General features: G+C 48.4%; 80 protein-coding genes, 3 tRNA genes, 2 rRNA genes, 1 pseudogene and 1 riboswitch (2 of these 87 cut by a window edge). Of the genes and pseudogenes, 47 read left to right on the top strand and 39 right to left on the bottom strand.

The window, feature by feature from the left end; genetic code table 11:
- The 4 genes from C4H11_RS03395 to C4H11_RS03410 form a co-directional block, all read right to left on the bottom strand.
- Nucleotides 1-1,615 (bottom strand): 23S ribosomal RNA (locus C4H11_RS03395) (it extends 1,275 nt beyond the left edge of the window).
- 110 nt (nt 1,616-1,725) lie between these two features.
- Nucleotides 1,726-1,799, bottom strand: a tRNA-Ala gene (locus tag C4H11_RS03400).
- Nucleotides 1,800-1,810: 11 nt separating this feature from the next.
- A tRNA-Ile gene (locus C4H11_RS03405) sits at nt 1,811-1,884 on the bottom strand.
- Nucleotides 1,885-2,004: 120 nt separating this feature from the next.
- Nucleotides 2,005-3,532, bottom strand: a 16S ribosomal RNA gene (locus C4H11_RS03410).
- Together the 16S and 23S rRNA genes with 2 tRNA genes alongside form the textbook arrangement of a ribosomal RNA operon.
- Before the next feature lie 468 nt (nt 3,533-4,000).
- Between C4H11_RS03410 and C4H11_RS14285 the strand changes: the two genes are divergently transcribed.
- From C4H11_RS14285 to C4H11_RS03470, 12 genes are all read left to right on the top strand, one after another.
- On the top strand, nt 4,001-4,141 hold the full coding sequence (locus C4H11_RS14285; protein WP_205729969.1) for a hypothetical protein: 141 nt from the start codon (nt 4,001-4,003) through the stop codon (nt 4,139-4,141).
- 374 nt (nt 4,142-4,515) lie between these two features.
- Nucleotides 4,516-5,052: an RNA polymerase sigma factor gene (locus C4H11_RS03420; protein ID WP_106040458.1), complete on the top strand. Its 537-nt coding sequence runs from the start codon at nt 4,516-4,518 to the stop codon at nt 5,050-5,052.
- Nucleotides 5,053-5,119: 67 nt separating this feature from the next.
- Nucleotides 5,120-6,259 (top strand): FecR family protein, encoded by a 1,140-nt coding sequence (locus C4H11_RS03425; RefSeq protein ID WP_106040459.1) that lies wholly within the window; start codon nt 5,120-5,122, stop codon nt 6,257-6,259.
- A gap of 155 nt (nt 6,260-6,414) precedes the next feature.
- Nucleotides 6,415-9,723, top strand: coding sequence for a SusC/RagA family TonB-linked outer membrane protein (locus C4H11_RS03430; protein ID WP_106040460.1), 3,309 nt, complete (start codon nt 6,415-6,417; stop codon nt 9,721-9,723).
- 11 nt (nt 9,724-9,734) lie between these two features.
- Nucleotides 9,735-11,168: a RagB/SusD family nutrient uptake outer membrane protein gene (locus C4H11_RS03435; RefSeq protein WP_106040461.1), complete on the top strand. Its 1,434-nt coding sequence runs from the start codon at nt 9,735-9,737 to the stop codon at nt 11,166-11,168.
- An 18-nt stretch (nt 11,169-11,186) separates the two neighbouring features.
- Nucleotides 11,187-11,864, top strand: a complete 678-nt coding sequence (locus C4H11_RS03440) for a DUF4843 domain-containing protein (RefSeq protein ID WP_106040462.1) — start codon at nt 11,187-11,189, stop codon at nt 11,862-11,864.
- A 24-nt stretch (nt 11,865-11,888) separates the two neighbouring features.
- Nucleotides 11,889-13,439, top strand: coding sequence for a PKD-like family lipoprotein (locus C4H11_RS03445; protein WP_106040463.1), 1,551 nt, complete (start codon nt 11,889-11,891; stop codon nt 13,437-13,439).
- Nucleotides 13,440-13,454: 15 nt separating this feature from the next.
- The gene (locus tag C4H11_RS03450; RefSeq protein ID WP_106040464.1) at nt 13,455-14,786 is read left to right on the top strand and encodes a TlpA family protein disulfide reductase; all 1,332 of its coding nucleotides are present in this window, start codon (nt 13,455-13,457) and stop codon (nt 14,784-14,786) included.
- 247 nt (nt 14,787-15,033) lie between these two features.
- Entirely contained in the window at nt 15,034-15,348 is a 315-nt protein-coding gene (locus tag C4H11_RS03455) for a hypothetical protein (RefSeq protein WP_106040465.1), read from the top strand.
- A complete protein-coding gene (locus tag C4H11_RS03460) occupies nt 15,349-15,570 on the top strand; it encodes a sulfurtransferase TusA family protein (protein WP_106040466.1) in 222 nt (73 codons plus the stop codon).
- Between the two features lie 95 nt (nt 15,571-15,665).
- Entirely contained in the window at nt 15,666-17,537 is a 1,872-nt protein-coding gene (locus C4H11_RS03465; RefSeq protein WP_106040467.1) for a YgiQ family radical SAM protein, read from the top strand.
- Nucleotides 17,538-17,580: 43 nt separating this feature from the next.
- Nucleotides 17,581-18,228: a hypothetical protein gene (locus C4H11_RS03470; RefSeq protein ID WP_106040468.1), complete on the top strand. Its 648-nt coding sequence runs from the start codon at nt 17,581-17,583 to the stop codon at nt 18,226-18,228.
- A gap of 47 nt (nt 18,229-18,275) precedes the next feature.
- On the opposite strand, the gene mfd is transcribed toward C4H11_RS03470, so the two are convergent.
- Complete coding sequence (mfd, locus tag C4H11_RS03475; RefSeq protein WP_106040469.1) at nt 18,276-21,674, bottom strand: transcription-repair coupling factor; 3,399 nt, start codon at nt 21,672-21,674, stop codon at nt 18,276-18,278.
- Between the two features lie 247 nt (nt 21,675-21,921).
- Here mfd and C4H11_RS03480 point away from each other — a divergent pair, with 247 nt between their 5' ends.
- The 7 genes from C4H11_RS03480 to C4H11_RS03510 all read left to right on the top strand — a co-directional run bounded on the left by C4H11_RS03480 (nt 21,922) and on the right by C4H11_RS03510 (nt 28,160).
- Nucleotides 21,922-22,698 carry a polyprenol monophosphomannose synthase gene (locus C4H11_RS03480; protein WP_106040470.1) on the top strand — a complete coding sequence of 259 codons (777 nt, stop codon included), beginning with the start codon at nt 21,922-21,924 and terminating at the stop codon, nt 22,696-22,698.
- Nucleotides 22,695-24,038: a dihydroorotase gene (locus C4H11_RS03485; RefSeq protein ID WP_106040471.1), complete on the top strand. Its 1,344-nt coding sequence runs from the start codon at nt 22,695-22,697 to the stop codon at nt 24,036-24,038. The genes C4H11_RS03480 and C4H11_RS03485 overlap by 4 nt, the downstream gene beginning before the upstream one ends.
- Nucleotides 24,039-24,057: 19 nt before the next feature.
- Nucleotides 24,058-24,981 carry a vitamin B12 dependent-methionine synthase activation domain-containing protein gene (locus C4H11_RS03490; RefSeq protein ID WP_106040472.1) on the top strand — a complete coding sequence of 308 codons (924 nt, stop codon included), beginning with the start codon at nt 24,058-24,060 and terminating at the stop codon, nt 24,979-24,981.
- Nucleotides 24,982-25,090: 109 nt separating this feature from the next.
- Nucleotides 25,091-25,576 carry an RNA polymerase sigma factor gene (locus C4H11_RS03495; RefSeq protein ID WP_106040473.1) on the top strand — a complete coding sequence of 162 codons (486 nt, stop codon included), beginning with the start codon at nt 25,091-25,093 and terminating at the stop codon, nt 25,574-25,576.
- Between the two features lie 3 nt (nt 25,577-25,579).
- The gene (locus C4H11_RS03500; RefSeq protein ID WP_106040474.1) at nt 25,580-26,206 is read left to right on the top strand and encodes a hypothetical protein; all 627 of its coding nucleotides are present in this window, start codon (nt 25,580-25,582) and stop codon (nt 26,204-26,206) included.
- Nucleotides 26,194-27,363 carry a metallophosphoesterase gene (locus C4H11_RS03505; protein WP_106040475.1) on the top strand — a complete coding sequence of 390 codons (1,170 nt, stop codon included), beginning with the start codon at nt 26,194-26,196 and terminating at the stop codon, nt 27,361-27,363. Before C4H11_RS03500 ends, C4H11_RS03505 begins: the two co-directional genes overlap by 13 nt.
- Before the next feature lie 41 nt (nt 27,364-27,404).
- Entirely contained in the window at nt 27,405-28,160 is a 756-nt protein-coding gene (locus C4H11_RS03510; protein WP_106040476.1) for a lysophospholipid acyltransferase family protein, read from the top strand.
- Between the two features lie 39 nt (nt 28,161-28,199).
- Here C4H11_RS03510 and C4H11_RS03515 read toward each other — a convergent pair whose 3' ends face one another.
- Nucleotides 28,200-28,952, bottom strand: coding sequence for a DUF4369 domain-containing protein (locus C4H11_RS03515; protein ID WP_106040477.1), 753 nt, complete (start codon nt 28,950-28,952; stop codon nt 28,200-28,202).
- A gap of 130 nt (nt 28,953-29,082) precedes the next feature.
- On the opposite strand from C4H11_RS03515, the gene C4H11_RS03520 reads away from it, so the two are divergent.
- The 5 genes from C4H11_RS03520 (at nt 29,083) to C4H11_RS03540 (ending at nt 35,616) form a co-directional block, all read left to right on the top strand.
- Complete coding sequence (locus tag C4H11_RS03520; protein ID WP_106040478.1) at nt 29,083-30,315, top strand: anaerobic sulfatase-maturation protein; 1,233 nt, start codon at nt 29,083-29,085, stop codon at nt 30,313-30,315.
- 42 nt (nt 30,316-30,357) lie between these two features.
- Nucleotides 30,358-32,523 (top strand): S46 family peptidase, encoded by a 2,166-nt coding sequence (locus C4H11_RS03525; RefSeq protein WP_106040479.1) that lies wholly within the window; start codon nt 30,358-30,360, stop codon nt 32,521-32,523.
- 22 nt (nt 32,524-32,545) lie between these two features.
- Complete coding sequence (locus tag C4H11_RS03530) at nt 32,546-34,708, top strand: S46 family peptidase (protein ID WP_106040480.1); 2,163 nt, start codon at nt 32,546-32,548, stop codon at nt 34,706-34,708.
- 127 nt (nt 34,709-34,835) lie between these two features.
- Nucleotides 34,836-35,132, top strand: coding sequence for a thioredoxin (trxA, locus tag C4H11_RS03535; protein ID WP_106040481.1), 297 nt, complete (start codon nt 34,836-34,838; stop codon nt 35,130-35,132).
- 10 nt (nt 35,133-35,142) lie between these two features.
- Nucleotides 35,143-35,616, top strand: a complete 474-nt coding sequence (locus tag C4H11_RS03540) for a thioredoxin family protein (protein WP_106043084.1) — start codon at nt 35,143-35,145, stop codon at nt 35,614-35,616.
- A 93-nt stretch (nt 35,617-35,709) separates the two neighbouring features.
- Here the strand turns inward: C4H11_RS03540 and C4H11_RS03545 are convergent, their stop codons facing one another.
- From C4H11_RS03545 to C4H11_RS03565, 5 genes are all read right to left on the bottom strand, one after another.
- Entirely contained in the window at nt 35,710-36,561 is an 852-nt protein-coding gene (locus C4H11_RS03545) for a histidinol-phosphatase (RefSeq protein WP_106040482.1), read from the bottom strand.
- Between the two features lie 34 nt (nt 36,562-36,595).
- Nucleotides 36,596-38,485, bottom strand: coding sequence for an ABC-F family ATP-binding cassette domain-containing protein (locus C4H11_RS03550; protein WP_106040483.1), 1,890 nt, complete (start codon nt 38,483-38,485; stop codon nt 36,596-36,598).
- A gap of 25 nt (nt 38,486-38,510) precedes the next feature.
- A complete protein-coding gene (locus C4H11_RS03555; RefSeq protein WP_106040484.1) occupies nt 38,511-39,317 on the bottom strand; it encodes a DUF3805 domain-containing protein in 807 nt (268 codons plus the stop codon).
- Nucleotides 39,318-39,605: 288 nt separating this feature from the next.
- Nucleotides 39,606-41,468: a SusD/RagB family nutrient-binding outer membrane lipoprotein gene (locus C4H11_RS03560; RefSeq protein WP_106040485.1), complete on the bottom strand. Its 1,863-nt coding sequence runs from the start codon at nt 41,466-41,468 to the stop codon at nt 39,606-39,608.
- A gap of 28 nt (nt 41,469-41,496) precedes the next feature.
- On the bottom strand, nt 41,497-44,706 hold the full coding sequence (locus C4H11_RS03565) for a SusC/RagA family TonB-linked outer membrane protein (protein ID WP_106040486.1): 3,210 nt from the start codon (nt 44,704-44,706) through the stop codon (nt 41,497-41,499).
- A gap of 466 nt (nt 44,707-45,172) precedes the next feature.
- On the opposite strand from C4H11_RS03565, the gene C4H11_RS03570 reads away from it, so the two are divergent.
- The 3 genes from C4H11_RS03570 to C4H11_RS03580 all read left to right on the top strand — a co-directional run bounded on the left by C4H11_RS03570 (nt 45,173) and on the right by C4H11_RS03580 (nt 51,110).
- Nucleotides 45,173-48,313 (top strand): SusC/RagA family TonB-linked outer membrane protein, encoded by a 3,141-nt coding sequence (locus C4H11_RS03570; RefSeq protein WP_234819862.1) that lies wholly within the window; start codon nt 45,173-45,175, stop codon nt 48,311-48,313.
- Between the two features lie 27 nt (nt 48,314-48,340).
- A complete protein-coding gene (locus C4H11_RS03575; protein WP_106040487.1) occupies nt 48,341-50,218 on the top strand; it encodes a SusD/RagB family nutrient-binding outer membrane lipoprotein in 1,878 nt (625 codons plus the stop codon).
- 85 nt (nt 50,219-50,303) lie between these two features.
- Nucleotides 50,304-51,110, top strand: coding sequence for a hypothetical protein (locus tag C4H11_RS03580; protein ID WP_234819863.1), 807 nt, complete (start codon nt 50,304-50,306; stop codon nt 51,108-51,110).
- Between the two features lie 94 nt (nt 51,111-51,204).
- On the opposite strand, the gene C4H11_RS03585 is transcribed toward C4H11_RS03580, so the two are convergent.
- From C4H11_RS03585 to C4H11_RS03630, 9 genes are all read right to left on the bottom strand, one after another.
- On the bottom strand, nt 51,205-52,404 hold the full coding sequence (locus tag C4H11_RS03585; protein ID WP_106040489.1) for a hypothetical protein: 1,200 nt from the start codon (nt 52,402-52,404) through the stop codon (nt 51,205-51,207).
- A gap of 153 nt (nt 52,405-52,557) precedes the next feature.
- Nucleotides 52,558-52,762, top strand: a riboswitch (cobalamin riboswitch).
- Nucleotides 52,763-53,405: 643 nt separating this feature from the next.
- A complete protein-coding gene (gene rplT, locus C4H11_RS03590; protein WP_106040490.1) occupies nt 53,406-53,756 on the bottom strand; it encodes a 50S ribosomal protein L20 in 351 nt (116 codons plus the stop codon).
- A 100-nt stretch (nt 53,757-53,856) separates the two neighbouring features.
- Nucleotides 53,857-54,054 carry a 50S ribosomal protein L35 gene (gene rpmI, locus C4H11_RS03595; protein WP_106040491.1) on the bottom strand — a complete coding sequence of 66 codons (198 nt, stop codon included), beginning with the start codon at nt 54,052-54,054 and terminating at the stop codon, nt 53,857-53,859.
- Nucleotides 54,055-54,119: 65 nt separating this feature from the next.
- The gene (infC, locus tag C4H11_RS03600) at nt 54,120-54,722 is read right to left on the bottom strand and encodes a translation initiation factor IF-3 (RefSeq protein ID WP_106040492.1); all 603 of its coding nucleotides are present in this window, start codon (nt 54,720-54,722) and stop codon (nt 54,120-54,122) included.
- 122 nt (nt 54,723-54,844) lie between these two features.
- Nucleotides 54,845-56,785: a threonine--tRNA ligase gene (thrS, locus tag C4H11_RS03605; protein ID WP_106040493.1), complete on the bottom strand. Its 1,941-nt coding sequence runs from the start codon at nt 56,783-56,785 to the stop codon at nt 54,845-54,847.
- A gap of 756 nt (nt 56,786-57,541) precedes the next feature.
- Nucleotides 57,542-58,420 (bottom strand): nucleoside phosphorylase, encoded by an 879-nt coding sequence (locus C4H11_RS03615; protein WP_106040494.1) that lies wholly within the window; start codon nt 58,418-58,420, stop codon nt 57,542-57,544.
- A gap of 34 nt (nt 58,421-58,454) precedes the next feature.
- A complete protein-coding gene (gene floA, locus C4H11_RS03620) occupies nt 58,455-59,456 on the bottom strand; it encodes a flotillin-like protein FloA (RefSeq protein WP_106040495.1) in 1,002 nt (333 codons plus the stop codon).
- Nucleotides 59,457-59,480: 24 nt separating this feature from the next.
- Complete coding sequence (locus tag C4H11_RS03625) at nt 59,481-59,951, bottom strand: NfeD family protein (protein WP_106040496.1); 471 nt, start codon at nt 59,949-59,951, stop codon at nt 59,481-59,483.
- Between the two features lie 8 nt (nt 59,952-59,959).
- Nucleotides 59,960-61,390 (bottom strand): tetratricopeptide repeat protein, encoded by a 1,431-nt coding sequence (locus C4H11_RS03630; protein ID WP_106040497.1) that lies wholly within the window; start codon nt 61,388-61,390, stop codon nt 59,960-59,962.
- Nucleotides 61,391-61,549: 159 nt separating this feature from the next.
- Between C4H11_RS03630 and C4H11_RS03635 the strand changes: the two genes are divergently transcribed.
- Nucleotides 61,550-62,299 (top strand): ATP-binding protein, encoded by a 750-nt coding sequence (locus C4H11_RS03635; RefSeq protein ID WP_106040498.1) that lies wholly within the window; start codon nt 61,550-61,552, stop codon nt 62,297-62,299.
- Between the two features lie 111 nt (nt 62,300-62,410).
- Here C4H11_RS03635 and C4H11_RS03640 read toward each other — a convergent pair.
- A pseudogene (locus C4H11_RS03640) lies at nt 62,411-62,752 on the bottom strand (IS982 family transposase); the annotation flags it as partial.
- Between the two features lie 195 nt (nt 62,753-62,947).
- Here C4H11_RS03640 and C4H11_RS03645 point away from each other — a divergent pair.
- Nucleotides 62,948-63,493 (top strand): nucleotidyl transferase AbiEii/AbiGii toxin family protein, encoded by a 546-nt coding sequence (locus C4H11_RS03645; RefSeq protein ID WP_234819864.1) that lies wholly within the window; start codon nt 62,948-62,950, stop codon nt 63,491-63,493.
- Nucleotides 63,483-63,713, top strand: coding sequence for a hypothetical protein (locus tag C4H11_RS14370; protein ID WP_234819865.1), 231 nt, complete (start codon nt 63,483-63,485; stop codon nt 63,711-63,713). The genes C4H11_RS03645 and C4H11_RS14370 overlap by 11 nt, the downstream gene beginning before the upstream one ends.
- Nucleotides 63,714-63,887: 174 nt before the next feature.
- On the opposite strand, the gene C4H11_RS03650 is transcribed toward C4H11_RS14370, so the two are convergent.
- A complete protein-coding gene (locus C4H11_RS03650; protein ID WP_106040499.1) occupies nt 63,888-65,663 on the bottom strand; it encodes an oxaloacetate decarboxylase in 1,776 nt (591 codons plus the stop codon).
- A gap of 308 nt (nt 65,664-65,971) precedes the next feature.
- On the opposite strand from C4H11_RS03650, the gene C4H11_RS03655 reads away from it, so the two are divergent.
- On the top strand, nt 65,972-68,875 hold the full coding sequence (locus C4H11_RS03655; RefSeq protein WP_106040500.1) for a M16 family metallopeptidase: 2,904 nt from the start codon (nt 65,972-65,974) through the stop codon (nt 68,873-68,875).
- A gap of 176 nt (nt 68,876-69,051) precedes the next feature.
- On the opposite strand, the gene C4H11_RS03660 is transcribed toward C4H11_RS03655, so the two are convergent.
- The 4 genes from C4H11_RS03660 to C4H11_RS03675 all read right to left on the bottom strand — a co-directional run bounded on the left by C4H11_RS03660 (nt 69,052) and on the right by C4H11_RS03675 (nt 72,992).
- On the bottom strand, nt 69,052-69,579 hold the full coding sequence (locus tag C4H11_RS03660; protein WP_106043090.1) for an acyltransferase: 528 nt from the start codon (nt 69,577-69,579) through the stop codon (nt 69,052-69,054).
- Between the two features lie 410 nt (nt 69,580-69,989).
- Nucleotides 69,990-71,075, bottom strand: coding sequence for an IS110 family RNA-guided transposase (locus tag C4H11_RS03665; protein WP_106040103.1), 1,086 nt, complete (start codon nt 71,073-71,075; stop codon nt 69,990-69,992).
- Between the two features lie 142 nt (nt 71,076-71,217).
- Nucleotides 71,218-71,760, bottom strand: a complete 543-nt coding sequence (locus C4H11_RS03670; protein WP_234819866.1) for a nuclear transport factor 2 family protein — start codon at nt 71,758-71,760, stop codon at nt 71,218-71,220.
- A gap of 23 nt (nt 71,761-71,783) precedes the next feature.
- Entirely contained in the window at nt 71,784-72,992 is a 1,209-nt protein-coding gene (locus tag C4H11_RS03675) for an aldo/keto reductase (protein ID WP_129588272.1), read from the bottom strand.
- Between the two features lie 133 nt (nt 72,993-73,125).
- Between C4H11_RS03675 and C4H11_RS03680 the strand changes: the two genes are divergently transcribed.
- Nucleotides 73,126-73,950, top strand: a complete 825-nt coding sequence (locus tag C4H11_RS03680; protein WP_106040501.1) for an AraC family transcriptional regulator — start codon at nt 73,126-73,128, stop codon at nt 73,948-73,950.
- 10 nt (nt 73,951-73,960) lie between these two features.
- Here the strand turns inward: C4H11_RS03680 and C4H11_RS03685 are convergent, their stop codons facing one another.
- Complete coding sequence (locus C4H11_RS03685; RefSeq protein WP_106040502.1) at nt 73,961-74,572, bottom strand: trimeric intracellular cation channel family protein; 612 nt, start codon at nt 74,570-74,572, stop codon at nt 73,961-73,963.
- A 149-nt stretch (nt 74,573-74,721) separates the two neighbouring features.
- Between C4H11_RS03685 and C4H11_RS03690 the strand changes: the two genes are divergently transcribed.
- The 5 genes from C4H11_RS03690 to C4H11_RS03710 all read left to right on the top strand — a co-directional run bounded on the left by C4H11_RS03690 (nt 74,722) and on the right by C4H11_RS03710 (nt 82,071).
- Entirely contained in the window at nt 74,722-75,816 is a 1,095-nt protein-coding gene (locus C4H11_RS03690) for a UDP-N-acetyl glucosamine 2-epimerase (protein ID WP_106040503.1), read from the top strand.
- A 147-nt stretch (nt 75,817-75,963) separates the two neighbouring features.
- Nucleotides 75,964-78,549, top strand: a complete 2,586-nt coding sequence (locus C4H11_RS03695; RefSeq protein ID WP_106040504.1) for a DUF5686 and carboxypeptidase-like regulatory domain-containing protein — start codon at nt 75,964-75,966, stop codon at nt 78,547-78,549.
- Nucleotides 78,550-78,556: 7 nt separating this feature from the next.
- The gene (locus C4H11_RS03700; protein WP_106040505.1) at nt 78,557-79,822 is read left to right on the top strand and encodes a replication-associated recombination protein A; all 1,266 of its coding nucleotides are present in this window, start codon (nt 78,557-78,559) and stop codon (nt 79,820-79,822) included.
- 187 nt (nt 79,823-80,009) lie between these two features.
- Nucleotides 80,010-80,963 (top strand): D-2-hydroxyacid dehydrogenase, encoded by a 954-nt coding sequence (locus tag C4H11_RS03705; RefSeq protein WP_106040506.1) that lies wholly within the window; start codon nt 80,010-80,012, stop codon nt 80,961-80,963.
- Nucleotides 80,964-80,988: 25 nt separating this feature from the next.
- Complete coding sequence (locus tag C4H11_RS03710; RefSeq protein ID WP_106040507.1) at nt 80,989-82,071, top strand: endonuclease/exonuclease/phosphatase family protein; 1,083 nt, start codon at nt 80,989-80,991, stop codon at nt 82,069-82,071.
- 105 nt (nt 82,072-82,176) lie between these two features.
- On the opposite strand, the gene C4H11_RS03715 is transcribed toward C4H11_RS03710, so the two are convergent.
- The 4 genes from C4H11_RS03715 to ettA all read right to left on the bottom strand — a co-directional run bounded on the left by C4H11_RS03715 (nt 82,177) and on the right by ettA (nt 89,916).
- Nucleotides 82,177-83,850 carry a DNA/RNA non-specific endonuclease gene (locus tag C4H11_RS03715; RefSeq protein ID WP_234819867.1) on the bottom strand — a complete coding sequence of 558 codons (1,674 nt, stop codon included), beginning with the start codon at nt 83,848-83,850 and terminating at the stop codon, nt 82,177-82,179.
- Between the two features lie 78 nt (nt 83,851-83,928).
- On the bottom strand, nt 83,929-85,248 hold the full coding sequence (locus tag C4H11_RS03720) for a hypothetical protein (protein ID WP_234819868.1): 1,320 nt from the start codon (nt 85,246-85,248) through the stop codon (nt 83,929-83,931).
- A gap of 20 nt (nt 85,249-85,268) precedes the next feature.
- On the bottom strand, nt 85,269-87,974 hold the full coding sequence (locus tag C4H11_RS03725; protein WP_106040508.1) for a TonB-dependent receptor: 2,706 nt from the start codon (nt 87,972-87,974) through the stop codon (nt 85,269-85,271).
- 244 nt (nt 87,975-88,218) lie between these two features.
- The gene (gene ettA / locus C4H11_RS03730) at nt 88,219-89,916 is read right to left on the bottom strand and encodes an energy-dependent translational throttle protein EttA (RefSeq protein WP_106040509.1); all 1,698 of its coding nucleotides are present in this window, start codon (nt 89,914-89,916) and stop codon (nt 88,219-88,221) included.
- Between the two features lie 120 nt (nt 89,917-90,036).
- Between ettA and C4H11_RS03735 the strand changes: the two genes are divergently transcribed.
- Nucleotides 90,037-90,112 (top strand) — tRNA-Lys (locus C4H11_RS03735).
- 680 nt (nt 90,113-90,792) lie between these two features.
- On the opposite strand, the gene C4H11_RS03740 is transcribed toward C4H11_RS03735, so the two are convergent.
- Nucleotides 90,793-92,997, bottom strand: coding sequence for an alpha-galactosidase (locus C4H11_RS03740; protein WP_106040510.1), 2,205 nt, complete (start codon nt 92,995-92,997; stop codon nt 90,793-90,795).
- A gap of 586 nt (nt 92,998-93,583) precedes the next feature.
- Between C4H11_RS03740 and C4H11_RS03745 the strand changes: the two genes are divergently transcribed.
- Both C4H11_RS03745 and mtgA read left to right on the top strand, forming a co-directional pair.
- Nucleotides 93,584-94,258 (top strand): OmpA family protein, encoded by a 675-nt coding sequence (locus C4H11_RS03745; protein ID WP_106040511.1) that lies wholly within the window; start codon nt 93,584-93,586, stop codon nt 94,256-94,258.
- Between the two features lie 136 nt (nt 94,259-94,394).
- On the top strand, nt 94,395-95,135 hold the full coding sequence (gene mtgA / locus C4H11_RS03750) for a monofunctional biosynthetic peptidoglycan transglycosylase (RefSeq protein WP_106040512.1): 741 nt from the start codon (nt 94,395-94,397) through the stop codon (nt 95,133-95,135).
- 82 nt (nt 95,136-95,217) lie between these two features.
- On the opposite strand, the gene C4H11_RS03755 is transcribed toward mtgA, so the two are convergent.
- From C4H11_RS03755 to C4H11_RS03765, 3 genes are read right to left on the bottom strand one after another with little or no spacing between them, the layout of a single operon-like run.
- Nucleotides 95,218-96,366, bottom strand: coding sequence for a cytochrome d ubiquinol oxidase subunit II (locus C4H11_RS03755; protein WP_106040513.1), 1,149 nt, complete (start codon nt 96,364-96,366; stop codon nt 95,218-95,220).
- Between the two features lie 34 nt (nt 96,367-96,400).
- Nucleotides 96,401-97,966: a cytochrome ubiquinol oxidase subunit I gene (locus tag C4H11_RS03760; protein ID WP_106040514.1), complete on the bottom strand. Its 1,566-nt coding sequence runs from the start codon at nt 97,964-97,966 to the stop codon at nt 96,401-96,403.
- Between the two features lie 44 nt (nt 97,967-98,010).
- Nucleotides 98,011-98,235 carry a DUF4492 domain-containing protein gene (locus C4H11_RS03765; RefSeq protein ID WP_106040515.1) on the bottom strand — a complete coding sequence of 75 codons (225 nt, stop codon included), beginning with the start codon at nt 98,233-98,235 and terminating at the stop codon, nt 98,011-98,013.
- A gap of 205 nt (nt 98,236-98,440) precedes the next feature.
- Between C4H11_RS03765 and C4H11_RS03770 the strand changes: the two genes are divergently transcribed.
- The 6 genes from C4H11_RS03770 (at nt 98,441) to C4H11_RS03795 (ending at nt 105,414) form a co-directional block, all read left to right on the top strand.
- Nucleotides 98,441-99,847 carry a TolC family protein gene (locus C4H11_RS03770; protein ID WP_106040516.1) on the top strand — a complete coding sequence of 469 codons (1,407 nt, stop codon included), beginning with the start codon at nt 98,441-98,443 and terminating at the stop codon, nt 99,845-99,847.
- Nucleotides 99,848-99,868: 21 nt separating this feature from the next.
- Nucleotides 99,869-101,080: an efflux RND transporter periplasmic adaptor subunit gene (locus C4H11_RS03775; protein WP_106040517.1), complete on the top strand. Its 1,212-nt coding sequence runs from the start codon at nt 99,869-99,871 to the stop codon at nt 101,078-101,080.
- Between the two features lie 574 nt (nt 101,081-101,654).
- On the top strand, nt 101,655-102,404 hold the full coding sequence (locus C4H11_RS03780) for an ABC transporter ATP-binding protein (RefSeq protein WP_106040518.1): 750 nt from the start codon (nt 101,655-101,657) through the stop codon (nt 102,402-102,404).
- Nucleotides 102,401-103,618: an ABC transporter permease gene (locus C4H11_RS03785; RefSeq protein ID WP_106040519.1), complete on the top strand. Its 1,218-nt coding sequence runs from the start codon at nt 102,401-102,403 to the stop codon at nt 103,616-103,618. The genes C4H11_RS03780 and C4H11_RS03785 overlap by 4 nt, the downstream gene beginning before the upstream one ends.
- Nucleotides 103,619-103,639: 21 nt before the next feature.
- The gene (locus tag C4H11_RS03790) at nt 103,640-104,716 is read left to right on the top strand and encodes a sensor histidine kinase (protein ID WP_106040520.1); all 1,077 of its coding nucleotides are present in this window, start codon (nt 103,640-103,642) and stop codon (nt 104,714-104,716) included.
- A complete protein-coding gene (locus C4H11_RS03795; RefSeq protein WP_106040521.1) occupies nt 104,713-105,414 on the top strand; it encodes a LytR/AlgR family response regulator transcription factor in 702 nt (233 codons plus the stop codon). Before C4H11_RS03790 ends, C4H11_RS03795 begins: the two co-directional genes overlap by 4 nt.
- Before the next feature lie 282 nt (nt 105,415-105,696).
- On the opposite strand, the gene pgl is transcribed toward C4H11_RS03795, so the two are convergent.
- The 4 genes from pgl to C4H11_RS03815 all read right to left on the bottom strand — a co-directional run bounded on the left by pgl (nt 105,697) and on the right by C4H11_RS03815 (nt 113,568).
- Complete coding sequence (pgl, locus tag C4H11_RS03800) at nt 105,697-106,401, bottom strand: 6-phosphogluconolactonase (RefSeq protein ID WP_106040522.1); 705 nt, start codon at nt 106,399-106,401, stop codon at nt 105,697-105,699.
- Complete coding sequence (gene zwf, locus C4H11_RS03805; protein WP_106040523.1) at nt 106,398-107,894, bottom strand: glucose-6-phosphate dehydrogenase; 1,497 nt, start codon at nt 107,892-107,894, stop codon at nt 106,398-106,400. The genes pgl and zwf overlap by 4 nt, the downstream gene beginning before the upstream one ends.
- Before the next feature lie 17 nt (nt 107,895-107,911).
- Complete coding sequence (gene gnd, locus C4H11_RS03810) at nt 107,912-109,387, bottom strand: decarboxylating NADP(+)-dependent phosphogluconate dehydrogenase (RefSeq protein WP_106040524.1); 1,476 nt, start codon at nt 109,385-109,387, stop codon at nt 107,912-107,914.
- A 149-nt stretch (nt 109,388-109,536) separates the two neighbouring features.
- Nucleotides 109,537-113,568 carry a hybrid sensor histidine kinase/response regulator transcription factor gene (locus tag C4H11_RS03815; protein ID WP_234819869.1) on the bottom strand — a complete coding sequence of 1,344 codons (4,032 nt, stop codon included), beginning with the start codon at nt 113,566-113,568 and terminating at the stop codon, nt 109,537-109,539.
- Between the two features lie 252 nt (nt 113,569-113,820).
- On the opposite strand from C4H11_RS03815, the gene C4H11_RS03820 reads away from it, so the two are divergent.
- A protein-coding gene (locus tag C4H11_RS03820) for a SusC/RagA family TonB-linked outer membrane protein (protein WP_106043100.1) crosses the window boundary here: on the top strand, nt 113,821-115,343 show its beginning. It continues 1,705 nt past the right edge of the window; 1,523 of the gene's 3,228 nt are visible here — the first part of the coding sequence; the start codon lies at nt 113,821-113,823; the stop codon falls past the right edge of the window.

A 115,343-nucleotide genomic window follows, 5' to 3' on the forward strand; every position in this document is an offset into this window, starting at 1 on the left:
GGATTTTCTGGGGAGTATGATTACATGCGCTATTGGGTTGTCCAAAGGACGCCCCATACTATCAGGTTCGGCTCGGAGGACGGATTTGCCTGCCCTCCTCGACACCTACACCATTCAACCGGCTATTCCGTCAGCCGGCGGCACTGTCACTGCTCCGTCACCGCGTCACTCCTGAAGGTAGTACCGGAATATTAACCGGTTCTGCCATCGGCATCGCCATTCGGCTGAGCCTTAGGACCCGACTTACCCTGATCCGATTAGCGTTGATCAGGAAACCTTAGTCTTACGGCGAGGGGGGTTCACACCCCCTTTATCGTTACTTATACCTACATTTGCTTTTCCACACGCTCCAGAGAAGCTCGCGCTTCGCCTTCGACGCAGAGTGGAATGCTCCCCTACCGATGATGATATCATCCCAGGGCTTCGGCAGAATACTTATGCCCGATTATTATCCACGCCAAACTCCTCGACTAGTGAGCTGTTACGCACTCTTTAAATGAATGGCTGCTTCCAAGCCAACATCCTAGCTGTCTTAGCAATCTGACTTCGTTAGTTCAACTTAGTATTCATTTGGGGGCCTTAGCCGCTGGTCCGGATTGTTCTCCTTTAGGACACGGACCTTAGCACCCGTGCCCTCACTCCTGACATAGAACCGGCAAGCATTCGGAGTTTGTCAAGACTTGATAGGCGGCGAAGCCCTCGCATCTTATCAGTCGCTCTACCTCATGCCGGTATAAGTCAAGGCTGCACCTAAATGCATTTCGGGGAGTACGAGCTATCTCCAAGTTTGATTAGCCTTTCACCCCCACCCTCAGGTCATCCGGAAGCTTTTCAACGCTTATCGGTTCGGTCCTCCAGATGGTGTTACCCATCCTTCAACCTGCCCAAGGGTAGATCACTTGGTTTCGCGTCTACTCCTTCCGACTAAAACGCCCTATTAAGACTCGCTTTCGCTTCGGCTCCAGGTCTCAAGACCCTTAACCTCGCCGGAAAAAGTAACTCGTAGGTTCATTATGCAAAAGGCACGCCGTCACCGCCAATAGGCGGCTCCGACCGCTTGTAGGCGCACGGTTTCAGGAACTGTTTCACTCTTCTGCTCGAAGTGCTTTTCACCTTTCCCTCACGGTACTGGTTCACTATCGGTCTCTCGGGAGTATTTAGCCTTACCGGATGGTCCCGGCAGATTCACGCAGAATTTCTCGTGCTCCGCGCTACTCAGGATACCACTGGGCTGGATACGGTTTCGTGTACGGGGTTATCACCCTCTATGACCCGCCTTTCCAGGCGGTTCCACTCACCGTAACACATGCCGGAACGTGGTCCTACAACCCCGCCGGCGCCGTAACGCCGGTGGTTTGGGCTCATCCCCGTTCGCTCGCCACTACTGGGGGAATCATTGTTTATTTTCTTTTCCTGCGGGTACTAAGATGTTTCAGTTCCCCGCGTTAGCCTCTGTCTGTGACAGATGTCACTCCTTCAAAGTGACGGGTTGTCCCATTCGGAAATCCGCGGATCAAAGGTTATTTGCACCTACCCGCGGCTTATCGCAGCTTATCGCGTCCTTCATCGCCTCCGAGAGCCAAGGCATCCGCCGTGCGCCCTTACTTGCTTTTTTATCGTACCGGCTCACATTGTGTGGGTCGATATATACTTTCAGCTTTAACTTTACTTTTTTATTGTTCGCATCATGTCAAAGATCGTAATACCCGAAAACACGGGAATATGTGGAGAATAACGGATTCGAACCGTTGACCCCCTGCTTGCAAAGCAGGTGCTCTAGCCAGCTGAGCTAATCCCCCCCAAAAAAGGGTAGTCCCAGGCAGAGTTGAACTGCCGACCTCTACATTATCAGTGTAGCGCTCTAACCAACTGAGCTATAGGACTGTCAGTCAAACCCCGGCCGTGGAAAAGGCCCGGCTTCTACTTTTCTCGTATTCGGATAAACAAACAGGCGGTACAAGACAGGAGAACCGGACTTCCTAAAAATATACGAAGTCACTCCAGAAAGGAGGTGTTCCAGCCGCACCTTCCGGTACGGCTACCTTGTTACGACTTAGCCCCAATCACCGGTTTTACCCTAGGGCGCTCCTTTACGGTTACGCACTTCAGGTACCCCCGGCTTTCATGGCTTGACGGGCGGTGTGTACAAGGCCCGGGAACGTATTCACCGCGCCGTGGCTGATGCGCGATTACTAGCGAATCCAGCTTCGTGGAGTCGGGTTGCAGACTCCAGTCCGAACTGAGAGGGGTTTTTAGGATTGGCCGGGCGTCGCCGCCGGGCGGCTTGCTGTACCCCCCATTGTAACACGTGTGTAGCCCCGGACGTAAGGGCCGTGCTGATTTGACGTCATCCCCCCCTTCCTCGCATCTTACGACGGCAGTCTCGACAGAGTCCCCGGCATGACCCGATGGTAACTGTCGATAAGGGTTGCGCTCGTTATGGCACTTAAGCCGACACCTCACGGCACGAGCTGACGACAACCATGCAGCACCTTCACAACCGCCTTGCGGCTTACCCCTTTCAAGGTAATTCGGTTGCAATTCAAGCCCGGGTAAGGTTCCTCGCGTATCATCGAATTAAACCACATGTTCCTCCGCTTGTGCGGGCCCCCGTCAATTCCTTTGAGTTTCACCGTTGCCGGCGTACTCCCCAGGTGGAATACTTAACGCTTTCGCTTGGCCGCTTACTGTATATCGCAAACAGCGAGTATTCATCGTTTACCGTGTGGACTACCAGGGTATCTAATCCTGTTTGATACCCACACTTTCGAGCATCAGCGTCAGTTACGGTCCGGCAAGCCGCCTTCGCGAACGGAGTTCCTCGTGATATCTAAGCATTTCACCGCTACACCACGAATTCCGCCTGCCTGTGCCGCACTCAAGACGCCCAGTATCAACTGCAATTTTAAGGTTGAGCCCCAAACTTTCACAGCTGACTTAAGCGCCCGCCTACGCTCCCTTTAAACCCAATAAATCCGGATAACGCTCGGATCCTCCGTATTACCGCGGCTGCTGGCACGGAGTTAGCCGATCCTTATTCATAAGGTACATGCAAAAAGGCACGCGTGCCTCAATTTATTCCCTTATAAAAGAAGTTTACAACCCATAGGGCAGTCATCCTTCACGCTACTTGGCTGGTTCAGGCTTACGCCCATTGACCAATATTCCTCACTGCTGCCTCCCGTAGGAGTTTGGACCGTGTCTCAGTTCCAATGTGGGGGACCTTCCTCTCAGAACCCCTATCCATCGTAGGTTTGGTGGGCCGTTACCCCGCCAACCGCCTAATGGAACGCATCCCCATCGGTTACCGGAATCCTTTAATGGAGAAACCATGCGGAATCACCATACTATCCGGGATTAATCTTTCTTTCGAAAGGCTATACCGGAGTAACCGGAAGGTTGGATACGTGTTACTCACCCGTGCGCCGGTCGCCATCGGACTTAGCAAGCTAAGTCCATGCTGCCCCTCGACTTGCATGTGTTAAGCCTGTAGCTAGCGTTCATCCTGAGCCAGGATCAAACTCTTCATTGTAAAAGTATCGTGTGCTCTCACTTAAACCCAAATCCCGAAGAAAATGGGAAAAAGGAGGGCATGTTGCTCTGTTCAGGACATCCGAAATTCTAAAGAAGTCTCAATGTTCAATCCCCCGAGCGAATAAGCAAGGGGGCATTGACGGTTCTTCTGTTTTACCCAAGAACGCCTTCCGAATGAACGGAAAACGAATCTTGATCTTGTACTACTTGTATTGTTTATGTAAATCTGTTCAAAGATCGACGGCGCTGACCTCTAAGGGAAAGCGGATGCAAAGGTAAGCACTTTTAGCAATATACTCCAAATTATCGGAGAAGTTTTTTTCCCTTTTTTATTTACCGCCACACGCTCTCTCTGCGAAAGGGGAGGAGAATAAAGGGAAACGAAAGCCGCTTGCAGCATCTCGCAAACCATCATGTCAAAGCGCACATGCCCCCGTTGCCGAAAGCGGATGCAAAAGTAGAGCTTATGGGAAATACGGCAAAATATACGGGGAACTTTTTTCCGAGAAAAATGAAAAAAAATAATCAAACGACTGAAAAACAGCAAGGTAGGAGGAAGAAGAAAAGGAAGGGAGGAAAGGTGGGGAGCGGAAGGGACACATTATAATAATGGAAAAGGAAGAAAAAAGGGGGAAAGGACACGGGGGTAAGGGAGGGGAAAGGAGAGAAAAACATATGAGGCGTGCCGGCGGCGTGTCTCCGCCGTGTCCGCGCCACCTCCGCTCCGTATCCATATAAGCGGAGATTATACGGAGGTAATACGGAGGTGATACGGAGATGATACGGAGGTGATACGGAGATGATACGGAGCGGATACGGAGCGGATGCGGAGGAGATGCGGAGCGGATACGGAGATGATGCGGAACACCAAACCAGTGTGTGTGCAAAAAAAGACAAGGATTTATTGGATAGTTATTTTTTTTCGTACATTTGCTATTCCATCATTTACCTACTTTATTCAGATACTCCCACAAAGTCGATATGAAGAAAAAAAAAGAGAACAGTCGGTCAGATACTTTGAAAGATAATTTCGAGAAACTTTTCAAAGAAAATTATTCCAGTCTTTATTATTATGCCCTTCATTTTATTCCTGATAGTGAAATTTGTAAAGATTTAGTAAGTGATACATTTTATTTTGTGTGGGAAAATATTAAAACTTTACGTATGGAAACTGCAAAAGTTTATATGTATACTCATCTTCAACGACTTTGCATTGATTATCTTCGCCGTTTAGGTATGATAGTCGGTAAAACAGAATCATATCTTGCAATGCTTCGGGAGTGGAATGAGAATGATTGGAAGGAAAGCGAAGAGCGCATTCAGAATATTATGCGTTTAATAGAGCAGATGCCCACACTTACGCGGACAATAATGGAACAATGTTATATATATAAGAAGAAATACATAGAGGTAGCCGAAATGACAGGACTTTCGGAAAGCGGTGTACGCAAGCATGTGATGAAAGGATTAAATATTATCAGACAGTATTTTTCCGTTAAATATAAAAAACGGCAGTGACTAAGTCATTAATCAGTTCGTAATAAATAATGTTATAAATATTTTATATTATGAGGGAATAAGCTTTATGAATGATTCAAATAATAAAGAAGAAAAGAATGGTAAAGAAGTATATCAGACACCGGAAGAGATTTTACATTACGAATGTGAACAGGCATTATTGCGCCACCATTTCAAGGAGCCTTCTGTCAATGATGAGTGGAAGAAGTTTCAACATTCGATACCATCGAATCTATTGAGTGTCGTACATAAAAAGAAGCTTCTTACCCATTATATTATCAGTGGCATTTCGGTAGCCGCAATGATATTAGGGGCCGTTTTCCTTGCTTTGCCTAATCATAATGCACAAGGAGTGAAAGGTAGCCAAGAAATGAAAGTATTGATAGCTTCAGCATCTGAAAATCAGCAAGTTGTTTTGGAGGAATCGGAGAACGCTGCGTCAGAAGAACAGACAGTGGTAATTAATAATACGATTCCACATATAGAACGGCAAGGTGCCGTTTTGTCGGTAAGAGAAGCCGATTACACCCATGTAAATGTCAAGAAGATTCGTCATAACATAGTTTCCATACCTCGGGGCAAAGTCTATAAGATACTTTTAAACGACGGTACAGAAGTTTGGCTTAATGCAGACAGCCGCTTCTCTTTCCCCTCCCGTTTTTCCGGGAAAAATCGTGTCGTGACACTTGACGGAGAGGCTTATTTCAAAGTAGCGCCCGATGAGCACAAGCCTTTTATTATTACTACTGATAAAATGACAACGCAAGTATTAGGAACAGAATTTAATATCAAAGCTTATAAAGAATCAGAAGCCCATGTGACGTTGGTACGTGGTTCAGTATGCGTGCGATTGCCGCATAAAAAAGAGGAAGTGATCCTAACTCCCGGTGATGACATTGTTTGCACCGAGAATGGTTACCAAGTGAGAAAAATCGACACAAGTTACTATAGTCAGTGGATGGAAGGTTATTTTTATTATGATGATGTATCCCTTACCGATATTTTACGCGATCTCGCGCGCTGGTATAATCTTTCTATTGAGATAGAGCAGGAGCCTTCGCTTATAAATCTGCGACTGCACTTTATTGCCGAACGGAGTGATAATATAGAGCAAGTGATTGAGAACTTGAATACTTATGAATATTTTTCTGTTATAAAAAGAGAGAACAGGTTAATAGTAAAATGGAACTATAATGCAATCCAATAAAAGATAATTGAAATGATATTGGAATAAGCAGAGATAAGATTCTGTTAAAAAAATCCTCAAAAGATAAGGGTAAAAAAAATAAAGAGCGTTTGGTGGGACTAAACGCTTTATTTTTTCGTATTTAAGTAAAAGTCACCTTTAATTTAATCAAGTTCATGAAAAATTTTTATTGTTTGAAGGCCTTCCACAAATGTTTTTTATTCTTCTTGCTCTTCTTTTTCAGTGGGAGTATTGGGAGTGGAAGTGCGTTAGCACAAAGTGTTTCACAGAAAATAGATTTGGTATGTCACAATGAGCTTATGCCATCTGTGCTAAAAAAGCTGGAGCAAGAAACTAAATTCAAATTTCTGTTTACGTATAACGAACTCCAACATTTTAAGGTTACAGTTGAGATTAAATCGAAAACGATAGATGAGGTGATGAACGCTATTTTAGCCTCTTATCCGCTAACTTATAAGATTAATGGAATATATGTCACAGTTTCAGCTTTGCAGAAAACGAAGCAGAGGCGCATAAAGGGGCGTGTCGTGGACATTGACGGAATTCCTCTACCCGGTGTCAATATTCTTACCAATGACATTTCTGTGGCAGGGGTCAGTGACGGAGATGGAAATTTTGACATTTTAATTCCCGATAGTAAAGAAATTAAGGAAGTGAGATTTTCTTATATCGGAATGAAAACCGTATCTGTACCTTTCGCAGAAAAGCTTTTTTTTATTTCCATGAAAGATGATACGCAACTTGTAGATGAGGTAGTTGTCAACGGTATATTTGAACGTAAAAAAGAGAGTTTCACAGGTGCTACCACTGTTATTAGAAAAGAAGAATTGATGCGGAATGGCAGTCAAAACTTATTGCAAAATTTAAAGAATATAGATCCTGCCTTCAAGATTGTAGAGAATATGGATTTAGGCTCCAATCCGAATGCCATGCCCGAAATCAGAATGCGTGGGCAGCAGTCAATGCCCGATTTGAAAGGGACATATAACGGGAATCCTAACTTGCCGCTATTTATATTAGATGGCTTTGAATCGGATATTACAGCTGTTTACGACTTAGACATGAACCGTGTAGAAACTATTGTTTTGTTGAAAGACGCTGCCGCAAAAGCAATTTATGGCTCCAAAGCGGCCAATGGAGTGGTGGTCATAGAAACCCGTAAGCCCGAAGCCGGTAAATTGAGAATCACTTATAAAGGAGATTTGAACCTGACAATCCCGGATTTGACAGGATATAACCTTTGCAATGCCCGTGAGAAGTTTGAAGTAGACAAAGCACACGGTGTGTATTCCGACCCGTGGTTTTGGGAACAATATTTGAATAATATACAATCGGAAATAGCACGTGGCGTAGATACCGATTGGTTGGCACAACCCCTACGTACGGGAGTCGGACATCGACACTCGGTTTACTTGGAAGGAGGCGACGAACGCCTTCGGTATGGCGTAAATTTACTTTACAACGACATCAAGGGGATTATGAAAGATTCCGGTCGTAAAACGTTTACCGGAGGTTTTATTCTCTCCTATCGTTATAAAAATTTATTATTTCGTAATCAATTCAATACCACTTTGAATCATGCAGACGACTCTCCTTATGGTTCTTTTTCCGAATATGCAGAGTTGAATCCATACTGGACACCATATGATAAGAATGGCAATTTGAAGCAAATTGCCGGTTCGACAGGCGGTGGAGGTTTGGTAGGTGTTACTAAAGGAAATCCGTTGTGGAATGCGGCTATCGGTACAAGAAACTTTGGTAAATACACAAATCTGACTAATAATTTTTATATCGAGTGGCAGTTGGTCGAGTCATTGAAATTGACGGGACGTCTGGGGTTGTCGAAAACATTCAACAGACGGGAGGATTTTTATCCAGCTTCCCACACATCTTTTTTAGGCTATTCGGAAGAACGTTCTTTTGACAAGGGAAGTTATAGTAAAGCCGATGGAGAGAGTAGTTCCATATCAGCCGACCTAACGGCAAATTATTCTTTATTCTTGAACAAAAACCACTTATTCTTCAATGCAGGCTGGAATATGCAGCAGAATCAGTCAGAAACCACTAAATTTAAAATCATAGGTTTTCCCAATGACCGTATCAATTTCATTGCTTCCGGTCTGAAACCGGATCCCAATCAACCATTTTCCGGAAGCGAAAGTATCGGTCGATCAATTAGTCTGCTATCGGCAATGAACTATTCATATGATGATCGTTATTTGGCAGATCTCTCTTATCGTGCCAGCGCCTCTTCTCTTTTTGGAAAAGAAAACCGGTGGGGACATTTTTGGGCTGTAGGCGCAGGGTGGAATTTACATAAAGAACCCTTCATGAAAGAGGCTACTTGGTTGAAGCAATTTAAAGTAAGAGCTTCTACAGGCTATACGGGAGCACAAAACTTCAGTTCTTATCAGGCGTTGGCCACTTTTGGATATTATCAAACGCAAGCTTATGATAATTGGATAGGTTCTTACCTGATGACTTTGCCCAACGACAACTTGAAATGGCAGAAAACCCAAGATTATAATGTCGGAGTTGATATCAACCTCTTCAACCGTCTGAATATTCGTTACGATTACTATATACAGAAGACCGAAGATCAGCTTTTGTCACTTACAGTTCCGCCTTCTATGGGATTTCTTAGCTATATGGAGAATTTGGGAAGTACTGAAAATAAAGGCATGGAATTGAAGCTGAATGCGCACCTTCTATATAATCCGGCAGAAAATCGTTACTTAAGCGCATTTTTCTCTATTGCCAAAAATTCGAATAAACTAAAAAAAATATCGAATGCCTTGAAAAACTATAATGATGAAGTAGATGGCAAAATTGTAGCCGGTAAAACGAATAAGCCTCAGCTTCATTTTATCGAAGGAGAATCCATGAATGCCATTTGGGCTGTACGTTCATTGGGCATCGATCCGGCCACAGGAGATGAATTATACCTGACTAAGGATGGAAAAACAACAACGGAATGGAGAGCGGAAAACCAAATAGTGTGTGGAGACGCTATGCCGAAATGTACAGGAACTTTCGGATTAAACTTAGATTATAAAGGAATCTTCATGAATATGTCTTTCTTTTATCAGCTGGGTGGACAAATGTATAATCAGACATTGGTAAACCGCGTGGAAAACGCCTATGTAGGTCTGAACGTAGATAAGCGTATATACGATGCCGTTTGGAAGCAACCGGGCGATATCGTCGATTTTTCTTATAGCCCTTATAAGACGACCAAACCAAGCTCCCGATTTATTCAGGACTTGAATGAACTGCGTTTTTCTATATTGAATGTCGGCTATGATTTTCGTCATACAGCTTTTCTGAACCGGCTTAAACTCGCACAATTGAAAATCAGTTTCTATATGAACGATATTTTCCGTGCATCTACCGTAAAAGTGGAAAGAGGATTGGATTATCCGTTTGCCCGCACTTACTCGATTTCTTTACAGGCAACTTTTTAATATAGTAGAATATGATGACAAAAACACAAAAAATAAGAAGAACGCTTGGAATGTTGCTCTTATCTTTGCTAAGCATTTCGTGTCAGGACTGGTTAGACGTCAGTCCGAAGTCTGAAGTGAAATATGATGATTTGTTCAGCTATAAAAATGGATTTAAAGACCAGTTGACAGGAATCTATACTGCGCTTTGTTCTGAAAATCTATATGGGGCAAACCTTTCTTTTGGTATGGCAGATGCTTTGGGACAACAATATGTATGGAAGCAAGAGGCAGGTACATACTATCATCTGCATCGATTTGAGTACGAGAATACCACCAGCCGTGGAGTAATCGACAATGTGTGGAGCAGTATGTATAATGTGATTGCCAATATTAATATCCTGTTGCAAGGCATTGATGAACACCGGGGAGTTCTGTCAGAAGCAGAAGAAAAAGTTTATGAAGGTGAAGCCTATGCTTTGCGTGCCTTTCTGCATTTCGATCTGCTTCGGTGGTTTGGCAAGAGTTATGCGAACGGTGCCGGTGAGAAGGCTATTCCGTATGTGAAAGGAGTATCAAAGGAGGTCACTCCATTATCTACAGTTTCCGAGACTATTGAGCTGGTGATTGAAGATTTGAAGCGCGCATTGGAGCTATTGGCGACAGACCCCATAAAAACAAATGACTCTGTCATGAATTTTTTGGGTACACGTGATTTTCATCTCAATTACTATGCAGTTTGTGCATTGATGGCTCGTGCCTATCTTTATAAAGATGATAAAGCTAACGCGTTGCGATGTGCCCGTGAAGTCATCGAATCGAACAAATATCCTTGGGTGGTAAGTAGTAATGTTACCACCAATACACGCGAAACACGTGACGGGATTTTTAAAACGGAGTGTATTTTCATGCTCAATAATACAAGATTGAAATCGCTGACGGAAAGATATTTGAAGGAAGGGGAAAGTAACACTGTAGGAAATTTGCTTATCATGTCTCCGGAGGTATGTGCAGAAATATTCGAAACCGGCCAGTATGGCTTTGATTGGCGATACAACTATTACTTTGAGACATTGTCGAGTTATTATCTTGGCAGTACTAAGTTGTGGCAGCTTTCTTCTAACTATAACAATCGCCAACCAATGCTCAGGATCAGTGAGATGTGGTTGATTGCAGCAGAATGCGCAGTCTCGAAAAAAGATGCCGTGAACTGTATCAACACATTGCGTAAGCATAGAGGATTTGACGAAGGAAGTATGTTGACCGAAGGCGGGACAACTGATATGATGTTGAAAACTATTATCGGAAAAGAATACCGAAAAGAGTTTATCGGAGAGGGACAATGGTTTTTATATTGCAAGCGGTTGGATATTGAGGAGATACCTGATGTAACGGTCCCTTTCAGCAAGGGATTTTATGTACTTCCAATGCCTGATCAGGAGAAAGAATATGGTAATAGAAAATAAAAAGGAAGGAGACGATATATGAAACGATTCGGTTATACGATAGGGTTATCTCTGTTGTTGATGATAAGTTGTACCAAAGACAACTACTTACGATATGACACAAATGTAGCTTCTTTACGATTTGTCTATTCTCCGGCAGGGAAAGACAGCACGGTTTACTCTTTTGGGCTACATCCGGGAGTAGAAGAGGATATAGTAGAAATAGCGTTCAAACTAATAGGAGTAAGTTCTTCCGAACCCAGAGAAGTTGCCGTGGAAGTTGTAAAGGAGAAAACAACGGCTATAGAGAACAATGACTTTGTGATTGAGCCATGCAAATTGCCGACAGATGCAATTGCCGGTAGTGTAAAAATAAAAGTACGGAAAAACAAGAGCTTAGATGGAGAAAGTAAGGTTGTCGCTCTGCGTTTATGCGCCAACAATTACTTCTCAGAGGGTCCAGTCAACGAATCGACATTCAAGGTTGTAATAACCAATGATTTGGCAGAACCTGCGGGATGGATTTTCAACGAATACAGTCGCGTAAAGCATCAATTCGTTATTTTACATACAGGGGTTGCCATGAATTATAACCAATGGAGCACTTCGGAACAGATTTATTGGAAGGGCGTATTGATTAATGCTCTTTATGAATATAATAAAGCACATCCGGGAGAACCCTTGACTGATGAAAACGGTTTAGTGGTAACCTTCTAATTATTAACGGTAAAGACACGTGCAATGATGAAAAACAGACTAAAAATCAGGCTATACCTTATCATGGGATTGATGATAGGTCTGGCCGCTTGTTATGACGATCACGGGAATTATAATTATTCCGAGTTACCCGACATCACTCTTGAAGTAAAAGATACGGTATATGCCACCCAATTCAAGCCATTGGAATTGTCGGTAAACATCAAAGCGAATGGCGCCGAAGAAAGTGATTATGAATTTAGCTGGCGTCTTTGGTCGAATGAAATCGGAGGCGTCTGGAAACAGAAAACCATCAGCAATACAAAGGAACTTTCTTATTCTGTGACAGAAATACCGGGATCTTACTCGCTGGTACTTACTTGTCATAATAAGAATACCGGAATAGATACCTACAAGAAGATTCTTCTGGTTGTGCAAGGAGTTATTACCGAAGGATGGATGGTTCTACAGGAGAAAGACGGAAAGACTGATTTCGATATTATTATGAGCCCTTATTTTTCCAACCGAGTAGATAAAGATCAGATATTACATGACGTTTATCGGTCAATCAATGGAGAGCAATTGGAAGGAAGGGGCGTCAAGATGGGTAGTTTCTTCTGTTTGGGACGCTATCAGAACGTAATGATTCTGACTGATAAAGGTGGGGTTCGCTTGGATGCCATCACCATGCAAAAGACCTTCGATATCTCTACTTTGATGCCGGATATGAAGAATTGGAAACCGGAGAATTATATTTTCTACCATTATTATTGGAGTCCCGGCCGATACGGTTATGACGCCATTATCTCCAACGGACGTTTTTATGAATATAGTACTATTGGTTCAATGGGTTTTACAACTTATATTGAACCTATCCTAAAAGATGGAATGACCTATAAATCGGCTTCTTATGCCCCCCGTTATTTCGATTATTATCTGGCTATTATCTATGATGAACTGGGTGGGCGTTTTCTGTGCTTTCCCAAAAAGAACGGAGGTTCTACATGGATACTTCAAGAAATGCCTGACAATGCTTCCGGCTCGGTATTCAACATAAAGAATATGCGTGCGAAGCTACGATATATGGATACAGGTTTTAATAACTACGAGTATGGATTGTTTGAAGATTGGAATACTCATACAAATACTTTGTATGCATTTAATTTTGATGCGAAAACCAATGTAGATAAGGCAATGTATAGTGCGGAAAACTGTCCTGATATACAAAAGGCCGGCTATTTTGCCGTAGGAAACTTAGGGCCGGTATTTTATTACGCTACAGACAGGGATATTTATCAATATGACTATGCGGGCACCAATACGGGCAAAAAGGTTTACACTTTAACTAACAATGAGGAAAGAATTACCGGCATGAAAATCTTCAAACCTTGTGTCGATCGCTTCATTCGCTCACATCCTTACAATAATAAGATTTTAATAATTTCTACTTATAATGAAAATTCAAAAGAAGGGAAAGTATATATGTATTATATTAACGTAAGCAATGGAGCTATTGACGCTTCTTCGGAGAAGATCTTCAGTGGATTCGGAAGAATTCTGGACATGGAGTATAATTTTCCGAAATATGGTTCTTGAAAAAAAAAATTTCCGATGAAAAAACTCTTGATTCTAAAAATAGGACTTGTTCTTCTATGCTTTCAATGGGGAGAACAAGTATCCGCCCAAGTAGCTTTCTTTTTTGAGTCACTCAGGCAGGTAAAAATACACGTTACTTTCAGAGACTCATCATACCAAACAATGTTGGACAAATCGGGGGTGGGTATTATTCAAGTACCCACTTCACTGCCTCCCGGATATGCTGTTTTATATGAACCGCACAGTATTAATTACTTCTACCTTGTTCCGGGCAAAAAGCAAAGCATACATAAATACTCTGACGGTCACCTTGAATTTGATGGAGAAGGAAAAACAATTAATGAATACTTAAACGGGAAATTCCTGAACACGCTGAATTTGAGCTATGAACAGCCAGAAGAGGACTTCTTGAAAGAATGGGAACTATTGCCAGAAAGGTTACAATCTCATCTTGACTCACTTTTGTTGCCTGAGAATTTTAAACGGTTGGAACGAAAGCGTCTGTATTATCAGGCTTGCAATATGCTACAAGCTTATCCGCTTTATCGTGCAAGAAAACTGAGAATAAATAGGTATTCTCCCCAAGAAAGCTATTACCGACAAGTGGGAAAGACAATGAAAGAGGATGAGGAAGCCTATGAGTTGTGGGAATATCGGCAAGCTTTTAAGAATCGTATTCGAATATTAGCAGAAAAATTTACCGAAAACAAACCATTGGAGCAGTTGCGTTACGCATTGCGTTACGTACAAGACTCTGTGAGGGATTCCCGACTCACCGATTATTTGGTTCATACTTTCATGTACGAACACCTCAGAAATTTCGGTGCGAAGGATGTTGAAGAATTTCTGCCTATCTATAAGAAGAAAGTGAACAATCTTGCCCGAAAAGCGGAGTTTGATAAAATTTATCAGCAGTATTCGAATCTGGCAAAAGGAAGGAAAGCACCGGATTTTTTGTTTCCCGATATTAATGGCAAGCCGGTTTCCCTTTCCGGCTTATCCGGAAAATATGTTTATATAGACGTATGGGCTACATGGTGTTTTCCTTGTCGCCGGGAACTTCCTTTGCTGCAACAATTGGAGGAAAGGTATAGAGAAAAACCAATTCATTTTGTCGGTATCTCCATTGATGATGACGAGGGGGCTTGGAAGAGAAAGGTAAAAACTGATAATTTGAGAGGAATCCAGTTGCATGCCGACAAGAATTCCACATTTCGCAACGATTATCAAATCTCTCTAATACCTCGTTTTATCCTGATTGATCCGGAAGGGAAAATAGTAGATGCAAAAATGTCCAGACCTTCTGAATCAGAAACAGTAACTTTCTTGGATTCTTTATTTTATTAGTTATAAGCCATTTAAACTCTATTATTTTTAAGATTTCGTCAATGATGGGTTACTAAATACAAAAGCTAAAAGCACAAATTAAGAAATCAAGAGCCATGCTCCTCACTTCAAAAACCGCAAAGAACTCCCCCAATTCAAAGCAAAGAAATAATACGCAGGAAGGCGTCCGAATGTCTGCAAAAAAGCATATCTTTGTCGCGACAAGAGATATGGAAACAGAATACTTCACTCTTAACACTTTAGCCCTATGTACACCATACAAGCCAACCCAAGCGGAACCCGCAGTCTGGAAGTCTCGGAAGAAAACCTTGCCACCATCGAGAAATACGGACTCTTCCGCCACCTCATAGACAGCAACGGAATCATTGACGAAACCGTACTCGACAAGTTGAAACTGAACATCCGCTCTCTCATTGCCGCACAAGAGGAAGACAGCAAGGATCTGCTCGACCTCTGCATCGACGTCGTCTATCACAACAACATGAAAGCCTTCGGGTTGCAACAGCTCGTCAAGCTCTACCTGAACCGGCTCTCCGAACAAGAAACCACCAGGGAAGAATAAATGAAAACCATAGATACCTGCGGACAAAAGCAATACAGCCCCCTCATCCCGGCCATCACAGCCATGTGCCGTGCTCCGAAAGGTGAGAAGCTGGAAATCATCATGGACAATGCCGCCGCCTTCAACGATTTAAAAGAATACCTTGCCGAGCAGCAAATAGGTTTCCGCGAAATCTATGACGGCGAACAAATGACATTGCAATTTACGAAGCATGGTGATTAGTGATGAGCGGTCAGTGATGAGCGATTATCAGCCGATATGCAATAATTAACCACTAATCACTTACCGCAAACCGCTATATTTCCTATCTTTGCGCCATGAAAGAGTATCGACTGACCGACTGGCTGCCTACTACCAAGAAAGAAACAGAACTGCGCGGATGGAATGAACTTGACGTCATTCTCTTCAGCGGCGATGCCTACGTAGACCATCCCTCATTCGGAGCCGCTGTCATCGGGCGCATCCTCGAAGCTGAAGGATTGCGTGTAGCTATTATCCCCCAACCAAACTGGCGCGACGACCTGCGCGACTTCAAGAAGCTGGGCCTCCCCAGACTGTTCTTCGGCGTCAGCCCCGGATGCATGGACAGCATGGTGAACAAATACACCGCCAACAAACGCCTGCGTAGTGACGATGCCTATACACCGGACGCACGCCCCGACATGCGCCCCGAATACCCCTCCATCGTATATACCCAAATACTGAAGAAGCTATATCCCAATGTCCCCGTCGTATTGGGCGGCATCGAAGCAAGCATGCGCAGACTGACGCATTATGACTACTGGCAAGACCGCCTCCGCCCCAGCATACTCGTAGACAGTGGCGCCGACGCCATCATCTACGGCATGGGAGAAAAGCCGATTGTAGAACTTGCCGGCCGGCTGAAGCAACGGTTGGAAGCAACCGGTATGGAAGAAAGCGAAACCGCTCTGACAAAAGATGAGTTCAAACAGCTTATTGCCGATATTCCACAGATGGTTTATCTGGGAAAAGATGTTGTCACGCAAGAGGGAGACATCACCCTCTTTTCTCATGAAGAATGTCTTAAAGACAAAAGGAAAGAAGCCGCCAACTTCCGCCACATCGAGGAAGAGAGCAATAAATATGCGGCCTCACGCATCCTTCAGAAAGTAGGTAAACAGACCGTCGTCGTCAACCCGCCATATCCTCCTCTGACAGAGGCCGAACTCGACCACTCTTTCGACCTGCCCTACACCCGCCTGCCGCACCCCAAGTACAAAGGCAAACGCATCCCCGCCTACGACATGATAAAGTTCTCCGTCAACCTGCACCGAGGTTGTTTCGGAGGATGCGCCTTCTGCACCATCTCAGCCCACCAAGGCAAGTTCATCGTGAGCCGCAGCAAGGAAAGTATACTGAAAGAAGTGAAAGCACTGACGGAACTGCCGGACTTCAAGGGGTACTTGAGCGACCTCGGCGGCCCGTCGGCCAACATGTACCGGATGAAAGGACGAGATGAAGCTCTTTGCAGGAAATGCAAACGTCCGTCGTGCATCCACCCGCGAGTATGCCCCAACCTGAACACCGACCATCAGCCACTGCTCGACATCTACCGGGCAGTAGACGCATTGCCCGGCATCAAGAAATCGTTCATAGGCAGCGGAGTACGCTATGATTTGCTTCTGCACCAAAACAAAGATGCCAAAGTGAACAGAAGCACTGAAGAGTATACTCGCGAACTCATAGCCCGACATGTCAGCGGCCGGCTGAAAGTTGCCCCGGAACATACGTCCGACCGTGTGCTCGGCATCATGCGCAAACCCTCATTCGCTCAATTCAGCGAATTCAAAAAGATATTCGACAGGATAAACCGTGAAGAAGGACTGCGCCAGCAACTCATCCCCTACTTCATCAGCAGCCACCCCGGATGTAAGGAAGAAGACATGGCAGAGCTTGCCGTCATCACCAAACGGATGGAGTTCCATCTGGAACAAGTGCAGGACTTCACTCCCACTCCGATGACCGTGGCCACCGAAGCGTGGTATACGGGTTTCCATCCCTACACGCTGGAACCCGTATTCAGTGCCAAAACGCAACGTGAAAAGCTGGCACAACGCCAATTCTTCTTCTGGTACAAACCGGAAGAACGAAAAAATATCATCAACGAGCTGAGACGAATAGGCAGACAAGATCTGATAGACAAACTTTACGGAAACGGGAAACGGTGAACGCCATAGAATACAATTTAACCACTTTAAGACCAAGTTGAAAATGAAACAACTCATCGTTCTATTGTTCTGTTTACTCAGTTGGAAGGGTTCTCACTTACATGCCCAATCCGAATGCCTTCCGCAGAAATACAGCCTGAGCTTTGGGGGCGGTTTGGCATTGCCTGCCGTCAATGGCAACCGTAATGACTTTTTCAGCAAGAACGGCAATCGTCCAGGCTACAACCTAATAACGGAAGGACGCTACTACTTCAGCCCCAACTTTGCCGCAGGAACACAATATGACTACCTCCGTACAGCCTTCGGACAGGACAAGATGCACGTGCATTTTGTCCGCCCCGAGCTTGTACTGCGCCACCTCTGGAGTCAAGGTAATCAGGCCGCATTCTTTTCGCTGGGCATCGGTTATCTGGATTATCAGGAGCGCACCTATACACAAGGCCAACGCTACGGACATCTTTATCATAAGGGATATTGCGGCATATCATTCGCCCTCGGCTGGGAGTTCCGCATCAGCCGGAAAGTATCGGGCGTGCTACGCGCCGAAGCACTGACAGCCGATTGGTTTGTCAATCCCGAAGCACGTCTGTTCAATCCCGACAAAAACTATGACGACGGCATAAACCACCAGTGGTTCAAAAGTCACATCACGTTCATCAATCTGGGATTTGGAGTGCAATTCGGTAAGTGAACGGTGAGGGGGAACTAAAACTCAATCTGCATAATCGCACTTAAAGCTCAAGCTTTATCTTCTTCGACCGGCATTGTCAGAATCTCCTGAAGCACCCGGACAGCTTCTTCCACGGTACTCACGTCCTTCACCGACATGCTACGCCTGTTGTTCTGCTCGCGCAAGTCGCAACGACGCGTATACTTCATCATATAGGCAATCATCTTGCCGAATGCCTGACTTTGAAAGTATGGGCTATCCGGATTGGATACGAAGAACATCGACATCCTGCCCCCCTTCAGGAACACTTTCTCCACGCCAAGACGTACGGCAAGACGACGGAGCGATACGATGCGCAACAGTTCTTCCGTTTCGGGAGGAACCGGACCAAAGCGGTCTTCGAGACGATAACGAAAGGCCTCCACATCCTTATCAAGCGTCAGTCCGTCCAACTCGCGATAAAGCAACATGCGATCGCTACTGCCCGTAACATAGTCGGCAGGCAACAACAGTTCCAGATCACTCTCCACCTGACACTCATCTACAAACTGTTCGCCACTGATGATTCCTCCGTCTGTTTTCAATTCTTCGGCATAGAGGTCGGCAAACTCATCGATCTTCAGTTCATGTACCGCTTCCGAAAGAATCTTCTGGTAAGTCTCGTAGCCCAAATCGGCGATAAATCCACTCTGCTCAGCACCCAGCATATTGCCAGCTCCGCGGATGTCGAGGTCTTGCATGGCGATGTGGATGCCGCTGCCCAAATCGGAAAAGTTCTCAATGGCTTGCAAGCGGCGTTTAGCTTCCGACGTTAGAGAAGACAGAGGAGGTGCCAGCAAGTAACAAAAAGCCTTTTTGTTGCTGCGCCCCACCCGTCCCCGCATCTGATGCAAATCACTCAAACCGAAGTTCTGTGCCTGATTGATGATGATGGTGTTGGCGTTGGGGATGTCAATGCCACTCTCTATGATGGTGGTGGCAAGCAGCACATCGTAATCGTAGTTTACAAAGTCGAATATCACCTTCTCAAGTTCTGCCGGTTCCATCTGTCCATGCCCGATACAAACACGACAGTCGGGTATACGACGCTCAATCATCATTTTCAGCTCCATCAGGTTAGAGATGCGATTATTGACGAAAAACACCTGCCCGTTACGGCTCATCTCGAAGTTGATGGCATCGGCAATGACCTCTTCGTTAAAGGTATGCACTTCCGTCTGAATGGGATAGCGGTTGGGCGGCGGGGTCTGTATAACACTCAAATCTCGTGCCCCCATCAATGAGAATTGTAAAGTACGGGGAATAGGTGTAGCGGTCATGGTCAGCGTATCAACGTTGACCTTGAGCTGACGCAGCTTTTCCTTGACAGATACACCGAACTTCTGTTCCTCATCAATGATCAGCAAGCCAAGATCTTTGAATTTCACGTCTTTACCCAAGATGCGGTGAGTGCCGATAAGGATGTTCACTTCTCCCTCGGAAAGCCCTTTCACCACAGCTTTAGTCTGTGCAGAAGTGCGCGCACGGCTCAAATATTCCACCCTGCAAGGCAGTCCGTTCAGGCGTTCCTTGAAGGTCTGGAAATGCTGATAAGCCAGTACTGTTGTAGGAACCAGCACGGCCACCTGCTTATTGTCAGCCACAGCTTTGAAGGCCGCACGCACCGCCACCTCCGTTTTGCCGAAGCCCACATCACCGCAAACCAGCCTGTCCATCGGACGGGCGCTCTCCATATCCGCTTTTACATCAGCGGTGGCTTTGCTTTGGTCGGGCGTATCTTCGTAGATAAAGGATGCTTCCAACTCCCGTTGCAGGAAGCTGTCCGGACTATAGCTGAAACCTTTTTCCTCACGACGTTGCGAATAGAGCTTAATCAGGTCGCGGGCAATATCTTTAATCTTTGTTTTGGTGCGGTCTTTTAGTTTCTCCCAAGCGCCGGTGCCAAGCTTATTCAGGCGGGGAGGCTCTCCCTCTTTCCCCTTATACTTAGAGACTTTATGCAACGAATGGATGGAAACAAACACCACATCCTCATTCTGATAGACCAGCTTCATCACCTCTTGCGTGGTATCTCCATTGGGGATGCGCACCAATCCGGCAAAACGTCCCACGCCATGGTCGGTATGTACGACGTAATCTCCCGAAGCAAACTGATTCAACTCTTTCAGAGAGAGAGCTACCTTTCCACTACGAGCCTTGTCGCTCTTCAGATTGTACTTATGAAAGCGGTCGAATAGTTGGTGGTCAGTGAAGATACAGAGACGCAGCGTGTGGTCGGAAAAACCTTCGTGCAAAGTACGCTCCACGGCAATAAAAGAAACATTGTCGCCCCGGTCATCAAAGATAGCCCGAATACGGTCGGTTTGTTTAATACTGTCACTACATATATATAAGGTGTAGCCATTCTTCATGTACTCTTTAAACGAATCGACCACCAAGTCGAAGTTTTTATGGAAGATGGGTTGTGCAACGGTATCGAAGGTGATAGTTGCGTCCGGCATACCGGTAGGCTTATTGCCAAACTCCATCCGACGAAAATCAAGTGCTCGCAACGTAAACTCACCGCCATCTATCAACTTATCCTCCGGCATGACGATTCTGTTCTCTTCGGTCTCGCGGGCAGCGATGGCTTGTGGAGAGAGCGCTTCTTCATACACCGTCTGTATGCGTTCGCGCAACCAAAGGAAATCACGCATCGCCAATACGGTATCAGGCTGGAGAAAATCAAGAAACGACACCATGCCGCCGTTACCGCCTTGTTCCAAGCTCCGACTTAAGTCCGGCACAATCAGTATGTTCTCTTTCTTTGCTTTGGAAAGCTGTGTCTCCACCTCGAACGTGCGGATGCTTTCCACCTCGTCTCCAAAGAAGTCGATACGGAAAGGATATTCTGAAGAAAAAGAAAAGACATCGATGATGCTGCCGCGCACGGCATATTGTCCGGGTTCATATACATAATCCACATACGAGAAGCCATAGCTGCGCAACACCTCTGTTACAAAGTCCATGTCCACCCGCTCGCCCACATTCAGTTTCAGGGTCTTCTCGTCCAATTCTTGGTGTGAAACCACCTTCTCGGCCAAAGCATCCGGATAAGTGACCACGCAAAGCCTCTCTTCTTTCTTCTGCAACCGACCCAGAACTTCCGTGCGCAGAATCTCGTTTGCCGCATCCTTCTGCCCATACTTGATGGCACGGCGAAAAGACGATGGAAAGAACATCACCCGTTCCGTGCCCAATATCTGCGTCAAGTCATGGTAAAAGTATCCGGCCTCTTCCAAGTCACCCAGGATAAAAACGAACGGCGCCTCTCTCCGTTCTACCAATGCGGATGAAAAAAGTGAAGCCGCAGAAGCACATAAACCTCCGCAATACAAATGTCGGACAGAAATATTTTCGAGTAGTTTGCTCATCCCCTCTACATTGGGATGGGCTGCATAAAGCTGTTGCAGTTCGGTGATAGTCATTATAATCCGGTGATAAATCCGATGCAAAATTACATAAATTATCCATAGAGGTTGTTCTATTTCTGTTTTTAATTATCCACTGAAGTTCCGATTAGGATTATTCCGGCCTTTAGTTCATCTTAGTCCCATTCAGCGAAGCGGGGTCTAATAAAAACTTAAAAAAATAAATTCACAACAGATTCTTATTTATAAATGACAAAAAAGCATTACATTTGTTTTCAGTAACAACCCACACACACAGTTGAATATGCAAACATCAGACAGCATTGTTATTATCCCCACCTACAATGAACGGGAAAATATAGAAAACATCATACGTGCCGTATTTGCGCTGGAACATGGTTTTCACATTCTTGTCATCGAAGACGGTTCGCCGGACGGAACGGCTAACATTGTCAAATCATTGCAACAAGAATTTCCCGAACGTCTCTTCATGATAGAGCGTAAGGGGAAATTAGGATTGGGCACAGCCTATATAGCCGGATTCAAATGGGCTTTGCAGCATCGCTACGAATATGTGTTCGAGATGGATGCGGACTTCAGCCACAACCCGCAGGATCTGCCACGTCTCTACCAGGCTTGTTCCGAGGAGGGAGCCGATGTAGCCATCGGTTCGCGCTATGTCAGTGGAGTCAACGTGGTGAACTGGCCTATGGGACGTGTACTGATGTCTTATTTCGCCTCCAAATATGTGCGTCTCATCACTGCCCTGCCTATCCATGACACTACCGCGGGCTTTGTATGCTACCGCAGCCATGTATTGAAAACCATCGACTTGGACAGTATCCGCTTCAAGGGATACGCCTTCCAGATAGAAATGAAGTTTACCGCCTACAAATGCGGCTTCCGGATAAAAGAAGTGCCCGTCATCTTCATCAATCGCGAGCTGGGCACCTCTAAGATGAACAGCAGCATCTTCGGCGAGGCCGTCTTCGGCGTCATCCGCCTGAAGTGGAGCAGCTTCTTCCGCAAGTATCCCGCGAATAAAGAATCGGAAAAGGGAAAAGAGACAGAAAGAATATGAAAAGAACACTGATACATAACGCCACCATCGTCAACGAAGGACAATCCGTCCGGGGTTCCGTAGTCATGGAGAACGGACGCATCGCCGAAGTGCTGACTGACATGAAGCCGCTCCATGCACCTTGTGACGAGATTATAGACGCCGCGGGATGCTATCTGCTGCCAGGCATCATCGACGACCACGTACACTTCCGCGACCCGGGACTGACGCACAAAGCCGACATCCTGACCGAGAGCCGCGCGGCCGCCGCAGGAGGTGTTACCTCCATCATGGATATGCCCAACACCAATCCACCGACCGTCACCCTCGATGCATTGGAAGCCAAGCTCGACTTGCTGAACGAGAAGTGCATCGTAAACCATTCCTGCTACTTCGGCGCCACAAACAGCAACTACAAGGATTTCCACAAGCTGGACAAGCGTCGTGTTTGCGGCGTCAAGTTGTTCATGGGTTCCAGCACCGGGAACATGCTGGTGGACAAAATAAACAGCCTGCAACACATCTTCAACGGGACGGACATGCTCATTGCCACGCATTGCGAAGACCCCGCCATCGTCAAAGAGAACACAGCCAAATACAAGGCCATGTACGCCGAAGAGGATGATGTGCCCATCGGCAAACACCCGAGCATTCGCTCCACGGCGGCATGTTACGCTTCTTCCGCTCTGGCCGTGCAACTGGCCCGACAGGCAGGCGCACGGTTGCACATCCTGCACATCTCCACTGCCAAGGAGCTCCGACTGTTCCAAAGCGTCCCCCTGGCAGAAAAGCGTATCACGGCCGAAGCGTGTATCGCCCATCTCTTCTACTCCCTCGGCGACTATCGCACGCTGGGCACTCGCATCAAGTGCAACCCTGCCATCAAGAGGAAAAGCGACCGAGATGCCCTGCGTGCAGCCGTCAACTCCGGCTTGATAGACGTCATTGCCACCGACCACGCCCCGCACCTGCTTGCCGATAAAGAAGGCGGCGCACTGAAGGCTGCATCGGGCATGCCCATGATACAGTTTTCTCTTGTCAGCATGCTCCAATTGGTTGACGAAGGCGTCTTCACGCTCGAAACCATCGTGGAGAAGATGTGCCATGCCCCCGCCGAAATCTACCGCATCGCCGAACGCGGCTATATCCGCCAAGGTTATCGGGCCGACCTTGTGTTGGTACGCCCCGACACCCCATGGGAAGTAACCACCGACAAGATTCTGAGCCGATGCGGTTGGAGTCCGATGGAGGGTCGCACCTTCCACTGGAAAGTGGAAAAGACCTTCGCCAACGGACACCTTATTTATAATGACGACACCGTGGATGAAACCTACCGTGGCGAAGAACTAAGATTCAACTAAAAAAAGACCAAGATTGCACATGAACGAACCCATCCCCGCACCGACTCACGGTGTCCTCTCCTACCGTGTACACGAAACGGCTTCTTACATCAACTGGATTTACTTCTTTCACGCATGGGGATTTCAGCCACGCTTTGCTGCCATTGCCGACATTCACGGATGCGATTCCTGCCGCGCCATGTGGTTGGCCTCCTTTCCCGAAGAAGAGCGCGCCAAGGCTGCCGAAGCCATGCAGTTGTTCAAGGAAGCAAACAGAATGCTCGACCGATTGGACGAAGCAATCACCATCCGGTGCGTCTTCAGACTCTGCCGGGCCAATGCCGACGGCGACAACCTGCTGATAGACGGAACAACGTTCCCCTTGCTCCGGCAACAGACGCCACATTCCGACGACAGTCCGTTTCTCTGCCTGAGCGACTTCATACGACCGCTTTCCTCCGGCATCCCTGACACCATAGGGCTTTTTGCCTCTTCCATCAGCTCGGAGGATACCGAGAAATACTACAAAGACGACCCCTACAAACATCTCCTCGTACAGACATTGTCGGACCGGCTTGCCGAAGCCGGCACGGAGAAGTTGCACGAGTATGTGCGCAAGCAGGCATGGGGATACGCTCCCGATGAGTCCCTCTCCATGCCCGAACTATTGAAAGAGGAGTATCAAGGCATCCGTCCCGCTGTGGGCTATCCCTCACTGCCCGACCAGTCCGTCAACTTCCTGCTGGACACACTGCTCGACATGAAGCAAATCGGCATCACCCTGACCGAGAACGGCGCCATGCACCCTCATGCCTCTGTCTGCGGCTTGATGCTGGCGCATCCCGCTTCCCGCTATTTCGCCGTAGGCAAAATAGGAGAAGACCAGTTGGAAGACTATGCCCGCCGACGCGGAATGCCGGTGAAAGAAATGCGGAAATTCCTTGCGGCCAATCTCTCCAAGTAGAAAATGTATAAAGTAGCCGACAAACAGTTTATAGCTGTTTTGGAAACTGTGATTAATCTCCTTTCCTTACGACTCATAGTGTATAAAAATCCGAAAGAAGTTTGCGAAAATGGAAAATACAGAACAAGAGTTCGTCTCCATGGTAAAGGAGTATGAGCGTGTCATATACAAAGTGTGCTATATATACACTACGCCCAATGCCACCCTCAACGACTTGTATCAGGAAGTGGTACTCAACTTGTGGAAGGCCTTTCCTAAGTTCCGAAAAGAGTGTAAAATCTCAACTTGGATTTATCGCATCGCACTGAACACGTGCATCAGCTTTATCCGAAAAGAGAAGAACATCCCCGAAATAGTCTCTCTCACCTACGAGGTTGACCGAGTAGAGGAAAGCGACGAAACACAAGAAATGCTGAGACAACTCTATCGGATGATAAACCGACTGGGACAATTGGAGAAATCCATTATTCTGCTTTATCTGGAAGATAAAAGCTATGAAGAGATTGCCGAAATCACCGGACTAACCGTGACAAACGTTGCCACAAAACTCAGTCGAATCAAAGAAAAACTAAGAAAAATGAACAAGGAGAACTGATATATGGAACTGGATGAATTGAAAAAATCATGGAATGCACTGGACGAGCAGCTACAGAAAAAAAAGGTTGCCGATGAAAAGCAGATAGAAAAGTTAATTGCCGGATACAAAGAAAAGACCCTGAGAAGTATGGGACGCCTCGCCATCATACAACGCTTTTCCATCGGCATGGGAGCATTGGCATTGTTCATTATTCTATTGGCGTGGTTGTCACTGCCGGCTCTCGGCGTCAACGAACATACTCAAAGCAAAATGACCGTTTTCCTTCTGTTTCTTACGGCCAGTATCCTATCAGGCATGTGGTGGGACCGGAAAACTTATCGTTGGAACAAAGCCACGCACGTTGATGAGATGAGCGTTGCCGAAGTCAGCCGCCGCACTACAGTTTTCCGCCAATGGATCCAATATGAAGTAGTAGCCATTTCTGTATGGATTGTACTGTTTAATGCCCTGAGTTATTGGATGATGGGGTATCATTTGAAACCTATCGGACGGCAAATGCTGCTGATTGCTTTTCTTGCAGCAATCAATGCCGCAATCATCTACTTCCTCTACAAGAAACTTATCTACAAACATCTGAATAATATTAGAAAGAACATAGAAGAACTGAAAGACGTATGTACCGAATAATTCTCATCTTGACCTTTTTTCTCTTCATCCCCGATATCTATATATACGGGATGTATATTGTAAAGAAAACCCGCAAGGCGCTTCTGCGCCTTGCTTATTGGATTCCCACCACATTATTGGTTGCAGGCTATGTCTACTTCATGATGCTGACGGGCGACAATGCAATGGCAAACCACACACAAGGCATAGGCAGACTATCCATTATCACCCTGCTGATTATCCTTCCTAAAACGGTTTTCATGCTCTGTTCCTTGATAGGTGTCTTGGTGCATGCCGTTATCCGTCGCTGCCCCCGCAGCCCGTTTACCGCCATCGGACTGATATTGGCAATCATCGGATTTTTCAATATCCTTTACGGAACGCTTATAGGAACCACACGTTTCGAGACCAAAGAAATCGAATATCGTTCTGATACCTTACCCCAAGATTTCGATGGCTATCGTATCGTGCAGATTTCAGATATCCACATCGGAAGTTGGCAGGGCAATCCGGAAGCAATCGGACGCCTGATGGACAAAGTCAATGCCTTGAAGCCCGACCTCATCGTCTTCACCGGCGACCTCGTGAACCAACAAAGCCATGAGATAGACGGTTTTCAGGAGACGCTATCAAAACTGCATGCGCCGGACGGCGTTTTCTCCATCCTCGGAAACCATGATTACGGCGACTACTACCACTGGCCCTCCCCCCAAGCAAAAGAACAAGACCTTGCTTACCTCAAAGAGCAGCAAAAGGCAATGGGGTGGAAACTGCTGAACAATGAGCATGCCATACTTCATCATAAGACTGACAGCATTGCGCTTATCGGTGTGGAGAACGACGGCGAACCTCCTTTCTCGCAACATGCCAACCTGTCGAAAGCCATAGAAGGAACCGATGGAATGTTCCGGATATTGCTCAGCCATAACCCCAGCCACTGGAGGCGTGAAGTACTGCCGAAGTCGGATATTCCATTGATGCTGGCCGGGCATACCCATGCCATGCAAAGTATTTTTTTCGGGCACTCGCTCGCCGAGCTTATTTATCCCGAATGGGGCGGCATGTACTATGAAGGCAATCGCGCATTGTACGTCAATATAGGCATCGGATATGTAGGTCTTCCCTTCCGTTTCGGAGCATGGCCCGAAATCACAGCACTTACATTGCGCAAAAAATAAATGATTAGTATTATCTTTGTAACGACAAAAAACCTGCATTTATGAAGATACTCTACACGATTTATCAAGTTTGCTTTGCACTCCCCATCCTTTTGATATTGACTATCCTCACGGCGTTGGTCACCATCGTTGGATCGCTCATTGGAGGAGCACACACGTGGGGCTACTATCCCGGAAAAATCTGGTCGCAACTCATTTGCTATATACTGCTCATTCCGGTACAGGTACGTGGAAAAGAGAAGCTACATAAACATACATCGTACGTCTTTGTTCCCAACCATCAGGGAGCTTTCGATATATTCCTCGTTTACGGATTCCTCGGCCGTAATTTCAAATGGATGATGAAAAAAGGGATACGCAAGATTCCATTTGTAGGAAAAGCTTGTGAAAGCGCAGGACACATCTTCGTAGACCGCTCCAGTCCGAAGAAAGTATTGGCTACCATGCACCAAGCTAAATCTTCATTAAAAGATGGAGTATCATTAGTAGTTTTTCCCGAAGGAGCACGCACTTTCAACGGACATATGGGCTATTTCAAAAGAGGGGCTTTCCAATTGGCAGATGAGTTGCATCTGGAAGTGGTTCCCGTAACCATAGACGGTTCATTCGAAATCCTTCCCCGCACTGGGAAATGGATACACCGACACCGTATGATACTGACCATTCATCCTCCCATTCCCCCCAAGGGACAAGGCATGGAAAATATTAAAACAACAATGGCCGAAGCCTATGCAGCCGTGGAAAGCGCATTGCCTGAAAAGTATAAGGGAATGGTGAGAAACGAAGATCAAGACTAACACACATAAATAGTCTGCATCGCCCCTATTCTGCCCATGTCATCTTGTCTCTTCGCCCGAGACCATATTCTGCCGCATGCGGCGTTGCTCTTCGAGCAACTTCATATTTTCTTTGGCCTTTGTCAGGAAATCTTTTACTTGCTTGTTTTCTTTAAAAGACAAGGGGGCGGTTTTCATTATTTCTTCTATTTGCGGAGTCATCACCGGATAAGGCAACGTACTGCACATCATCATAAACACACTCGGGCCTAATACATTTTCAAAGTTATCGGTAATAAACTGTCTGACGTAGTCATTCATCTCTTTTACCAATGTTGCACTTTCTTTCGAAAGTGCTTGATGCACATCCTCCAGATCGGCTCCATCCAACACCATACGCGCTTCTTTCCGCTCCAGTTCTTCAATTTTCACTTCCAGCGCATTGCGTTTGTTTATAAATTCGTATAATTTGTCATTCAAAGAGGTTCCCTTGGCTGATAATTGAGAAACGGAAATCGTAACTTCAATCTTCCCGTTTTCCAAAACCAAAGGCATAATGCCTTCCTGGCCCATATAAAGTGTCACCATCATGGCAGAGTCAACCGGGCCATTCATCTTGAAAAAGCCATGAATAACCTCCGCCGAGTCTATTGGTACCCATTCTCCGTCTTGAAAAACTTTGAGAAACAACATTTTTCCGTCAAGGCCGGTTATCGAAGAATTGCCCTCAATCTTATATTTATGGCTGCAAGACGTTAAGAAAAAAAGCAAGGCCAATAAAGGTAAAATGCGATTCACACTCATTCTAATCATGCACGAGATTTTTTTATTATACCTGACAAAGGTATTAATATTCCTTATAAACCAGATAGAAAGAAAGGATTTTTCATTCGGTTTACGTATTTTTGCATAATAACAAATCATAAAAACAAGAAAAAGATAAATGTCCACCTACGCTCCCTTTGCCAAACCGCTCTATGTAATGTTGAAACCCGTGGGAGCGGTATGCAATCTGGCTTGCGACTATTGCTATTATCTGGAAAAATCCAAACTCTACAAAGAGAACCCCAAGCACGTGATGAGCGAGGAGCTGCTGGAAAAGTTCATCGAAGAATACATTCATTCGCAAACCATGCCTCAGGTGCTGTTCACCTGGCACGGCGGAGAGACGTTGATGCGCCCCCTCTCGTTCTATAAACGAGCCATGGAGCTGCAGAAGAAATACGCCGGAGGACGCACGATAGACAACTGCATACAGACCAACGGCACGCTGCTGACCGATGAGTGGTGCAGGTTCTTCAAGGAGAACAACTGGTTGGTAGGCGTCTCCATCGACGGACCGCAAGAGTTTCACGACGAATACCGGAAGAACAAGCAGGGCAAACCGTCGTTCATCAAAGTGATGCAGGGTATCAACCTGCTGAAGAAACACGGTGTGGAATGGAACGGAATGGCGGTGGTGAACGACTTCAACGCCGACTATCCGCTGGAGTTCTACCATTTCTTCAAAGAAATAGGATGCCGATACCTCCAGTTTGCCCCCATCGTGGAGCGCATCACGCCCCATCAAGACGGACGACACCTCGCCTCTCTGAGTGACAAAGAGAATCGTACGGAGTTGGCCGACTTCTCCGTCAGTCCGGAACAATGGGGCAACTTTCTCTGCACGCTGTTCGACGAATGGGTACGGCAGGATGTGGGAACATACTACATCCAGCTGTTCGACTCCACGCTGGCCAACTGGATAGGCGAGCAACCGGGCGTCTGCACCCTGGCAAAGACGTGCGGCCACGCAGGAGTCATGGAGTTCAACGGAGATGTATATGCCTGCGACCACTTCGTGTTTCCCGAATACAAACTGGGTAACATTCATCAGCAGACTTTGGTGGAAATGATGTACGGCGAAAAGCAGCAAGCCTTCGGCCTGATGAAACAGCAGTCGCTCCCTACCCAATGCCGGGAGTGCGAATGGCTGTTTGCCTGCAACGGCGAATGTCCCAAGAACCGTTTCGCACAGACTCCCGACGGCGAGGCGGGACTCAATTATCTTTGCGCCGGCTATCATAAGTTCTTCGGCCATGTGGCTCCCTACATGGACTTCATGAAAAACGAGCTGATGAACCAACGCCCGCCCGCAAATGTTATGAAAGCGATAAAAGAAGGAATACTGAGATAGACTGATAAAGAATATATAAACCATTAAAATGAAAAGAACAATATGAAACGAACAGTAAAGAAGTGTCTACTTGCAGCCGCTGCTGCATGGACGGTCTGCTCGGCACGTGCAGACGAAGGAATGTGGTTGCTGCAACTGATCAAACAGCAGAACTCCATCGAAATGATGAAGAAACAAGGCCTGAAACTGGAAGCGGACGATCTGTACAATCCGCACGGCGTGTCGCTGAAAGATGCCGTAGGTATCTTCGGCGGTGGCTGCACCGGCGAAATCATCTCACCCGAAGGGTTGATTCTGACCAACCACCACTGCGGCTACTCCTCCATTCAGCAGCACAGTTCCGTGGAGCACGATTACCTGACGGATGGTTTCTGGGCCAAGAACCGCAACGAAGAGTTGCCCACTCCGGGCTTGAAGTTCCGTTTTGTGCATCGCATTGTCGACATCACCGACTTGGTGAACGAAAAGGTGAAAGCCGGCGAAGTGGACGAAGTGAATGCCATGACACGCCCCTTCCTCCACAAACTGGCAACGGAAGAACTGCGGAAAAGCGACCTCAACGGCAAACCCGGCATCGTGGCGCAGGCCTTGCCTTTCTATGCGGGGAATAAGTATTATCTGATTTACTACAAGGTGTACAGCGACGTCCGCATGGTTGCCGCTCCTCCCTCGTCGGTAGGAAAGTTCGGCGGCGAAACGGACAACTGGATGTGGCCCCGCCATACGGGAGACTTCTCCATATTCCGCATCTATGCCGATGCCAACGGCGAGCCTGCCGACTACAGCGCAAGCAACGTACCTCTGAAGACTCCCAAATTCCTGCCCATCTCCATCAAGGGACTGCAAGAAGGAGACTATGCCATGATTATGGGATTCCCCGGTTCTACCGAGCGCTACTTGACTCAAAGTGAGGTGAAGCAGCGCATGGAGGCCGTCAACCAAGCCATGATAGATATGCGCGGCGTCCGTCTGGAAGTCTTGCGTCGGTTTATGGATGCCAGCGACAAAACACGCATCCAGTACGCCAACAAATTTGCGGGAAGCAGCAACTACTGGAAAAACTCCATCGGCATGAACAAAGCCATCATAGATAACAACGTGCTAAACACCAAAGCCGAGATAGAGAAACAATACGCAGCGTTTGCCAAAGGTAAACCCGAATACGAGGGCGTGGTGGAGAAAATAGACGCCATCGTCGGGCAGAGCAGCCCTACGTTGCGACAGCTGTACTACACCAGTGAGGCACTGCGCAGAGCCATTGAGTTCGGAAGCACTTACCTGATCATGGACAACATCCAAAAAGCCCTCGAAGAGAAAAACGACTCGCTGCTCCAAGCATCCAAGAAACAGCTGGAAGAGGCTTACGACGGCATACACAACAAGGATTACGACCACGAAGTGGACCGTGCCGTGGCAAAAGCCATCCTGCCCGCCTTGGCCAAAGCGTTGAATGCGGATGAATTGCCCGATTTCTACAAGACAATCTTCAATGAGTTCAAAGGCAACTATGATGCTTATGTGGACAATCTGTATGACAACTCCATCCTGTCCAACCGCAGCAACCTCGACAAGTTCTTGAAGAAGCCTACTGTGAAAGCGATAGAACGCGACCCGGCAACAGCCTACTCACGCTCCAAGAATCTCAAACTGCAGGAATTGAGCTCAGCGCACGCCAAGCAGGAAGAAGGGCTCGGACTGTTGCACAAGTCCTACATCCGCGGCTTGGGAGAGATGAAGCAACCTGTACCCTCCTACCCGGACGCCAACTTCACCATCCGCCTGACCTATGGCAACGTGAAGGCTTACAACCCGAAAGACGCCGTATATTACAATTACTACACAACCACCGACGGCATTCTTGAAAAAGAAAATCCTGAAAACCGCGAGTTCACGGTTCCTGCCAAGCTGAAAGAGTTGATTCAGAACAAAGACTTCGGCCGCTATGCCATGAAAGACGGTACCATGCCGGTTTGCTTCCTCACCACGAACGACATCACCGGCGGCAACTCCGGAAGTCCAGTCATCAATGCCGAAGGCCATCTCATCGGTACCGCCTTCGACGGCAACTGGGAGTCATTGAGCGGAGACATCAACTTCGACAACAACCTGCAACGTTGCATCAACCTGGACATCCGCTACGTACTCTTCATCCTTGAGAAGTTGGGCGGCTGTGAACATTTGATCAAAGAAATGGAAATAACGGAGTAGCCCATTCATTACACAGATTATTATGAAAAAGACATTATTATCGCTTTTCTATATACTATCCGTCGCATCCACGGCCCAAGCCGATGAAGGCATGTGGATGCTGACCGACCTCAAGAAACAAAACGAGGTTGCCATGACGGAATTAGGGTTGTTGATACCGACAGACCAAATCTATAATCCCACAGGCATTGCCCTGAAAGACGCCGTGGTGCACTTCGGAGGCGGATGTACCGGCGAAGTCATTTCAGCCGAAGGGCTGGTGTTGACCAACCACCATTGCGGATACGGAGCCATTCAGCAACACAGCAGTGTGGAGCACGACTACCTGACGGACGGTTTCTGGGCCATGTCGCGCGAAGAGGAGCTTCCCTGCAAGGACCTCACGATTACATACATCGACGAGATTCTGGACGTGACGGACTACGTGAACGAGCAGTTGAAGAAAGATGCGGACCCTAACGGGACCAACTATCTATCGCCCAAATACCTCAATATGGTGGCCGACCGCTTTGCCGAAGCCGAAGGCATCGCCCAGACGCCCGGACGAAAACTGGAACTGAAAGCGTTTTACGGCGGAAACAGATACTACCTGTTCGTGAAGACCGTCTACAGCGACATCCGCATGGTAGGCGCTCCTCCCTCCTCCATCGGCAAGTTCGGTGCCGATACCGACAACTGGATGTGGCCCCGCCACACCGGCGATTTCTCCATCTTCCGCATCTATGCCGACAAAGACGGGAAACCGGCGGCATACAGCAAGGACAATGTTCCGCTGAAAGTGAAGAAGCACCTCACCATCAGCCTCGAAGGTTATCGTGAAGGAGATTTCACGTTCGTCATGGGCTTCCCCGGCCGCAACTGGCGCTATATGATTTCCGACGAGGTGGAAGAGCGTATGCAAACCACCAACTTCATGCGTCACCATGTGCGCGACGTCCGCCAGCAGGCCCTTATGGAACAAATGACGCAGAACGATGCCATACGCATACACTACGCCAGCAAGTATGCCTCTTCGGCCAACTATTGGAAAAACGCCATCGGCATGAACGAAGGACTTGTCCGGCTGAAAGTTCTCGACACCAAACGAGCGCAACAAGAGCAACTACTTGCCTACGGACGTTCAAAAGGCGACGACGCCTACCGGAAAGCCTTTGAACAAATACGCGACATTGTGCAGCATCGCCGCGCGGCCCTCTATCATCAACAAGCCATTCAGGAAGCCTTGATAACAGGATTGGACTTCATGCGCATCCCCAGCACCACGGCGCTGGTTGCGGCTTTGAAGAGTAAGGACAAAGCACGAATCACGTCGGAGGCAGACAGCCTGCAAACCGCAGCCGACAAATATTTTGCCTCCGTCCCCTTCCCCGAAGTGGAACGCGCGGTAGGCAAAAAGATGCTGCAGACGTACATGCAGTATATCCCGGCAGAGCAACGCATCGGCATCTTCAAGATAATAGATAAACGCTTCAAAGGAAACAGCGATGCATTCATCGACGCTTGCTTCGACCACTCCATTTTCGGGGGTAAAGAGAACTTTGCCAAGTTTATACGGAAACCCAGTCTGTACAAAATCAGTTACGACTGGATGATTCTGCTCAAATACTCCATTACCGACGGTCTGTTGCAGACAGCCGTCGCCATGAAGGATGCCAACACGAACTACGACGCCGCCCATAAAGTGTGGGTAAAAGGAATGATGGACATGAAACTTGCCGACGGAAAGCCCATCTATCCGGATGCAAACTCCACCTTGCGCCTGACCTACGGACGGGTACTACCCTACTCGCCCGCCGACGGTGTGGAATATGGCTACTACACCACCTTGAAAGGCGTCATGGAGAAGGAAGACCCGAATAACCGGGAGTTCGTGGTTCCCGCTAAGCTGAAACAATTGTATCTGACCAAAGACTTCGGCCGCTATGCCTTGCCCGATGGAGAGATGCCCGTCTGCTTCATCGTCAATACGGACAATACCGGCGGAAACTCCGGAAGCCCCGTATTCAATGCCAAGGGCGAACTGATAGGTACTGGATTCGACCGCAACTACGAAGGGCTGACGGGCGACATCGCATTCCGTCCCTCGTCGCAGCGTGCGGCATGCGTGGATATCCGATACACGCTGTTCATCATCGATAAATTTGCCGGGGCTTCGCATCTCATCAAAGAGCTGACAGTGAAGTGAAAGGAACGCTTGTACCTTCTCTTTGCGGCATGCGAAAGAAGGTGCAAGTGCCCCTCCTTTGAACAAAACATCCTTTCCCTTTGTTATATCACCAAATAATAACTAATAAACAAGAAAGGAATAATTTATGGAAAAGTTTAACGAAGTAATACAATCAGAGAAACCGGTTTTAGTTGACTTCTTCGCAACCTGGTGCGGACCCTGTAAAGCCATGCATCCGGTATTGGAGGAACTCAAAAACGAGATAGGCGAAGCCGCCCGCATAGTGAAGATAGACGTAGACCAGCAAGAAGATCTTGCAGCCAACTACCGCATACAGGCCGTGCCCACGCTTATCTTATTCAAAAAAGGGGAAGCCGTATGGCGCCACTCGGGCGTGATAAGCGGAAAAGAGCTGAAAGCGCTTATTGAACAACATTCATAATGAGGTAATCATGAAGAAGACCATAGTCATCGCTGCCTTGTTCTTTTCAAGCGCATTGACTTATGCTTGTACCGACGGGCCTAAACAGGCCAAACAAGCCGAAGTGGCCAGCCAGACAGAAGGAAAGGTCATCGTAATGAACAAGGAGATGTTTGTGAAGGATATCTTTGATTACGAGAAGTCTCCCGATTGGAAATACAAAGGAAGCAAACCTGCCATCATCGACTTGTATGCCGATTGGTGCGGGCCATGTAGGATGACAACTCCTATCATGAAAGATTTGGCCAAGGAATACGCGGATAAAATAGTCATCTACAAGGTCAATGTTGACAAAGAGAAAGAATTGGCAGCTTTATTCAACGCTACAAGTATTCCTCTTTTTGTATTCATTCCCATGAACGGAACACCTCAACTCTTTCGCGGGGCCGCCGACAAAGCGACCTACAAGAAGGTTATCGATGATTTTCTGCTGAAAACGAAATAACCGTTATAAGGTTATATATGACACGGAAACACAGCGTTTAGTACATCCATTGGGTTACACTAAACGCTGTGTTTTCTTTTTTCCCCTATCAACTTAAAACACGATAGGTGTTTCTTTCCATTGGCCTGCGTGCAACTCCATTACATGCTTGTAGCCGGCCTTCCTCAAAGCTTGCAAAGCTTCCATTCGACCATGGTTTATCCGCTCCGGATAGTGCGAGTCACTGTTTACCTGCACACGTATGCCCAAAGCATGAAGCATAGCAAAATAGCGTTCGTTGGGATAGAAAGTTCCTAAGTCGTAATACGCCTTGGTATTGATTTCAACCTGATATCCGCGGCGGGCAATCTCGGCCAAATAGTTCCGGACAAGTTCATCATACCAAGCCTCATCCGGCACCCCCGGACGATAGCAGGCGGCATTATAGTGTATCTTGTCGGCATGCCCTACAATATCAAAGCCGCCCAATTCCAACATTCTCATCGAACGTTCGTAATAAAGACGCACCACATGCTCCAAATCGCCACCGAAATGTTCGTTTACAATTTGTTTGAAGACACCGGCAGAGGCATCTACATCCACCACCTCTCCTTTATCATCATATAGCAGATGCACGGATCCGATGCGATAGTCCAATGGCAATTCCCTGAAACGGGCAATGGAGGGATTACTCGCCTCATTCAGATAATCAATCTCCAGACCGACATAAAGTTCTATACGCCCGGCATACTTGGCTTTCAACCTCCGGAATTCAGACAGATAATCGTCCATGCAATCCCACTCCATCGTCCAGAATGTGGGAAAAGGCAGTGGAGCATGTGAAGAAAAGCCATAAGAGGTGAACCCCTGGCTTATGGCAAAACGCACAAAGTCTTCCATTCCGGCACGCCCGTCACAATACAGGCTATGACTGTGGTAATTCGTCAAATTCCCTTTATCCGTCATCTGTTTTTCGTTCTTCTCTTTTTCTTTCCGAACCTCAGTTCGATTCTATTTCACTTAGTTCAAGCCAACGCAATGTCTTTTCATCAATCAAGTCAGTTATTATCGGCAATCTTTTCGATTTTTCCGTCAACTCATCCACTGACAAGAGGCCACTGCACAGCGCCGCCTCAATGGCACTCTTTTCTGCCTCCAGGTCGGCTATTTCCTGTTCCAGCTGCTCAAACTCACGCTTCTCCTTAAAAGACATGCGCCGCTTCTCATTCAAACGAACTTTTACAGTCTTCTCTTCCTGAGGCTTGACGGCCTCTTTCTCTTTCTTCTTCTCCTGATGTGCCCTTGCCTCCTTCCAGTCGCGATACTGCGTATAGTTGCCCGGGAAGTCGCGGATATCACCTTGACCGTTGAACACCAACAAGTGATCTACTACCTTATCCATAAAATAGCGGTCGTGGCTCACCACGATGACGCAACCTTTGAACTTCTGCAAATACTCCTCCAACACGTTCAACGTCACAATATCGAGGTCGTTGGTAGGCTCATCCAACACGAGGAAGTTCGGATTGCGTATCAGCACCGTACAGAGATAAAGACGACGACGCTCACCTCCACTCAGCTTATATACATAGTTGTGCTGCGCCTCGGGGGCAAAGAGGAAATGTTGCAGAAACTGCGAGGCCGTCAGCTTCTTGCCGTTGCCCAGCTCTATTACCTCGGCAATGTTCCTCACCACGTCAATCACTTTCATCTGCTCGTCAAACTGCAAGCCCTCCTGCGAGTAGTAACCGAAACGAACCGTCTCGCCGATATCCAGCGTACCACTGTCGGCTTGCTCCAACCCCATCAGTATTTTGATGAATGTGGACTTTCCCGTACCGTTGTTGCCTACGATGCCCATCTTCTCGTAACGTGAGAAGATATAGGAAAAATCATCCAGAATCTTCAATTTGCCGAAAGACTTGAACAGATGGTCTGCCTCGAATATCTTACTGCCGATGTAAGAGGCTTTGACATCCAGCTTGACGTTATCATTATTGAAACGCTGCTTAGCCACCTTCTCCAACTCGTAGAAAGCCTCTTCCCGATAACGGGCCTTATGCCCGCGGGCTTGAGGCATCCGGCGCATCCACTCCAGTTCGGTACGATAGAGGTTGTTGGCACGTTCCACTTCCACCGTCTTGGCTTCGATGCGTTCTTCGCGCTTCTCCAGATAGTAGCCGTAATTACCCTTGTATTGATAAATCCGTCGGTTGTCTATTTCGATTATTTCAGAGCAAACGCGATCAAGGAAGTAACGGTCGTGCGTCACCATCAGCAGGGTGAGATTGTTGCGACGGAGATATTCTTCCAGCCACTCCGTCATGTCGAGGTCGAGGTGGTTGGTAGGCTCGTCCAATATCAGCAAGTCCGGTTCGGTGATAAGGGTGTTGGCAAGCGCCACACGCTTCAACTGTCCGCCGGACAGATGCTTCACCTGCCGGTTGAAATCACGTATTTTAAGTTGAGAAAGAATCTGCTTGGCTTTTTGTTCATATTCCCATGCTTTTTCATGGTCCATACGCACCAAAATTTCATCCAGCCCGGGATGACCTTCTGTTTCCATGCAGCGTTCATACTCTTTAATCAGTTCAACGGTCGGGTTGCCATGCTGAAAACATGCTTCGAGCACAGTCAGTTCTTCGGGGTATTGCGGATCCTGTTCCAGATAGCCCACACGTAAATCCCTACGGAAAGAAACGGCGCCCGAATCATAGCCTTCTTTACCGTAAAGTATATTGAGCAACGTTGTTTTGCCGCTGCCGTTCTTGGCTATCAACCCCACACGCTGCCCCTCGGACAAACCGAAAGATATATTCTCGAATAATACCAAATCGCCGAACGACTTGGTCAGGTTCTCCACCTGAAGTATTGAGTTTACCGCTGCCAATTTTCAATTCTCTTTTGATAGTTTCTTAAAACAAGGTGCCATAGCTTTCTGCCAGATTGACTTTATCCCCCGATTTCACTTTACTCCAAACCAACTTCATAGGGTCTATCCACTCTCCGGTGGCGATATTCAGCATAACCGGAACTTCCCGGTTCCCATCTATCAGGGTGCGCCATTCCATACCATCCACCTCGTTGGCCAAAATGACGCAGAGCACGATGCCCAAGGCCAGCCATGCTTCTTTCTTTTTCGGGGCGATGCCTCCTTTATCTATCACCTGCTGCATATTGGCAATATCTTCCTCCACTCCCTGAAAGTCTTTCTTCAGCAACTCCTTCACAGTGGCATCCACCCATTCGTAGGCTTCATTGATTTGATATATCTCCGAAAGACGCACCGGAATGATTTCTGCCGGGTATTTAACTCCTTCCTTACGCACTTCCAATGACGCGATAACCTTCTCAGCCTCTGCCATCGGCTCTCCTTTCTTCACCGTAAACGAACATTCAAACGCCGTATCTCCCTCCCCCGTTATCCAAAGGTGAGAGGTATAATAACTGCCCTCTTCCTCGAACATCTCCTTACTGTAGGCACACTCCCGATTTCCTATTCTGACAAGAGTGGCCGACGGATTTTCTTTCAGTTCTTGCCGGACAGCATCTTTACCGTACGTCGCATTTCCTTTATAAGCCGAAATACGGAAATTACCCGTCCATTCCGACGGATGATAGAAAAGGAAAGAACCTTCCCCGTCTTCAAACTCGTTCCAGTCTGCCGGATATGTCATAGAAAACCATGCTCCCGGAGAGATAAATTTCTTGTTTTGTTCCATATATAATCATGCTAATCCTTGCATTTACAGATTTCTTACAAAAACAAATAGAATCTGCCTTTTCACTATTGCACGCAAAAGTAACATTACCTTGGTTGATATGCAAACAAACGAAACAAAAACAGCCGATTCTCACGAACCGGCTGTTGCAATCATCATCTATGAATGAAGACCTTGAAAGCCTTCAATGCCTATATTTAACTCAATAAAAACTATACATTTCACACTCGGAAACAAAAATAATCAATGCGATAAACAATAGACAAACATTTTAGAAATATTATAAATCTATTCTTGATCAGAATCCCACCAGACATTGATGGTGAAAGCGTCATCCTCCGTATTCCACATGGTAGATGCCATGTTTGCACCCGGCACTTGAGCACCGATAGCCTGTAAGTTTTTAGAATTGTAATTAAACTCGTGAGAACAATGCATCCAACGGCGATAGTATTTCCCCTCAGGAATACGCTTCAAACCATCGGCACTTATTTTGTGATATGCAGGAACACCCCATCCTAAGAAAATTTCAGGGTCAAAATCATAGCGACGCATATCATTCCATATTTCCACGGAGAAATGCAAGGCAATACGCTTTTGAGTCATAATCTTACCCAAAGTCAAGTCACTGGCCGTACCAATGCCGTTAGCTAAGAAATTATCAATATCCGCCTGTTCCATTGGAGTGAAAGACGGACACGATTTCAGTGACGCATCATCCGCACACCATTTATTCAATTTCTCATTCATACAATCAATGCTTGCCTTAATGCCATCTCTGTATGCTGTAAATGCCCCGTTTTTATCATTCCGTTTGAATAGCACTTCAGCTTTGATAAAGCAGGCTTCAGCATAAGTTCCTACATACGTCGGCGAAGATACACGCGTATAGAAAGAGCCCGATTCTCTTGACGCATCCGTATCTTTGAGTCTTCTATACAATAAGTCCACGTTCGAGTTATAACCTTTGCTGCTACTCGTAGCTTCTACGTAGATTGTATCACCCTTACGGATATCGGCCTGGGTATTGATATACCAACCACCTTTACTCAAATCAAAATCAGCTCTTAATGGGCCGCCTGTCAAATTAGGCGCAGCATCGGATACCATATCTACCCCCAAAGAACGTCTCCATTCATTCTTGAATTTTATGTTTGCAGGTGAAGCGGCTGATTTTTGCGACCAGGCCCATGGTATGACTTTATCCGCACGCGGATCTTCTACACTTAATCCGGCAAAGTTGGTCAGGTTATCATAAAGCATCTTTGTCACCATGTAGCCGCCATTCATTCCACATACAGAGAAAAGCGGAGAGTAATCAACCGGTTCATCCCAGCCCAGTACGTCATGAGTAGGGCCATTATCATCTGTGTGATTGATAATCGTATTATCGGCATTACTCTGTTGAGCTTTGGCCAAACAAGCCAAAATCTCTTCCGCATCATATTTACCTTCCTTATAGCTACCTGTTGCCTTTTTAGAAAGTTTGTTGCAATAACGAGCTTTCAATAAATAGGCCAATTTCAACCATTTGTTGACATTCCCGCTATTCCAGAAGTCCCCTTCAGCCAAAGTGGGAAGCGCAACATCCTGTTGCTTCTGCAAATGTTCAATACCTTCATCCAGCTCGTTCAGACACCCTAAATAAATGGTCTTTCCGTTATCGTACGCCGGAGTAGCACTTTGGCCCAATGCTTCAGTATAAGGCATTTCTCCATATAAATCAGTCATCAGCATAAAGCCATAGGCGCGAATCACCTTTGCAACTCCCGCATAGTGCCAGGCACCTGCCGACACGGCTTTTTTATACATATCTTCGATGTTTGAACCCGCACCGACAAACCACCACTGATAAGGAGTGGTAGAAGGCCCATATTTGGTAGCCCAAACGGGATTCCAACAAGACATTTGCCAATAAGTACCTCCATTGAAATTTCTCGTCCAATCGCCCATAGACATACTGGAACGCCAAGCGGCAAACTGATTGGCACTGTTCGTATAAAATTCGATATGGGCCAAACGTGTCTGATAGTTAGTGCTCTCTGAAGACGGATGTTCAGGGTCGATATTGACATTCAACCAATCACTACAAGAGCTCAGAGAAAGCATCAGCAGACTCGCGCTACATAATAATGTCTTTATAGATTTCATATATTTTCTTCTTTTTATTGTTCTACAATCAGAATGTCAAGTTCAAGCCAAAGGACATGCCCGAAGTGGCAGGAACTCCACAATAGTCAAAGCCTACTGAAGATGAGCCACCCACACCGGCACCGGCCGCAGCCACTTCGGGGTCGCCATCATAGTTGGTAAACAGCAGCAAGTTCGTGGCCGATGCGGATACGGAAGCACGCTTGACGAACCCTATTTTCTGAAGCCACTTTTTAGGCATCTCATAAGAAAGAGAAACCGAACGAAGTCTCAACAAATTTACTTTCGTAATATAATTCCCCGTTTCTTTGGAATAGAAGTTCTGGTAGTAATCTTTGATAATGTTATAACCGCTTTTTTCTACCCCATTGAATACATAAGATTTGTTTGCTTCCCATGTATTACTAACAGCATTGCCGGCAGCATCTACACCGGTCACCGTTAATGGTTTGTTACGGATGTCTGCCGAGAACTGGCTCACACCCGAAAGATCCATCGAATATTTTGTACCATTGATAACGTCACCGCCTACACGATACTCCCACAGCATATTGAAGGACAAGCCCTTCCATGTAAGCGTATTGTTCAAGCCACCGGTAAACTTAGATTCACGATTGCCCACCTCGGTAAGCCCGGAAGTATAGGTCGGCATGCCATTGGCGTCTAATATTACATTACCCGCTTCGTCTCTTTGCCACTTGGTTCCGGCAATCGCCATGAAGTTACCGCCGTTGAATGAAGCAGCCTGCGCACCGGCATATTGAACATCTGTCACATACATCACATCCATGCCTTCAGGCAGTCCATCCAACGTACCTCGATTGCCTGCCATATTGAACCCTATGTCCCATGTGAAATCTTTGGTCTGAATGGGAGTACCTGAAATAGACAACTCCATACCTTTATTGTAGACATTGCCGGCATTGATAGAACAGAAAATATAACCGGTGGACTGAGGACCGCGCGGAGAAAGAATCTGATTGTAAGAATCGTTGGTATAGTAAGCATAGTCAATGTGCAAACGGTTCTTGAAGAAGCTCAGTTCAATGCCTATTTCCGTAGATTTGGTCATTTCCGGTTTCAAATAAGGATTACCGCGTGTCCAACTGTTACCTACACTGACAATATTATTCAAGAAAGTACCTACCGGCCAAAGGGATGTCGCAGTTTCATACACACCCGTGTCTTTACCTACCTTTGCCCATGATGCGCGAATCTTACCAAAATTCAGTACATCATCCGACATCCATCCCAACTTCTGAAGCATTTCCGTGAATACGAATGAGCCGCTTACCGAAGGATAAAAATAGGAACGGTTCTCGATAGGCAAAGTAGAAGTCCAGTCGTTACGTCCGGAAACAGTCAAGTAAAGCATGTTCTTCCAAGAGGCACGGAATTCGCCGAACAAGCCTACAAGCCTCTTTTTAGTAGGTTCGTTCAAGAATTGTTTATTTGAATTGGTGGTATTGGCATACGAGAAGAAATCAGGCACAGAAAAATTATAGCCTAACTTGAATGTGCTATGAGTCTTTACCTCGTCAATAGTCGAACCTAACAACAGATTAAAATCAAAATCACCGAAGGTCTTCGACATATTAGACATGAAATCATGCGACATATAACGGAATTCCTTGCTGTTGTCACTCAACATGCCTTTTTGCCACACCTGCTTGAGCACGCCATTGGCGGCCAATCTGTTGGAAGCCGTTTGAGTATATTGGTCCAAACCTACTTTATAAGATAAAAACCACCATTTGGCAATGTCCGCTTTGACACTGATGGCCCCGGTAAAACGATACGTGTTGTCATAGATGTGATTTTTATTGACAATCCAATATGGATTATCTTCCTCGTCCCACGGGTCAAGACGATCGCCAAACATACGATAACGCGAACCATCTTCATTCAGATAATGTCTCATATCATCAAACGAAGACCAATTGTAGACACGATATAAAGCTCCGTTACCGGACGAGCCATACAGGCCTGCTCCCGTCAAAGTTCTGTCGGTATGGGCGTCAGAATATGCCGCATTCGCGCTGAAGGTAAAGATTCCGACATTCTGCTCTCCATTAAAACGGAAAGCATATTTGCGATAACCTGTTTCAGGCACGACGCCTGCTTGGTCATACAATGAACCGGACAGATAGTACTTACTTTTTTGTGTACCACCCGACACACTGGCACTCTCATCGAAAATATTACCGGCTTGGAAGAAGTTTCCTATATTATCATACGTTTGAGCTTTTGACTTTTCACCCCACGAACTATATGCGAAGTCGTTGAATACCGTACCTATATATTTTTTGTCTTTATCATATTGATCCTCCATATAGCCTCTGGCATACTCTGTCTGGTATTTAGGCAGACTTTTCACCCAAGAACTCGTAAATTTAGAATTGATATTTACTTCCACCACTCCCTCTTTACCTTTTTTAGTTGTAATCAGAATCACACCATTAGCGGCACGCGAACCGTAAAGTGCCGCGGCGGCAGGCCCTTTCAGAACGGACATGTTTTCAATATCTTCCGGGTTAATATCCATCACGCGGTTAGAGGTAGTAGAAGCAGAACGCATAGAACCGTCAAACGCCGAATTGCCGATTACGGAAGAGGAGTTGTCATAAATCACTCCGTCAACCACAAACAAGGGTTGATTATCTTTGCCCTCCGAACCGGATGTACCACCGCGAAGAATAATCTGTGCACCGGCACCGGCGGCACCTGAAGACTGGGTGATGTTAACGCCTGCCACTTTTCCGGATAGTGATGAAATCGGATTAGCTGTCTTAATCTTCATCAATTCCTCGGACTTTACTTCTTGCATGGCATATCCCAATGCCTTCTTTTCTTTCTTGATACCCATAGCCGTCACCACCACTTCGTCCAACGCCTGCGAGTCATCTTGCAAGGTTATTGCATAAGAAGAAGCATTCGTTACTTTCACCGTTGCGGCTTTGTAACCGATAAAAGAAATCTCCAATGTACTACCTACCGACGCATTCACTGTGAAATTTCCGTCAATATCCGTCACGGTACCGGTACCGGAGCCTTTCACCAGCACACTGGCACCAATGACTGGCTCACCTGACGCATCTACAACTTTACCTGTGATTTTCTTGGCTTGCTGAGTGCTGTAGGAACTCTCCACATCTTCTGCGGCTGCTGTAGCGAAAATAGGCGAAGCTATCCCAAACAATGCAAGCATCATTAATGATAAGCAATAATCTCTTTTCATAAGCTCTGTTTTTATTTGGATTTATTTGTAAATATATGATTTTTTTCAATAATTACACAAACGAAAATATTAAAAAATATAAAATAAAAATTAATTTACATCTTCTGCAATTCCATAGTTCTTGGATGCAGTACCAATAGACAATCATCATCCATAAATGAAGACCCTTAGAAACTGTTTTTTGAATCTCATATCCCAACCGTATCAAAGCCGTGTCTTCCCCATATCAACTCCACATCTATAGAAACGAAAGATATACGGAGATGATACGGAGGTGATACGGAGATGATACGGAGATGATACAGAGGTGATACGGAGGTGATACGGAGGCAATGCGGAGATGATGCGAAACAGGTAGAACCCGAATCATACTTTAGCGTTTATTTACTCTTTTTAATACATATAATTTCTCTTTTTCTAAAATAAATTATAAGTTTGCAAATAAATCCAAATAAAAATAGAGCTTATGAGAAGAAATTATTGCTTATCATTAATGATGCTTGCATTGTTTGGGATAGTTACTCCTATTTCCGCTACAGCAGCCACAGAAGGTGTAGAGAGTTCCTACAGCACTCAGCAAGCCAAGAAAATCACAGGTAAAGTAGTAGACAACGCCGGGGAACCGGTAGTCGGTGCCAATGTTGTAGTGAAAGGGACAAGTAATGGAACAATTACAGATGTAAACGGCAATTTCACTTTGTCTGTTCCACCTAAAAGCAGTTTGAACGTATCTTTTATAGGATATAAAACCAAAACTGTAACTATTGGAAATCAAAACCAACTGACCATTGTATTGGAAGAAGACGCCAATATGCTGGGCGAAGTAGAAATTACCGCCGAATTCGGTATGAAACGTGTAGCACGTTCCGTAGGTTCGTCCGTACAGAATGTAAAAGCGGCGGATATCATCGAGTCCGGTCGAGACAATTTTATTTCAGCCCTACAAGGACGTGTATCAGGAATGAATGTATCCTCCAGTGGAGGCGCTCCGGGATCTTCCACAACAGTAATATTGCGCAGCATAACTTCTATCTCCGGTAATAACCAGCCGCTATATGTAGTGGATGGAATTCCTATGAACAACTCTACTTTCGACCCGAGCTCGTTTGCCGATGCCGGAGCAAATTTTTCGAGCCGTAATCTGGATTTTGCATCAAGAGGTAATGACTTCAATCCCGAAGACATTGAAGCTATGACCATACTGAAAGGCGCAGCGGCAGCGGCTCTTTATGGTTCGGACGCATCCAATGGAGCTATTATTATCACCACTAAAAAGGGCAACGCGGGAAAAGGACGTGTAACCTACAGTAATAGTTTCCGCTGGGACAAAGCCTATGGATACCCTGAAATGCAAACCAAATATGCACAAGGTGCTTACGGAACGACCAACTATTACTACACAAGCCGCTACGGCGGACTTTATCCGGAAGGAACAAAATTATATGACAATATTGATGCGGTGATGCAAACCGGATTCACCGGCAGACACAACATTGCAGTCGAAGCCGGAAGCGAAAAAACGACTCTTCGCGCCGCAGCCTCCTTCCTTGAGCAAACCGGTGTTGTCAAGACCACAGACTATGGCCGTACAAACCTGACACTCTCCGGAAAAGCCGATATCACCAAATGGATGAAGTTCGAGGCGTCCATGCAATACACCTCGACCACCAATTCAAAGACACTGCGCGGCACAGCGGGCCCGTTATATCTTGCCATGCGCTGGCCGATGGTGGATAATATGGCAAATTATCTCAACAAAGACGGATCACACATGCGCATGCCCGACTATTACACGGATACAGACCTGCTGAACCCACTGTTCGGGTTATATAAAAACAAATATTATGATGAGTCGGATCGTTTTCTATCCAATGCAGCAATTACCATCAGGCCGATAAAGGAAATTTTCCTCCGTGCCCAAGTAGGATGGGATGTCGGCACACAGGCTTTCGAAACCTCAAATCATCCTTACTACTCGAACAACAACGCCGGTTCAGGATATTATAACTTGGCAAAGTCCAACTTCTCCGACCCCACTCTGAATATCCTGGCCGGATATAACAATGAGTTCTTCAACAAGAAGTTGACATTTAATGCGCAAGTAGGTTATCACCAGATAGAAAATGGTGTGACACGTCTATCTACTTACGGAACGAAGTTCGCCGTCCCGGATTTCCAATCAATCAACAATTGCGACCCCACCACCATTGCCAGTAAGAAACGTACCACCAAACGACGCGTGCAAGCTATTTCGGCACAAGCCGAGTTTGGCTACAACAACATGGCGTTTCTCACTCTGCGTGCCCGTAACGACTGGTCGTCTACATTGCCGAAAGAAAACAATTCTTATTTTTATCCGGCAGCCGAATTTGCATTCGTTGCTACAGAACTTCCTTTCTTAAAGAAAAACAAGTATATAAATTACCTGAAACTACGCGGTTCAGTGGCCCAAGTGGGAAAAGACGCCGGCCCGCTGGAGATTGATCCGGAACTGGAGCCTACCGGGCTTTGGGGAGGAGGTTACAGCTATGGTTACACCGGCCCGAACAAGAACTTAAGACCGGAAATGACCACTTCGTGGGAAGCCGGATTTGAAGGACGTTTCTTCAATGACCGTATTGTTGCAGACTTTACTTATTTCCGCACCCATTGTTCCGACCAGATTGTAAAAGGTTTCCGACTGAGTTATGCAACCGGCTTCGTTCTAAATAACATGAACGTCGGTACATTCAACACCTGGGGTTGGGAAGCTCATATCGACGGAGATATCGTCAATCAAAACGGGTTACGCTGGAATGTGGGCATGAACTTATCACAAACCGACTCGAAAGTGGTATATCTGCCTGAAAATGTAAGCGAATACTATAACGCATACACATGGAATTCAGGCAACATCCGTAACGGCATCATGGTAGGGAATCCTGTTACTACCCTGACAGGACGCGCATACAGCCGCAACGAAAAAGGAGATATTCTGATCAACCCAACTACAGGACTTCCCCTCGTAGACGAGAAATGGTCTGTCATTGGTAATCGCGAGCCCAAGTTGCGCTATGGCCTTACAACCTCATTATCATGGAATGGTCTTCGTTTTTCCGCCATGTTTGCCGGCCGTTACAAAGCAACCGTCGTAAATGGAACCAAACGTACCATGATGACCACCGGCACAAGCTGGGAATCGGTGAAACTTCGCGAAAGCGGCCCGATCATCTTCAAAGGAGTATTGAAAGATGGAAAAGAAAACTCCGACAAACCGACTCCCAATAATATTGCGGTGGATTACAAGATATACGGTGCCTCTATTTATGGTGGAGGAGATGAAGACTGGCTTGAAAAAGATGTCAACTACCTGCGTCTGCAGGAGTTGAGACTGTCATATACAGTACCCAGCAAATATCTGAAGAAAGTCTTCAGCGGACTAATCAGCAATGCCAACATTTACTTATGTGGTAATGATCTTTACACTTGGACCAACTATTCGGGCATCGACGCCGTAGGAAATACCGTATCTGCGGCTGCCGGCGGCACCGGCGGTGAGGGTTATGACGTATGGTCACTCCCCAACCCGCGCAGCATCTCATTCGGCATCAGCCTGACTTTCAATTAGAATCGGAATAACTAAAAAGCATGAATTATGAAAAGATTATCAATCATAACAATCTTAGCGGCAATATTGTCATTTAATAGCAGTTGCGACGACTATCTGGATGTGAACAAAAACATCGATGCCCCCGACTATGTAGAAGGATACCTGTATCTGTCGGGAATCATTCAGAATTACCAAAGCCTCTATTACGACATACGCGCCGTAGGTCCACTCACACAGATGATGGGTACCGGTGGTTACACCAGTTTTGCAAGTAATTATTACGTTCAGGGATCGGATGCAGGAGCTGAAGTTTGGAGAATGGTGTATTGGCTGCAAGGCATGAACTTGGAAAATCTTATCAACCAATCGATAGCCAATGAAGAATGGACAATGGCAGGTATCGGTCTGGCCATTAAGGCTTTCAGTTGGGATAGACTGACAAAATACCACGGCGAACTCCCTATGAAAGAAGCCTTTGTTCCGAACTTGCTATCGCATAAATATGATAGTCAAGAAGATATTTATGCACAAGTAAAAGAATGGGCGTATAAATCCATTGAATATTTGGAAAAAGAAGATACCCATAATTATGGGAACAAAATCACTGACAACGATTGGATATACAAAGGCGACAAAAGTAAATGGATAAAGTTTGCTTACTCCGTTATAGTACACAACCTGGCTTCACTCTCCAACAAAAAAGATTTTGTCAGTAAATATGCGCCGGAACTAATAGAATGTTCAAAAAAAGCTTTTCAAAGTCCTGATGACGATGCAACCGTAGCCTTGGACGGGAAAGGAGAAAGCTCTGCGGAAAGTGTATATAATAACTTTTGGGGAACTTACAGAGGCAATCTCTCAAGGTCTTACTTCCAGCATGAATATGCTGTTCAGGTAATGACCGGAAGTATTCCTAAATACGATGAACAGACCGGAGAGAAGTATCGGGTAGAGAACAATGATTACTATCCATACGAGCTTGCCGATAAACAGATAATCTGCGATACACTGAAGGACGTGACCGGACACTATGACCCGCGTATGGCCGTAAAGTTAGGTACAGCCGACGACCCTACCTACAAGAACATTGACAACGCAGACAGTGTAAAAGCGTATCGGTATTACGGCGGTTCTTTTACCACAAACAGTGGAGCGATAGGAGCAGCATCCACTTTCTACGGACGTTATGGAAGTTCACAATACAAAGGAGACGTGCATGACGGGAAAGGCCGCTGGCTGTATCGCGACGATGCTCCATACATATTAATGACGTACGCCGAAATCAAATTCTGCGTGGCTGAAGCCAACTACAAGATGGGTAATAAAGATGCCGCATTGCAAGCTTTCAAAGAGGGGGTAAAAGGCGACTTGTACTTCTGCGAACGATATATATACCCCGGAACTCCCGGACAGGCAACAGGTGGTGATAAAATCACAAAAGAAGTATTCAAGAAGCTGGCTACGGAATATGCGAGCGGTCCTTATGTAGAAGGTATGACAACCAATGAACTGACCTTATCGCACATCATGATGCAAAAATGGGTGGCACTCTATCCTTGGGGGGCACACGAAGCATGGGTGGATATGCGCAAGTACCATTACGACATAAAGTACACGGGTGAATATCCCCAATTGGGGAACGGATGGTCTGAAACCATGATAGACCAAAAATGGGATACGGATGAATCGAAAGTATATAAAGGATTCTATCTGGCTCCGGCACAAGTACAGAATCGTAAAGGACAATATAACACCCGCAATCAAGGTTCACCTTGCTACAGAGTACGCCCGCGCTATAACTCGGAATATATGTGGAATGCTCCTTCGCTCGATGCCCTACGCCCCATCAGTGGAAGAGCGGACAACTACCATTGTTCCATTCCTTGGTTTGCATATCCGGGCGAAATGCCGACAAATCTATAAATACAAGTATTATTAACCATAAAATAAAAATATCAGTATGAGAAGATTTAAATATATATTTCTATTTTCAGTCTTAACACTGGGAATGGCTTCATGTGAAAAGCATGAGATAGAATACATGAGCACGCCGGTAGAAAAAGGTATGGCTGAAATACAGTTGCATTATTTTGTTCCTGTCACTGCTGTAGCCGGCAACAATATCTATAAAATGGAAATCGGAGGACAAGAATACGTGAATAACGGTGCAGCGGTAATCAGCACCTACAATGCAACCCCTTCGGGAAACGTAGGTCGATTTTATGTCGTGAAAGCAGGAGATGTAAACATCAAGCTATATCAAAGCAATAAACAGCAGCTTGTGTATGATAAAAATATAACGCTCGGCGTGGGCAAACAAAATGTATTTGTATACGACTTCGACAAAGAACCGATTGTTTTTGACAATGGCTATCCTTACGAAACCAATACCACAATGGATACAGACAGTACCTGTTGGGTAAAGTTCTATCACTTCATGTATGAGAAAGAAGGGGAATACTGTCCGTTGAAACTGCAATATCAATACCAATACACCATATCCAAAGATGTGAAGAGCGACTGGATAAATATTGGCGGACCGATTGGCTTCGGCGAAACGACCGGATGGCAACCCGTAAAAATAAAGAAGAACGTCTTCAATTCGGAGGGATATACCCGCATCGACTATAAGATTAAGGTACAAGATGCCAACGGCGAATATACGGAAGAGTTACAAGTGTGGAACTCGAAAAGTAAATACATACCATATTCCGATTATTGGAACGGCTATATAGGAAGGCGTTACCACCATATCCTGAAAGGTATGCGCTCGGCAAAACCCATTGCCTCGGTAAGCCAATTCATTGCCTTATAATATAATGAAGTTAAAAGGAGTTCATTCATAAATGATGATTAAGAATGGCCGGTTCGTGAGAATCGGCCATTTCTTAATCATCAGAATTCCTCTCCTACTTCCCTATCGGTTGTATTTTTCTTCTCACCTCTTTTGAAATCTCAAGGAACATGTAGTTCAACTTGCCGGAATGGATTTCCTCTTTATTCTGCTCATACTTTTTGTTGGCATATTCCTTGGACTTATCGAATGTGATGCGCGACATCTGGTTCTGTGACTTACCTAACATCGTCGAGTCCAATTGCTCGTCAGGAAAGAAATCATCCAAATCGACATCTCCAATCATGGTTGTCTCAAGAAAGTTCATGCCGCTATGGTTTGAATCCGTGTAGTAACCTACAAACATGTGCCCGGGAATACGTACCAGAATCGGCTCGATGTTGATGGCTCGAAGCAAAGAGGCAAACAGTACACTGCCGTCCACGCAATTGATCTGTGAAGATTGGAGTGCATCATCAAACGTACGGACACGCTGCGAGAAAACCACATTGCTGGAAAGGCTGGTATTGGACACCGAGCTATAACGGAAACTACGTTTCTGCAACACATTCCATAAGGCATAAACCTGTTTGTCCACCGCTTCGGGCTTACGGGCCTGATATCCCAGAAAACGATTGACGATACGAGTATTCAATGCTTCGCGCAACAGTTGGTCTATCATCGGATTTTCTTCGTTGACATAAGCGGCAAAAAAGATACCGGTGTCGTGAAATTTGGTACCGCCGGTGACGTAGCCCAACAAGCATTCGTTCAGGCTACGAACGGAAAAAGTACGCACACTCTGACCCATACTTTCACCGTTTACCTCTACCGTTACAACCACACTGATTGGTTCAGGTTGATTGTTATGCTTCAAAGCTTCATAGTTCCAGATAAGATCGGGATAAATGGTGTATTCAGTTCTCGACTTTTCAAGCACAAATTCAGATACGGAACGAGAGAAGAAAGGGGTTTCGCCCACTTCTATCCGGACACGGCTGTAAGCCTTTCCCGAACGCATACGAACAGCGATGCACGACTTAGGATTACCCACATATATGGAATCGGTAGGGATAATGACTTGTGCATCAGTGGTTGCCACCGAAAGAATGCTGGAAGGAAATATGTTACCTCCCAAATCATCGACAATCTTAAAACCGGAACGGAAAGAAGAGGCATTCACCCAAATACCTCCCGCCACAACCAATAGCGCCACAATCAACAGCAAGTAGTGCTTCTTACAATAATCTCTACTTATACGTACAAGACTTCTCATTTCATCTTTTTTAGTGATACAAAGATAGCCGATTCATATGAAACGACCTTAAAAGATATACAATGAAATTTACGTATGAAATGATTAATTTCTTAGCTTAAAGAATGCGTTGTAATTTTAATGTAACGTCTGTTTGTTTTCAAAGAAAAAATCTTTATCTTTGCAGTGCATTGGTTTGCCATCCTTATCCAAGGATGGTAATTAAAAGGGAATCAGGTGCAAATCCTGAACAGTCCCGCTGCTGTAAGTTTCATAAAATGCTACAGGCAATTACCTCTATGCCACTGGAAATCCCCTTTCCGGGAAGGCGCCTGAAGCTGAAACAAGTCAGAAGACCTGCCATGCACACTTTTATCATTGCTTTCGAGGAAAAAGCGTTGAGTTTAATGAAGCGGACAAGGCGTCCTCCTATCATTTCATTCACCAAACTTGATTCAAAGAAAGTAAATAAACTCTGCCAAGTTTATTTGATGATGTCCGGTCGAAGTGATTTCGCCCGGACATTTATTTGCGGTTCCAAAGAAGATTGTGCCATTAACCAGGACACATGTACGAAACTTTTTGATCTTTAGGGCTCAGCGGAATATGCCCTTGAAAGGCAAAAGAAAAATTTTACATATGAAAAGGAACGGCAACTGGTTAAATTACCGTTCCTTTTTTATAGAAAGCCGCACCGATGATGTGATGAAACTCCGTATGACATGATTTGAGTGCTCGTCCTCTTTGTAATCCACCGACTCAAAGGTTACCCCGAAGGGCGTGGCCCGCCATCAAGAAACGAAACTTGTCTCGGTATTTCATAAAACTTGATGAGTTTCCCGATCCAATCAATGCGGCTATTTTTTTCATAACAAAGGTAGAAAGTTTCTATCAAAGAAGCAAGCAAAAACAAAATTTTGTTTCGGGTTCCGGTCTCTTTCACCTTTTTCAAATCTGCCGCACAAAAAAAGTGCTGACTACCGAACAAGTAATCAGCACCTTGAACTTATCACATAATCGACTTATGCAACTTTTGCTTTGGCTACAATAGCCTTGAAAGCTTCCGGGTGGTTCATCGCCAAATCTGCCAACACCTTGCGGTTGATTTCGATTCCTGCTTTGTGTAAAGCCCCCATCAGCTTAGAATAAGACATGCCTTCCAAACGAGCGGCAGCATTAATACGCTGAATCCACAAAGCGCGGAAGTTTCTTTTTTTGTTTTTACGGTCACGGAACGCATAGGTCAAACCTTTTTCCCAGGTATTCTTGGCTACGGTCCAAACATTCTTTCTTGCACCAAAGTAACCTCTGGTTAATTTCAAAATTTTCTTTCTTCTTGCTCTGGAAGCAACATGATTTACTGATCTTGGCATAGTTTTTACTTGTTTTTGAATGTCAGCGCCGTTACTTCACGCAACAGTCTTAAAGCTAATACATTCGGTTAATAACTTCGATTTTTTAAGTACGCTCGGATTACTTCATTGCTAAGAGTTCCTTCACTTGGGCCACATCAGCCGGATTGACAAGTGTAGAATGGCATAAGTTTCTTTTCTGCTTCTTAGTTTTCTTAGTCAAAATATGACTATGAAAAGCGTGCTGTCTCTTGATTTTACCTGTTCCGGTAAGAGTGAATCTCTTTTTAGCACCGGAGTTAGTCTTGATCTTTGGCATCTTTTTTTACTTTTAAATTATTAATTATATGGCAACGCACTATACCTATGGCGTTACTCATTTCTTCATTCTTCTTCTGTTTTAGCCGGAGCAACCTGTAGCGCACGTTCCGCAACCTTCGGAGCCATTGTTTTTTTGGGTGCGGTGACCTTTTTGGGAGAAAGCTGAATGATCATACGTTTTCCCTCCAAAACAGGCATCTGATCCACCTTTGCATACTCTTCCAAGTCATTGGCAAAACGCAGGAGCAATACTTCTCCCTGCTCCTTGAATAAGATGGAACGGCCTTTAAAAAACACATAAGCTTTCACCTTATCCCCATCTTCCAAAAAGCCCTTGGCATGCTTCAACTTAAAATTATAATCATGGTCATCCGTCTGAGGCCCAAATCGGATTTCCTTTACATTTACTTTGACTTGTTTGGCTTTTTGTTCCTTTTGGCGTTTCTTTAATTGATACAGAAATTTAGAATAATCAATAATACGACAAACAGGAGGGGTTGCAGTCGGAGATATCTCCACAAGATCAGCTTCATGCTCTTCAGCAAGTTTTAAAGCCTGTGCTATCGGATAGACCTTCGGTTCTATTTCATCGCCCACAATACGGACTTCTTTGGCACGGATCTGCTCGTTAATCCGATGTTGCCCTTTTAAGCTGTCATTTTTCATTAAATAACGTTTACTTCCAGTTTGTTTCTTGTTTATTATTCCCAAATTTATGTTTTGTTATTAAGTAAAAGCCACCTTTAAAACATCTATTACATACTACGCTTTTACAATTGGCGGCAAAGTTACCACTTATTTATCATATTCTGAATCTCTTCGTTCACTTTTTTTGCAAAATCCTCTATTTTCAGGGTTCCTTGATCACCTTCTCCCTGCTTACGCACAGCAACTTCTCTATTCTCCGCCTCTTTTTCACCTACAACCAGCATATAAGGAATACGCTTCATCTCATTATCACGAATCTTACGGCCGATTTTCTCATTACGTTCGTCTACAACAGCACGAATGTCATATTTTTTCAGATATTGTTCTACCTCATGAGCGTAGTCGTTAAACTTTTCACTGATGGGCAAGACAACCACCTGATCGGGAGTCAGCCATAACGGGAATTTGCCTGCCGTATGTTCGATAAGAACAGCAACAAAACGTTCCATCGAACCGAACGGAGCACGATGCACCATAACCGGGCGGTGTTTTTGATTGTCGGCACCGGTATATTCCAGCTGGAAGCGTTCCGGCAAATTATAATCCACCTGAATAGTACCCAACTGCCAACGACGTCCGATAGCATCTTTCACCATGAAGTCCAACTTTGGTCCATAGAAAGCCGCTTCGCCATATTCCACTCTCGCTTTCAACCCTTTCTCTTCGCACGCTTCGATGATGGCCCGCTCTGCCTTTTCCCAATTCTCGTCGCTACCGATATACTTTTCACGATTCACCTTGTCACGCAAGGAAATCTGCGCTTCAAAATTCTCGAAGTTCATTGATTGGAATACAATGGAAATGATGTCCATCACACGAAGGAACTCATCTTTCACTTGGTCGGGACGACAGAAGATATGTGCATCATCCTGCGTAAAACTGCGGACGCGTGTCAATCCGTGCAACTCACCACTTTGCTCATAACGGCAAACCGTACCGAACTCTGCCAGACGCAGAGGCAGCTCCTTATAGGAGCGGGGTGAATTTTTATAAATCATACAGTGGTGAGGACAGTTCATCGGCTTTAGGAAGTACTCTTCCCCTTCCTCCGGTGTATGGATGGGCTGAAATGAATCTTTGCCGTATTTTGCATAATGTCCGGAAGTGATATAAAGCAACTTGTTTCCGATAGGCGGGCACATCACCTCTTGGTAATCATAGCGAGCCTGAATGCGGCGCAGAAAGTCTTGCAAACGGATACGCAATGCAGTTCCTTTGGGCAACCACATTGGCAAGCCCTTACCCACCGTGTCAGAAAACATGAATAGATCCATTTCCTTACCTATTTTACGGTGGTCACGTTTTTTAGCTTCCTCCAGCATCACCAGATATTCATCCAGCATTTTTTTCTTGGGGAAAGTGATACCGTAGATACGGGTCATCATCTTACGGTCTTCTTGACCACGCCAATAAGCACCGGCTACAGAAGTCAACTTAACGGCTTTAATAGGTGCAGTAGTCATCAAGTGAGGGCCGCGGCACAAGTCGGTGAATGCCCCTTGTGTATAAGTCGTGATATGTCCGTCTTCCAATTCGGAAATCAGCTCACATTTATAGGTCTCGCCACGGTCGCCAAACATCTTCAAGGCATCGTTCTTCGCAATGCTCTTCCTGACAACCGCCTCTTTTTTAGAAGCTAACTCTGCCATTTTTTTCTCAATGACCGGAAGATCAGCTTCTTTAATACCTTCTTCACCCGGATCTACGTCATAATAGAAACCATTCTCAATGGCAGGGCCTATACCGAACTGAATGCCGGGATACAATTCCTGTAAAGCTTCGGCCAACAAGTGAGCACTGGTATGCCAAAAAGCATGTTTGCCTTGATCATCCTCCCATTTGTAAAGTACAACTTCAGCGTCTTGCATGATAGGACGCCCTAAATCATAAGTTTCACCGTTCACGCCACAGGCCAGTACATCTTGAGCCAATCGTGAACTGATGCTTTCTGCAATTTGCAACCCCGTTACCCCTTCGTTGTATTCACGAACGGAACCGTCTGGAAATGTTATCTTTATCATAATCTTATGTATATTTCTTTTTTAGAGCGCAAAAATAACTAAATCTTTTTGATATTCGTAACTACTCAGCAATAATATGCTGATTTCTTTTTAGGGCATGTTTGGGGAATAAAAAATAGGCACCTGTATATGGGTACCAATTTTTTGATCCATGAGAGAAACAACTCACCCACATATTTATGATTATTTGAATGTCAGTAAAATAAACCCAAGATAACATCATTATCATTTGGAAATCTCGATGTTTTTTCGTGCCTTTTCATCTATGAGTGAGCAGGTTACGGACATATCAGAGGCACTTGACAACATGGCCAGAGAACTGCGGTCAATGCGGGAGACCATTGATGCGCAGCATACTGAGATACACGCCTTGAACCGTAATTTGGATTGTCTGAGAAAAGAGAACAGAGACCTTAAAAGACGTCTTTCCAAGTACGAGAGGCCTGGCAAGAACTCTGGCAACAGCAGTACTCTCCCATCTGGAAAAGCCACTCTACTTTGACCCTTTTGGCCAAACAGGATTGCCCACCTTGGGCATAATATGATTGCCCCTTTAACCAACATTATTCATAACGTGAGTTCGACGAAATTATCGGTTGTTTCGTCTTGTGCGAAACCGTTTTCATACTCCATAAGCAGGATGCGTTTATACCTCACTCGTAGCATACGTTTTCACCCCACTCGTGGGGTATGTTTATATCACTCGTGGATAGAGCGTTACCCCATTTACAAACAAATACAATTGTCGAACTAACGTTAAATACGATTGAGTACGGTTTTGATGAGCGTGTCGATAGTGTTCTTGTATCCGGTATTGGCTTCCTTTATCAACCGATTGGCAATGACCATGCATACTGTCACGGCCTTGTGTCCCATCAGGCGACTTAATCCAGCCAATGCGGAACTTTCCATCTCAAAATTGGTAATGCGATATCCATCGTATTCAAATTTTTCAATCTTCTCGTTTTGGTGCGGATCAGCCAATGGAATACGAAGTTCGCGTCCTTGCGGTCCGAAGAATCCTCCGGCGGCAATGGTTACACCGCGCACCATGTCGTCTTGTGCAATGCGGTCTGTCAGTTCGGTGTCTGCGTCAATGACATAAGGAGCAGGTGCACACATATTGCCCGACCATCCCATGTGATTCAGAAAGGCACGTTCGAACGGCAGGTCGCAGATAGAGTTGCGTCCGGCATAGAAGTTCAGCAAACCATCAAACCCGATTGACTTTTCGGAACAAACGAATGTGCCTACCGGTGTGTAAGGTTGCAGACCGCCACAAGTGCCGATGCGCACTATTTCCAGCCGGCGCAGTTGAGGCTTCTCTGTGCGCGTATGGAAATCGATGTTGGCAAGGGCGTCCAATTCGTTTATGACAATGTCGATGTTGTCACAACCGATGCCGGTGGAAAGTACAGTGATTCGTTTCCCTTCATAAGTACCGGTCACGGTTCTAAACTCGCGGTTTTCTACTTCGCATTCCTTGTTGTCGAAATGCGAAGCCACTACTGCCACTCGCCCGGGGTCTCCTACTAATATAACTTTGTCTGCAAGCCATTCCGGTCTGACATGCAAATGGAAGATTGAACCTTCTTCATTGATTATTAATTCGGAAGAAACAAAATGTTTTTTCATTTTCGTAGATGCTTGAGTTTTTCTCTTTGAGAGGTTATTTACTTAACGGTTGATTATTGTTGCCACTTGCGGGCTTGGCTATGTTCTCACGCATGGAAGTGTCGGCTTCAATGTTCTTCATGCGATAATAATCCATGATGCCGAGATTGCCGCTGCGGAATGCTTCTGCCATGGCCTTAGGCACTTCGGCTTCGGCTTCGATTACTTTGGCACGGGCTTCCTGTGCTTTGGCTTTCATTTCTTGCTCGCTGGCCACGGCCATGGCACGGCGTTCTTCTGCCTTGGCTTGGGCTATATTTTTATCTGCATTTGCTTGATCTATTTGCAGGGTGGCACCAATGTTTTTGCCTATATCAATGTCGGCTATATCAATAGAAAGAATCTCGAAAGCAGTTCCGGCGTCAAGCCCTTTGCGTAATACCAGTTTGGAGATAGAATCGGGATTCTCTAATACACTTTTATGATTTTCGGACGAGCCGATGGATGATACGATACCTTCGCCTACACGGGCCAAGATGGTGTCCTCTCCGGCTCCGCCTACCAATTGGCGGATATTGGCGCGTACAGTGACACGTGCTTTGGCTATCAGCTGGATGCCGTCTTTGGCCACTGCGGTTACAGGAGGCGTGTCTATCACTTTCGGGTTCACCGACATCTGTACGGCTTCAAATACGTCGCGCCCCGCAAGGTCAATGGCTGTAGCCATTTGAAACGGCAATTCGATGTTGGCTTTCGAGGCGGAAACCAATGCGTGTACCACTCTTTCTACATGTCCTCCGGCAAGGTAATGCGCTTCCAGTTCGTCTCGAGTGATGTTTTTCAGACCGGCTTTATGCGCTTCGATCATTCCCGGGACAATGATATAAGGAGGAACATTACGAATACGCATCAGAAAAAGCTGCACTAACGAAATGTTGACTCCCGACACCTTGGCGGAAAGCCATAAAAAGAAAGGTACGTAATGGAAGAATAGTACCAGAAAGATGATGCCTCCTATGATAAGAAAGGCAGTCAGATACATCGTGTTTGGATCCATAAATTATAAAGTATTAAGTGAATATTAGTTTGGCAACTTTTCAACCATAAGCATTCCGTTTGTAATACGGTTTACAACGATGGGAGTCTTTTCGTTCAGAAAACCGTCGACGGACTTAACTTCTACAATGTCACCGTTAATTTCGGCATAACCGATAAGGGCCAGACGAGTGGTAGTAACGCCTACATCGCCCACCTTTACCCGCTCTTCGGCACTGCGGTCTACTTTGGATGTGATGTCTTTTTTTAGCGAAAGTCTCTCCAATGTTTTTGAACGCATAAATCCCATTAATGAGCCGATGCAAGCCATGCCGGATATGCCCAATGTTATGAAACCTGCTGTTGTTCCCAATTGTGCAAAGGCATAGTAATTGGCAACGACAATGCATCCTCCCGCCAGAAAACCGGCAATACTGATGCCCGGAACAATGAATAGCTCTGCTAAAAAAAAGATGATGGCTGCAATGAGCAATATTGCGATGATTAATATATCCATGGCTTTTTTTATTTAATGAATTGTTTTTCTGTATTTCTTACTTTAATGATAGATTGCTCCAATTCTGTTGACAATTGCTGTACCCGTTGCTCCAAATCAAGGATGGCGGCAGACATATCGGCTTTCTCTTTTTTTCCGGCATTAGCATATTCCGAACGCATCTTTTCCAACTTTTCCTGTTGCTGCTTGTAGCTTTTCTCTAATAAGATGAATTGGTTGTATAAGGCTTTAGCCTGCGGAGAGCGAAAATCGTCCGATCGATAATACGTGTCGTTATCGTCAATGATAAAACGAGACTCGTGCTGTTGGAGTGTTCGGGCATTATCATCGACAGACTTCCGCAGTCTTTCCCGGGCAGCTGTTACGGCATCGGCGTTGTTCCATGTGTCTTTTATGGAGTGTATTTGCGCCAATGCAATCATTTTATTCTGTTCAATGGCCTCATAATTGTATACTTGTTTAGAAATGTTAGGGATAAACACATAAATGCAAACTTTATTTGTCGGTTGATATCTGTCGGAGGCAAACCAGCCAAGGTTGTTGAACTCATCTATTACGTACATGTAATCATTGTAGGGAGAGTTGAAAGGCATACCCACATTTTCAGGTGTCAGGTAAGAATCCGTATTTGTATTGTATCGTGTCACAAAGATGTCATAGCCTCCCATCGAATTGAAGCCGTCCGATGCATAATAGATGGTTATTCCGTCCGTGAGTACGTATGGATAACTCGCATTTACACCTTCATTGATGCTTTCAGGCAGGGGATTGCCATTACTCCACGCATCCAGCAATTTGTTGCGCGAAAGTATGCTGAATGTGCTGTCCGGCTGCAACTCGCTGTAATAAAGTTTGTTACCCAACTCCGTCTCATATACGGTTCCTCCTTGTTTGTCGGAGTCTTCGAAATAACTGTTGTACATGAAAAGTTTGCCTGATTCAGGGCTTAGCTTGTATGCCTCCAGAAATTTTTCTTTGTCTATCACAAAACTGTCTACAAAGCAGACTTCCTCCACTCCTTTCAGCATGCGTAAGTTGCTTCTGCTCTTTTCCAGTAACTTTTCGGCTTCTTGTGTGGGACGTTTCCTTTTAATCAAGTCTGAAATATAGGTCTCGTAGGTTTCAACGGCATCTTCAAAACGATATAAATCATTGTATGCCCGTGCTAAATACAGCTGTCCGCTTGGAGTGCGTTTCTTCACAGCTGTTTCCAGATAGTTCAGAGCTTCGGCAGCTTCACCGGTTTCCAGGCAGCACACACCATACCACAAATTGTAGTTACCGTTTGCCGGTTGTGTCCTGACAAGTTTCTTAAATGCCGGTTTGGCTTTTTCGTATTCATTCTCCTCATATAGAGCTTTTGCTTCGGCCAAAGTTTGTGCCGAAACTGTCATGCCCCAAAATCCGAATAGAAAGAATAATGTATATATCTTTTTCATCTTGTAGTCTATAGGTTCGTTTCAGGATTTCAAAAATACAAATTTATCATTAATAAAGCCTGATTCCTTAATTCTATTATGTTAATTCTTCTTTAAATCGTTCTTTTCGCTTACTTTTGCAGCCGTTTATTTAACGAACAAAAGGCTATCGTTGTATTTATGGCGCAATTTACCGAAGAAGAAAAGCTGCTGCGTCGCATTGAGAAGCGGTTCAGCAAAGGCGTGGTGGAGTATGGCTTGATTGAGGAGGAAGATAAGATACTCATCGGACTTTCCGGCGGTAAAGACTCTTTGGCATTGGTCGAACTTTTGGCCAAGCGTGCTCGAGTGTTCAAGCCGAGATTCTCTCTCGTTGCAGCTCATGTGGTGATGAAGAATATACCATATCAGAGTGATGTGACTTATCTGAAAAAACATGTCGAGGCATGGGGCATTCCCTTTGTCCTTTATGAAACGGGATTTGATGCTTCTACCGATACCCGTAAGTCCCCCTGTTTCCTTTGTTCTTGGAATCGGCGCAAAGCACTGTTCACAGTGGCCAAAGAACAGGAATGCAATAAAATAGCGTTAGGACATCACATGGATGACATCCTGGAAACGTTGTTGATGAATGTCACTTATCAAGGAGCGTTCGGCACAATGCCTCCCCGGCTTGTCATGAAGAAATTTGATATGACAATTATTCGTCCGATGTGTCTGGTTCATGAAGCAGATTTGATAGAACTGGCCCAGGCCAGAGGCTATCGCAAACAAGTGAAGAGTTGTCCTTACGAGTCGCAGTCCCGTCGTAGTACGATGAAAGGCATTCTGAAGCAATTGGAAGCGATGAACCCGGAGGCGCGCTATAGCCTGTGGGGCAGTATGACGAATGTGCAGGAGGAATTACTACCTCAACACAAAAAACTCTAACAACACTTACATCAAGTGATTTATATTATTTTGGCCAAAGGGGTCAATCATATTTGAGCCAGTAGGAGCAAAATTATTTGGCCAAAAGGGACAAAGTTGAGTGACTTTTCCACCAAAAGCATAGAGCTTCATGAACAGCATTATCTTAAAGAATACTCTTGGCATGAGCTCAACGAAGCGGTTATAGGAAACCCCATCGGGAAAATCCTGCCGCATCGCCCCTTTGACCCAATTCAAATAATACTCCTTGAAATTGCGATATGTGCCGAAATGATAGCATACCAGAATGGTCACAATCTCACTTTCGGAGAGCCTGCCCTTGCGGTTCCGGTAGCGTTTGCCGTCACTGTTATGGGACGGCAAACGCAGGTTTTTCGCAAGTTCAGCACTCAAATTCTTGTCAAACTCGTCGATTATACAGAAAATTTCAGTAACTTTGTCGTTGGTAATCATCGCTTAATTATTTTTTAACTTATTGATTTTCAACTATAAAGGTACAAAATATTAGCGAGATTACCAACTTTTTAAAGACTTTTTCTTATCCCGAACTGGCGTATACAATGAATCTTTGGAGAGCGGATTAAAGGCAATTCGTTCGAACAAGAAAAGAAACAGACATATCATGATACCTCAACGATATATCCTCGAATGGAAATCCGTAGCCCCTTGGACAAACGAGGCACAAGTGAAGCAGGATTTGGTTATCAGTCGTACACTGGTGGAAATATTTTCCTCGCCCCTCACATCAGGGAAACTTTTGCGTTTCGTGGCGGCACAGCTTTGCACAAACTCTACATACAACCACAGGTGCGCTATTCGGAAGACATTGACTTGGTACAGATAACCCCGGCTCCGATTAACCCGATATTGAAGGAAATACGTGAGCGGCTCGTATTCTTGGGAACGAAACGAACGGTCAAGCAGCATATCCACAACAATACGGTCATTTATCGCTTTGAATCGGAGTTTCCTCCGGTCATCGACCTACGGCTGAAAAAAGAAATCAACACTCGTAAGGATTTCAGTGTATTGGGACTGAAACAGATTCCTTTTCAAGTAACCAATTCATGGCTTACGGAAAAGTGTGATTTAACTTGCTATGAGTTGGAAGAACTGCTCGGAACAAAACTTCAGGCATTATATCAACGCCGTAAGGGAAGCGACCTCTTCGCTCTATTGGGCGATGAAGAATAATGATACGAATGCGACGAAAATATTGGAGTGCTATCACCAGTATATGGCATTTGTGGTGGAGCAGCCTCCCACACGCAAACAGTTCCTTGCCAATATGGAAACCAAGTTGAAAGACAATGAGTTCATCACCGACATGTACGCCATCATCCGTCCGGGAATATCCTACCGTACAGAGGAGGCTTGGGAGTTTGTTCGGAAAATCTTGGTTGAAAATATTTAAGGATATGTCCCGGAATCAAGGGAGACAGGGGGAAACCTCCTTACACTTGATAATAAAACAACGGCGAGACGCCGGTTTTACCCCGGCATCTCGCCTGAAATATTCCTTGTTTTAAGGAACCACTACATCTTTTGCCCGATAAACGTGCAACGCTTATTCAGTGCGCACGTGCCGTCAAGCGAAGATGTCGCTGCGCTGAATGTAAGCAATCACGTCACCTTTGTTGACCACACCGCCTTGCTTGGCGCACACCTCTACCACGCGTCCCGTGAAGCCGGTCCATACCTTCTCATACTCTCCCCACGGCGTGGAGATGTAGCAGAACACTTCGTCGTGCTGGTACTTGCGGCCGATGAACGGCTCGGACGAAGGGCCTTCGACGGAAACTTCCCAAAGTACCTGTCCCTTGGAGGAGGCTATAATGGGGTCGGCCTTGGCACGCTTCAACTTCCTGATTTCCTCTTCCGAAAAGCCGTTCTTGGCCATGGCGGCATCTTTGGCACGCTGCAAGTCGTCTTCGAAACGCTTCTTGGCAACACCCGACTTGTAATCGCGATATTGGCGGTCGTGCATGGCCAGTTCGAAGAGTTCTTCGTCGTCATCGCCATACTCCCAGCCGTTCTCGTCCATCTCTTTCCGGTATTCGTCCAGAGCGTCGGGATAGTTCAGCTGCGGGTCGGTATCGACGAACTCGTAGCCTTTGGACTTGGCAAGCTCTACGATTTCGGGGGCCAATGCGCCGGGCAGGCGCCCGCTCTTGCCCAGAATCATGTCCCATGTATGGTTGTCGAGCATCGTCCAGCGCTCTTCTCCTTTCATCAGTTGCATCAGGTTCATCAGCGCCACGTTCTTGACGTATTGGCTGAAAGGCGTCACCAGCGGAGGATAGCCCAGCTTAGGCCATACGTATTCCACCTCGTCGAACAGCATCACGAGCAGTTCGTCGATGCTGAGTTCGGGCTCGTTCTTGCCCCGCAATATCATGTTGATACCGGCATGCACCCCTTTCAGGTCGGCCATCATGGAGCCCATCATGCCGCCGGGCAGGCCGCACTTGAGCAAGAGCGAGGACATGTATTTGTTGGTAGGATCCATGAAATAGCCCAGGAAGTCGTCTATGAACTCCTGTGTCATGGCACGAGCTTTCATATAGGCTTTCATGTTGATATCGGGCACTTGGAAGCCCAAATCCTTCAGCATGGCCTGCACGGAGATGATGTCCGGGTGGACTTTTCCCCACGACATCGGTTCCATGGCCACGTCTATGACGTCGGCTCCGTTCTCGCAGACCTCAAGAATGGAGGCCATGGAGAGTCCCGGCCCGCTGTGCCCGTGATATTGTATCAGCACGTCGGGATGTTTCTCCTTGATGGTCTTGACCAGCGTACCCAGCATGCCGGGACGGCCGATGCCGGCCATGTCTTTCAGGCAAATCTCGGGCGCTCCAGCCTCGATGAGCCGGTCGGCAATCCGGGCGTAATAGTCTACGGTATGTACGGGAGAATAGGTGATGCAAAGCGTGGCCTGCGGTATCATTCCCGCCTCGAGCGCATACTTGATGGAAGGAATGATATTCCGGGTTTCGTTGAGCCCGCAGAAGATGCGGGTAATGTCAACACCTTGCGCATGCTTCACCTTATACATCAAGCGACGCACGTCTGCTGGAACCGGATACATGCGCAGCGCGTTCAGACCCCGATCGAGCATGTGCGTCTGAATGCCCGCTTCCCTGAAAAGACGGGTAAAAGCGCGGACGGCTTTGTTGGGATTCTCACCATAGAGAAGATTGACCTGCTCGAAAGCTCCTCCGTTTGTCTCGACTCTCGCGAAACAGCCCATTTCGACAATCAACGGAGCGATGCGCTCCAATTGGTCCACCCGGGGCTGGTATTTACCAGAAGACTGCCACATGTCCCGGTAAACAAGACTGAATTTGATTTCCTTTTTCATCGTGGTTGGTAATAAATGTTTTTTCTTCGGTTAACTTAACATATACAAATATAAAACTTTCTTCTGACATATAGTTAATGAAAATCCGTAAAATTTCAGTCCGAACAATATGTTTTATATCATATTGTCGGACGTACGATTGCCTGTATGGCAGATATTTCGCGCCCGGATTTATTTTTTCCGAAAGAATCGTAAAAGCTATGTGATTTTTTCATAAATTTGCCTACCTATGTAGAAACTGTCCGGGATTTTATTGCAGAGCAGAATCCCGGCCAAAACACTTTAAATTATATAAAAAACGTCATTACATGAAACCAAATCGATTCAAGCCACTCTTTTTATTGATGGCTCTTGTGGTTGCCCTGCCCTCTTTCGGACAAGGACTGAAGACTTTCAAGTTGAAAAACGGTCTTTCCGTATATATATGGGAAGACAACACGAAATCGGATGTGTACGGAGCCGTTGGCGTACGTACGGGTTCGGTGAACGATCCGGCGGAATATACCGGACTTGCGCACTACCTGGAGCACGTCATGTTCAAGGGTACGGACAAAATCGGCACGCTCGACTGGAGCACCGAAGAACCCATCTACAAGGAAATCATCGCCAAATATGACAAGATGGCCGAAGAAGCCGACCCGGCAAAGAAAGAAGCCATCGGCAAGGAGATAAACGAACTGACCATCCGGGCAGGCAAGGTGAGCATCTCCAACGAGTTCTCCAACCTGATGGAGAGCATGGGAGGCAAGAACCTGAATGCGGCAACCAGCTATGACTATACGGTGTATCACAACTCTTTCCCCGCCTACCAGATAAACAAATGGCTGGAGATTTCGTCACAACGCTTCATCAATCCGGTGTTCCGCACGTTCCAGTCGGAGCTGGAGACGGTATATGAGGAGTATAACCGCGCGCAGGACAATCCCGGCAGAGTGCAGAACCAGTTCCTGATGGGCAAGGCTTTCGAGGGACATCCTTATGCGCGTCCCGTACTGGGACTTCCGGAACACCTGAAGAACCCGCGCCTGAGCAAACTGATAGAGTTCTACAACACGTGGTACACACCGGAGAACATGGTGCTGGTGCTGGTGGGAAACATCGATGCCCGGCAAGTGAGCGCACGCATCAACGCCTCCTTCGGCCGCCTGCCCAAGAGGGGGATGCCCGAAAGAAAAAGCTATCCGGACATTGAGATAAAAGGACGCACGCAGCACACCGCCAAGATAGGTTATTACCCCAGCGTTGCACTGGTATATAAGGGCGTGCCCACCGGACATCCGGATGAGAAGGCGCTGGACATAGCCATGGAATTACTGTCGAACAGCAACAACACCGGAACGCTGGACAAATTAGTGATAAACGGTGACCTGACCAACGGCTACGCCTTTCTGAACACGCTGCGCGAACAAGGGCGCTGCATAGTAAGCGTGATGCCCTTGTACGACGAGAACCAGCGCCGGTTCGAATCGAACAAGAGCGCCGAAAAGAAAGCGCTGAAAGCCATTGAGCAGATAGCCAAAGGCGAATTCGCCGACTGGCTGGTAGAGGCCATCAAAAACAATATATGCCGCGACTACGACCTACGCATGGAGGCCAACGAGAACAAGGCCGACATGCTGATAGAAACTTTCATCAACGAAGTCGATCCGGGCAAAGTGCTGGGCTACAAGGAAGAAGTGATGGCCGTGACCAGCGAAGACATCAAGCGTGTGGCCAAACAATACCTGACGGACAATTACCTGGCACTGTACATAGAGAAAGGTAATACCAAAGAAGAGAACAAGCTGAAGAAGCCCGGTTACAAAGCCATCGAGCCTCCGGTGGGCCGGCAGTCGCTCTATGCCACACAGTTCAAGAACATGCCCATCGGGCAGGTGGAGGAAAAATTCATCGACTTCAGCGATGTGCAGACCAAGAAGCTGAACGAACGTTCGCAAATGTTCTATACGAAGAATCCCGAGAACAACATCTTCAGTCTGACCCTGAGATACGGCGTAGGCGAACGCGAGTTCCCCAAGCTGGGCATTGCCGCCAACCTGATGAACAACGCCGGAATCATGGGGGCATACGAACCTCAGCAACTGAAAGAAGAGTTGAGCAAGCTCAACGCCACCTACTCCGTGAACGCTGACGACAACTACCTCTACATCACGATGAGAGGATATGAAGAGACCTTGCCGCAAGCCTGTCAACTCCTTGCCCGCCAGATTCTGATGCCCAAGCTGGACGACAAACAGCTGAGCCGCATCAAGGGCAGCCTTCTGGGTATGCGCCAGCAACGCAAGGAGAACGTTTCTCTGCTGAATCAGGCACTGAACCAGTACGTCCGCTACCAAGACAAGTCGGACTATATCACCGAGCTGACCGACAAGGAACTCTATGAATTGCAAATAGCCGAGCTGACGGGAGACATTAACCGTGCCGCCAACTACGAGGCGGAGATTTTCTATTGCGGCTCACTGCCCTTCGACAACGTATACGACATCCTGAGCAAAAACCTGCCGCTGGTGGCCAACGAACGTCCCAGCCAATCGCCTCAGGACAAGACCCTGGCGCCGGTGACGGAAAACACCGTCTATTTCCTGCCCAACACTGACACCGAGCAGGCACAAATCTCTTTCTACCTGCCCATGCAGGGTTACGACAAAAAAGACGACGTGCTGCGCGACGCCTTCTACCAGTACTTCTCCGGAGGTTTCAACGGACTGGTGCTCAACGAAATCCGCGAAAAGCGCTCGATGGCCTATACGGCAGGCGCCTACGTGGTAAGTCCGCAGGTAAAAGGAAACCCCACGTATCTGGCAGGAAGCATCGGCACACAAAACGACAAAGCCAATGATGCCATAGATGTGTTCATGGAGCTTATCAACAACATGCCGAAGAACGCCGAACGCATGGACAACATCAAAAGCTATATGCGCCAAGAGGCTTTGAGTACGCATCCCAACTTCCGCTATAAGGCAAGCTACCTCAAAAGACTACAGCAAATGGGGTATCAAGGGGATCCCGCCGCAGAAAATCTGCCGAAGATAGACGCCCTGACATTCGAGAACATCGTGAAGTTCTACGAAGAGAATATCAAGGGCAAGCCTTATGCCATCGGCATCATGGGCAACCCGAAAGATATCGACCTGAAACGCCTGGGAAAATACGGGAAAGTGGTGAGACTGAACGAACGCAAGTTGTTCAACACCAAGGATGCCTTGTTCTAAGGGACACACATGTCATAAAGATAAAAGAAATCGAGAACCGTATTTGACGAAGGCGAACTTGACGAAAACAGCAATGTGCCCCAAAAGCACATTGCTGTTTTCAATCATTATTGCCATCACGGATTAACTTACCATCCATGCTTCCGTCTTGGGCGATGCGGGGTGCTACCGTCTACTCACTGTATTTCCCTGATTAGCTTGGCGGGATTACCTCCTACAATAGTGTTGGGGGCTACGTCTCTGGTCACAACCGCACCGGCCGCTACAACCGCATTCTCGCCGATGGTGACGCCCGGCAAGACAGTGGCACCGGCACCCACCCAGGCATTACGGCAAATCCGGACAGGTTTGCAGAGCAATATCTGGCGGTCATGCAAGTCGTGATTGTTCGAGATGAGCTGCACGTTGGCGGCAATCATCGCTCCCTCGCCGATGCTGATGCCACCTCGCCCCATCATCAGGCAGTTGTTCATGATGATTACTCCCTCCGCTATGTTGACTTTATGGAAACAGACACCCGTAAGTCCGGGCATCAGCCTGACGCCCCGGCCAATATTCTTTCCAAAGAGCTCGTGCACCAACGTGTCATATTCCTCGGTGTAGGGCATCGTGTGGTTCAGTCTGAAAAGCACCTGTGCCTGACGCACTCCTTCGGCATGCTCCTCCGGAGTCAATGTTCTTGGATCTACTCTTAATACTTCCATCATATCGTTGTTTTCCATTTAAAATCCAAACAAAGTTGGATAATTCATTAATAATTAACTTTTGTATTATATCTTTGTATCAGGATGTTAAGAGGAAGTAGGCTCTGCTGAGGAGCAACCTACCAGCGATAAGCATCCTGACGGCACGCAGTAATGCTACTTGTGGAGGCGGTTACACGCCTCTCTTTTTGTATTACTGATACTGTCTGATATGGCTAAGAAAACCTGAGCCAAAATCCTATGGTAAAACAAACTTTCCACAGCGGACATCAACGAAGTGAGCCGCAAGTTCCTTTATCAGTCAAACCATGTAATGAGAGTTACAGACTTTTTTGAGCGGACTTCAAAGCCGCAAAAGATATGTAGTATTTCTCTCAAAAGAAAGTTGTTTTACCTTATAGGATTCTATATCATTTGATAACACATGGCACATATTCCTTTTCATGTTTAAGTACAAAATAGACTCTGTTCACTAACCGTCTGGCAATTTTCACAATAGCCTTTTGCGGATTCATCCGTTTCCGGTATTCCGTATAAGCCATTGTCATGGCCGGGTCTTTCCGGATGGCAACCCATGCGGCTTCCACCAACAGACACCGGAGCATGAAATGCCGACGGGGTGTAATGTCACCCACATTATCATTATCACCACTGGAATGACACATGGGAACCAATCCAATGAAAGAGGCTAAATGGTCCGCATTGCTGAAACGGACAATATCGTCAATCTCGACCATCAGGGTAGCGGCGGTTGTAACACCTATACCCGGAACGGATGTCAGCAGGCGTATCGGTTTGTCGAATGGTGCTTTCCGGGATATTTCACGGATGGCACGTGTTTCCTGCAGCAGCATCTTCCTCAAGCGGATGAACTGCTCAAGGTGAAGCTCCAGTGTTTTCTTTCCATACTCCGTTGAGAGTTCAAGGCAGTGCAGCCAATTCAGAAAACGCTTCGACCAGCACCCGATTGAACTCCGGGTAAATTCTTCCGGTATTTCCACTCCATGGAAACGAAGCAATGATTTGATACGGTTCTTGGCACGTGTGCTGTCTTTTACTATCAGGTTTCTCAGCCTTATCAAAGAGCGCATTTCCAGGATGTCAGTTCCCGGAACATATATCCCTTCTAACGAACCTGAACGTAACTCACGGGCGAGCTTGTTGCAATCCACCGCATCGGTCTTACGTAATTTCTCCTTGCTCATCGTCGGAACATCCGCAGGATTGACCACTATATTGTTGATACCTAAATCCGTCAACTTCTCGTGTATCCAGAAGCCACAGAAACCGGCTTCATAAACTGAGAAGTAATTGGCACCCGGATAATTGCTTACCAAATATTTATGCAACGCTTCCGGCTCCGGATCTTGTCTGAATCTTCTCAGTACTGAATGTTTCGATAAGATTGCTACCGACCAACTCTTCAGGTGGACATCAATTCCTACGTAAATATTTTGTCCACTAAAATCTAATGTGTTACTTTGTACACGTTTCATAAGCTATATCGTTATGAGTTAATATTGTTTTTTTCACTTACAAAGTTAACTATAATGGTATAGCTTTTTTAGGGCTATCTTCTGTTATCCGTCACTTCCGATTTTAAACATAGGAACTTTTTAAGCGTTATTGTTTCTTCCGCTATTTCACCTCGCGGATATCATTATAAATGAAGTTGGAGGATCGTTTTTTGATAAACCACTTCCCGTTGATCTTCACGTATTCGTCGTTATAGCGTATGCCGCTGAATCTGCCTATATCCTTACCGTCTTGCTTGCCGATAAGCACCACTTGACAATAGTGGATGCCCCTGGCACTGTCGCCGTCAATCTCCACCGTGTGCTGTCCATTGATGTGATACACGGAGTGGAAATGGGCCAAAAAGCCGCTAAACGCATCTCCGATTTCTTTCTTCCCCCTGAAGCTCGAAATCACTTGTCCGCCCGTGAGGGAGGTGACTTCCGCGTCTTCGGTAAACAGTTCCAGCTGCTCGGTTACTTTCTTCTCGTCCGAAAGATTAGAAAAGACATCTACCAGCTCTTTAAGAGCCAAACGGTCTTTTATCTCCCGGATTTCTTTTGCTTGCGTTTCCATGGCATTTTGAATGTTACTGCTTTGTTGATGATTGTTCTGGCAAGATGCAAGTCCCAGCAGGGCCGCAACTACGATGATTCTTGTTTTCATATCGATTGTTTTTTTTGATGAGTTTATTTTCTTAAGGGAGTTTTTCCATGCGTGCCTTTGGACGAAGTGCCAAGGCTTGTGCCTGTGTCATGCGCGGCTTTCAGTCCTTCGGGAGCACGGTCGCCGAAGACGCCCGTTATATCGAATCCCTCTTTGAGTTCGGCGAGATCTGACGCGGTTAGTTTCACGCGTGCCGAAGCGGTATTTTCCTTCATATTGGAAATAAATCGTGTGCCGGGGATGGGGACGATGAACGGTTTTTGAGCCAAGAGCCATGCCAACGCTACCTGTCCTGATGTGGCCTCGTGCCGTTCGCCTATTCGGGCCAAGAGTTCTACAATGGGACGGTTTTTCTCTAATGCCTCCACCGTAAAGCGCGGGAAGTTGAGACTTCTGCGGATGTCTCCCTCCGCAAACTTATAGTCAGGTGTTACTTTGCCTGTCAGATAGCCCATCCCAAGGGGGCTCCAAGGAACAAAACCTATACCCAGTTCCTCGCAAACGGGAATCACTTCCGCTTCAGGGTCGCGTGTCCAAAAGGAATATTCGTTCTGTACCGCCGTAACGGGAAACTCTTTGTGAGCGCGGCGTATTGTAGCTTCACCCACTTCCGACAACCCGAAATGCAAAACTTTGCCTTCTCTCACTAAATCACCCACTGTGCCTGCCACGTCTTCAATAGGAACATGAGGGTCGATGCGGTGTTGGTAAAGCAGGTCGATGCGGTCGGTCTGAAGCCGTTTGAGCATATGCTCTACAGCCTGACGGATGTGCTTGGGGTCACTGTTGTTTCCGCCTCGGAACTGTCCCGTTTGGAAGTCAATGTTAAACCCGAACTTGGTAGCAATAACAACGTTGTTGCGGACATCTTTGAGGGCTTCACCGGTGATTTGCTCGCTGATGTGTGGCCCGTAGATTTCGGCTGTATCGAAGAAGCGGATGCCTTCGTCATAAGCACTTCGAATTAGTTTCAAGGAATCTTTGCGAGTGGGCGGATTGCCATACGCCCATGCAATGTTCATGCAGCCGAAACCAAGTTCGGAGACTTCCATTTTCCCTAACTTACGTGTACCCATGCTTAATGTTTCTCTAACCGTGGATTTGCCTGTTGAAAAGGTGGGAGAAGCGAACGCTTTTGTAATTCCTAAGCCATCCAGTGCTATTCCGGCTACTGCCATTGCCGAGCCTTTGATAAAGTTGCGGCGGCTGATGCTGTTTCTTTTTTTGTTCATTTCTATTGTTTTTTAAGGTTGATTTTGATGATGCAAAGATAAAGGCAGTCCGCACCCCGATTGTGCCATTTTTCACCACAATATTTTCACGAAAGGCTGTTCTTTTGTAGCTTTGCCGAAAAAAGACAGGCAAATGACAGAAAAAGAAGAAATTATCATACTTGATAGCTATGATGCGGATAAACTTCCACAGGAGTTTACCTCACATTATTTTACGCATATTCTTTGCCATAACGGAACCGGACAACTCCGGATGAATGGCGCGACATATCCAATAAAGCCGGACGACATTGTCATCTTACTCCCATTGGCAGAGGTGGAGGATTTACTCTTCAGTATTGATTTTCAAGCGGATTTTCTTTTTATGTCTTATGATATTGCCACGAAAAACAATCCCGATATATCATGGGGCATCAAGGGCTATCTGTTTTCAAAAGAAAATCCGGTGGTGTCACTCTCAAAGCCCGACAAACAGAAATGCCTATGGAACTTTCAGGTGTTAAAGTCCGTTTGCGATGACACAAAACACCGTTTCAGGAAAGAGATGCTTAACCGATACGTTCAGGTTTTCATTATGGACATGTGGAATATTTTTGCTCAGAAAATAGAGGAACGGTTGAGTTTTACCGGACAGAGGATTTCTCTCTTCGAGCGTTTCCTAAACCTTGCCGACACTCATTGCATGGAACACAGAGACCTTGGATTCTATAGCGACAAACTCTGCATCACGACGAAATACCTTACGGAACTCTGTAAGAAAAACAGCGGAAAGACCGCCGGTGAGTGGATACAAAATTACACCACGCAACGCATCATCATCTTGCTTCGGAACCCGAACCTGAGCTTTACAGAAATAGCCGACGCTCTACATTTTTCGAGCCAGTCGTTTTTCAGCAGGTATGTGCGCAGCGTATTGGGCGTTTCACCCAGCGAGTTCAGGCAGGAACTGGGGCAATAACCACATTTCCTCACCCATGCCCCGACAGTGTGGGGAGGCAGATCTTGAATTTCACCGCCAGTATGCGAACAATGAACACGGTGGTGCCCGCCATCACCTGGCAGGCGTAGGATTGCATTCCCAGCGAATCGCAAAGCCAATAGCACGAACCGCCCACCACGCAGGCCATCGCATAAATCTCTTTCCGGAATATCAGCGGAATCTCATTGATGAAGACATCGCGTATCACACCTCCCGCCGCTCCGGTGATGCTGCCCATGATAATGGCCACCCAGAACGGATAGCCTACGACCAGACTCTTGCCTACGCCCACCACGGTGAACAGGGCCAGCCCGATGCTGTCGAAGATGAAGAACGTATTGTTCAGATGGATAAGGTACTTACCGAAGAGAATGACCCACAACAACGCCAGACCGGTACAAATTAAATAAATGGGGTCGGTCATCCAGCCCGGAGTGACATCGAGCAGCAGGTCACGTATCGTACCGCCCCCAATGGCCGTCACAAAACCTACCACATAGGCGCCAAACCAATCGAACCGCTTGGCCGAAGCCAGCCGTATACCACTGATGGCAAAAGCGAATGTACCTATGAAATCGAGTATCTGAACAAATGTAGGCATTGTCATACTGTATTTGAGATTTAGAATTATTAAAGAATGAATATTTAGAAACTATTTTCAAGAAGCACTCAAAATTATGGGCAAAGAAACAAATAAATTCCTTAAGAAAGCGTATTTTTGTTCCATCATTTTTTTCACCATAAATAACAATGAAGATAACGATTGTATCGGGAGCACGTCCCAACTTCATGAAAATAGCTCCTATATGCCGTGCCATCGATGCGGCCAAAGAAGCCGGAAAAAACATCTATTACCGCATAGTCTACACCGGGTCGCAAGATGACGTCAGTCTGGACGCCTCGCTTTTCGCCGACCTTGCCATGAGGCAGCCGGATGCCTACCTGGGCGTCTCCGGACACGATCACTCCCAAGTGGCAGCCTCCATCATGTTGGCTTTTGAAAAGGAACTGGACAATCATCCCGCACAGATAGTGCTGGTGGTAGACGACATGACCGCCACCATGAGCTGCTCCATCGTTGCCAAGAAACGCGGGCTGAAAGTGGCACACGTCATAGCCGGAACACGTTCTTTCGACATGAATATGCCCCGCGAAGTGAACCGCACCATCGTGGATGCCATCTCCGATTATCTCTTCACAGCAGGCATGGTGGCGAACCGCAACCTCAACCAAGAGGGAATGATACCGGACTACATCCACTACGTGGGCAATATCCTGATTGACACCATCCGATTCAATCGCCACCGTCTGATACAGCCGGTCTGGTTCTCTACCCTCGGCCTGAAAAAAGGAGAGTACTTGTTGCTCACCCTCAACCGTCACGACCTACTGGCCAAGAAAGCCGTGCTGCAATCTTTGTTGCAGACGCTGCTTGAAAAAGCGAACGGCATGCCCATCGTGGCACCGCTGCATCCATACGTGCAAAATGCCGTGAAGTCATTGGAACTGAACACCCCCAACCTGCACATACTTCCTCCGCAGAGCTACCTGCACTTCGGCTTCCTTGTGAATCAGGCCAAAGGCATAGTCACCGATTCGGGCAATATAGCTGAAGAAGCCACTTTTCTCGACGTACCCTGCATCACCCTCAACACCTATGCCGAGCATCCCGAGACCTGGCGCATAGGGACGAACGAACTGGTAGGCGAAAACTCCTTCGCCCTTTCCGCCTCGCTCCATAAGCTGCTGCACGAAGGCTGGAAGCACACTACCCTGCCCGACCGATGGGACGGACGGACAGCGGAACGCATTGTACAGACTTTACTGAACAAGGAGTCTGTTTAAGAAAACGGTTTTGATTTTCTTAAAATCAGGCAAAGCAAAGAAGCCATAAGGAAAAGATTATCATATCATTAGTGACTAATAACTTCTTTTTGCTTCTTGATTGGCAGTTATTTGCTAACTTTGCAGCCTGATTATTGCGTAAGAAAAATGAAACATATATATATTATTTCCGTCCTTTTTCTATTGTCACTGCTTGCATCCGTACCTGCATCGGCACAGATAAAAGGCGTAGTTACAGACTCTCTCACCAACGAACCGCTGATGTATATCACTATACAATATGAGGGAAAAGGCGTGGGAGGCATCTCCAACGGCAATGGTGAATATCAGGTGGAAACCCACAGAGGATGGAATGAACTTACATTCTCCGCCGTGGGCTACATCACCAAGAAGGTGAAGTTTGAACCGGGCACCAAAGTGCTGAACGTAAAGATGCTGCCGGACGACATCATGCTTTCCGAGGTAGTGGTGAAACCCCAAAAAGAAAAGTATTCGCGCAAGAACAATCCGGCCGTGGAGTTCATGAAAAAGGTCATCGGGAACAAAAAGGCGCTGAAACTGGAAGAAAACGACTATTACCAATACCGGAAATATGAAAAGATGAAGATGTCCGTCAACGACATCACGCCGGAGAAAATGGAGAAAGGTATCTACAAGAAGTTCTCCTTCTTCAAGGATCAGGTGGAATTGTCGCCCAAGACCAACAAGATGATTCTCCCCATCTCCGTGAAGGAAACAGCCGGCAAGACCATTTACCGCAAAAACCCCAGAAGCGAAAAGACCATCATCGAAGGTATGAACTCCACCGGCATCGAGGAATTCTTCAGTACCGGAGATATGCTGGGAACCATATTATCGGAAGTATTCTGCGACATCAACATTTACGATGACGACATACGCCTGATGCGGAGACGCTTTGTCAGCCCCATCGGCAAAGGAGCCATCAGTTTCTACAAATACTACCTGATGGACACGCTGACGGTGGACAAGCAAGAGTGCGTGCACCTTACCTTTGTTCCGCAAAACCCACAGGATTTCGGATTTACAGGACACCTGTACGTAGTGAAAGACTCTACCTATGCCGTGAAGAAATGCACAATGAACCTGCCCAAGAAAACAGGGGTGAACTTTGTGGAGAACCTCGACATCGTTCAGATTTTCGAGCAACTGCCAGACAATAACTGGACGCTGACCGACGACGACATGACCGTGGAACTCAAGTTCGTGAAAGGCATACAAGGACTGGAGGTGCAACGCACCACCAAATACTCCGACTACTCATTCCAAGAGATAGAGCCCCGCCTCTTCCACCTGAAGGGAAGCGTCATCAAAGAGGCCAACATGCTGGCCAAAAGCGACGAATATTGGGCGAAAGTACGCCAAGTGCCGCTCACCAAGAAAGAGAGCACCATGGACGTATTCATGAACCGCATCGAACAGATACCGGGATTCAAGTACGTGATATTCGGAGCCAAAGCCTTGATTGAGAACTTCGTGGAGACGGGCACCAAAGAGCATCCCAGCAAGTTCGACCTCGGCCCCATCAATACCATCGTCACAAGCAATTACGTGAACGGCACGCGTTTCCGCCTGAGTGGCATGACCACCGGGAAACTCCATCCCCACTGGATGTTCAGCGGATACGGAGCCTACGGCACGAAAGACAAGAAATGGTTTTATTCCGGTGAGGCGGCCTACTCTTTCAATAAGCGCGAACATGTGTTGTGGGAGTTCCCGAAACATCACATTGCATTCAAATATACCTACGACGTAATGTCGCCCATGGATAAGTACCTTGCCACGGACAAAGACAACGTATTCGTGGGCTGGAAGTGGACAAAGGTGGACCAGATGTCGTACATGCGCGACGCCACCCTGAACTACGAACTGGAGACCAACACCGGTTTCTCCGTACAAGCCATGGCACGCCACCGCAACGACCAGCCTGCCGGCATCCTGCAATACTGGAAGAACAATGGAGAGACACCCGGCATAAGGGACACAAAGAATACGCTTGTGCACGACATCACCACAACCGAACTCGGCGTAACGCTGCGCTACGCTCCGGGAGAGACTTTCGTCAACACCAAACAGCGCCGTGTGCCCATATCATTGGATGCGCCGATATTCAGCATCTCGCATACCGCAGGTTTCAAAGGCGTGCTTGGGGGGGAATATAATTTCAACCTGACAGAGGCCGGATTCCGCAAACGTTTCTGGCTCGGCGCATGGGGTAAAATAGACGTCACCGCCCGCGCCGGCGCACAGTGGAACACCGTCCCCTTCCCCTTGCTGAACCTGCCGATGGCCAACCTTTCGTACATCACCCAGCACAACGAGTCGTTCAACCTTATCAACAACATGGAATTCTTGAACGACCGTTACGCTTCACTGGCCCTGACCTACGACATGAACGGAAAGCTGTTCAACCGCCTGCCGCTCATCAAGAAGCTGAAGTGGCGCGAAACGTTCCGTGTACGCGGTCTGTGGGGAACGTTGACAGACAAGAACAACCCGTACAAGAGCAATAACGCCGACTTGTTTCTCTTCCCCACGCGCAACGGCATACCCACCAGCCACGTCATGGGCAAGACGCCTTACATAGAAGCCAGTGTGGGGGTGTACAACATCTTCAAACTATTGCATGTGGAATATGTACGCCGACTGACATATACCGACATGCCCGGCGTGAAGAAAGACGGGATACGGTTTATGATCATGATGATATTTTGAAACAACTATGCAACCTTTAGCAGAAAGGCTACGCCCAAAATCATTGGATGAATACATCGGCCAGAAACACTTGGTGGGGCCGGGTGCCGTGCTGCGCAAGATGATTGATGCAGGCCGCATCTCCTCGTTCATCCTGTGGGGCCCTCCGGGAGTGGGAAAGACCACGCTGGCGCAAATCATCGCCAACCAGCTGGAGACGCCTTTCTATACGCTCAGCGCCGTGACCAGCGGCGTGAAAGATGTGCGCGAAGTGATAGATCGTGCCAAGAACAACCGTTTTTTCTCGCAGGCAAGCCCCATTCTTTTCATCGACGAAATCCACCGTTTCAGCAAGTCGCAGCAAGACTCGCTTCTGGGTGCGGTGGAGCAAGGCACCGTGACGCTGATAGGTGCCACCACGGAGAACCCGTCGTTCGAAGTCATCCGCCCGCTATTGTCGCGCTGCCAACTCTACGTACTGAAATCGCTCGAGAAAGAAGACCTCAGGGAGCTGCTGCAACGAGCCATCACCACCGACATCCTGCTGAAGGAACGGAAGATAGAACTGCAAGAGACCACCGCCATGTTCCGCTTCAGCGGAGGAGACGCACGCAAACTGCTGAACATCCTCGAACTGGTAGTAGATGCCGAAGCAGAAGACCCGGTGGTCATCACCGACCGGTTGGTGACCGAGCGCTTGCAGCAGAACCCCTTGGCCTACGACAAAGACGGCGAAATGCACTACGACATTATCTCCGCCTTCATTAAATCCATCCGAGGCAGCGACCCCGACGGTGCCATCTACTGGCTGGCACGCATGGTGGAAGGCGGTGAAGACCCCGCCTTCATAGCCCGCCGCCTCGTCATCTCCGCCGCCGAAGACATAGGGTTGGCAAACCCCAATGCGTTGCTGCTTGCCAATGCTTGTTTCGACGCGGTGATGAAGCTGGGATGGCCCGAAGGACGCATCCCGCTGGCGGAGGCCACCATATATCTTGCCACCAGCCCCAAGAGCAACTCGGCTTATTTGGCCATCGACAATGCGCTGCAATTGGTACGCGAAACGGGCAACCTGCCCGTTCCTCTGCACTTGCGTAACGCTCCCACCAAGCTGATGAAGCAACTGGGCTATGGCGACCATTACAAATATGCCCACGACTACCCCGGTAACTTCGTGAGGCAACAATTCCTGCCGGACGAGCTGAAAGACCGCCGCATCTGGCAACCGCAAGACAATGCCGCCGAACAGAAACACAAAGAACGGATGCAGCAGTTGTGGGGAAAAGAAAAGTAAACGAGCTGCCGGAGCATAAAATGCAGGGACGGAGCAGATGCACAAACTACGGACATTCCACAGCGATGACGGCAAGATTTTCCCTACTGAAATTCTACAGAATCCATAACACACTTTAAAAAGAAAATCAAATCAGTTTCTAAATCTTTTCTTTATTTTTGCACAAAATAAAAAGAAAGGAAAAACAATGAAAATAGTAGTACTGGACGGCTATGCCGCCAATCCCGGAGATCTTTGTTGGGACGAATTGTACGCCTTGGGCGATTGCACCATCTACGACCGCACCGCTCCCGCTGAAGTAGTGGGACGAGCTGCCGGCGCGGAAATTCTGTTGACAAATAAAACCGTACTCACAGCCAAGCACATGGCCGAACTGCCTGAACTGAAATATATCGGTGTACTTGCCACCGGATATAACATTGTGGATATCACCGCAGCCAAAGAACGCGGCATCATCGTCACCAACATCCCCGCCTACAGCACCGACTCGGTGGCACAGATGGTGTTTGCCCACATCCTGAACATTGCCCAGCAGGTGCAGCATCACTCCGAAGAGGTGCGCAAAGGCCGCTGGACGCAGAGTAAAGACTTCTGTTTCTGGGACACACCACTCATCGAACTGCGCGGCAAAAAACTCGGCATCGTAGGCCTGGGACATACCGGCTACACCACAGCCCGCATCGCCATCGGGTTCGGCATGAAGGTATGCGCCTACACCTCCAAGACAAACTTCCAGCTCCCTCCCGAGATTTGTAAAATGGAACTACACGAACTTTTCCGCGAATGCGACATCATCAGCCTCCATTGCCCCCTCAACGACTCTACCCGCGAGATGGTCAATGCCGAACGGCTCCGCATGATGAAACCCACGGCCATCCTCATCAACACCGGACGGGGGCCGCTCATCAACGAGCAAGACCTGGCCGATGCCTTGAACAGTGACATCATCTATGCCGCCGGTGTGGACGTGCTGTCCGAGGAGCCGCCCCGTGCCGACAATCCACTGCTTACTGCCAAGAACTGCTACATCACTCCGCACATAGCATGGGCCAGCACCGCCGCACGCGAACGCCTCATGCAAATCATGCTGGAGAATATCAAGGCCTATCAAGAAGGAAAACCCGTGAACATAGTAAAATAAAACAAGTTTGCAACAAACATCCGATATGGGAAAATCTGCTGTAAAAGGCCTTTTTTATTTTTGTTTGGTAGCTGCCACTTTAGTGCTGGCAGCCCTAACCATAGCTGCGGGACAGTCCGGCAGCGTCAATCCCACAGAATCCGTCATCATGCCCTTGCTGGGGCTGGCCTTACCGGTGCTGCTCATCATCAATCTGATAGTGGCGATATGCTGGGCGATAGCACACCGATTCTGGGCGCTGGTTCCACTGGCAGCCGTCGGATCCAACTGGCCCTACCTCACCTCCGTCATCCAGTTCAATGCCGACAAGGAGAAAACGCCGGACGGCAAATACCTGAAGATTGCCACCTACAACGTACATGGCTTCGGCTACGAGGTGACGGGCTACTCTTGCAAAGAGATAGCACGCATCATGGAGCAAGAAGACGTAGATGTGCTCTGCTTTCAGGAGTTCGGCGACAACGAGTACTTCCCGATGGACAGCATCTACAAAACACTGTCACACTGGCCGCACATCCTCATGACAAGCAACGACTCTGCGCAAAACGTGCTGCCCATGGCCGTCTTCAGCCGCTACCCGCTCATCGACCGGCAACTCATCACCTATCGGGAGAGCTCCAACGGCAGCATGATGTGCGACGTCGTGGCAGGTGAAGATACCATCCGCCTGCTCAACAACCATCTGCAAACCACCGACGTGAACCGGAAACGCCACAAATGGCAACAGGAGATAGGAGTGACTGACGCTCGCCGCGAAGTGCATGTGGCCAAAGATGCAGCACTCACCCTGCACGGCAACTTCGTGAAACGTGCCGAGCAAACACAAATCATCGGTCAGTATGCCAAAGAAAGTCCTTACCCCGTATTGGTATGCGGTGACTTCAATTCACTTCCGTCATCGTACACCTACCACTATCTGACCGGTTTTCTGGAAGACGGTTTCCGCAGTGCCGGATGGGGCTATATGCGCACCTATCGCTATGGAAAGGGGCTGCTGCGCATCGACTATATTTTCCATTCGCCTGCACTGAAAGGTATCGACTACTACTCGCTCAATCTGGATTTGTGCAGCGACCACAATCCGGTGATCATGGAGGTGGAATACTAAAAAAAACGGGCATGAACCCATCTGAAGTTCAGAAGTTCATGCCCGGCTCTTTCTTTTAAAATCTAACGTCTAAACCTAAAGTCCGACAACGATGTCCTGGCTATCCTACCATGCCCAATCGGTCAAAACATAAGAGCTTTCCACTTGGTTTTCCAAGTCATCCGGCAGGTTACAGAAGAAGTCTATACCGGAGAAAGCTTCCAGTTCATCGATGCTGACTAAATACTGCTGCATCTCTGTGGCTGTAGGCTTCTTCGGCAATCCCTCCTTATGCTCAACCAAGAAAGCAATGGCATGGTACACTCCGTTTTTCTCGGAAAGTATAGCCGCAAAGTAATATTGCGGACAAGCCAATCCTTTCACCGTAAAACCTCCCGCATTAGTAGCAGGAACTATGCCATTAGGATCTGCTATAGTACCGGTAAAGTTCTTAAGCAAACGATTCAGCGTACCTCCCTTGGTGATATATACCTTATCATAAACATTCGGGATTGCACGTCCCCACTTTCGTATCTGATTTTCAACAGATAACCAAAAGCCACTGTTGAAATCATTAATCTGCGGACTCATGTTACTATAATAGAATGTCTGTTCATTAGCCTCCTTGAAATACACACGATCTTCGGAAGCACAAATGTGCCCGCGGTCAAATCCGTCACCTTTATGCCATTCATTGTCCACCTGCATCTCTTTCGGAAGTTTCGGGTCTACATTCCAAGCGTCAGTACGCTTCACGTTATCTTGTTTCGTAACAGTATCGAAAACAAAAGCGACCCATGCCGAATGCTTCATGGCATCATTCCACTCCAGCGCATAATTGAAGACGGTCTGATTATTGACCGACACGGTATGCTCCACATAGTAATTGGCGGAATTGAGGTGCGGAATGGAATAATCGGTCACATAGGCTCTGCCTTCCGTCACCACATTGGCATTCGTATTCACAATCTTTTCGCGCGAAGAGAGGAGATATTCCACCCCTACATCATCACCGTCTATATAGGCAACGCGAAGTTTAAGGAATACATACTCCTGCGGAGTGGTGTAACGCACCCAATAGGCGGAATTCCCTGCAATCGGCGCAGTGGTTTTCCACTCCGTCACCGCAGAAACAGCCGGGAGAGCGGAGAGTTTAGACACTCCGTCGTACTTTGCAAAGCCGTAATTCACCCCTTTAAGCTCTTTATTCCCGATAAGGATTCTTGAAGCAAGCCCTTCGGGCAATAATCCCTCAGCAGTTGCACCACCGCCGGCATAGCCTTTCAGCACAAAGGCCTTGGCGCCTGACTCCGTAAGTTCTATGGAGTTGATGTCCGGACGTTTTTGCATGGAGGCTACCTTATACTCCACGCCAACCTTGTTCCCGTCGATATACGCCACGCGAAGCTTGATGTAACCGTAATGCGTGGTTGTGACATAGCGCACCCAGGCCGTCGCTGCTGCCGTAAGCTCCAATGTCTCTCTCCAGTCGGACACCGTAGAGAAATCCGGCATCGCATCCAAACGCTCCACCTTGCTGCAAACGGCAAAAATATAATCAGTGCCGCACAGCTTTTTATCCTTGATATATACCGGCGTGGCGAAGCCTTCGGGCTGTAAGATTCCTCCGGCGGTAACCCCATCGGAATATCCCAACATTATCAACTTCGATGAGCCGGTTTCCGTACTTTCAATCACTTTTTCCTTTGGAATCGTAGGTTCCGGAGAGTCGCCCGACGAGCTGCAACCTATAAGCAAGGCAGCAATCAAGCAAGGCAAAATCTTAAACATCTTCTTCATAACCATTCTATCCTTTTTCTGTGAAAAAAGGGAGCAGTGTAAACGCTACTCCCTTTCATTGATTCATAAGTCCGTTATTCAGCGTTTCACAGGACCTGCTGTCTTTTCAAACTTCTTGGTTTCTTCGTTGTACATGAATGACATGCCATAAAGGCCATCACCGCGTCCGCCATACACCTTGTACACGGCAACATAACTGATACCCGGATCCGGTGTATCAATCCAAGAAGGAAGCAGAATATCAGCAAGTCCCTGGGCAATACGCTCATCCATGATAGTCTGAATCTCTTCGTCAGATTTACCGGTCAGATAACCATCAACATTATAATAGTTTTTCCATGTATTATATTTATTGTTGATATTGCTGTATTTGCTTGAAGATCCAAAATAGTATTCCTCTTGCGTTGCATTCTGAGTGCTCAAGAAGGCCGGCTTATTAGCCGTAACCCAGGTAACCAAAGCTTTATAATCAGCCTCAACCATGGTAATCACTTTTGTTCCTCCCAACAATCTGACAATGCTCCAGGCAGCGCCATCATAGGTCATCTCGGCAATTTTCGTCGATACGGTCAGCACTTCCGCAAAGGGGTTATAGGCTGTCCATGCATTGCCGTCGAACTTATACAAAGCTGTCTTCACCGTGGTCGTTTTGTTGGCATAAAACTTATAAGAAATCTCGCAAGTAGCCCCCGATTTCGTATAAGGGAAAGCCTTTTTCAAAAAGATGGGCAGGTAGAAATCAATATCCATATTGGCATCGAAGTTCTTATACTTACCCGGCTGACCTTTTTCGGTACCCATGGAAACATAATCCTCATCAGTCAAGGTATATTTCTTGTCAGGAGTGAAGCTGCTGTATTCGGTCCAACCGGTGGCAGTCTTCTGATACACCTTCACCTGGGTAGATTTAGAACCAGCATAGAAGACATAAGAGATGGCTACAATTTTTCCTGTTGCCAAATCGGCATACTTCGACGTACAGAAATTCTTGAGGTATTTATCCACATCCATGCTGGCGTCAAAGTTCTTGTACTTGCCCGGTTGCCCTTTTTCAGTACCCATCGCAATATAATCCGCATCGGTCAGAGTGTATTCCACATCAGCTTTCAGCTCTTCAAAGTCTTTAGTGATGTCGCCACATTTCACGCTGACCTTAGCCGAAGATCCTTTGTCGCAATAAGGGAACTTGGCTTTCAACATCGCATTCAAGGCTTTCTGCAGAGCAGCTTTGTCCGTGAAATACCCCTCACCGGGATAATTTCCGGTGAACTCTCCTTCATACTGGGCAACATCGGTTATCTTGATGTCATCATAACCTTCAAAGTTGTCTTTATTATAGTCGCATCCCATCAGTACGGCTATTGCCGCGAACATGGACGCCCAAAAATATTTCTTCATAATTGTCATATCTCCCTCTTTTAGAAATTAACTTTAAGTTTTAAAGACATATTACGTCCGAAACCGTAGAACACACGGTAAGCAGATTTCCATGTATGGTCGCCGCCGTCGAATGCAGAGTTGATATACTCTTGGTTGAACAGATTCTCTATGTTACCCGAAAGGGTGGTCTTCAATCCGGCAATTTCAAAAGCATAGCTTCCGCTGAAGTCAACAGTAGAGTAAGAAGGAATACGCCAAGGGGTCTCATAGATCTTCTGTCCTCCGAGGGAAATGTCATTGCTCTGAACAGCATAGTCGGCATAGTTGCGACCGTAGAAGTTCCAGTCCATACTCAAGCGCAAGCCCTTCATCGGGAATACATTCAGGCCAATGGCAGCCGTGGTCTGTGCAGAGCCACCTTCCATAACATCTTTTTGACCTATCAACATGGTAGCGTGATCTGCCGCACCAATGGCAGAAGCCACTTTATAGTCCTTGGTCATAGGCTGTCCGCCCGAATTGTAGAAGTAACCTACCGGATTGTTCGTCCAGCGCCAGTCGCCTACAGACAACATACCGGTAACATTCATCCATCTTACAGGTTTATAGTTCATTTCCAACTCAATTCCTTGGTGAGTGGAGTTCACACCTTGCATATTCACCATGGCACGATCCAAGTTGCCGTTTGCATCCGTATAGTCAAAAGAACGAGCCATTGTCTTATCTTTCCATACGGTATGGTAAGCATTCAAGTTGGCCGTAAATACCCGAGAACGATATCCGTAGCCCACTTCAAAGCTCAGCACCTTTTCGTTCACGGCATCCTTGTTCACGGCATTGCTTACTGTAGAAGAAAGGAATGCGCCGCCCGAGAAGTAAGGCGCACGGCTGATGTAACCTACATTGGCAAATACATTGTTGTGTTCGTCCAAGTTATAGTTGGCACCCCCCTTAACAGTGAAGCCCAACTTATTTACCTTATCTGATTTGGCGTGAGCCTCATCATAATAGAAGCGGTCGTAACGCCATTGGCTTACTTCGCTGATAGAACCGGAAACAAAAGCAGTCAGCTTGTCGTTGTCATATTCAGCCTGACCGAATACGCCGCCCTGCAATACGTGTCCATCGTAATCGCGATATACAACGTCGCCTACAGTAAGCTTTTTATAGTTAAAAGCATCAGTACCGGCTCCGGCAAAATTGGCCGCCTTCACATTCTTACGATAACGGTCGATGTAATAAGAGCCGTTATAAAGGTCGATGATTTCATTGGTATGCGTACCGATGTAGTAACGGGCGTCAATACCGACGTAGAAGTTGATTCGGTCATTCAACTCTTTCGTATAAGTAGAAAGCAGGCCATACCATTTATGCAGATTTTTCGATACGGACATCACCATCTGCGAACCGCTTGTGCTTTGTTCGTTCATTTCCTGAATCTTATCATAAGCGAATGTTCCGTCCGCATTGCGGAATGTGGTGTTCAGAATGCCGTCCGAAGTTCCGTACCATGCACTGGAATAAGCGCTGGTACCCTGGCCGCTATAGCCATATCCATCGCCGATGGACATATAGATCATACTGTTCAGAGAAGAAGTTGTATTAATCTGCCAAGAGTGGTTGAGCTGTATCTGCGGCTTATGATATTTGTTGCGGGCAGAAGTCTTGCGTTCGCCATTTTTGCCGAAGCCATAAGTGGCGTTATAACGATATTGCTCGCCCGGCAACATATATTTCTGTACTTGTTGCCACCCTTCAATGGTCAGTCCGTCGTAATTACTACGTTGGTTGTGCCACTGAGGAGCGCCAAAAGCCGTCAAAGACACTTGATGATTATCTCCCAAACGCTTGGCAAGACTGGCAAAATAAGTGTAGCCTTCAAATTCGGTACCTTGCACGTAGCCGTCTCCCCAAGACTTACCACCCAAAAGGGTAAATGCCCAACCATCCTTCGTCAAACCGGAAGAGACACTGAACAACACCTTGTTATACCCATCATTACCTACGGCATAGCTGGCAAATCCGCCTTTCTTGGCATCGGTAGCTTTGGTCACGATATTGATAGAACCACCTACCGAAGGGGCGGAAACCTTGGACGCACCCAACCCGCGCTGATACTGCACGTTACTCGAGACATCGGTCAAACCGGCCCAATTACTCCAATAAACACCGCCCCACTCCATGTCGTTCATGGGAGCGCCATTCACCAATACAGCCACGTTCTCCGACTTAAAACCGCGGATGTTCACTTTGGAGTCTCCATAACCGCCACCGGCACGACTGACGTATACACCCGGAGAAGACTTCAATATCTGCGGAAAGTCGGCTGTTCCGATACGTTCCTCGATATAGGCGGGAGCAATGGTGGACATAGCCACAGGCGTTTTACGTGCAATGGCTTGAGAAGTGATTACCACATCGTTCAAGGCCACGGCGTCCGCATGCATCTGGATTGTTCCCCAATCCACCGATGCACCTTTCTGGGTAATTTTCCTCTTGAGGTCCTTGTAACCTACGTACTTGAATAATAAAGTTCCGTTTGGGGCTACTTCTTGCTTGAAATAACCGTCGATGTCAGTCACTGTTCCTTGCGTAGTACCCTCCACCATTACGGCAGCCCCTACCAACGGCTCACCCGTTTCCGCATCAACAAGTTGACCTTTCACTGTGGTCTGGGCAGATGCCACGGCACCAAATGCCGACAATACGGCCACCAACAGGAAATGAATTAGATGTCTTCTCATAATTCTGTTTTTTGTTAATAGATAGTATTAATTAAATATTAAATTCTGTTTCAAGTCGCAAATATAAAAAAAATAAGTCAGTATATATTGCGTTTATGCCACCTTTTTTTCACACCAAGAAAGTAACTTTGATTTTTTTCCAAATAGCTCGAAGAGCAATTAAACACAAAAAGCTCCGCCTTCGAGGGCAGAGCTTTCCGTCTTTCTTTAAATCGGCCGATACGCTTTCATTATGCGGTCAAAATCAATCTGTCGCAAGTTTTCTGTAACGCACGCGTGTAGGTTCTTCCTTACCTAAACGTTTCAGTTTATTCTCCTCATATTCGGAATAAGAGCCTTCAAAGAAGAACACGTTGGAATCTCCCTCAAAAGCCAGAATGTGCGTACAAATACGGTCGAGGAACCAACGGTCGTGACTGATAACCACGGCACAACCGGCAAAATCTTCCAACCCCTCTTCGAGCGCACGAAGCGTATTCACGTCAATATCATTGGTAGGTTCGTCGAGAAGCAGCACATTGCCCTCTTCCTTCAGGCAAAGAGCCAAGTGCAGGCGGTTACGCTCACCTCCGGAAAGCACTCCGCAGAGTTTCTCCTGATCGGCTCCGGAGAAGTTGAAACGAGACAGATAGGCACGTGCGTTGACGTCGCGCCCGCCCATGCGGATCAAATCGTTACCGCCGGAAATCACTTGATACACGCTCTTGCCGGGGTCGATGTCTTTGTGTTGCTGATCCACATAAGCCACTTTTACGGTCTCTCCCACTTCAAACTCGCCTTTGTCTGCCTTCTCCAGGCCCATGATCAGGCGGAAGAGCGTCGTCTTTCCGGCACCGTTAGGGCCGATGATGCCTACTATGCCATTAGGCGGAAGCATGAAGTTGAGATTATCGAACAAGAGTTTCTCCCCGAATGCTTTTGCCACGTTCTTGGCCTCAATCACCTTGTTGCCCAGACGAGGACCGTTCGGTATGAAGATTTCCAACTTCTCTTCTTTCTCCTTCACGTCCTCGCTCAGCAGCTTGTCATAAGAGTTCAAGCGAGCCTTTCCTTTGGCCTGACGGGCTTTAGGAGCCATACGTACCCACTCCAGCTCGCGTTCCAAGGTCTTGCGGCGCTTGCTGGCCGTCTTCTCCTCCATCTCCATACGCTTGGTCTTCTGCTCCAGCCAGCCGGAGTAGTTGCCTTTCCAAGGGATGCCCTCTCCACGGTCCAGCTCAAGAATCCATCCGGCCACATGGTCGAGGAAGTAGCGGTCGTGAGTCACGGCAATCACTGTACCTTCATATTGCTGCAAATGTTGCTCCAGCCAATCGATGGATTCGGCGTCAAGGTGGTTGGTAGGCTCGTCGAGCAGAAGCACGTCCGGCTTCTGCAACAACAGGCGGCAAAGAGCCACGCGGCGACGTTCGCCTCCCGACAGATGTTCCACAGACTGGTCTTCGGGCGGACAACGCAAAGCATCCATGGCACGCTCCAGTTTGCTGTCAAGGTTCCATGCGTCGGTAGCATCTATGATATCCTGCAATTCGGCCTGACGAGCGAAGAGTTTATCCATCTTATCCTGATCCTCATAATACTCGGGCAAACCGAACTTCTGATTGATTTCCTCATATTCCGTGAGCGCATCCACAACGGGTTGCACCCCTTCCATTACAATTTCCTTCACCGTCTTTGCAGGGTCAAGATAGGGTTCCTGAGCAAGATATCCCACCGAATATCCGGGCGAAAACACCACTTCTCCTTGATAAGACTTATCCAGGCCGGCAATAATCTTCAGCAAGGTGGACTTGCCCGAACCGTTCAAACCGATAATCCCGATTTTCGCTCCATAGAAGAATGAAAGGTATATATTCTTCAATACTTGCTTATTGTTCTGCTGGATGGTTTTGTTCAGCCCCACCATAGAAAAGATGATTTTCTTATCGTCTACTGTTGCCATGTATTCTAAAAAATAATTAGTGATTAATGTTCAGTGGGCAAAGATATAAAAAAAACGAAAAATCTTTGCTCTTTCCGAAAATGTATCTATCTTTGCAGCCGCTTAACCGCAATAAGGTTTGATTCGCTAGCTCAGCAGGTAGAGCACAACACTTTTAATGTTGGGGTCCTGGGTTCGAGCCCCAGGCGGATCACCAAACCAAAAAGACTTTTCACGGGGATTGAATTAAATACTCGACAAAAGCTTGCCAATAGCCACGTGCGGCAAGCACATTCTCTGAATCCATATCCTCTCTATCCGGCTTCCATGCACCGCTTTTTACTTTGTTTATCGCATCATTCAAAACGAAGTATTATTTTCCATAATCGAAAATTACGCACTACATACTTACCATGTCAGAACTATACCAAAGCCGTATCTCCCCCGTATCCGCTCCGTGTCTATTAGGAAGGAGGTTATACGGAGATGATACGGAGATGATACGGAGATGATACGGAGGTGATACGGAGGTGATACGGAGGTGATGCGGAGCAGGTAGATACTTGACACGCAAATTATTTGTTTTTTCCCCGTCCTCAAAGTAGAATGGTTCCGCAATGCCAAATTCGGCATCCGGGCGCATTGGGAACCACAAAACGTAGAGGGCTCGGGAGACCGGATGGCCCGTTGAATCCCGACAAGTTGGCAGCCTTCTACAAAGAGTCTGCGGATGACCGGAGAGTTATCCCGGGAGACACATGTTCCGGCCTGTCTCCACAGTATATCATGCCGTCCGCGACAAATCCATGGAACTTTTCACGGTTCAGAATTCAACAGGACAGGACTATCGATTAAAAAAGTTGGAGGCGTTTTTGATACCACCTCCAACCTTTTTTGTCACTTAACCTCTTCCAGGTAGAGCACACGACTTGAATAATCGTTCTGCTTGTGATAATCCACCCTGTGGTTATAAGGTATTTCCAGACCGTTGGCCATGAGATAGGCACCGCTGAACGTCTTTCCCTCGAATTTCAAAGGCACATTGTCGATACGGTTCAGTTCGTGCACCTTATAGTGCTTGTCGGGGCAGAGGCCGGCCATCTTCACACGCGGCAGGTGCTGATTGCAGAAATGCTCGGTTTTCCACCAATAGAATACCGCTTTATCCTTTTCGGAGGCAACATACATCAAGGAAGCCGCTCCCAAATGGTCATAGGGAGACAGCAGACGGTAAATATCTCCCATCTGCACGATGGGGCGGATGAGTTTATACTCGGCAATGGCCTTCTTGCACAAAGCCTTCTCGTCGTCTGTCATGTTCTTGGGTTGAATCTCCATGCCCAGACGACCGCTCATTGCCACATCGATGCGATATTTCAGGGGGATGCTGCGGAACGTCTGGTGATTGGGAGTGGCGCTGATGTGCGAAGCCATGGCGATGGCGGGGAAGAAATAAGAAGCGCCCCATTGCATATAGACACGTTGCAAGGCGTCGGTATTGTCGCTCACCCAGAACTCATCGAAGTAAGGCAAAACACCGTAGTTGGCACGGCCGCCGCCACTGGCACAAGCCTGAATGGTGAGGTCGGGGTATTTGCTGCGGATGCGTTGGCAAACCTTCTCGAAGCCACGATGATACTCGATGTACAGATGACTCTGATTGTCTTTCGTCAGATATTGAGAACCATGATTCATGATGGACATGTTGGCATCCCACTTGATATAGTCTATGGCAGGATAAGCCGTCATCAGATTGTCCACAATTTTAAAGACATAGTCCTGCACGGCAGGGTTGGCAAGATCGAGTACCACCTGCGTGCCGCCTCGTCCCAATACGAGGTCGCGTCCGGGAGCCTTGATGACCCATTCGGGATGCTGTTCATAGAGTTCGCTGACGGTATTTGCCATTTCCGGTTCAATCCAGATGCCGAACTTAATGCCGTGTTTCTTGGCGTCCGACAGCAGTCCTTCAATGCCTTGGGGGAGTTTGTTCTTATCCACCACCCAATCGCCCAGCGAAGATCTGTCGTCCTTACGGGGATATTTATCGCCAAACCATCCGTCATCCATGACGAACAGTTCACCGCCCATGGAAGCGATATCGGCCATCATCTGGTCCATACCCTCCTGATTGATATCAAAATAGACTCCTTCCCAGCTGTTCAGCAGAACCTTTCGGGGCGTGGTGCCATGGGCCAGCTTATGCAAGCGTGCCCAGCGGTGGAAGTTGCGGCTGCTGCCGCTCAATCCCTCGCCGCTATAGGTGAGTGCCAGTTCGGGAGTGCGGAACAGTTCGTCTTTCTTCAATGCATAGGCAGAGTTTTCTTCGTTGATGCCTGCAAAGAAATGGTGATACTCGTCGTCGTTCGTATCGATGCGTAGTTTGTAGTTTCCGCTGTAACACAGAGCCGCACCAATCACATCGCCGGTATTCTCCTGCGGTTTGCCATCCAGTGAAAACATCACTTCGGCATGCGACGTGTGGGAGTTGCGCACACCGTCCTTGTTCTTGATAATCTTCATTCCGGGCGCCAGAGGCTCTTGGAAGAGCCGGCCTTCATTGCCCCACGAGCCATACAGATGGGACAGCCATACCTCGCCACGACGGATGGGCAGGTAGGCAGAGGCAAACTGACTGAGCAGCACGGAGTTCTTCTCCCTGTGAGTAATCTCCGTCCAAGCCTCGATGACATCGGCATCTTGCCACGCCTTATAGCAAACATCCACGAAGAAAGGATACACCTTGTCTTTCAGCGACACCACCGTTTTCACCGCATCGGCTTCTTTAGAAACGGCGACCTTCAGCACTTCCAACTGCAATGTCATATTGCCATCGGCATGCCTCACGGCAAGAGCGGTTTCCGCAGGACAGTTCATGCCATACTCCGGATAGGCCGCATGCTTCCACTGAGACGCTTCGAGATTCTGCATATCCGCGTCAGAAAGCTTACCGCCATAATACAAGTATTCCAGCTTTCCACCCTCGGGCGCAGAGAGCACCAAAGAGGTGTTAGGGGTAAATACATACACGCTTTGGGCAAACAAGCCGCCGGTCAGCAGCAATGTTCCCAAAAATAAATTGGTTCGCTTCTTAAAATCCATGTTTTCCTGTTTTTTTAGATTGATTTGTTTTAGCCGTGACAAAGATATGTTTTCTCATCAAAATAAAATAGTATTGTTTTATCTTATCCTCATACTACTTTACCGTTCGTCATGAAAATCCGTTCCCCAATGAAATTTCCCATCCCACCTTCTGCCGGCGGCTGTTCGACGGCCTGACACCGGCAATCCCTGCGATACAAAGAGAGACGACGATTTACAGTATGGCTTCGGTCAAAGTTACAGTACAGCTTCAGTCGAAGTTACAGTACGGCTTCAGTCGAAGTTACAGTACGACTTCGGTCGAAGTTACAGTACGGCTTCGGTCGAAGTTACAGTACGAACAAGCGTTGCCTCACGCTTGTACAAGTGTAGGCTTACGATAGAACAAGCGTGAGCTCTCGCTTGTGCATTCGGATGGATACCTCCATACAAAAGAAGCAGTTAAGAAAGCATATGCTTTGCCCATCAAAAACAAAAATCTCTGAAAATGCCGCTAAAAAAGCATTTAAAAGTAAAGACTATTATTTTTATAGCTAAATTTGTGCGATAAAATACTACTAACACCAATTTTATTCGAAAAAAGAGTATGAAGAAAATGAAAATTACAGCATTACTGCTGTGCGGTACCATACTGCTGGGCAGTTGCGGTACAATGAACAACACGACAAAAGGCGGTATTATCGGCGGAGGTTCCGGCGCTGCCGCAGGTGCCATCATAGGCGGACTGTTAGGCAAAGGCAAAGGGGCTGCCATCGGGGCTGCCATCGGGGCTGCCGTAGGTACGGGAACCGGAGTTGCCATTGGCCGTAAAATGGACAAAAAGGCGGCCGAAGCCGCCAAGATTGAAGGCGCACAAGTTGAGCAAGTGACCGACGTCAATGGCCTGCCGGCCGTAAAGGTTGCTTTCGATGCAGGCATCTTGTTCGGGTTCAACTCTTCCGCATTGAGCAACAATGCAAAATCTTCCTTGCGAGAACTTGCACAGATCTTGAAAGAAGACGCTACTACGGACATCGCCATCATCGGCCATACAGACAAAGTGGGTAGCTACGACGCCAACGTAAAGGTTTCAAACAACCGTGCTTATGCCGTCGAAAATTACTTGCAAAGCTGCGGCGTTTCTCCTGCCCAATTCAAAAAAGTGCAAGGTGTTGCCTATGACCAATACGACGAAAGCAAAACTGCCGCTCAAAATCGTCGTGTAGAGGTATATCTGTATGCCAGCGAGCAGATGATTAAGAATGCCGAATCGGCCAACTAAACCGGCAACAGTCATTCACCGGACACCGGTTGCTGTTTTTAAGAGATGAAAGCCCTCACGTTCGGTCTCCCCAAAAACAATTGGAAATGTCCGGACGTGAGGGCTTTGTATAATGTTTCCCCCCCGACCAACGACAATGAAGCTTCGTAAACCATTGCGAATCCTACGCAACGTCATACTCTTCTTTTTCATTTCCACTATATCCGCGGTGGTGCTCTACCGCTTTCTGCCCATCTACGTCACCCCGCTGATGGTGATTCGCAGCGTGCAGCAGCTATCCAAGGGAGAAAGCCCGGTCTGGCATCATACATGGGTGTCGTCCGACAAGATTTCGCCCCACCTGCCCATGGCGGTCATCGCCTCGGAAGACAACCGCTTCGCCACGCACAACGGGTTCGACTTCATAGAGATAAAGAAAGCCATGAAGGAGGCCGAGAAAGGGAGAAGAAGACGGGGAGCGAGCACCATCAGCCAGCAGACGGCAAAGAATGTGTTCCTCTGGCCGGCATCTTCGTGGCTGCGCAAAGGTTTCGAGGTCTATTTCACGTGGATGATAGAGCTGTGCTGGTCCAAAGAGCGAATCATGGAGGTGTATCTAAACTCCATCGAGATGGGCAGGGGCATCTATGGAGCAGAGGCAGCGGCCAAGCATAAGTTCAGCACCACAGCCGCCAGACTGTCCGCCGGGCAATGCGCACTGATAGCGGCCACACTGCCCAACCCGATACGCTTTGATTCGGCGCGTCCTTCGTCTTACATCAAAAAGCGGCAAGAACAGATTTTACGTCTGATGAAATTAGTGCCGAAGTTTCCTCCGGTGGAGAAGGCGAAAGAGAGAAAAGAGAAGAAAGAAAAGAAGGGAAAGAAGGTAAAATAGAAATAAAGAAAAACTGCCGACCCCGACTAAAACAGAGGGAACCGGCAGTGTATTATATAAAGGAAAAAGATTAGAAGTAGCATCAATAGGTATGTTCTCCCTCCTTCATTTCGTTGGCATCTATCTTGCGAATATCGATGCTGCGCCATGCATAGAAGATATAGGCCAGGACGAAGGGAACGAGGATGGAGACGTAGGCCATGACCCTGAGCGTGAACAGGCTGGAGCAGCTGTTGGCAAGGGTCAATGAGCTCTGCAGGTGGTGAGTGGACGGATAATAGGCCGTATTGTTATAGCCCGCCACCAGCAAAAGAGACAGGACGGTGAGCACCGTACCTATACCGGCAAACCAAATACCTCGGTCGAAGGATGCCTTCCACAACGTGCGGACAATGCCCCAAAGCACGGCAAGCACGCCGACCAGGAACAGGAGCAACACCGCGGGCATCTGGAGGAAGTTGGTGAGGTACTTATAGGGCTCCATGAACACCTCTCCCGTTTCGGGACGGACGGCGTAACCGGGAGACACCAGCGTGCGGATGACGAAGGCCAGGAAGAAAAGGAGGAACAGCCCGGCATTGCCCCAGAGCGAACGGCGGCAGCGGGCCACCAGCTCCTCATCGTTGATGTTGTTGATAAAATAGAGTGCGCCCAGAATGCGCGACAGGAAGAAGACGGCCAGGCCAAGCACCACGTTCCAAGGATTGAGCAGGGCGTCCAGCCCGTGACCGGCGTTGGCCCAGCGGCTGATGACGGGCATGGCGGCGTCCGTCAGGTTTCCTTTATCGATGTAGAACTCGGAGCCTGTGAAGAAGGTGGCCACCGCACCGCCCAGCAACAGCGGACCTACCACGCCGTTTATCACTAAGAACGTGCGGTACGTGGTTTTGCCCAACAGATTTCCCGCCTTGGACTGGAACTCGTAGCTGACGGCCTGCAACACGAAGCTGAAGAGGATAATCATCCACAGCCAGTAGGCGCCGCCGAAACTGGTGCTGTAGAACAGGGGGAAGGAGGCGAAGAACGCACCGCCGAAGGTGACCAGGGTGGTGAAAGTAAACTCCCACTTGCGTCCCGTGGAGTTGATCATCATCTTCTTCTGCTCCTCCGTCTTGCCCAAGCAGAACAGAAGAGAGTTGCCTCCCTGCACGAAGAGCAGGAATACCAGAATCGCTCCCAACAAGGATACTACAAACCACCAATAGTGCTGAAAAAAGATATAAGTGTCCATTGATATTCTAAATTTATGATTTTACGATTTCCTTTTATAATCCCTGATTCTCATTTTTATCCGGTCCCTTGCGAATGGCTTTCAGCATGATGCCCACTTCGGCAATCAGCATGACGGTGAACAGCACAAGGAAGATAAAGAACGTGATTTGTACAGAACCTACATCCAGCTTGGAGATGGCGGCACTTGTGGGCAGCATGTCCTGTATGGCCCACGGCTGGCGCCCGCACTCTGCCACTGCCCATCCGGCCTGTCCGGCAAGGTATCCCAGCGGAATGGTCAGCATGGCCACCCAATGCATCCAGCGCATCCGCGATAAATCTTTCTTGTAGGCCAAGAACAATACCAAGATGAAGAAAAGGATGAAATATCCGCCCAGAATCACCATCACGCGGAACATGTAGAAGGTAAGGGGGACGTTGGGCACCAAATCATTCACATTCTTGATGTAACCGTAACCGAAATAGGCGACATTCTCCTTCAACACACGGGCAGCCTCTTCCGCCTCCACGGCATTGCCCGCTGCTTTGGCTGCACGATAGGCGGCAAAGGCTGCGATGGCTGTCTTTCCTTTCGCTATCTTCTCCTCCGCCGAAAGAGCCATCGTGCCGTCTTTCTGTACATAGCCTCCCTGCAACAAATCGTTGATGCCCGGCACAAATGCATCTACATCACGCTCGGCAAGCAACGAGAGCATTTTGGGTATTTCTATGCGGAAGAGGAAAGGGTCGGCCTCGTCCTGCGGGGTCTGCTTGTCGGGGTTGAGCAGTCCGAAAGCCACCAGTCCGGCACCCTTCCGGCCATCGTAATAGCCCTCCATCGCCGCCAGCTTCATGGGTTGCTTCTGCGCCACCTGATAACCCGAACCGTCGCCCGTCCATGCCGACATCAGAGCCGAGAACAAGCCTACCCATGCGGCAATCTTGATGCTTGCCAAGGCGAACTTCGCGTCGCGCCTCTTCCACAGATACCAGCAACTCACGCCCACCACGAACACGGCCGCCAGCACCCAGCCGGACAATATGCTGTGGAAGAACTTGTTCACGGCCATGGGCGATGTGGCCACCGCCCAGAAGTCTACCATCTCGTTGCGGGCAGTGTCAGGGTTGAACTCCATGCCCACAGGGTTCTGCATCCATGCGTTGGCTACCAGAATCCACCAGGCAGAGATGGTCGCTCCCAACCCCGTAAGCCAGGTGGAGGCGAGGTGGAAGCGCTTGCTCACCTTGTCCCAGCCGAAGAACATGACGGCGATGAAGGTAGCCTCCATGAAGAAAGCCAGGATGCCCTCGATGGCAAGCGGCGCACCGAAGATGTCGCCCACGAACCAGCTGTAATTGCTCCAGTTGGTCCCGAACTCGAACTCCAGAATCAATCCGGTAGCCACACCTATGGCAAAATTGATACCGAAGATTTTCATCCAGAACTTGGCTGTGCGTTTCCAGAATTCGTCGCCCGTGCGGTAGTAGGCGGTCTCCATGAGACCCATGATTACGGCCAATCCCAGCGTGAGAGGCACAAAAATCCAGTGATAGATGGCTGTCAGGGCAAACTGCGCCCTCGACCAGTCAATCAGAGAAGAGTCAATGTGTTCAAACATACAAGTAATATGATTTATGATTTATAAATTAGAATTATCCACAATCAGTCGCTCTCGAGGCTCCGATGAATCAGTTCGCGGCTGACGTAATCTTCTTTGTCGTCGCCCACAGCAGGAGTGTTCAAGAATCTGGGGAAAAAGAAAAGACGAAGAATGAAAAACATAATAAAAAGCTTCAGCAGAATAATGAGCCATAGCGTGCGCCCCAACGTCATGCTTCGAAAGCCTTCCAGATAAAAACGCCAAATGTTTATCACCGTCTGTTTCATCTCATATTAGATTTATAATGATTACAAATATAAAAGACTTTTATATAACGAACAAATAAAAGACTAAAAAATATTTGATAGATAAACGCTCATCGGCAGAAAACAACATTTCGGCGACAAAAAACGCCCCGATATCTATCTCTTTTGCAACCCTTATTGGGCTGTTCTAACTTTGCAAATGTAAAAACATAGAATACCTGAAGATATGACGAACGTAAGAAGATTGACAGTGATAACGCTCTGCATGGCAAGTTGCACAGGACTTTCGGCACAGACCGACAGTTCCGTGCAACAAGCCGCGGCAGAAAACATCCGGCAGACAGCCGACACCCTGCCCGCCCGCTGGGACTTGCAGACTTGCATCGACTATGCCTTGCAGCGAAACATCACCATCAGGAAGAACCGCCTCAGCGAGGCAAGCGCCCGTGTGGATGTGAAGACAGCCAAGGCCGCCCTCTTCCCCAGCCTGTCGGCCAACGTGGGACAGCGCATCGTGAACCGCCCCAACAGTGAGACGAGCACCATCATTGCAGGCGACAACATCACCAGCAGCCAGAGCAAGACATCCTACAACGGGAGCTACGGCATCGACGCCAACTGGACACTCTACAACGGCGGGAAGAACCTCAACACCATCAAACTGCAACAACTGAACCACCGCATTGCCCAACTCAATGTGGCCGAAAGCGAAAACAGCATCGAAGAGAGCATCGCGCAAACCTACGTGCAGATACTCTATGCCGCCGAAGCCGTAAAGGTCTGCGAGGCGACCCTGAAAGTGAGCCGGGCCGAACGCGACCGTGCCGCCCAACTGTTCGAGGCGGGAAGCATCGCCAAGAGCGACCTTGCGCAATTAGAGGCACAAGTCAGCACGGACAAATATCAATCAGTAGAGGCAGCGTCCACCTTGCAGGACTACAAACTCCGGCTGAAACAGCTTCTCGAACTGGAGGGCGACGAGGAGATGAACCTCTACATCCCTGCGCTCGACAACGAGAACGTACTGGCACCTCTGCCCGACAAGGCGGATGTTTACCGGTCGGCACTTCTCCTTCGGCCTGAAATAGAAGCGGGCAAGCTGAATGTGCAAGCCTCCGACTTGGACATCAAGATTGCGCGTTCGGGTCATCTGCCCACACTGAGCCTTACCGCCGGCATCGGTACCAGCCACGCCAACGGCAGTAACTTCAGCTTCAGCGAACAAATCAAGCAGAACTGGAACAACTCGCTGGGATTCACCGTCAGCGTGCCCATCTTCAGCAACCGGCAGACCAAGAGTGCCGTAGAGAAGGCCAAGCTCCGGAAGCAGACCTGCGAACTGAACCTGCTGGACAATCAGAAGGCGCTGTACAAAACCATCGAAAGCCTTTGGCTCGACGCGAACAATGCCCGGCAACGGTACGTCGCCGCCACGGAGAAGCTGGAGAGTACGCAGGCCAGCTACGAACTGCTGCAAGAGCAATTCAACGTAGGCATGAAGAATACCGTAGAGCTGTTGACGGAGAAGAGCAAACTGCTGAGCGCGCAGCAGGAAAAGCTGCAAGCCAAATACACGGCGATACTGAACATGCAGTTGCTGAAGTTCTATCAAGGCGAAAAGATATCTCTATAAAGAACCAATAACTCAAAGGATATGAACAAGAAGAAAGTCATACTCACCGGCATGGCCGTCGCATTGGCGGCGGGTGCGGGAATCGGGCTCTTCGGCGGAGCCAAGGGCGAACAGAAGGTTGTGTACGAGACCACGACCGTGACCAAAGGAGAGATTTCGGAGTCGATAACAGCCACCGGAACCATCGAACCGGTGACCGAGGTGACCGTAGGTACGCAGGTGAGCGGCATCATCGACAAGATTTACGTGGACTATAACTCCACGGTGACCAAAGGCCAGCTGATAGCCGAGATGGACCGCGTGACGCTGCAAAGCGAGCTTGCCTCGCAACGTGCCGCCTACAACGGCGCCAAGGCCGAATACGAATATCAGAAGAAGAACTACGAGCGAAACAAATCGCTGCACGAGAAACAACTCATCAGCAACGCAGACTACGAACAGTCGGTCTACAACTACGAAAAGGCCAAGAGCGGTTTCGAAAGCAGCCAGGCCTCGCTGGCAAAGGCGGAGCGCAACCTCTCCTACGCCACCATCACCTCGCCCATCGACGGCGTGGTGACGAGCCGCAGCGTGGAGGAGGGGCAGACCGTGGCTTCGGGCTTCTCCACCCCGACACTCTTCACCATTGCCGCCGACCTGACGCAGATGCAGGTAGTGACCGATGTGGACGAGGCCGACATTGCCGGCATAGAGGAGGGGCAGCGCGCCACGTTCACCGTAGACGCTTACCCGAACGACACGTTCGAGGGCGTGGTGACGCAAATCCGTTTGGGGCAGGCCGGCTCAAGCAGTTCAAGCAGTAGCACCACTTCGTCTGCCACGGTAGTGACGTACGAGGTAGTGATTTCCGCCCATAACCCCGACCTGAAGCTGAAGCCTCGACTGACGGCCAACGTCACCATCTACACCTTGGACCGCAAAGACGTGCTCAGCGTCCCCGCCCGTGCGTTGCGCTTCACACCCGAGGAGGCGCTTATCGGCCGAAAGGACATCGTGAAGGATTGCAACTCCAAGCATAAGCTCTGGACGCGCGAGGGCAATGCCTTCGTCGCCCATCCCGTAGAGATAGGCATATCGAACGGCATCAGCACGGAGATTGTCAGCGGCATCGGCGAAGGAACGGTCGTCATCACCGAAGCCACCATCGGCAGGACGGCGGGAGGGGATGACACGCCGGACAGTTCGCGGCAGGCAAAGAAAGAACAAAGCCCGTTCATGCCGGGAAGAAGGTAAAAGCCTCTCCCCCGGCCCCTCCCCCATAGGGAGGGGAGATAAGGGGGAGAGGAAAAGAGGATGTATCAGGAAGAAAGGTGGGGACGTCACCGCAGTGAGGCAGGTAACGTCTCTATAGAGAGAGTGATAATATCTCTATAGAGAGACAGGCAATGCCTCTATAGAGAGACAGGCAATGCCTCTATAGAGAGACAGGCAACGCCACTATAGAGATGTAGGCAATGGCATCATAGTGATGTAGGCAATGACATCATAGCGAGGTAGGCAATGACACTATAGCGAGGTAAGTAATGACACTATAGTGAGATGGACAATGACACCGCAGTGAGACAATCAGCGTCACCGCAGTGAGACTGACAATGACACCGCAGTGAGACAAGCAACGTCACCGCAGTGAGACAATCAGCGTCACCGCAGTGAGACAAGCAACGTCACCGCAGTGAAACAGGCACCCCTCTTCTGACATCTTATTCAACCGGATTAAAGTATAAACGCTAATTACAAAGTATAAAACGAAACGCCCGTCTATCTCCCCCCTCCTTATGGGGGAGGGGGCGGGAGGAGAGGCTTCCTTATGAAAACAGTCATTCAACTTCAGAACATCAAACGAGACTTCCGGGTAGGAGACGAAACGGTGCACGCCTTGCGCGGCATCTCGTTCTCCATCGCCGAAGGAGAGTTCGTCACCATCATGGGTACGTCCGGCTCGGGCAAGTCCACCCTGCTGAATACGCTGGGTTGCCTGGACACGCCCACCGACGGAGAATACCTGTTGGACGGCATATCCGTCCGCAGCATGTCGAAACCGCAGCGGGCCGTACTGCGCAACCGCAAGATAGGCTTCGTGTTCCAGAGCTACAACCTGCTGCCCAAGACCACAGCCGTGGAAAACGTGGAACTCCCGCTGATGTACAACGCTTCCGTCTCGGCCACCGAAAGGCGGAGACGCGCCGTCGAAGCGCTGCAGGCCGTGGGACTGGGCGACCGGCTGGAACATAAGTCCAACCAGATGTCCGGCGGACAGATGCAGCGGGTAGCCATCGCCCGCGCCTTGGTGAACAATCCGGCCGTGATACTGGCGGACGAGGCCACGGGCAACTTGGACACACGCACCTCGTTCGAGATACTGGTGCTCTTCCAGAGGCTGCACGCCGAAGGGCGCACCCTCATCTTCGTGACGCACAACCCGGAAATTGCCCAATACAGCAGCCGCAACATCGTGCTGCGCGACGGGCAGGTGAAAGAAGATACCTTCAATACCCACATGCTCGATGCGGCCCAAGCACTGGCCGCATTGCCCAAACAAGAGGAGGAAGAGAAATGAACGGAACAAACCTTTTCAAAATAGCATTGCGTGCACTGAATAACAACAAACTGCGCGCTTTCCTCACCATGCTGGGCATCATCATCGGCGTGGCATCGGTCATCACCATGCTCGCCATCGGACAAGGGTCGAAGAAAAGCATCCAGGCCCAAATAGCCGAGATGGGCTCCAACATGATCATGATTCACCCGGGAGCCGACATGCGCGGAGGCATACGCCAAGACCCCGCCGCCATGCAGACGCTGAAGATGGCCGACTACGAGGCGTTGCGCGACGAGACGGGATTCCTGTCCGCCGTCAGTCCCAGCGTATCGTCATCGGGACAGCTCATTGCGGGCAACAACAACTATCCCTCGTCCGTGAGCGGTGTGGGGACCGACTATCTCAAGATTCGTCAGCTTTCAATAAAGAGCGGCGAAATGTTCGGCGAGAACGACGTGCAAACCTCCGCGAAAGTTTGCGTCATCGGCAAGACAATCGCCGACAACCTCTTCCCCGGCGAAGACCCGATAGGGAGAATCATCCGGTTCAACCAAGTGCCCTTCCGCGTGACAGGGGTGCTGAAGTCCAAAGGCTACAACTCCATGGGGATGGATCAGGACGACGTGGTGCTGGCTCCTTACACCACCGTGATGAAGCGCCTGCTGGCACAAACCTACCTCGGCGGCATCTTCGCCTCCGCCCTCAGCGAAGACCTGACGGAGCGCACCACCGAGGGAATCACCGGGATACTGCGCAGGAACCACAAGCTGCGCGACGCCGATGCCGACGACTTCACCATCCGCAGCCAGCAGGAACTCAGCACGATGCTCAACTCCACTACCGACCTGATGACCACACTGCTTGCCTGCATCGCCGGCATATCGCTGGTGGTGGGCGGCATCGGCATCATGAACATCATGTATGTGTCCGTCACCGAGCGTACCCGTGAAATCGGCCTGCGCATGAGCGTCGGCGCCCGCGGCATCGACATCCTGAGCCAGTTCCTCATCGAGGCCATCCTCATCAGCATCACCGGCGGCATCATCGGCGTGGTCGTGGGCTGCGGCGCAAGCTGGGTGGTGAAGAGTGCGGCTCACTGGCCCATCTTCATCCAGCCGTGGAGTGTCCTTCTCTCCTTTGCCGTCTGCACCGTCACCGGCGTCTTCTTCGGCTGGTATCCCGCCAAGAAAGCGGCCAACTTAGACCCGATAGAGGCCATACGATACGAATAAAAACTTTATCTTTGCATCCTCATGAAACAGTCATTCAACTCCCGCCCCCGCATTGTCCAGACCCTGATACACATCACAGGCTGGGCCATCGTGTTCGGTTTCCCCTTCCTGATGATGACGCGCAGCGGCTTCACCATCACGTGGGCGGACTACCTGCGCCACGGCAGCATAGTGCCCCTGTCGTTCCTCATCATCTTCTATGCCAACTACTGCTACCTCATTCCCCGCCACCTCTTCGCCGGAAACGCCAAGACGTACATCCTGCTCAACCTGCTGCTGATAGCCTGCATGACCGCGGGCGTACATCTTTGGCAGGAATACGCCTTCCGTGCGTATGTCGCACACGACGGCGGACGACGCATGGGGCCTCCCAAATGGATATTCCTCCTGCGCGACGCCTTCTCCATGATACTGACCGCCGGACTGAGCGCCGCCATCAAGATGAGCAGCCGCTGGAAACAAATGGACGCCGCGCGCCGCGAAGCCGAGAAAAGCCGTGCCGAAGCCGAACTGAAGAACCTGCGCAACCAGCTAAACCCCCACTTCCTGCTCAATACGCTGAACAACATCTATGCCCTCATCGCCTTCGACGCTGACAAGGCGCAAGCCGCCGTACAGGAACTGAGCCGCCTGCTCCGCCACGTGCTCTACGACAATCAGCAGAACTTCGTCCCCCTGGGCCGGGAGATGGACTTCATCCGCAGCTACATCGAGCTGATGCGCATCCGCCTCTCCTCCAACGTCAGCGTCGAGACCCGGATAGACATCCGCCCCGACAGCCCCACACAGATAGCCCCGCTCATCTTCATCTCCCTCATCGAGAATGCCTTCAAGCACGGCATCTCGCCCACCGAACCCGGCTTCATTCGCATTCATTTCAGTGAAACTCCCGAAGAGATACGCTGCGAAATCGCCAACAGCCACCACCCCAAGACTCAGGACGACAAAAGCGGAAGCGGCATCGGGCTGGAGCAAGTAAGGAAACGGCTGCAACTGACCTACCCCAACCGGTATGCCTGGCAGCGCGGAGTGAGCAAAGACGGGAAAGAATATGCGTCTGTCTTAGTGATAAAACTTGAAACAAATATAGCCACATGAAACTGAATTGCGCCATAGTGGACGACGAACCGCTGGCATTGAGCCTCCTGGAAAGCTACGTCGACAAGACCCCCTTCCTCCGGCTCGCGGGGAAATACTCCAGTGCCGTGCAAGCCATGAATGAACTGCCGGGCAGGCACGTTGACCTGCTCTTCCTCGACATTCAGATGCCCGAACTGAACGGGCTGGAATACTCCAAAATGATAGACCCCGCCACCCGCATCGTCTTCACCACCGCTTTCGGACAGTATGCCATAGACGGCTATAAGGTGAATGCCCTGGATTACTTGCTGAAGCCCATTTCGTATGTGGACTTCCTGCAGGCGGCCAACAAAGCGCTGCAATGGTTCGAGCTGCTGCAACAGCCCAAGGAAGATATTCAAAGCATCTTCGTGAAGAGCGACTACAAGCTGGTACAAATCGAATTAAGCAAAATATTGTACGTCGAAGGACTGAAAGATTACATCAAAATCTACGAAGAAGACGTCCCCAAGCCCATCCTCTCCCTGATGAGTCTGAAAGCAATGGAAGAGCTTCTGCCCGCTTCGCGCTTCATACGCGTCCACCGTTCATACATCGTGCAGAAAGACAAGATACGCGTCATCGACCGCGGACGTATCGTCTTCGGCAAGAACTATATCCCGATAGGCGACAGCTACAAGCAAAACTTCCAAGACTTCTTGAATCAAAGGAGTTAGCGGGCCCCTGTTCATCAATCAAACAGAAGAAATTGTCGTTTTATTGCAAAACCCTTTTGCTTTTAAGATAAAGTTTCCATATCTTTGCATCGAAAGGAGTTGTGAAACTCCCCAATAGAATAGTTTAGTTAAGTCTATTTTAGTTTTTGTGTGAAGCACTTCCCCCGTGAGCGAACGTCGGAAGTGCTTTTATTGCAGATGCAGGTACGGCTCATCCGGAATATGTTTTCCCGAATGAGCCGTTCACAGAAATTCCAAACAACCGCCTTCTAACCGTCTCTCCTACTGCCCTGCCGCCTGCGCGTCCAAAAACAGTTCTACATCTCCGGCATGATGAGCCACATAGGCTGCCGGTCCTGTATCGCCCGATTCGAGAATGTCGCGCACAACATCCGCTTTACTTTTGCCGGTGATAAGAAAGATCAGCTTTCGGGCAGTGAACAGCGGACTACCGGTCATGGCCACCCGCTTCTGCCCGTTATAAGGATTTACACTCGCTTCATAAGGGTGCGAAGACGAGAGTAGATGTTCCTGCCCCGGAAAGATGGAGGAAGTGTGTCCGTCATCTCCCGCCCCCAACAGCACGACATCGAAAACGGGCAACCCATCCCGCAACGGAACCGTGGCACACACCCGGGCCGAATAATTCACGGCTTCATGCTCCGGGTCATTTGTCCCGCAAATGGGATAGACATGTTCGCGGGGCATCCCCACAACATCGAGCAGCAGACGACGCATCGTGCCGTAATTGCTTTCGCAGTCTTCGGCCGGCACGCACCGTTCGTCCACCCAATAGATGCGCATGCGTGTCCAAGGAGTGACCTCCCTGTATTCATTCGCCCAGATATCAAACATCAGTGAAGGAGTGCTTCCTCCACTGAATGCCAAATAGAACGTCCTTTCCGGCTCGTTGTTCATCATTTTGATGAGTTGTCTTATCAACGCATGAGCCGTTTCCATGGTCGTAGGATAGATATAACTTTTCATAACTCGCAATATTCGTCTGTATTTGTCAGGTTCTTACACGGATTTGTCCACTCGGCACCGTGTTCGCGCATCATGGCTTCGCTTTCCAAAGGCCCCCATGTACCCACCGGATAGCCGTAGAGGGGAGCGTCGGCATGTTCTTTCCAGTAGCGCAGCACCGGGTCGAAGAAGCGCCATGAGGCCTCCACCGCATCGCTGCGGGTGAAGAGCGTGGCATCTCCGGCTATGCAGTCCTCTATCAGGCGGGCGTATGCGTCGCCCACGGGCAGTCCGCCCAACTTGTCATAACTGAAGTCCATCATCACCTGCTTCACGTCGAAACCGGGGCCGGGTGTCTTCATGCCGAACTTCAGCACGATACCTTCATTGGGTTGCAGGCGCAGAATCAACTTATTGGCCCGAGGGCAATTTCCTCCCGCGCAACGGAACATCCGGTGAGGTGTCTCGCGGAAGTGGACGACGATTTCCGTCACTTTCGTCGGCATCTGCTTTCCGGTGCGGATGTAGAATGGCACGCCGCTCCACCGCCAGTTGTTGATGCCTATTTTCATGGCGATAAAAGTTTCCGTGCGCGAATCGTTCGCCACGCCCTTCTCTTCGCGATAGCCGGCCTTGGAGCCGGAAGCGGTATATTGCCCGCGAACGATGTGTTCCTCCAAATCCTCGTCCGTCAGCGGTGCAAGCGATTCATACACCTTCACCACTTCGTTGCGGAAGTTATCGGCATTGAACACGGCGGGCGGTTCCATGGCCGTGAGCGCCACCAGCTGAACCAGATGGTTCTGCACCATGTCGCGCAACGCACCGGTGTCTTCATAAAAGCCTCCCCGACTTTCGATGCCCAGATTCTCCACGGCGGTGATTTCCACGTAATCAATGTAATTGCGGTTCCACAGCGGCTCGAAGATGCCGTTGGCAAAGCGGAAAGCAAGAATGTTTTGCGCGGTTTCCTTACCCAGAAAGTGGTCGATGCGGTAAATCTGATGTTCCTGAAATACGGAAGCATACACTTCGTTCAGCCGGCGTGCGGAATCCAAGTCATATCCGAAGGGCTTCTCCACGATGATGCGCGTGCGGGGACGATTCAGGCCGGCCGCTTTCAGGTGCAGGGGGATGACGCCGTACAACGAAGGAGGCGTGGCCAGATAAAACAGAAGATTGTCCGGCTGCTCCTCACCCGAGATTGCCTTCAAGCGTTCGCTCAGCAGATCATATTCCCCGGCTTCGGCAGGGTTCAGCGTCTGATAGGACAGATGGCTGCAAAAACCGGTCATCTCTTGCTCCGCCTGTTCTCCCGCAGGAACAAACCTGTGCAGTTCGTTCAGGATGTGCTCCCGATAATGGTCGTCCGTATAGTTTGTACGCCCGATGCCCAAAATGGAGAACCCGTCGGGCAGGCGTCCGCTTCTATATAAGGTATAAAGCGCCGGCATCAACTTGCGCTTTGTCAAGTCGCCCGATGCGCCGAAGATTATCATTATAAATTTACTCATGGTTCTGCTCTTTTTTGTTATGCGCCATAGGTTCCCGATCTCGTGTCTCCTCCCCTACCCGTCCAGTTCTCATGGAAGAAGCGGCCGCGCGGCTCGTCTGTCCGCTCGAAGGTATGGGCGCCGAAGTAGTCGCGTTGCGCCTGAACCATATTGGCAGGCAAAGCGGCCGATGTCAATGAATAGAAATAATTCAAGGCAGACGAAAAAGCCGGTACCGGCAGTTCTTCGCCGATGGCCTTTACCACCAACCGCTTCCAGCCGGAGAGCAACTTGTCCATTTCATTCTTGAAGTAAGGCGCCAGCAGCAAGTGTCCGGGCTTATCCGCCGTCTCGAAGGCGGCGGCTATGTCGTTCAGGAAAGCACTGCGTATGATGCACCCTCCGCGCCACATGCGGGCCACGGATGCCAAATCGAGCTTCCAGCCGAAAGTGTCGGAAGCGCTTTGCAGCACGGCAAACCCTTGTGCGTATGACACTAACTTCGAGGCGTAGAGTGCGGCATAAAGTTCTTCCGTCAACTCCTCTTTATCGTACATTGCCGTCAAGCCTTCGCGGGCATATTGCGCAGCTGCCTTCTCGCGCAGACTTTTCGTGGCCGACAGGCTGCGCTCGAACACAGCCGTGGCAATCAGTCCCAAGGGCATGCCCAGCTCCATGGCGTTGACCACAGACCATTTGCCCGTGCCTTTCTGTCCCGCCGCATCCAGAATCTTATCCACCAGATACCCGCCCGACTGGTCTTTATGAGCCAGAATCGCAGCGGTGATTTCGATGAGGTAGCTGCGCAACCCGCCCTCGCTCCAACCGGCAAAGACCTTAGCCATCTCTTCGTTCGGCAAATCGAGCAACTTCTTCATCACCCAGTAGGCCTCGGCTATGAGCTGCATGTCGCCGTACTCTATGCCGTTGTGTATCATTTTCACAAAATGCCCCGAACCTGCCGGGCCCACCCAATCGCAACACGGCGTGCCGTCCGGCGCTTTTGCCGCTATGCTTTGCAGCACAGGCTTCACTTCCGCCCATGCGCTTTCCGAACCTCCGGGCATGATGGACGCTCCGTTCAGCGCTCCCTCTTCTCCTCCCGACACACCGGCTCCCACAAAGCGGAAGCCCTTCTCTTCGGCCAGCAGCACACGACGGTTGGTATCTTCGTAGTTAGAGTTGCCGCCGTCAATCAAGATATCTCCTGCTGACAGATAAGGGAAAAGCTGCTCCATCAGTTCGTCCACCGCACTGCCGGCACGCACCATCATCATGATTTTGCGCGGAGTGGCGATGGAAGCCGTAAAGTCCGCAATGTCCGTATATCCCCGGATATTTTTTCCTTTGGCCCGGCCGCTCATAAAACGCTCCACCACAGCTTCCTCCACTCCCGGAACCGTACGGTTATAGACCGAAACGTCCCATCCTTTGCTCTCCATGTTCAGAGCCAGGTTCTCGCCCATCACGGCAAGTCCTATTAATCCTATGTCCGATTTTTTTAAATGTTCCATATGCTTGTAAAGATTTTCTTTCTACTGAAACAAAGAGTTTACGACATTTGTTCGTGCATGCCGCAAAATTCGTGGTTGCGTCTTCCAAAAAATAAGAAGCATCAAAGTACTACCACAAACAGGCCTCAGGTCTAATTCTCCAACAAGACTTAACGACCTCTCCCCTTCTCTTTCCGCCACTGTCCCGGCGTCATCCCCTTCTCGGCCTTGAAGAGGGTGCTGAAATTGCGTGCGTGACGAAAGCCCGAACGCTCGGCCACTTCGGATATGCTGAGCTCCGTCTCCTCGAGCAAACGGACGGCATGTTCCATGCGGCAACGGGCCACGTACTCGCCCAGACCGACGTCTATCACCCCTTTCAACTTATTGTAGAGTGTGGCACGGCTCATGCCCATGCGGAGGGCAAGGAAAGGCACGTCCATCGCAGGGTCGTCGATGTGTTCGCGAATGATGCGTTGCAGGCGCAGCAGCAACTCCTCGTCGCGATGAGTGCGCGAGACGGCCGGTGAAGCCGGCAAGTCGGCAACCGGACGGTAGTGCGTCTTCACGATGTGGCGGGCATGCAGGATGGTCTGTATGCGCAGGGCGAGCATCTCCATGTCGAAGGGCTTGGTGATGTAAGCCTCGGCGCCAGCCTTGTAGCCCTCTTCCATCACCTGCTCGTCGGCGTAGGCGGTGAGGAATATCACGGGGATATAATCCAGCTCGGGGCTCTGCTTGATGTGGCGGCAGAGCTTCAGTCCGTCCATGCGGGGCATGCGGACGTCGCTCACCACGATCTGCGGCGTTCGGGAGGCAAGCAAGGGCAACGCCTCGAGGCCGTCGTGCGCCTCGTACACCTCCTCGAAGAGGGCTTGCAGCTCGCAGGTCAGCAGGCGACACAGGTCGCGGTCGTCCTCTACAATGAGTATGGACTGATACTTCTCGCCGGTTGCCGGTTGCACCCGTTCCGCCCCGGGCAGAGGCTCGACGGGGGCCAAACGGTTGAGCAGCTCGAGGCGGGGAAACGACTTGATGCGGGCAGCCTCGGTACGGCAAGGCAGGGTGAACGAGAAAGTGGCCCCCTGTGTGCCGTCAAAGTTGGCATGTGCACCGATGACGCCTCCGTGCATCTCGACCAACTGGCGGGCATAAGAAAGGCCGATACCCGTCCCCTCGAGCCCATGATCGCCGCGGTAGAAGCGGGTGAAGAGATGCGGCAGGTCTTCGTCGCGAAGCCCGATGCCGTGGTCGGTGACAGTGACGCGCAGGTAGGCGCCGGCATCTTCGTACGAAGTGCGCACAAGGGTTTCCGTGCCCGCTTCGCTGAACTTGCAGGCATTGGTCAGCAGGTTGCTCACCACAATCTCGCACTGCGCACGGTCGAAGCAGACCGTCCCTATCCGCTCGTCCGGCTCGAAACGGAGTGTGATGCCCCGCTCGCCGAACTCGGTGCGGAAGTCGTCGAGCATACCTCCCAGCCACTCGTTGAAAGGATGGGCTGACATGCGCAGGATGTTCTCTTCCACCTCCATACGGCGTATGTTCAGAATCATGTCGATGAGGTTCTTCATCTGTCGCGTCTGTCTGAAGATATCCAACAACTTGGTGCGCACCTCGTGCGGGATGTTGCGGCCGGCGGCAAGCAGTTTCAGTGGGGTGTAAATCAGCGTAAGGGGCGTGCGCAGCTCGTGGCTGATATTGATAAGGGCACGCACCTTGTCCTTATAAATCATCCGCTCCTTCTCTCTCAACTCAGCTTGCATCCGCCTTTCGCGGGCACGAAGGAAGAGCACCGCCACCAACAGCAACAGCAATCCCACCGCTACAAGAAAAGGCGTGCGCAGCCACCACGGAGGAAGCACAGTGAGGGTAAGCAAGGGGAAAAAGTCCGTCCACTCGCCATTATCGGCCGTGCACTGCCCCGTGATGCGGTAGGTGCCCGGAGGAAGGGTCTGCAGGGTCAGTTTCGGGCGGGAGCTCTCGATACTGCCCTCGTTCAGCCCGCCGATGCGGAAGCGGTAGATACGCTTGTGGAACAGGTCGGCACCGGCAAGGCTCACGGAGAGATTGAGCGACGTGAAGCCGTTCTCCACCTCCAAGGCTCCGGTAGCAGGCAGCGCCACAGGTGCGCCGTCCAAGAGCGCCTCCTGCAAGAAGAGCCTCGGGATGCGGGGAAGGCCGTCTTCCTTCAGTGCCGGGTTGACACGCAGCAGTCCCTCGGAGCCACCCATGTAAACGTTGCCATCGCGGGCATGCAGCACGGGCTTGGGCAGGAAGTCGTTGGGCAGCACGCCGTCCGTCTCGCTGTAAATGACGAAATGGCGCCGTTGCGGGTCGTAGGCATAGAGCACGCCGACGGCGCCCATCCACACCGTACCGTCGCGGCCGGCAACCAGCGAAGTGACCAAATCGTTACCGTCGGGAAGGACGATGCGCTCGGGCTTCGGGTTGCCGGGCGAAAGACGGCTCACGCCTCCGGGTTCGGCAAACCACAAGGTTCCGTCCGGAGCGAGGGCGGCGGTGAGTATGCGGTTGACAGGACGCTCCACGACGTACCGGAAACGGTCGCCGGCCCTGTCGCGGCAGAAGATGCGCGTGCGATCGTGGTAGTAGTCCTCGGCTCCCGCCGTACCGATGTATATCCACGAAGCACCGATTCGGGGCAGGCCGGTACGTATGGGTGTCAGCAGGCCTTTACGGGGATGATAGCGATAGGCTTCCGAGCCGTAAATCTCAATTTTTCCATCCGGGTTGAGACGCAGATTGACGGGACTTCCCGAACTTTCCAGCCTCCGCTGAACCTCTCCATCGGGCAGGGAAAAACGCCGATACGCTCCCGTACGCTTGTTCAAGGAGAAGAGGCCGCTCGTAAAACCGGAGAGCAACAGTTCGGCGTCGGACAGCGGGCAGAGCGATACAATCTTCTTGCCCTCCGTGGCCGGATAGTGCGTAAACTCTTCCGTATCGGGCGAAAAGCGGTTCACGCCCCCGCCATCCGTACCTATCCAGAGCGTTCCGTCGCCTTCTTCCCAAAGACACAAAGGACATTTGCCCGACAGCCCGAGCCGCAGATTCAGCGAGGCCTTGGTATAGGTCTTGATAAAGCTCTTCCGAGCTCCGAGGATGCCTTCGCGCACCATGCCTATCCACAGATAGTCATCGGTGGGACAAAGACAGGTGGCGGAATTGGCCGGGAAGTTAGGGAAACGTTGCGCAGTGATGTGCTGCGCCTCTCCGGTGTCGGTATAGAGCACATTGATGCCCCCGCCGTCGGTAGCCATCCAGAGGGCGCCTCCCCACTCCTTGATGTCGAGCACGATGTCATTGTTCAGCTTCCCGTTGGAGCAGTTATATTCGGCCAGCAGGGTGCCGTCGTGCGCATAACACTTCACGCCCCTGCCGTAACAGGCAATCCAGTAACGTCCCTTAGCGTCGCGGTAGAGGCAATTCACCCCTGAAGTATCTCCCTGCATGGGAGCCCGGTCGATGCTGCCGTTTCGCTTATCCAGCAACAACAGCCGCCCGAATGTGTCGATCATCAGAAAATGACGCCCATCATAAGGCAGCAACTGCAACGGACGCACTCCCCGCAATGAAAAGGGAACGGAGTACAGCAGCTCTTTGTGCAAGCCGTAAACCAACAGCGTGTCCGCCACGGGAATAAAAATCCGCTCTCCGTCGGGCACGACATGATTGGCCGCTACCGGCCGGCCGTTCCGAAACAGCGGCTTCAGGTCTCGCTGCTCGGGTTCGTAGCAAAGCACCCCACCGATGGCGGCGAACCAGATGCGTCCGCTTTTATCTCCCTGTATGTGAAGGATGTAGTGCAGGTTGTCCGTGACGTCGGCCACCCCGAACGCGTCCGCGGGTGCGGCAAAATTTGCAGCACCTGCCGCACCGGTAAATTCCGCAACGTCGGCCGATGTCGCATATTTCCTTATCTTCTCTCCGTTAAAGCGATACACTCCCTGCTTGGTGCCTATCCATAAAGACCCTCTGCCATCGTTGTACAATGCGGTGACGGACGAGGGCAAGCCTTCGTCGATGGATAGCTGCTTGAATTGGTAATAAGGAGTCCTGTTTGCTGCCGCCCGCAATGAAGGCCAGCATAAGAAAATCAAAACAAGCACTGTTCCGAGATTTCTTCCAAGGCCATTCGCCAAGTGTTTTTCCATGTATTTCAGACTTAAATTCCACATAAAGAGAGTCTCGTTAAAGCGATGGAATGAGACATTCCTATCGGCAATACAAAATTAATAGAAAGATTCACATGCGCCGCTTTCTTTTACGAGTATTTCGGGAGACCGCCATGTTGAAATCCCATTTTTTCCCATAAAACGACAAATAATTCCACATAGATGTCCGCATCAATCCATAGCTTTGTGTTCGATAACGGGAAGCACCGTTCCGGCGATGTTAACCATCTATTTTATAACTATAAAAACATGATTATGAATCTAAGAAGACTTGCTCAAAAGGCATTTGCTACTCTATCATTGAGTATGTTGTGTTTAGCCGCTTTTGCACAAGGACGCCCGATATCAGGTACCGTTGTCGACGGTACGGGCGAACCGGTGATTGGCGCAAACGTATTGGAAGTTGGTACGACCAACGGAGTAATTACCGATATCGACGGTAATTTCAAACTTCAAGGCGTGCAGCCCGGCGCCAAAATCCAGGTATCGTTTATCGGTTACATTCCGCAAACCATTGCCGTGGGCAACCAGACAAACATCAAAATAACACTGAAAGAAGACGCACAGGCATTGGACGAAGTGGTTGTGGTAGGTTACGGTACGATGAAAAAAACAGACGTAACAGGCTCCTTGTCTTCCGTCTCGGCAGAGAAGCTGGCGGCACGCGGTGTTCTTCGCGTAGAAGATGCGTTGCAAGGCTCTGTTCCGGGCGTCAACATCACTCAGTCCAACAGCCGTGCCAATGGAGGATTCAATATCCAAATCCGCGGGCAGGCCTCCATCAACAACACAAGCGGCCCACTGTATGTAGTAGATGGTATGGTAGTGTCTTCCATCGATTTTCTGAACCCGGAAGACATTGAACGCATCGACGTCTTGAAAGATGCTTCGTCCACAGCCATCTACGGTTCGCGCGCATCCGAAGGCGTCATCATCATCTCAACCAAAGGAACCGGTGCCGGACAGAGCAAGGCACAGCCTGTAGAAATCTCATACGACGGCTATTACGGCATACGCAAGGTGACGCGCATGCCCGACTTCATGGATGCGACGGAATGGATGAACTACCGTTTTGCGCGCTATACCACCACAAGCGGCCCAAACAGTGACGGGAGCGTCACCTACAAGATTTCGGACGGCGACCTTCAATCCGTCTTCCAGAACGGTGCGGAATGGAAAAGCTCTCCTTTGTACAACCGCTGGAGGAACAACGAAGGATACGATTGGGCAAACCAAGTACTTCGTACAGCTTCGCAACAGAATCATTTCATCAGTGCCTCCGGCGCTACGGAAAAGACAACCTACCGTTTGGGAGCAGGCTATCAAGGCGAAGAGAATGTCTTCAAGAAAAATGACTATAAGCGTTTCAACATCAAGGGTTCTTTCGACAGCAAACTGTCGAAGGTAGTAGAAGCCGGTATGTCCGTCAATCTGGTGCATGATATACAGAACGACTGGATTACGGACAGCTCCAACTCCTACTCCCCTTACAACAATGCTTTCTGGTTTGCTCCGGTAGTATCGCCGTGGGATGAAAACGGGAACCTCCTGGCCATTCCCGCCAAAGTGGGCAAGATGTCGTTAACCTCCACCCCTTCTCCTTTAGTAGACTTCGAAATCGACGCTTATCAAAACGAGACCCGCAAGTTTCATGTCTTCGGCAACGTATATATGCGCTTCAACATCATGGAAGGTCTGAAGTTTACCACCACTTTCTCTCCGAACTACTACCATGGCCGCCAAGGCATATTCATGGGTACGGGCGTATCCGACAAGTA

The organism is Bacteroides zoogleoformans, from assembly GCF_002998435.1.
Lineage (GTDB): Bacteria > Bacteroidota > Bacteroidia > Bacteroidales > Bacteroidaceae > Bacteroides > Bacteroides zoogleoformans.

What these genes read in the sequence shown, in the direction of transcription:
- C4H11_RS03685 (WP_106040502.1), bottom strand. Translation starts at nt 74,572, where the DNA reads ATGCCTACATTTGTTCAGATACTCGATTTCATAGGTACATTCGCTTTT.
- ettA (WP_106040509.1), bottom strand. Translation starts at nt 89,916, where the DNA reads ATGGCAACAGTAGACGATAAGAAAATCATCTTTTCTATGGTGGGGCTG.
- trxA (WP_106040481.1), top strand. Translation starts at nt 34,836, where the DNA reads ATGGAAAAGTTTAACGAAGTAATACAATCAGAGAAACCGGTTTTAGTT.
- C4H11_RS03455 (WP_106040465.1), top strand. Translation starts at nt 15,034, where the DNA reads ATGTACACCATACAAGCCAACCCAAGCGGAACCCGCAGTCTGGAAGTC.
- C4H11_RS03700 (WP_106040505.1), top strand. Translation starts at nt 78,557, where the DNA reads ATGCAACCTTTAGCAGAAAGGCTACGCCCAAAATCATTGGATGAATAC.
- C4H11_RS14285 (WP_205729969.1), top strand. Translation starts at nt 4,001, where the DNA reads ATGGGAAATACGGCAAAATATACGGGGAACTTTTTTCCGAGAAAAATG.
- gnd (WP_106040524.1), bottom strand. Translation starts at nt 109,387, where the DNA reads ATGGAACATTTAAAAAAATCGGACATAGGATTAATAGGACTTGCCGTG.
- C4H11_RS03430 (WP_106040460.1), top strand. Translation starts at nt 6,415, where the DNA reads ATGAAAAATTTTTATTGTTTGAAGGCCTTCCACAAATGTTTTTTATTC.
- rplT (WP_106040490.1), bottom strand. Translation starts at nt 53,756, where the DNA reads ATGCCAAGATCAGTAAATCATGTTGCTTCCAGAGCAAGAAGAAAGAAA.
- C4H11_RS03485 (WP_106040471.1), top strand. Translation starts at nt 22,695, where the DNA reads ATGAAAAGAACACTGATACATAACGCCACCATCGTCAACGAAGGACAA.
- C4H11_RS03445 (WP_106040463.1), top strand. Translation starts at nt 11,889, where the DNA reads ATGATGAAAAACAGACTAAAAATCAGGCTATACCTTATCATGGGATTG.
- C4H11_RS03655 (WP_106040500.1), top strand. Translation starts at nt 65,972, where the DNA reads ATGAAACCAAATCGATTCAAGCCACTCTTTTTATTGATGGCTCTTGTG.
- C4H11_RS03435 (WP_106040461.1), top strand. Translation starts at nt 9,735, where the DNA reads ATGATGACAAAAACACAAAAAATAAGAAGAACGCTTGGAATGTTGCTC.
- pgl (WP_106040522.1), bottom strand. Translation starts at nt 106,401, where the DNA reads ATGAAAAGTTATATCTATCCTACGACCATGGAAACGGCTCATGCGTTG.
- C4H11_RS03510 (WP_106040476.1), top strand. Translation starts at nt 27,405, where the DNA reads ATGAAGATACTCTACACGATTTATCAAGTTTGCTTTGCACTCCCCATC.
- C4H11_RS03765 (WP_106040515.1), bottom strand. Translation starts at nt 98,235, where the DNA reads ATGAAACAGACGGTGATAAACATTTGGCGTTTTTATCTGGAAGGCTTT.
- C4H11_RS03635 (WP_106040498.1), top strand. Translation starts at nt 61,550, where the DNA reads ATGGCGCAATTTACCGAAGAAGAAAAGCTGCTGCGTCGCATTGAGAAG.
- C4H11_RS03725 (WP_106040508.1), bottom strand. Translation starts at nt 87,974, where the DNA reads ATGAGAAGACATCTAATTCATTTCCTGTTGGTGGCCGTATTGTCGGCA.
- C4H11_RS03670 (WP_234819866.1), bottom strand. Translation starts at nt 71,760, where the DNA reads ATGAAAACAAGAATCATCGTAGTTGCGGCCCTGCTGGGACTTGCATCT.
- C4H11_RS03625 (WP_106040496.1), bottom strand. Translation starts at nt 59,951, where the DNA reads ATGGATATATTAATCATCGCAATATTGCTCATTGCAGCCATCATCTTT.
- C4H11_RS03570 (WP_234819862.1), top strand. Translation starts at nt 45,173, where the DNA reads ATGAGAAGAAATTATTGCTTATCATTAATGATGCTTGCATTGTTTGGG.
- floA (WP_106040495.1), bottom strand. Translation starts at nt 59,456, where the DNA reads ATGGATCCAAACACGATGTATCTGACTGCCTTTCTTATCATAGGAGGC.
- C4H11_RS03745 (WP_106040511.1), top strand. Translation starts at nt 93,584, where the DNA reads ATGAAGAAAATGAAAATTACAGCATTACTGCTGTGCGGTACCATACTG.
- C4H11_RS03480 (WP_106040470.1), top strand. Translation starts at nt 21,922, where the DNA reads ATGCAAACATCAGACAGCATTGTTATTATCCCCACCTACAATGAACGG.
- C4H11_RS03795 (WP_106040521.1), top strand. Translation starts at nt 104,713, where the DNA reads ATGAAACTGAATTGCGCCATAGTGGACGACGAACCGCTGGCATTGAGC.
- C4H11_RS03530 (WP_106040480.1), top strand. Translation starts at nt 32,546, where the DNA reads ATGAAAAAGACATTATTATCGCTTTTCTATATACTATCCGTCGCATCC.
- C4H11_RS03525 (WP_106040479.1), top strand. Translation starts at nt 30,358, where the DNA reads ATGAAACGAACAGTAAAGAAGTGTCTACTTGCAGCCGCTGCTGCATGG.
- C4H11_RS03665 (WP_106040103.1), bottom strand. Translation starts at nt 71,075, where the DNA reads ATGAAACGTGTACAAAGTAACACATTAGATTTTAGTGGACAAAATATT.
- C4H11_RS03710 (WP_106040507.1), top strand. Translation starts at nt 80,989, where the DNA reads ATGGGAAAATCTGCTGTAAAAGGCCTTTTTTATTTTTGTTTGGTAGCT.
- C4H11_RS03755 (WP_106040513.1), bottom strand. Translation starts at nt 96,366, where the DNA reads ATGGACACTTATATCTTTTTTCAGCACTATTGGTGGTTTGTAGTATCC.
- C4H11_RS03545 (WP_106040482.1), bottom strand. Translation starts at nt 36,561, where the DNA reads ATGACGGATAAAGGGAATTTGACGAATTACCACAGTCATAGCCTGTAT.
- C4H11_RS03565 (WP_106040486.1), bottom strand. Translation starts at nt 44,706, where the DNA reads ATGAAAAGAGATTATTGCTTATCATTAATGATGCTTGCATTGTTTGGG.
- C4H11_RS03420 (WP_106040458.1), top strand. Translation starts at nt 4,516, where the DNA reads ATGAAGAAAAAAAAAGAGAACAGTCGGTCAGATACTTTGAAAGATAAT.
- C4H11_RS03505 (WP_106040475.1), top strand. Translation starts at nt 26,194, where the DNA reads ATGTACCGAATAATTCTCATCTTGACCTTTTTTCTCTTCATCCCCGAT.
- C4H11_RS03560 (WP_106040485.1), bottom strand. Translation starts at nt 41,468, where the DNA reads ATGAAATCTATAAAGACATTATTATGTAGCGCGAGTCTGCTGATGCTT.
- C4H11_RS03470 (WP_106040468.1), top strand. Translation starts at nt 17,581, where the DNA reads ATGAAACAACTCATCGTTCTATTGTTCTGTTTACTCAGTTGGAAGGGT.
- C4H11_RS03705 (WP_106040506.1), top strand. Translation starts at nt 80,010, where the DNA reads ATGAAAATAGTAGTACTGGACGGCTATGCCGCCAATCCCGGAGATCTT.
- C4H11_RS03585 (WP_106040489.1), bottom strand. Translation starts at nt 52,404, where the DNA reads ATGAGAAGTCTTGTACGTATAAGTAGAGATTATTGTAAGAAGCACTAC.
- C4H11_RS03675 (WP_129588272.1), bottom strand. Translation starts at nt 72,992, where the DNA reads ATGAACAAAAAAAGAAACAGCATCAGCCGCCGCAACTTTATCAAAGGC.
- C4H11_RS03555 (WP_106040484.1), bottom strand. Translation starts at nt 39,317, where the DNA reads ATGGAACAAAACAAGAAATTTATCTCTCCGGGAGCATGGTTTTCTATG.
- C4H11_RS03785 (WP_106040519.1), top strand. Translation starts at nt 102,401, where the DNA reads ATGAACGGAACAAACCTTTTCAAAATAGCATTGCGTGCACTGAATAAC.
- C4H11_RS03540 (WP_106043084.1), top strand. Translation starts at nt 35,143, where the DNA reads ATGAAGAAGACCATAGTCATCGCTGCCTTGTTCTTTTCAAGCGCATTG.
- C4H11_RS03520 (WP_106040478.1), top strand. Translation starts at nt 29,083, where the DNA reads ATGTCCACCTACGCTCCCTTTGCCAAACCGCTCTATGTAATGTTGAAA.
- C4H11_RS03650 (WP_106040499.1), bottom strand. Translation starts at nt 65,663, where the DNA reads ATGAAAAAGGAAATCAAATTCAGTCTTGTTTACCGGGACATGTGGCAG.
- C4H11_RS03720 (WP_234819868.1), bottom strand. Translation starts at nt 85,248, where the DNA reads ATGAAGAAATATTTTTGGGCGTCCATGTTCGCGGCAATAGCCGTACTG.
- C4H11_RS03815 (WP_234819869.1), bottom strand. Translation starts at nt 113,568, where the DNA reads ATGTGGAATTTAAGTCTGAAATACATGGAAAAACACTTGGCGAATGGC.
- C4H11_RS03575 (WP_106040487.1), top strand. Translation starts at nt 48,341, where the DNA reads ATGAAAAGATTATCAATCATAACAATCTTAGCGGCAATATTGTCATTT.
- C4H11_RS03695 (WP_106040504.1), top strand. Translation starts at nt 75,964, where the DNA reads ATGAAACATATATATATTATTTCCGTCCTTTTTCTATTGTCACTGCTT.
- C4H11_RS03780 (WP_106040518.1), top strand. Translation starts at nt 101,655, where the DNA reads ATGAAAACAGTCATTCAACTTCAGAACATCAAACGAGACTTCCGGGTA.
- C4H11_RS14370 (WP_234819865.1), top strand. Translation starts at nt 63,483, where the DNA reads ATGAAGAATAATGATACGAATGCGACGAAAATATTGGAGTGCTATCAC.
- rpmI (WP_106040491.1), bottom strand. Translation starts at nt 54,054, where the DNA reads ATGCCAAAGATCAAGACTAACTCCGGTGCTAAAAAGAGATTCACTCTT.
- C4H11_RS03460 (WP_106040466.1), top strand. Translation starts at nt 15,349, where the DNA reads ATGAAAACCATAGATACCTGCGGACAAAAGCAATACAGCCCCCTCATC.
- C4H11_RS03500 (WP_106040474.1), top strand. Translation starts at nt 25,580, where the DNA reads ATGGAACTGGATGAATTGAAAAAATCATGGAATGCACTGGACGAGCAG.
- C4H11_RS03450 (WP_106040464.1), top strand. Translation starts at nt 13,455, where the DNA reads ATGAAAAAACTCTTGATTCTAAAAATAGGACTTGTTCTTCTATGCTTT.
- mfd (WP_106040469.1), bottom strand. Translation starts at nt 21,674, where the DNA reads ATGACTATCACCGAACTGCAACAGCTTTATGCAGCCCATCCCAATGTA.
- C4H11_RS03465 (WP_106040467.1), top strand. Translation starts at nt 15,666, where the DNA reads ATGAAAGAGTATCGACTGACCGACTGGCTGCCTACTACCAAGAAAGAA.
- C4H11_RS03790 (WP_106040520.1), top strand. Translation starts at nt 103,640, where the DNA reads ATGAAACAGTCATTCAACTCCCGCCCCCGCATTGTCCAGACCCTGATA.
- C4H11_RS03760 (WP_106040514.1), bottom strand. Translation starts at nt 97,966, where the DNA reads ATGTTTGAACACATTGACTCTTCTCTGATTGACTGGTCGAGGGCGCAG.
- C4H11_RS03440 (WP_106040462.1), top strand. Translation starts at nt 11,187, where the DNA reads ATGAAACGATTCGGTTATACGATAGGGTTATCTCTGTTGTTGATGATA.
- infC (WP_106040492.1), bottom strand. Translation starts at nt 54,722, where the DNA reads ATGAAAAATGACAGCTTAAAAGGGCAACATCGGATTAACGAGCAGATC.
- C4H11_RS03680 (WP_106040501.1), top strand. Translation starts at nt 73,126, where the DNA reads ATGACAGAAAAAGAAGAAATTATCATACTTGATAGCTATGATGCGGAT.
- C4H11_RS03425 (WP_106040459.1), top strand. Translation starts at nt 5,120, where the DNA reads ATGAATGATTCAAATAATAAAGAAGAAAAGAATGGTAAAGAAGTATAT.
- C4H11_RS03495 (WP_106040473.1), top strand. Translation starts at nt 25,091, where the DNA reads ATGGAAAATACAGAACAAGAGTTCGTCTCCATGGTAAAGGAGTATGAG.
- thrS (WP_106040493.1), bottom strand. Translation starts at nt 56,785, where the DNA reads ATGATAAAGATAACATTTCCAGACGGTTCCGTTCGTGAATACAACGAA.
- zwf (WP_106040523.1), bottom strand. Translation starts at nt 107,894, where the DNA reads ATGAGTAAATTTATAATGATAATCTTCGGCGCATCGGGCGACTTGACA.
- C4H11_RS03715 (WP_234819867.1), bottom strand. Translation starts at nt 83,850, where the DNA reads ATGAAGAAGATGTTTAAGATTTTGCCTTGCTTGATTGCTGCCTTGCTT.
- C4H11_RS03660 (WP_106043090.1), bottom strand. Translation starts at nt 69,579, where the DNA reads ATGGAAGTATTAAGAGTAGATCCAAGAACATTGACTCCGGAGGAGCAT.
- C4H11_RS03775 (WP_106040517.1), top strand. Translation starts at nt 99,869, where the DNA reads ATGAACAAGAAGAAAGTCATACTCACCGGCATGGCCGTCGCATTGGCG.
- C4H11_RS03615 (WP_106040494.1), bottom strand. Translation starts at nt 58,420, where the DNA reads ATGAAAAAACATTTTGTTTCTTCCGAATTAATAATCAATGAAGAAGGT.
- C4H11_RS03580 (WP_234819863.1), top strand. Translation starts at nt 50,304, where the DNA reads ATGGCTTCATGTGAAAAGCATGAGATAGAATACATGAGCACGCCGGTA.
- C4H11_RS03770 (WP_106040516.1), top strand. Translation starts at nt 98,441, where the DNA reads ATGACGAACGTAAGAAGATTGACAGTGATAACGCTCTGCATGGCAAGT.
- C4H11_RS03740 (WP_106040510.1), bottom strand. Translation starts at nt 92,997, where the DNA reads ATGGATTTTAAGAAGCGAACCAATTTATTTTTGGGAACATTGCTGCTG.
- C4H11_RS03630 (WP_106040497.1), bottom strand. Translation starts at nt 61,390, where the DNA reads ATGAAAAAGATATATACATTATTCTTTCTATTCGGATTTTGGGGCATG.
- mtgA (WP_106040512.1), top strand. Translation starts at nt 94,395, where the DNA reads ATGAAGCTTCGTAAACCATTGCGAATCCTACGCAACGTCATACTCTTC.
- C4H11_RS03490 (WP_106040472.1), top strand. Translation starts at nt 24,058, where the DNA reads ATGAACGAACCCATCCCCGCACCGACTCACGGTGTCCTCTCCTACCGT.
- C4H11_RS03515 (WP_106040477.1), bottom strand. Translation starts at nt 28,952, where the DNA reads ATGATTAGAATGAGTGTGAATCGCATTTTACCTTTATTGGCCTTGCTT.
- C4H11_RS03690 (WP_106040503.1), top strand. Translation starts at nt 74,722, where the DNA reads ATGAAGATAACGATTGTATCGGGAGCACGTCCCAACTTCATGAAAATA.
- C4H11_RS03645 (WP_234819864.1), top strand. Translation starts at nt 62,948, where the DNA reads ATGGAAATCCGTAGCCCCTTGGACAAACGAGGCACAAGTGAAGCAGGA.